The sequence below is a fragment of the Actinomycetospora sp. NBRC 106378 genome, assembly GCF_030269685.1.
GTDB lineage: Bacteria > Actinomycetota > Actinomycetes > Mycobacteriales > Pseudonocardiaceae > Actinomycetospora.
Genome location: NZ_BSTT01000012.1, coordinates 1 through 115,343 on the forward strand (window position 1 = coordinate 1; position 115,343 = coordinate 115,343).

Sequence of the window (115,343 nt, forward strand, 5' to 3'; positions counted from 1 at the left end):
GGTCGCGGCCGAACTCAACGGCCGACCCCGCAAGACCCTCGGCTGGCGATCACCAGCCCGAGCCATGACCCAGCTACTGTCCGACCCACAAGCCACAGGTGTTGCGTCGACCCCCTGAGCCCAAGGCCCACGGACCTGCCTCCCGTGACCCTCGTGGCCGGCGGGGCCCTTCGCACCAGGGGGGCGGGAGACTGCAGCCGTGTCCGGTGACGTGCTGCTCCTGTCGAACTCCCGCCCACCGGGTGGCGCCGAGCCGTTCTCGCACGCCCGCGAGGTGCTGACCGACCACCTCGACGGCCGTGCCGTGTGGTTCGTGCCCTACGCGCGGGCCGACCACGACGCGTACGCCGCCTGGGCCCGCGACGCCCTGCGGCTCGACCTCCGACCGCTGCACCGCGAGCCCGACCCTGCGGCCACCGCGGCCGCCGCCGAGGCCGTGTTCGTCGGCGGCGGGAACACGTTCCGACTGCTCCACGACGTGCGTCGGCTCGGGATCCTCGACGCCCTGCGCGGCAACGACGCCTGCCGCTACACCGGCAGCTCGGCCGGCACGAACCTCGCCTGCCCGACCGTGCGGACCACCAACGACATGCCCATCGTCGACCCGGGCGGGCTCGACGCGCTCGGTCGCGTCCCGTTCCAGGTCAACCCGCACTACGTCGACTCGAACCCCACGAGCACGCACCAGGGCGAGACCCGCGAGGAACGCATCCGGGAGTTCCACGAGGTCGACGCCACACCGGTCGTCGGGCTCCGCGAGGGCGCGTGGCTCCGCCGGACCGGCGACACGGTGACCCTCGGCGGGAACACCGCGCGCCTGTTCCGCAGGGGCGAGGAGCCGACCGAGCTCGGACCGGGTACCGACCTCTCGTGGCTGATGATCTCCTCCTGACGAACGTCCTCCCCCGCGGGCACGACGCCCCCGTCGACGTCCGCGTCGAGGACGGCCGCATCGCGGAGGTCGGGCCCGGCCTCACGGCCGCCGGGGTCACGGAGATCGACGGCGGCGGCCGCCCCGTCCTCCCCGGGCTGGTCGAACCGCACCTGCACCTCGACAAGGCCCTGCTCGGAGGCGGCGACGGGACCCTCGCGGGCGCCGTGAACGCGACCGCCGAGGCCAAGGAGCACTTCACCCACGACGACGTCCTCGCCCGCGCCGACGACGTGCTGCGCCGGGCCCTCCGGCACGGGACGACCCTGGTCCGCACCCCCGTCGACATCGACCCCACCGTCGGCCTGACGAGCCTCGACGCCCTGCTCGAGCTGAAGGAGCGGTGGGCCGGGGCGGTCGAGCTGCAGGTCGTGGCCTTCCCGCAGGAGGGGATCGCCGCGCGGCCCGGCACCGACGACCTGCTGGTCGAGGCCCTGCGCCGCGGCGCCGACGTGATCGGCGGCTGCAGCTACGCCGAGGACGACGTCGAGGGCTGCCGCGAGCACGTCCGCCGGGTGTTCGACCTGGCCGCGCGCTTCGACGTCGACGTCGACGTGCACGCCGACTTCGCGGCCGGCCCGGACGACCCCCGGCACGCCCTCGCGACGTTCGTCGCCGACGTCACCGCCGAGCGCGGCTGGGGCGCCCGGACCACCCTCGGGCACGTCACGACGATGGCCGGCCTCACCGCCGACACCCGGCGCCGGATCGTCGAGCGGCTGGCGGAGGCCGGGGTCGGCGTCGTCGTGCTGCCGCCGACGGACCTCTACCTGCAGGGGAAGGCGGCGCCGGTGGCCGAGCTGCTCGACGCGGGGGTCGCGACGGCGCTCTCCAGCAACAACGTCCGCAACGCCTTCACCCCGTTCGGCACCGTCGACATGCTCGACGTGACCCTGCTCGCCGCGCACACCCAGCCGTTCGGCACCGCGGAGGGGATCGACCGCCTGCTCGACCGGGTCACCGGCGGGGCGGCCGCCATGCTGAACGTGGGCGGCCACGACCTCTCGCCGTGCAGCCGCGCCGACCTCGTCGTGCTCGACGCGCCCGGCGCGGACCACCACACCGCCCTGCTCGACCGGGTCCCACGCCGCTTCGTGATCAGCGGCGGACGCCTCGTCGCCGAGACCGTGACGACGGCGACCCTGCACGCCGTCTAGGTGCCCGCGATGATGGGGACATGACCACCGCACCGATCCGCCCGGGAGCAGACGCGGAGCACTCCCTGCTCGCCCAGGAGCTCGCCGGAGCCGTCCGCGGATCGGTCCGCTTCGACACCGCGACGCGGGCGATGTGGTCGGCCGACTCGTCGAACTACCGGCACGTCCCGCTCGGCGTCGTCCAGCCCGTCGACGGCGACGACGTCGAGCGCGCCGTGGAGGTCTCGCGCCGCCACGGGGTGCCGCTGCTCCCCCTCGGCGCCCGCACGAGCATCTGCGGGCAGTCGGTCAACGAGGCCGTGGTCGTGGACTTCTCCCGGCACATGCGCCGGGTGCTGGAGATCGACCCGTCGTCGGGAACCGCGCGGGTGCAGCCCGGGACGGTGCTGGACGACCTGCGCGACGCCGGGCGGCCGCACGGCCTGACGTTCGGCCCGGACCCGTCGACCCACAACCGCTGCACGCTCGGTGGGATGATCGGCAACAACGCCTGCGGGTCGCACTCGGTGGCCTGGGGCAAGACCGTCGACAACGTCCGCGAGCTCGACGTCCTGCTCGCCGACGGCACGCGCATGCACGTCGGCGGCCCGATGGACGACGCCGCGATCGACGCCGCCGCACGCCGGCCCGGCAGCGAGGGCCGCGTCTACCGCGACCTGGTGGCGCTGCGCGACCGCGTAGGCGACGTCGTCCGCGCCGACACCCCCGACCTCACCCGCCGGGTCTCCGGCTACAACGTCGACCAGTTGCTGCCCGAGCACGGCTTCGACCTCGCGAAGGCGCTGGTCGGGACCGAGGGCACCTGCGTGACGATCCTCGAGGCGACGGTGGACATGGTCACCTCGCCCCCGGTGCGCGCACTGGCCGTGCTGGGCTTCGAGGACGCCTACGCGGCGGCCGACCACGTGGTCCCGATCCGCGACCACGCGCCGCTGACGATCGAGGGGATGGACGTCGGCGTCATCGGCGCCCTGCGCGCCGCCCGCCCCGACGACCGCACGCACGAGGCCCTGCCGCGCGGCAAGGGCTGGCTCTACGTCGAGACCGGCGGCGAGACCCGCGGCGAGGCCCACGAGAAGGCCGAGGCGATCGCCAAGGAGATGGCCTGGGCCACCGTCGACGCCAAGGTCGTCAGCGAGCCGAAGGCCATGCGGGCGCTGTGGAAGATCCGTGAGGACGGGTCGGGCATCGTCACCCGCGGCCCCGGTGGCGTCGAGGCGTGGCCGGGCTGGGAGGACGCCGCCGTCCAGCCGGCGAAGTTCGGCTCCTACCTGCGCGAGTTCGACGCCCTGCTCAGCAAGCACGGCCGCACGGGCGCCTACTACGGGCACTTCGGTGACGGCTGCGTGCACGTCCGGATCGACTTCCAGCTGCTCACGACGGCGGGTCTGAAGAACTTCCGCGCGTTCCTCGAGGACGCGGCCGACCTCGCCGTCGCGCACGGCGGGTCGCTCTCCGGCGAGCACGGCGACGGGCAGGCGCGGGCAGAGCTGCTCTCCCGGATGTACTCGCCGACGATGATGGGGGCGTTCTCCGACTTCAAGGCCGCGTGGGACCCCGACGGGCGGATGAACCCGCACCGCGTGGTCGACCCGCCGAAGATCGACGAGGACATCCGCGTCTTCATCGGGCAGCCGACGATCCCCACCCGCACGCAGCTCGACCTCATCCACGACGGCAACCCGGAGACCGGCTTCGCGTCGGCCACCCGGCGCTGCATCGGGGTCGCGAAGTGCATCACCGCGAGCGGCGGCGTGATGTGCCCGAGCTACCGCGTCACGGGCGAGGAGAAGCACTCGACCCGCGGCCGGGCGCGGCTGCTCTTCGAGATGGCGTCCGGGCAGACGGTGCCGGACGGCTGGCGGTCGGAGGAGGTCAACGACGCCCTCGACCTGTGCCTGAGCTGCAAGGGCTGCTCGCGGGACTGTCCCGTCGGCGTCGACATGGCGACCTACAAGACCGAGTTCCTCGCCCAGCACTACGCCGGGCGCGCGAAGGACCGCCCGCGGTCGCACTGGTCGATGGGCTGGCTGCCCGCCTGGCTCGCGATCACCTCGAAGATCCCGGGTGCGCCCCGCATCGCCAACGCGCTGGCGGCGAAGCCCACGCTCGCGTCGATCGCGAAGAAGGCCGGCGGCATCGCCCCGCAGCGCTCGATCCCGCCGTTCGCACCCAAGCCGCTGCGGCGACTGCTGGACGTCCGGAAGCACGCCGCCCGACCCGACGTCGGGAAGCGCATCCTCCTCTGGACCGACTCCTTCACCCCGGCGTTCGACCCCGAGCTCGCGATCGACGCGATCCGGGTGCTGGAGGCGCTCGGGTACCGCGTGGAGCTGCCGCAGAAGACCGTGTGCTGCGGTCTGACCTGGGTGACCACGGGGCAGGTGTCGGTGGCCCGGACGGTGATCGAGCGGTCGCTGGAGCGCATCCGGCCGTGGCTGGAGGACGGCGTGCCGATCGTGGGCCTGGAGCCCTCGTGCACCGCCGCGCTGCGGGGCGACTCGCTCAAGGTGCTGGGGCGCGACCACGACCTCGCGCAGGTGGCGTCGCGCTCGATCCGGACCTTCGCCGAGGTGCTCGCGGACCACACCGACGAGCTGGCCGAGCTCACCGACGGCGCGGAGCGGAAGGCCCTCGTCCAGATCCACTGCCACCAGTACGCCGAGCTGGGCACCGACGCCGACCGCGCCGTCATGGCGGCGCTCGGGGTGCAGGCCGACGTGCTCGACGAGGGCTGCTGCGGGCTCGCCGGCAACTTCGGCTTCGAGGACGGGCACTACGAGGTGTCGACGGCGTGCGCCGAGCGCGGCCTCATGCCGAAGGTGCGGGAGGCCTCCTCCGACACGACCGTCCTCGCCGACGGCTACTCGTGCCGGACCCAGATCCGCCAGCTCGACAACGCCGGGCACGAGCCGACCCACCTCGCGCGGCTCACCGCCCGCGCGCTGGGGCTGCGTGCGTAGACCGGGCGTGTGGCGGTGGCTGGCCTACGCGTTCGGGGCCCGGCTGCCGGTGGCGTACGGGAACTGGGTGCTGCGGGACCTCACCGCCCGCACCTGGTTCCTGCGCCAGCTCGCACGGACCACGGTGCAGTGCCTGCCGGTGGCGCTGCTCGCGCTGCTGCCGGGACCGGGGTGGCTGCGGATCGCGCTGCCGTGCTTCGTGTGGTTCTCGGCGATGTTCATGGCCGCGATCTTCTCCCCGCTCATCCGGGAGAAGCGGCTCTACCAGCACGGGTTCATGCCCGAGATCGTGCTGGGTCGGGACGCGGAGCCCTGATCGGCTCGTCCGCGAGCGGGATGCCGGCCACCAGTCGCGAGAGCATGGCGTCCAGTTCGTCGATGTAGCTGCTCGCCGCGCCGGCGTGGATCCGGGCGAGGGCGGCGTAGCGGGCCCCGACGACGACCCCGGCGAACAGCAGGACCTCGGGGTCGTCGGTGGGCCGGCCGATGCCGCGGGACACCATGCCCGCGATCTGCTCGACCCCGAAGGAGTTCCGCTCGCGCAGGATCGCGGCGATCTCGGGAACCGAGCGGGCGAGCTCCATGCGCACCTCCTCCAGGGCGCGGGCCTCGTCGTCGAGCGACCCGAACCCGCCGCGCACGATCAGCCGGACGGCCTCGAGCAGCGGGGTCCCGGCCGGGAGCTCGGCCGCGACCCCCTCCATCACGGGGTCGACGTCGTCGAACAGGACGACGTCCTCCTTCGTCGGGAAGTAGCGGAAGAACGTGCTGCGGCTGACCTCGGCCGCCGCGGCGATGTCGTCGACCGTGGTGGCGGCGTACCCGTGGTCGCGGAAGAGGCGCAGGGCGTGCCGCTGCAGCTCCGCGCGCGTGCGCTCCTTCTTCCGCTCCCGCAGGCCCATGCCGATGATTGTGACACGAGAATTCTTTTGACACTCAGTACCACTTGAGGCGTAGTGTCACGAGTCATGGACGACGTGATCGTGGTGGGAGCAGGGCCGACCGGACTGACGGCGGCGATCGACCTGGCCCGGCGGGGAGTGGCGGTCCGGGTGCTCGAGGGCGCGGACGCCCCGCACCGCGGGTCGCGGGGGAAGGGCATGCAACCGCGCACCCTGGAGCTGCTCGACCAGCTCGGGGTGGCCGACCGGCTGGTGTCGCTGGGTTCGTTCGACCTCCCGTTCCGGCACCACGACGCCGACGGCTCGGTCCGGGACGCCCCCCGCAGCCCCGACCTCGACGCCGCGGCCGCGGACCCGACGACGCCGTGGCGGACCTCGCTGCTCATCCCGCAGTGGCGCACCGAGCAGGTGCTGCGCGAGCGCCTCGCCGAGGAGGGCGTCGAGATCTCCTACGGACGGCGGGTGGCGTCGCTCGCCCAGGACGACGAGGGCGTCGACGTGGTGCTCGACGACGGGTCGAGGCTGCGGTCCTCGTGGGTGATCGGCGCCGACGGCGGGTCCAGCACGGTGCGAAGGCAGCTCGGGGTGGGCTTCCTCGGGGAGACCCACGAGGAGGTGCGCCTGCTGCTCGGGGACGCGGAGATCGACGGGCTGGACCGCGACCACTGGCACATGTGGGCGACCGAAGGACCCCTCGTGGGCTCCGGTGCGGTGTTCTTCGCACTCTGCCCGCTGCCCGCCACACCGACGTGGCAGATCCAGATCGCGCACACGGACCCCGAGCGGCACGCCTCCCCGGAGCTGCTCACCGAGCTCGTCGAGGCCCTCGGCCCGCGGGTCCACGTGCGGCGGGTCGAGACCGCCTCGGACTGGCGGCTGAACGTGCGGATGGTCGACGACTACCGCGTCGGGCGGGTGTTCCTCGCCGGCGACGCCGCCCACGTCCACTCGCCCGCCGGCGGGATGGGCATGAACACCGGGATCGGCGACGCGATCGACCTCGGCTGGAAGCTCGCTGCCGTCGTCCACGGGGCCGACCCGGCCCTGCTCGACTCCTACACCGCCGAACGCCTGCCGGTCGCCGTGCACGTCCTCGGCCTGTCTGGCGAGCTCACCGGACGGCAGGTGTTCTCCCGGACGCCCGAGCAGCTCCGCGACACCCGCGGCTTCGGGATCAGCTACCGCACCGTTCCGGACGACGGCCGTGGTCCGGTCGCGGGGGACCGGGCGCCGGACGCGCCGCTGGTGGGCGGGTCGACGCTCTTCCGGCGTCGTCGGGAGGCGGACTGGACGGTGCTGGCGTTCGGTGGTGCGGTCGAGGCACCCGACCTGCCCGGCGGCACCGTGCAGGTCCTCGACGCGGACGCCCTCGCGGCCGACGGGACGCTGCGTGAGGCCTACGGCGCCCGGGACGGGAGCGTCGTCGTGATCCGGCCGGACGGCTATGTCTGGTCGCGGGAGGAGGCCGCGCTGTCGGCGTGAGATCCGGGCCAGGGGCCGGGCGCCGGGACGTCGTCCTGCTGGTGGGTGCGGGTGTCGTAGGCGACGAGACCGCGGCGTTCGTAGTTCCGACGGGCGTGCGGACCGTCGAGCGTGCAGGTGTGCAGCCACACCCGACGGACCGGCGCGAGGTCCGGCCAGCGGGTGTCGAGCCGCCAGGCCTCGGTGAGGGCGCGCGTGAGCAGGTGACCACCGAAGCCGCGGCCGATCGCGTGCGGCAGGAGCCCGAACGACTCGATCTCGACCTCGCTGCCGCCTTCCGTCGGACGGGCCTGCAGCTCGGCGTACCCGGCGGGGGTGCCGCGGTGGTGGGCGACCCAGGTCTCCCGGCCCTCCTGGGTGACGTGGGCGTACCAGTCGTTCCACGTGAAGCCGAGCTTGTCGGTCCAGTGCCACGGCCCGCCCACGGCGGTGTCGAGGAAGCGGCTGAACTCCGGGGACGGCTCCTCGGCACGGACGACGTCGAGGGGGTCGGCCGGGGCAGCGGCCGGTCGGAGCCGGTCGGGAGAGGTCTGCTCGAGGTAGGTCGTGGTGACGAGCACGGCGTCAGCCCATCACGCGAACGGCACTCCTCCGGGATCGGGCGGGCAGACGGTGCCCTCGGGAGGCAGCCGGGTCGGGTCCAGCAGGTACGCGGCGGCCGTGTCGGTGGCGCAGCGGCTGGGGAGGTCGAGCGTGGTGTGGCCGAAGCCGTCGACCACGAGGAGGCGGGCGCCCGACAGCTGCCCGGCGGTCGCGCGGGCGTTCGACAGCGGCGTCTCCGGGTCGTCCCGGGAGTTGATGACGAGGGCCGGGGCCGGCAGGGGTGCGTTCCAGGGGCCGAGGTAGCGGTCGGGGTCGATCGCCGGCCAGTCGACGCAGGCCGCGGTGTTGAGCGCGACCGGGACCCCGAACAGCGGGTGTGCCGCCTGCTCGGCGGGCAGGAGGGCCGTCATCTGCTCCGCGGTCGGGGTGAGCACGTCCGTGCACTGGACGGCGAGGAACGGGGTGGAGTGCGGCGGCGCGCCGGCTGCGGGGTCGGGCACCGGGGTGACCGGAGCCGACGTCGGGAAGGCACGGGCGAGGCCGGTGAGGCGGCCGCCGGACTCCAGGGCCGTGCTCACCCGCTCGGCGAGCTGAGCAGAGGTGCCGGTGCGGGTCGCCGTGCCGACGGCGGCGGCGATCCGGGCGGCCGGATCGGGGTTCGCGGCGCACCGAGGCCCGGCGGCGGTGCAGGCGACCGCGAAGGCGTCGAGCGCCTCCTCGCGGGCCCGGGCGACCTGGGCGCGGACGTCGACGGGTCGGGTCGGGTCGGTCGTGCCGGCGTTCGCGACCAGGTCGAGCGCGCCGTCGACGACGAGCGCCCGCAGGCGCCCGGGGAAGAGGTTGGCGTACGTGGCGCCGAGGTAGGTGCCGTAGGAGTAGCCGTAGACGCTGATCGTCGGCTCGCCGAGGGCCTGGCGGAGGAGGTCGAGGTCGCGGGCGGCGTTCGCGGTCGAGAGGTGGCGCAGCACGTCGCCCGAGCCGGCCAGGCACGCCTGACCGATCGCCCGGGCGGACGCCCAGAAACCGGCGGGGTCGGTGAGGGGTGAGCCGACAGGTCGGGCGGGTTCGCCGTCGTCCGGGCCGCACCGGACCTGGTCGACCCCGCGCGGTTGGAGCGCGAGGACGTCCATGCGGGTGCGGACGCCGTCGAAGCGGCCGCTGAGCCGGCGCAGGCTCGACGTGCCGGGGGTGCCGGGTCCGCCGTAGTTCACGGCGACGGTGCCGACGCGGGCGACCGGGTCGAGGGCGGGCAGGCGCGTGACCTCGAGGGCGATCGTCGGGCCCGTGGGGAAGCGGTAGTCGAGGGGCGCCGTGAGCGTCGCGCACTGGAACGAGCCGCAGGGGCGCCAATCGAGGCGCGGGACGGCGGCGCTGCCGGTACCGAGGGGCGGGCCCGGCGTCGGGGACGGAGGACCCGTCGGCGTGCTCGGTTGCGCCGGCCCCGAGCACGCCGCGACGAGCAGCAGGAGGACGAGCCACAGCCGGGTGCGCATCGCGAGGAGTGGTAGCACGATCGAGCCGTGTCCTGCCGGTCCGGTGCCGCCGGCGAGCCGCCGGGGTGGGCCACCGAGGCGATGCGGATCGCGGAGTACGACCCGAGATGGCCCGAGCTCGCGGCCGCGTACGCGTGCGAGGTCGAGGAGTTGTTCGCCGGACGCCTGTCCGGCGAGGTGGTCCACGTGGGCTCGACCGCCGTCCCGGGCCTGTCCGCCAAGCCGATCATCGATCTCCAGGCCGTGTCGCCCGATCCTGCCTCAGCGCTTGAGGAGGTCGGCGACTCGGTGGAGGCGGCCGGTTGGCGGTTCGTGCCGCGGGAGCTCGACCGCCGGCCGTGGCGGTGGTTCTTCGTCCGTGTCGACGCGGACGAGCGCGTGAGGCGCGCCCACCTGCACCTCATGGTCCCGGGCGAGGAGCGTTGGCAGCACCAGGTGCTCTTCCGCGACCGCCTGCGTGCGAGCGCGCGGCTCCGCGAGGAGTACGCGCAGGTCAAGGCTCGGGCGGCCGCGGACCACCGCGGTGACCGTGAGGCGTACGGGCACGCCAAGACACGATTCATCCTCGAGATCGTGCGGTCGTGTGGCTGACCCGCACGTCAGAACGGTGGGTCGTCGTCGTGGGGGTTCGGGGGTTGGTTCTGCTGTTGGCGTCTCCTCTGGTCGAGGTCAAGCAGGGTCTGTCGTTGGGCGTCGGTGAGGTGGCCGTGTTGGTCGGTGCGTGGCTGCCAGGGCCGCGTTGGGCGGGGTGCGGTGCGGGTGTCGGTGATGCCGGGGTCGAACCGGTCTCGTCTGACCGGTCGTAGGGGTCGGTAGGGGTCGGGTTCGACGACGTGGTGGGTGCCGGTGGGGGCGGTCCATACGAACCGTCCGGGGCGGGTCTGGCGGACGGTCCAGCCGGAGGTCGGGTCGTGCTTGCGCAGGTGATCACCCACGGAGAGGGGGCCGAGGTTGTCGGCCTGGGTGGGCCCACCCAATGTGTGGTCGTAGGTGTGGTCGATCGGGCAGGCCACGGCGGGAACGGTGCACATCGGGAATCGGCAGGTGCGGTCGCGGGCGTGGATCCAGCGGGTGAGCTCGGCGCCGGGGAACCGGTGGCCGGCCTCGCGGGTGCTGCGGCTCGGGTGCTCGCCGGATGGGCGTGCTCTCGCCCCGGCCAGCGCATTCGTGGCGCGGCGGGCGAGTTCGGCCCAGATCCCGATCAGCTGCCGCTCGGGGTCGAGGGTGTCGACCTCGCTGGTGTGGGCGGTCAGTTCGACGACCTGCCGCTGGTAGCGCGGGTCCGCACCGGGCCGGCGCGGAGCACGAACGAGCAGCACGTGCTCGAGGGCGCCGTCGGGGTCGTAGAGCAGGACCCGGAACTGGGCGCAGGTTCTCGCCCAGGCGGCGCGGTAGGCGTCCCAGCCGGTCAACGTGCCGGCGCCGACGCGGCCGTGGGCGCGTTGCAGCCCGAGCACGCACGCGAGGGTGGCGCGCAGCGTCGCGGGTGGGAACACCAGCCCGCGTTCGGTCCACCGCGCGGCCACGTCCGGCGGCGGCTCGGTGCTCGGCACCCGAGGATCGGGAGTGTCCGGTGGCGGCGGGTCCGGCTCAGGGTCCCCCGGCCGCCACCCCGGCGTTGAAGTCTCGTCTGAAGCTGGCGAGGGAGTGTCTGCGCACTCCGCGGTGGCTGCCACGAGTGTGTGGGCGCTTCCTCGACCCGCATCGGAGCGTTCGAATTGGCCACCGCCGTCGCTCGGGTGATCCACGCGACCAGGAGTGGAACCACCGTCGGAGGGGCCACCGTCGGAGGGGCCACCGTCGGAGGGGCCACCGTCGGAGGGGCCACCGTCGGAGGGGCCACCGTCGGAGGGGCCACCGCTGTCGTCCGGGCCAGCGCCAGAGGAGCCACTGTCGTCGGGACTGTCGTCGGGACTGTCGTCGGGCCCGTCGTCCGGCCCGTCGTCCGGCCCGTCGTCCGGGTCGTCGTCGTCCGGCCCGTCATCGGGGTCGGGGAGGTCGTCGAGGTCGGTCAGGTCGGCGAGGTCATCGGTGGGGCCGGCGGGGGTGGTGAGGTCGAGGACGACCTGCTCGAGGACCGCGAGGTCGTCCGACCCGGCCGGGCAGCCGTGCAGCAGCCGCAGATACACCTGCGCCTGCACCTTCGCCGGCCCCACCGAGTTGCCCGCCGCCTTGAGCTGAGACAGGGCCTCCTCGGCGACCGCGGCGATCCGCTCGAACGCCGGCACCGCCATCCCCGGATCCAAATCGAGCCCGTGGATCTCCGCCGCCCCCGACGGCGCGATCCGCGTCGACACCCGCGACCGCGCCACCGCCGCGTCCCGCCGGTTCTCCGCACCCAACGGGTCGACGTCCTTCACCGCGGCGGCGATCCGTTGCTGCAGCTCCCACACCCCGAGCTTCGGGGCCTGCGAGATCAGGGCGTCGACCACCACCGTTGCCTGCTCGTCGGTGACATCGCGCAGCCCGGCGACGAATACCGCGGCCTTGGCGTGTTCCACCCGGCCCTCGCGCATCGCCTCCCCCAGCCGCGGCAGCCGCTCCAACGCCCCTTGCGCGGTCTCCAACCGCGACGCCGCCATCGCCACCGACCACCCCAGCCGGGCGGCGATCACCCGCGGGTCCGGCTCCGGCCACCGCTGCAGCGTGTCCGCGCGGGCCCGGGCCGTCTCCAGCATCCAGCACGCCCGCCGCCACTCGTCGTGCACCATCCGGGCCTGCCAGGCCACCAGCCCGGCCTCGCACTCCTGCCCCACCGCATCCCGCGGGTCGGAGAACGGCACCGCCGGCGGCGGGGTGTCGAACACCCCGTCGCCCACCGCGAACGCCGCCTCCACCGCCATGATTCGAACTGTAGTTCGCACCCCTGACAGTCACCGCGCACCGGAAAGCCCACGAAGCCCTGGTCGGAGACGGCGAGGTTCACACCAGGCAGGAAACCGGCCCCGGAAACCTGCCCCACGTGACACTCGCGGCCACGAAAAGCGCCGAGACCGCCCACATCACGAAATGATCACGAAATCACGCCAGGTTCCGCAGCTCCGGCCAGGCCTCGGCCCACGAGCGGGACGGAGTACAGACCGCGAGCAGGACCCGGTCGTTCACCGGCGTCACCCGTGGACCCACGTACATCGGCAACAGCACGAGCCGACGGCAGAAGCGCGGGGCCCACTTCACGTCGCCGACGAGCAGCGCGTCGGCCGACCCCGGCGGCACGTCGAAGTACCCGAACCCGCGGTGCGTCGAGTACACCGGCGTCGGCAGGCCGAACCGCGGCCCCTCGTGCTCCAACGCCGCCGCGTACCAGTACGAGTAGGCCACCACCACGGTCCCGGGCGGCAGGGCGTGCCACTGCCGCGCCACCCCGGCGGCGAACTCGGGCCAGCCGACCTGGCCCATCGTCTCGAACTCGGTCGGTGCCCGCCACGACGCCGGCCCGAACGGGAGGACCCACAGCACCGTCAGCACCGCCGAGACCACGACCGCCGCCGGGTGGACCGCCCAACGCCACCACACCCGCCGTCGGGAACGGGGCAGGGCACAGAAGGCGACCGCGCCCGCCGCGATGAGCACCGCGTAGAGACCCGACAGGTAGTAGGGCCGCCCGCCCGCGGCCAGCAGCACCGCCGTGACCGTCAACGAGGCCCACCCGAACGACCGCCACGGTGCGAGCGGCGGGTGGCGCAGCAGCGCCCACGCCCCGAGCAGCACGAGCACCGCGCCCGGCGCGAGCCCCGCGTAGTAGAGGGCCCGCGGCAGGAACTGCCACCGGTCCCCGAACAGCGACGACTCCCCGGCCACGACCGACCCCATGTGCAGCTGCGGCCAGCCGTGGCGGGCCTGCCAGACGAGGGTCGGGACCGTCGAGGCCGCGGCGAGCCCCGTTCCCGCCCACAGCGACGGTCGGCCGAACAACCGCCGGGGCCCGGACACCGCCACCCCGACCACGAGTGCCCCGAGCAGCACGACGATCAGCACCTTGTCGAACAGCGCCACCGCGACGACGAGCCCGAGCCCGAGCAGCAGGCGGTCGTCGGCGGCGCCGTCGCGCTCCTGACGCAGCCATCGGGCGAGCAGCCACAGCGCCGTCGCCCAGCACACCGGGTCGACGGTCGAGGTCGCGAGCAGGTGGCCGGTCGCGAGCAGGTACGGGCTGATCGCGGTGACCGCCGTGGCGAGCACCTGGGCGCGCCGGCCGCCGCCGAACTCCCGGGCGAGCAGGGCGGCGACGACGGTCCCGACGGCGGTCAGCACCGTCGCCGGCAGCCGGAGGACGACGAGGTTCCCGGGCGCCAGGTGGTCGAGCAGGGCCGCGAGCAGGGGCAGCAACGGCGGTTGGTCGGCGTACCCGGTGCTCGGCCGCGCGCCGGCGGACAGGAAGTAGTACTCGTCGCCGAACCACCCGTAGCGCGCGGAGACCACCCCGAGCAGGACGGCGACCGCCGCCGCGACCGCGAGGACCGGTCCCCGGGCGAAGGGCGCGAGGGCCGGGCGGACCGTGGGCGGGGGGAGCCCCAGACCGAGACCGCGGGCGGGTGTCGTCGTCATCCCGCCCCCATCGGTCCCACCTCGTGTCCTTCCGAACGTAGCGGGTGGCCCACCTGGGACACTGACCGACCGTGGAGCTCACGCACAGCTGGTCGCAGGCCGTGCCGGGCGGATCACTGGGTGTGCTCGCGGAGCTGGCCGCGCGCTACGAGCTGCGCGAGACCCGCAACGCCGCGGCGATCCTGGCCGCGACCGCGCCGGAGGAGTTCGGTGAGCTCTGCGCGGTGCTCGCGGCGTTCGCCCTGACGACCGTCGACCTCATCGAGGCCGGCGGGAACGAGTCCAAGCTGGCCGCCCGGCTCAACGCCGACTTCCGGTCCCGGGGCTGGCGGGAGGGCCGGGTCGACACGGTGGTGCGCTCGGTGCTGCAGGTCCAGCCGTGGGCCCCGGCGGGCGAGCACGAGGTCGTCGAGCGCACCGACGAGGTGCGCAACGAGGGCTACAAGGTCGACAACGTGAAGGGACGGGTCGCGCTGGACGTCGAGTGGAACGCCAAGGACGGCAACCTCGACCGGGACATCGGCGCCTACCGGAGCCTCTACGACGCGGGCCTCATCGACGGCGCGGTGCTGCTGACCCGCACCCACGACGACCTGCGCGACCTCGCCCGGCGCCTCTCGCGCGCGGCGGGCCAGAGCGACGAGCAGGTCCGCAGCCGCTTCTCCACCTCGACGACGACGCACCTGGGCAAGCTCGAGTCCCGCATGACGCGGGGGGACGCCGGGGGATGCCCGCTGCTCGCGGTCGCCGTCAGCGCCCGCTGCTTCGTTCCCGACGCCGGGTCGGTGCCGGCCGGGTGGGCAGGTCACCGGTCCGACCAGCCGGTGCTCGAGGGGTGGTCCGGATGAGTCCACAGGACGACGGACCGAGACTGTCGGACCCCCTCGCTACCGTGCCGCCCGTGACCGCACCGCCGCTCGACACCCCGTCCGCGACGCCGCCCGCCCCTGCCGTGCGCGCTGCCCGCCGCGCCGACCCGCTGCGGGCCGACGTCACGCCGGTCGAGGCCGTCCCGCTGCCGACGGTCGAGGGCGGTTGGCCCTGCGTGCTCGCCGACCCGCCGTGGCGGTTCACCAACCGCACGGGCAAGGTCGCGCCGGAGCACCGCCGGCTCGACCGCTACGACACGATGACCGCCCCGGAGATCGCGGCGCTGCCGGTCGCCGACGTGGTCGCCGCCAACGCCCACCTCTACCTGTGGGTGCCGAACGCCCTGCTCCCCGAGGGCCTCGCGGTGATGCAGGGCTGGGGCTTCCGCTACGTCTCGAACCTGGTCTGGGCCAAGCGCCGCAAGGACGGCGGACCGGACGGGCGCGGGGTCGGCTTCTACTTCCGCAACGTCACCGAGCTGATCCTGTTCGGCGTGCGCGGGTCCATGCGCACCCTCCCGCCGGCCCGCCGCCAGGTGAACATGATCGAGACCGTGAAGCGGGAGCACTCACGCAAGCCCGACGAGGCCTACGCGTTGATCGAGGAGTGCTCGCCGGGGCCCTACCTCGAGATGTTCGCGCGCTACCCGCGGCCGGGCTGGACGGTGTGGGGGGCGGAGTCGGCCGAGGACGTCGTCCCGCGGGGGCGCCAGTACCCCGCCTACCGCTCGGCCTCGGAGCCGAGTTGACGTCAATTTGACAGCGCGTCACCCCAACGCGCTAAGGGTGACCACGTTCCGTCGTTCGGACGCCAATTCCGACCGTTGAGCCCTCATTTGCTGGCAAGTTCTGGCGCTCGGCCGCCACTCTCGGTGAGAATGCGGCGCATGACGAAGACCCCCGACCTGGCGCGCAACCAGCGGGTGACCGGCCCCGAGCGCGAGAAGTTGTCCGGCGAGCTGCTGAAGCGCTACGAGAAGGGCGCCAGCATCCGCGAGATCTGCGCCGACACCGGGTACAGCATCGGCCGGGTGCGCCGTCTGCTCGTGGACGCGGGTGTGGAGTTCCGCGGCCGCGGCGGCACGCACGGACGGGCGCGCAAGAAGGCCGAGTAGACCGGGGCCGGCCGCAGTCGGCCCCGCGCCCGCCGGGGTCAGTGGCGGAGACGGTTGAGCAGGTTGAAGCCGTACTTCAGCCCGACGTCGAGCCGGGACCCGTCGGCCGGCAGCAGGCCGAGCTGCCGCGCGAACTGCATCTGGTCGAAGACGACGAAGTTCGACACGATCTTCCCGCCGCGCACGGTGAAGTGGTCGACACCGTCGAGGTCGAGGCGTGCCCCGGTCGGTTCCACGCCCTCGAGCGCCGCTCCGGTGTGCGTCCCGGTGAGGGTCCAGCGCACGAAGACCTGCTCGCCCTCCTCGACCATGGCCTGCATCGTCAGCGTCGCGTCGGGCACGGCCGTGAACAGCCGCTCGAAGTAGCCCTCGATCTCCGCGGCGCCCCGGTAGGTCGCCGTGGGCATCCGCTCGCGCGTCTCGTCGGTCCAGACCGCGCGCAGGGGCGCCGCAGTGTGGGTGTTGAGCACGTCGAAGGTCCAGCGCACGACCTCGCCGGGGGTGGCGTCAGCACCGGGCGGCGTGGGGGCGGGCGGACCGGCGCTGCGCGACATGGCAGCGAACCTAGGGCCGAACCGCGACGACCGCGCGACGGCAGCACGACGGCCGGACGAGGGCCGGACGAGGGCCGGAGACTCGTCGCGGGTGGACGGAGCGGGAAGTGGGCACCTGCGCGCCCATGAGCTCCCAGACCCTCGCCCAGTGGGTGTCCGCCATCGGCAGCGCCGGATCCCTGCTGGGGTTCGCCGCCTACGTCTGGATCATGCTGCTGAACCGCAAGGACCAGGTCGAGGTGCGGCAGGAGCAGCAGGCCCAGGGGGTCACGGCCTGGTTGGACGACGGCGCGCGGCACGACCGCGACGAGGGCACGGGAGACGCAGCGGAGCGGAGCTCGACCAGCGACTACGTGCTGTGCGTCCACAACGGCGGCGACTCGCCCGTCTTCAACGTCCGCTGCCTGTTCTCGCTGCCCTCCAGCGAGGACCAGCACGCGGTCGAGCTCGCGCTGCTGCCGCCGCGGCACGACGCGGTGCGGTCGCTGCCGTTCGGGGCCGACGACGTGTCACGGGAGGAGCTGTACTCGGCGCCGGCGGTGCCCGAGATGCGCTTCACCGACTCGCACGGGACGCACTGGGGCCGCGACGGTCACGGGCAGCTGCACCGCGTGGAGAACCGCGGGGTGCGGCGGCGCCCGGAGCACCGGTCGACCGAGGAGACCGGGCGCGACGACTCCGACTGGGAGACCGCACACCGGGAGCGGACCGGAGCCACCCGATCCTGAGCTGACCGGTCCTGAGCTGACCGGTCCTGAGCTAACCGGCGGGCAGGAACACCGAGCACGCGTCGAAGACGGCCTCGCGGACCTCGTCGCCGTCACAGTCGCGGGCCGCCCGGACCTGCACCGTCGGGTCACCGGTGACGAGCCGGTCGAACGCCACGGCCACCTCGTGCAGGTACCGCGGCTCCGCCACCCCACGCCCGAAGTGCGACATCGCGACCAGCGACACGTCGTCCGCCAGTGCCGCGAGCCGGCCGGTCGACGCGGCGAAGGCGGGCAGGTCGCACTCGGGCGCCTGGGCGTAGATCGGCCCGGTGTTGACGGTGTCGCCCGCGAACAGGACGCCGTCGCGGTCGTCGAGCAGGCAGAGCGAGTCGGGGCTGTGCCCCGGCGTGTGCAGCACCGTGAGGGTGCGCCCGCCCAGGTCCAGGACGTCGCCGTCGGCCAGCGGCTCGGGGTCGGGACCCGGCGGCGGGCCGGGCTCCACCCAGCGCTCGATGTCGTCGGGCAGCGGGCGGGGGTCGGAGTCGGCGGAGAGCAGGTGGAAGTACCGGGCGTCGAGCTCCCGGTAGGCCGCCACGGCGGCGAGCACCTCCCGCATCCACCCCAGGTAGGAGGCGCGCTCGGCCGCGGACGGCCGCTCCACCGCACCGAAGGCCGCGACGCGGGCGAACTCGCCGTTGCCGCCGACGTGGTCGAGATGCGCGTGGGTGTTCACCACGTCCACGGGGAGCGGGCACACCGCCTCGACCGCCGGACGGATCGGGGCCACCCCGAGCCCGGTGTCGACGAGCACGGCCCGGTCGCGCCCGGCGACCAGCCAGGAGTTGACGTGCGAGGGCTCCGCGACCAGCCACACGTCCGGGGCGACCGGTCGGAGGTGGAACCAGCCGCTCACAGCTCGGTGAGGATCCGCGGTCCGTCCGGGGTGATGGCGACCGTGTGCTCGACGTGCGCGGCCCGGCTGCCGTCGGCGGTGCGCAGGGTCCAGCCGTCGGGGTCGTGGCGGTAGTCGTCCTCGCCGCCGCGGTGCAGCATCGGCTCGATCGCGATGACGAGGCCGGGCTCGAGGCGCATGCCCTTGCCACGGCGACCCTCGTTGGGGACGTGCGGCTGCTCGTGCATGGCACGTCCGATGCCGTGACCGCCGTGGTCGGCGAGCATCCCGTAGCCCGCGGGCCGGGCGACCCCGGCGATCGCGGCGCCGACGTCGCCGAGCGTGTTGCCCTTCCGAGCGGCGGCGATGCCCGCGTACAGCGCGCGCTCGGTGGTGTCGATGAGGGCGAGGTCGCCCGGGTCGGCGTTCCCCACCACGTAGCTGACGGCGGCGTCGCCGCACCAGCCCTCGACGAAGGCGCCGATGTCGATGCTCACGAGGTCGCCGTCGGCGAGGCGGTAGGAACCGGGGATCGCGTGGACCACCGCGTCGTTGACGCTCGCGCAGATGACGCCCGGGTAGGGCGAGGGCGCGAACCGCGGGTGGTAGTCGAGGAACGCGGGCTTCGCGCCGTGGTCGTTCATCACGTCGTGCGCGACGGTGTCGAGCTCCTTCAACGTCACGCCCGGCGCGCTCGCCGTCCGCACCGCGTCCAGGCAGCGCGCGACGACCCGGCCGGCCGCACGCATCAGCTCGATCTCGGCGGGCTTCTTCAGCTCGATGGTCACGCGTCGTCTCACCGTCGCGACAGTAGCCCGCGACCGGCACCCCGGCCCGAATCACACCGGTGTGCTTCATCCACACTGTGGACAGCCGCTGTGGATGAACTACACCGGTGTCATTCGGTCCCCACTGTGGACAACTCCTGGGGACAACCGGTGTGACCAGCGACCAGGCGGGCCCGCGTTCCTCCCCGCGATGGCCGGGGGACCCGACGGGCATGGGTCGATTCACCGGCAAGGTCGTCATCGTCACCGGCGGGGGTTCCGGCATCGGGGCGGCCGCCGCCCACCGGTTTGCCGCGGACGGCGCCACCGTCGTGGTCGCCGGCCGGTCGCAGGACAAGCTCGACAAGACCGTGGCCGACGCCCCGGCGGGGTCCACCGTCGTCGCGAAGGCCTGCGACACCTCCGACGAGCAGGCGATCACGCACCTGGTCGACGAGGTCGCGCGCGAGCACGGCCGCCTCGACACGCTGGTCAACAACGCGGCGATCGCCCGCCCCGGCACCGTCGCCGACCTCGACGCCGACACCTGGCGCGAGGTCATGGCGACCGACGTCGACGGCGTCTTCTACGCCTCGAAGGCCGCGATCGACCATCTGAAGGCGACGCGCGGCAGCATCGTCAACGTCGGCTCCGTGTCCGGGCTCGGGGGCGACTGGGGCATGGCCGCCTACAACGCCGCCAAGGGCGCGGTGGTCAACCTGACCAACGCCATGGCCCTCGACCACGGCGCCGACGGCGTCCGCGTCAACGCCGTGCACCCCTCGCTCACCGCCACGGACATGAGCGAGGGCATCCGCGAGGACGACGACGTCATGGCGAAGTTCCGGGACCGGATCCCGTTCGGGCGCCCCGCCGAGCCGGCCGAGGTCGGCGACGTCATCGCCTTCCTGGCCAGCGACGACGCCCGCTTCGTCTCCGGGGCCCACGTGCCGGTCGACGGCGGGCTGGGCGCCTCCAACGGCCAGCCCCGGATGTGACCGCCTAGGACGACACCTTCCGCTCGCCGGGCTCCAACCACACGTACTCGGAGGGATCGATCGCCTCGGTCGCCTTCTCGTACTCGAGCATGTAGCCCGGCCAGTTGGTGATGATCCGGCCGCTCTCGTCGCGGTACCAGGAGTCGCACGCCTGCCAGGCCGTGCCCTCGAACCGGGACTGCACCTCGGCGTCGGAGGCCGCCTCGACCTCGGGGCGGACCTCCGCGGCGGCCGCCCCGCGCCGGTCGGCCTCCTGCAGGGCCGTCCGCACGTACCGCGCCTGCGACTCCAGGTAGACGATGATCGAGCCGCCCGAGGTGTTCGTGTTCGGGCCGTACATGACGAACAGGTTCGGGAAGCCGGGAACGGTCATCCCGAGGTGGGCGTGGGGCCCGTCGGACCACGCCTCCCGCAGCGAGCGGCCCTCCCGACCGTGGATCTCCATGGGGAACATGAAGCTCGTCGTCCGGAAGCCCGTGCCCCAGATGATCGTGTCGACCTCGTGGAGCCGGCCGTCCTTCGTCCGGACCCCGGTCGGCTCGATGCGCTCGACGGAGTCGGTGACGACCTCGACGTTGTCGCGCTGCAGCGCCGGCAGCCAGTACGAGCTGAACAGCACGCGCTTGCACCCGAAGGTGTAGTCCGGCCACACCTTCCGACGAACCTCGGGGTCGCGCAGCTGGTGACGCATGAAGATCTGCGACTTGAGCTTGAGCACCGGCCCCACGGTCCGCGGGTTCCGGATCGACGCGGTCAGCGACTCCAGGTAGAGCCGCTTGAGACCCCACCTCCGCAGGCGCTGCACACCGGGGACCTTGATCAGGCGCTGCACCGAGCGCGGGTAGGGCAGGTTCTTGCGCGGCAGGAACCAGTTCCCGGTGCGCTGGAAGACCGACAGCTTCCCGACGACGGGTGCGATGGCCGGGACGAACTGCACCGCGCTCGCGCCGGTGCCGATCACGGCGACCTTCCGGCCCGTCAGGTCGTGGTCGTGGTCCCACTGCGCCGAGTGGAACTCCGTGCCCGCGAAGTCCTCGCGGCCGGGGATGCCGGGGATGGAGGGCTGCGCGAGCTGGCCGGTCGCGACGACGACGGCGTCGGCGGTGTACTCGTCACCCTGCTCGGTCTCGACGCGCCACAGGGTGGCCTCGTCGTCCCAGCGGCAGGCCGTGACCTTCGTGTCCGTCCGCACCAGCCCGTCCACGGAGTACTCCCGGGCGACGTCGCGCAGGTACTCGAGGATCTCCTCCTGTGGGGAGCAGAGCCGCGACCACGACCGCTTCTGCGCGAACGAGTACGAGTACAGGTGGCTCGGCACGTCGCAGGCCGCGCCGGGATAGGTGTTGGCGAGCCACGTCCCGCCGATGCCGGGGGCGGCATCGAGGATCGTGACGTCCGTGTAGCCGTGGGCGCGCAGCTCGATGGCCGCCCCGATCCCGCCGAATCCCGCTCCGATGACGACGACGCGTCTGCCCATGTGGTCGAGCTCCTCGCTCCGCCTACGGCCGTGGTGGCGGGCCCGTACGCTAGCAGTCATGGCTGACGGTTTGCTCGTTTTCGACGGCCGGTGCGGATTCTGCACCCGCAGCGTCGGCTGGGTCCGCGCCCTGGACCGCCGGGGCCGGATCGAGCTGCGCCCCTACCAGGAGCCCGGCGTACCGGAATCCATCGGCACCGACGCCGCCACCTGCAGCGAGGCCGTCCAGTGGCGGGGCCCCGACGGGGTCCGCCTCGAGGGCGCGGCCGCGGTCAACGCCGTGCTCGACACCGTGACCGGCTCCCGCCTCCCCTCGACCGTGTACCGCGCGACGGCGGGCGTGCAGGAGCGGGTCTACCAGTGGGTCGCCGACCACCGCGGCCGCTTCCCGGGCATGACGCCGTACTGCGAGTCGCACCCTGCGGAGTGCGCGAGCTAGACGGTCAGGGCCGCCTGCACCTGGCCCGCCACCGACATGAGCAGCGCGTCGCGCCCGGGCGCGGCCGCCAGCTGCACGGCGGCGGGGAGGGCGGCGCCGGTGTCGACGGGCAGCGTCACGGCCGGCTGGCCGGTGTGGTTGTACAGCGGGGTGTGTCCGTAGAAGCGGCCCATGGCGGTCAGGGTCAGCAGCCCGTTGCGTTCGGGCGACCCCCACCGGTCGACCAGCGGCGCCGTCCCCCGCATCGTCGGCGTGAGCAGCACGTCGACGTCGTCGAGCTGGTCGAGCAGCCGGTCGCCGAGCCGCCGGCCGTGGGCCTGCGCGGCCGCCACCACCGACTCCGGGATCAGCGAACCCGCCCGCACGAGGTCCCGGATCCGCGGCTCGAGACGCTCCGGGTGGTCGGCCCCGGCCGCCGCGTCCGCGAGCCCCCGGAGCATCCGCGTCACGACGGCGAGCGCGGCCGCCTGCGCGCGGTCCGGCCGCATCCGCACGGGGACGACGCGATGTCCCGCCGCGGCGAGCCGGTCGGCGACCACCCGGACCGCGCCCGCGACGTACGGGTCCAGCCGCTGCGGCGGCGCCACGGGCAGCGGGTCGACGGCCACCCCGACCCGCAGCCGGCCGGGTTCGACGTCGAGGGCCGCCCGCAGCGAGGTCCCGAACGACCCGACCGCGTCGTAGAACGAGGCGGCGAGCGCCAGGTCCCGCGTCAGGCATCCCGGCGTCGCGAGCCCGCGCCAGCCGCCCGAGCCCGGCACCGTGCCCGTCGTCGGCTTGAACCCCGGGAGGCCGCAGCAGGCGGCCGGGATGCGGATCGACCCGGCGCCGTCGCTCGCGGTCGCGAGCTCGACCACGCCCGCGGCGACCGCCGCCGCCGACCCGCCCGACGAGCCGCCGGGGGTGTGCCCGAGGGCGAGCGGGTTGCGCGTGACGCCGTGCGCGGCGGAGTCGGTGACGCCGAAGGCGGCGAGCTCGGGCAGCGTCGTGCGCCCGATCGGCACCATCCCGGCCCGGCGGGTCGCCGCGAGGAAGGGGTCGTCGGCCGCCTCCGCCGTCGTGAAGGCCCGGCCGCCCCAGCCGGTGACCTCCCCGGCGCCGCCCACGTCGTCCTTGAGCGCGATCGGCAGGCCGCGCAGCGGCGGCTCCCCCGAGACCGTGGCGGGCGCGTCCTCGACGATCGAGACGAACGCGTTCAGCGTCGGCTGGGTCTCGTGAGCGCGGCGGATAGCGCTGCGGACGGCGTCGGGGACGACATCGGGGGCGGGCACGCGCGGCACGCTAGCGGCATCGGCGCGGCGCGCATCGCCCGACCGAGACCCTGCCGGACGGGACGAACCGGGCATAATGGCCGTGTGAGGTGGTGGAGCACACCGGCGCTGGTGGCGGTGGCGGTCGTCCTCGTGCTGGCCGCCGCGATGGTGGAGTTCGCCCTGCTCCGCCAGGCGTCGACGGGTCCCGCCCCCGCCCCGGTCACGCTGGTGGTGCCGGTCGAGGCCGATCCGGCCACGACTCCCCGTCCGGCACCGGTGACCGGATGTGATCTGGGTAACATCGGTCCATGGGCATCCACCTCAACCCCTACCTGCACTTCGGCGACTCCGCCCGGGCGGCCATGGAGTTCTACCGGGACGTCCTCGGCGGCACGCTGAACGTCATGACCTTCGGCGACATGGGGGCCGAGGGCCCCGAGGCGACGCAGGTGATGCACGCCCAGCTCGAGACCGAGCAGGGCATCGTGCTGATGGCCTCCGACACCCCGCCCGGGATGGACCGGCCGACCGGGTCCGGGATCTCGGTGAGCCTCTCGGGCGACCAGCGCGACGCCCTGCGCGGGTACTTCGAGCGGCTCGCCGCCGACGGCACCGTCTCCGTCCCGCTGGAGAAGCAGATGTGGGGCGACGAGTTCGGGCAGTGCACCGACCGGTTCGGGGTGACCTGGCTGGTCAACATCGCCCAGCCGCAGGGCTGATCGCCGTCGGGACTGGTGTGATGGGGGCGTGAACGACGGCGAGGCGCGCACCGTGGCGCGGGGCGCGATCCTCCCGCTCTACGCGGCCGGGTTCGTCACCGCGTTCGGCTCGCACGGCATCGCGGCCAACCTCGCGTTCACCGGCGACCTCGGCGGGCAGCTGATCGCCCTCGGCATCCTGCTCGCGCTCTACGACGGCGCGGAGATCGTGCTCAAGCCGGTCTTCGGGGCGCTCGCCGACCGGGTGGGTCTGCGGCCGGTCCTCCTCGGCGGCCTCTTCGCCTTCGCCCTGGCGTCGGCGGCGTTCGTCCTGGTCGGGAACCCGGCCCTGCTCGGCGTGGCCCGCTTCGCCCAGGGCGCGGCCGCGGCCGCGTTCTCCCCGTCGGCGGGCGCTCTCATCGGCCGCATCGCCCCGCCGACGGGGCAGGGACGCGCCTTCGGCGGGTACGGCGCCTGGAAGGGCCTCGGCTACACCGCCGGTCCCCTGCTCGGCGGCGTGCTGGTGGCCGCCGGCGGCTACCCGCTGCTCTTCACGGTGCTGACGGTGCTCGCGATCGCGGTCTTCGTCTGGACCGTGATCGTCGTGCCCGACCCGCCGCCGCTGCCCCGCCGCCGACAGGGGCTCGGCCGGGCGCTGCGCGGGCTCGCCGACCCGGGGTTCCTCCCCCCGACCCTCGCCCTCGCCTCCAGCGCCGCCGCCCTGTCCTGCGGCGTGGGCTTCCTGCCGCTGGTCGGGGTCGCCGACGGGCTCTCCCCGATCGCGACCGGCGCGGCGGTCTCGGTGCTCGCCGTCGTCGCGGCGGTGACCCAGCCGCTCGTCGGGCGGCTCCGCGACGCGGGCCGCCTCGCCGACCGGACCGCGCTCGTCGTCGGGACCCTCCTGACGGCGGTCGGGCTCGCCGTCCCCGCGGTCCTCGGCCACCTGGCGGGCCTGCTCGTCGCCGCGGCCGTCATCGGGATCGGCACCGCCGTCATCACCCCGGTCGCGTTCGCGGTCCTCGCCGCGTGGAGCCCGCCCGAGCGGATCGGGCAGACGATGGGCTCGGCCGAGATCGGGCGCGAGATCGGCGAGGCCGGCGGGCCGTTCCTCACCGGGGTGCTCGCCGCCGCGTTCGGCCTGGGCGGGGGCTTCCTCGGGATCGCCGTGCTCGTCGCGCTCACCGCGGTCGGGGGCCTGCGGGTCCGCCGCCGCGCGGCCTGATGGCCCGGTCCGACTCCGGCGAGTCGGTGCTCGAGCGGGTCGTCCGCGTCCTCGAGGCCTTCACCCCCGAGGCACCCGCCCTCGCCGTCACCGAGATCGCCCGCCGCGCCGACCTCCCGACGACGACGGCCTCCCGCCTGGTCGCGGAGCTCGTCGGACACGGCCTGCTCGTGCGCGACGAGGGCCGCGTCCGGGTCGGCACGCGGCTCTGGGAGCTCGGGGCCCGGGCGTCGTCCACCCTGTCGTTGCGCGAGACCGCGATGCCGGTGCTCGAGGACCTGCACCGCGCGGTCGGCCACCACGCCCAGCTCGGGGTCCTCGACGGCGCCGAGGTGCTCTTCGTCGAGCGGCTCTCCGCCGACCGCGCGGTGATCAACCTGACCCGGATCGCGGCGCGGCTCCCGCTGCACGCCTCGTCGTCGGGCCTGGTCCTGCTCGCGTTCGCGTCGACGACGCTGCAGGAGCGCGTCCTCGCCCGCCCGCTGGTCGGTTTCACGCGGAACACGATCACCGACCCCGGGGTGCTGCGGACCCGCCTCGCGGAGGTCCGGGAGCGGGGCGTCGCCCTCTGCCCCGGCTACATCCACCTCGACGCGACCGGGGTCGCCGTGCCGGTGCGCGACGGGGCCGGACACGTGGTGGTGGCGGTGTCCGTGGTCGTCCCGAACGACGGCGAGGCGGCCCGGACCGTGCCCGCCCTGACCGAGGCGGCACGCCGGATCCGGGACCGGCTGGCCCGTTGAACGGGCCGGAGCTTCCGGTGCGACCGGTCGGTTCCGCACGCTGCACGGCATGACCTCGCTGGTGGTGACCGCCACGGACGTCGTCGCCGACGGCGTCGTCGCCCTCACCCTCGCCCGTCCCGACGGCGGGCGGCTCCCGGACTGGACGCCCGGCGCCCACGTCGACCTCACCCTCGGCTCCGGGGAGACGCGGCAGTACTCGCTGTGCGGGGACCGGTGGGACCCGTCGTCGTACCGGGTGGCGGTCCTGCGTGAGCCGGACGGGCGGGGCGGCTCGCGCTACGTCCACGACGTGCTGCGGGCGGGCGACCGGGTGGAGCTCGGCGGGCCGCGCAACCACTTCCCGCTCGTGCCGGCCGCGCGGTACCGGTTCGTGGCGGGCGGCATCGGCGTCACGCCGCTGCTCCCGATGATCGCCGCCGCCGAGGTCCTCGGGGCGGACTTCTCGCTGCTCTACGGCGGACGCCGCCGGGCCTCGATGGCGTTCCTCGACGAGCTCCCGGCCGCCCGGACCACCGTGGTGCCGCAGGACGAGCAGGGCCTGCTCCCGCTGGCGTCGTGGCTCGGGACCGTGGACGACGAGACCGTGGTCTACGCCTGCGGCCCCGGTCCCCTGCTCGACGCCGTGTCCGGGCTGGTGCCGGCCGACCGCCTGCGCACCGAACGGTTCACCACCACCGAGATCGCCGCCCCGGTCCGCGACGCGCCCTTCACCGTCGACCTCGCGCGCACCGGCGTCACGCTCACCGTCGACGCGTCGGTCTCCGTCCTCGACGCGGCCCGCCGGGCCGGGGCGACGACGCTGTCGTCCTGCGAGCGCGGGACCTGCGGGACCTGCGAGACGACGGTGCTCGCGGGCATTCCCGACCACCGCGACCAGGTCCTCGCCGACCACGAACGCGCCGCGGGCGACTGCATGCTGCCCTGCGTCTCGCGCGCCGCCTCCGACCACCTCGTCCTGGACCTGTGATGACCACTGCCGCTGCCACCCTTCCCAGCACCGACATCGACCCCTTCTCCGTCGAGGTCCTCACCGACCCGCTGCCGTTCCAGGCCGCACTGCGCGACGCCGGCCCGGTCCAGTACCTCGCGGCCCACGACCTCTACGCGATGGGCCGCTACGCCGAGGTCCGGGCCGCGCTGACCGACTGGCAGCGCTTCTGCTCCTCGGCCGGCGTCGGGCTGTCGAACTTCCGCCGCGAGAAGCCGTGGCGGCCACCGTCGTTGCTGCTCGAGGCGGATCCGCCCCACCACGACGCCCCGCGCCGCGTCCTCTCCTCGATCCTCGGGCCCCGCGCACTGCGCCGGTGGCGGGACCGGTGGTTCGCGGCGGCCGTCGAGCACGTCGACGCCCTGCTCGGGACGACCGGCGGCCCGGTCGAGGTCGACGGCATGACCGCGCTCGCCGAGGCGTTCCCGCTGCGGGTCTTCCCGGACGCGGTGGGCATCGCCCGCGAGGGCCGCGAGCACCTGCTGCCCTACGGCGAGTACCTGTTCAACGCGTTCGGGCCGCACAACGAGCTGGTCGCGGCCGGCGCGGTGGAGGCCGGGGAGCACGCTGCCTGGGTGAACGGGCAGTGCACCCGGGAGACGCTCGCCGACGAGGGCTTCGGGGCCGACATCTGGGCCGCCGCCGACCGCGGAGACCTGTCCGTCGAGCAGGCCCCGCTGGTGGTGCGCTCCCTCCTGTCCGCCGGCGTCGACACCACCGTGCACGGCCTCGGCTGGGTGCTGCACGGGCTGGCCACGCACCCGGACCAGTGGTCGGTCTACCGCGCCGACCCGTCCCGACATCGGGTGTGCTTCGACGAGGCGGTCCGCTGGGGCTCCCCGGTGCAGACCTTCTTCCGCACCGCCGAGGTCGACGTGCCGGTCGGGGACGCGGTCGTGCCGGAGGGGTCGAAGGTCCTCCTCTACCTCGGGTCGGCCAACCACGACCCCCGGCACTGGGACACCCCCGAGCGCTTCGACCTGGCCCACGACCCGTCGGGCCACGTGGGGTTCGGGTTCGGCCTGCACCAGTGCGTGGGCCAGCACGTCGCCCGCCTGGAGGCCGACGCCCTCCTCGCCGCCCTGGCCGACCGGGTGGAGCGCATCGAGCCGGCGGGCGAGCCGGTGCGCCGGGCGAACAACACGATGCGGGAGTGGGCGTCGCTGCCGCTGCGGCTGCACCCGCGTTGAGCACCTCCCCCCGTGGCAGGAAAGCGTCGTTGCTGTCATCCAGCGCCAGGTTCGCCACATCGTCGCGGTCGATATTCCTGAGCGATCGCTCCAGTAGTCTGGACGGCGTGTGGATCTGGCTCGCGGTCGCGATCGCCGCCGAGGTCGCGGGGACGGTGTCGCTGAAGCTCGCGGACGGGTTCAGCCGACCCGTCCCGTCGATCGTCGTGGTCGTCGTGTACCTGCTCGCCTTCTACTCGCTCTCGCAGGCGTTGACGCGGGGGCTGCCGGTCGGGGTGGCGTACGGGATATGGGCCGCCACCGGGGTCGCCGCGATCGCGATCATCGGCACGCTGTTCCTCGGCGAGACCCTGACGTGGGTGCAGGTCGGCGGCATCGGCCTGGTGATCGCCGGCGTGCTGGCCCTCGAGCTCGGCGGCGCGCACGGTGGCTGACCCGATCACCGACGGTCGACGCCGCCGGGGCGCCACCCGCCGTCGGGAACTCCTCGACGCCACCCTGCGGGTGATCGCCCGCGACGGACCGGGCGGGGTGAGCCAGCGTCGCGTGGCCGACGAGGCGGGCGTGCCGCCGAGCGCGGTGCTCTACCACTTCGCGTCGGTGGACGACCTGCTCGTCAGCACCCTCGCCGAGGTGAACGACCGCTACGTCGCCGCCCTCGACGCCGTCTCCACCCCCGAGGCGCTCGCCGCCGTGATCGCGGCCTCCGACCGGGCGGCCCTCGTCGCCGAGTACGACCTGTTCCTGCTCGCCGCCCGCCGCGACGACCTGCGCGGCGAGGTTGCCCGGTGGGAGACCACCCTGACCGGGCTGGCGACGCGACTCGGAGCGCCGGAGCCGGACCTCCTGGTCGCCGTCGTCAACGGCCTCTGGCTGCAGGCCGCGCTGGCCGACCTCGACGTGGCGTCGGTCCTGCGGGTGCTCCGGAGTGCGGTGCGGTGGAGACAAGGGGAATCGAACCCCTAACCCCCGCCTTGCAAAGGCGGTGCTCTGCCAATTGAGCTATGTCCCCGTGAGAGAGGGCTACGACGCGCGGGTCGCCTCGCGCCAGACCTCCGCCGCCGGCCGCTCCTGCTGCTTGCGCCGGACGAGGTGGGCCACCCCGAACGCCGCCGCAACGATCACGACCAGCTTCTTCACGCCTCCACGCTAGCAGCCGCGCGGCGGGCCGTTCTGCGATAGGACTCCCGGGAGGACGACGGGGTCTCGACAGTGGGAGGGGTCATGGCGCACGCCTACGTGGTGGGCACGTTCGACACGAAGGGCGACGAGCTGCACTACGTCGCCGACGCGATCCGGGCCGCGGGCCACGAGGTGACCACCGTCGACGTCGGGACCTCGGATCCCGACGCACGGCGGGCCGACGTCACGCCGGCCGACATCGCCGACCGGACCGCGTTCACCGGCGACCGTGGCACCGCGGTGGCGGCGATGGCCGACGCGCTGGAGCGGTGGCTGCCCGAACGGCACCCGGACGGCGTGATCGGGCTCGGTGGCTCCGGCGGCACCGCGCTCATCACCCCCGCGCTGCAGCGGCTGCCGGTCGGCGTGCCGAAGATCGTGGTCTCGACGGTCGCCTCCGGGAACACGGCGCCCTACGTCGGGTCGGCCGACATCACGCTCATGTACTCGGTCACCGACGTGGCCGGGCTCAACCGCATCAGCCGGGTGGTGCTGTCGAACGCCGCGCACGCCCTCGCCGGCGCCCTCGCGGCGCCGCCGGTCGAGGCCGTGGACAAGCCGGCGCTGGGGCTGACGATGTTCGGGGTCACGACGCCCTGCGTCACGGCCGTGACCGAGCAGCTCGCCGACGACTACGACTGCCTGGTCTTCCACGCCACCGGCACCGGCGGGCGGGCGATGGAGAAGCTCGTCGACGACGGCCTGGTCGCAGGCGTCGTCGACGTGTCCACCACCGAGATCGCCGACCTCGTCGCGGGCGGGATCATGGCCGCCACCCCCGACCGGCTCGGGGCGATCGCCCGACGACGGGTCCCGTGGGTCGGCAGCGTCGGCGCGCTCGACATGGTCAACTTCGGGGCGCCGGACACCGTCCCCGAGCGCTACCGCGGCCGGACCCTCTACGAGCACAACGCCCAGGTGACCCTGATGCGCACCACGCCCGACGAGTGCCGGGAGGCCGCCCGGTTCCTCGCCGCCGGCCTGAACGCCTGCGAGGGCCCGGTGCGTCTGGTCTTCCCGACGGCGGGTGTCTCGGCCCTCGACGTCGCCGGCGGTCCCTTCGCCGACCCGGAGGCGACCGCGGCCCTGCTCGACACTCTGCGCTCCGAACTGCAGCAGACCACCGGACGGCGTCTCGTCGAGACCGATCTGCACGTCAACGACCCGGCGTTCGCGGCGACGCTGGTGGAGAACCTTCACGAGGTCATGGGAGGAGACGCATGAGTCGTCAGGAGATCGTGGAGCGGTTGCGCGAGAAGGTCGGGCGGGGTGAACCGATCGTCGGCGGCGGCGCCGGAACCGGATTGTCGGCCCGCTGCGAGGAGGCGGGTGGGATCGATCTCATCGTCATCTACAACTCGGGCCGCTATCGGATGGCGGGCCGTGGATCGCTCGCCGGCCTGCTCGCGTACGGCAACGCGAACGAGATCGTGGTCGAGATGGCGGCCGAAGTGCTGCCGGTGGTGCGGCACACACCGGTGCTCGCGGGCGTGAACGGCACCGACCCGTTCATGCTGCGCGACCGATTCCTGCGCGAACTCGCCGACCTGGGCTTCGCCGGAATCCAGAACTTCCCGACCGTCGGGCTCATCGACGGCACCTTCCGCGCCAATCTCGAGGAGACCGGGATGGGGTTCGCGCACGAGGTGGACCTCGTCGCCGCCGCCCGGGCGCACGACCTGCTCACGACGCCCTACGTCTTCTCGAGCGACGACGCCCGGGCGATGGCCCGGGCCGGCGCGGACGTCGTCGTCTGCCACATGGGCCTCACGACGGGCGGTTCGATCGGCGCCGAGACCGCGAAGTCGCTCGACGACTGCGTGGCGCTGACCGACGAATGGGCCGCCGCGGCGCGCGAGGTGCGCGACGACGTCCTGGTGCTCGTCCACGGCGGACCCGTCTCGTCCCCCGCCGACGCGGCCTACGTGCTGGAGCGCGCCACGACCTGTCACGGTTTCTACGGCGCCAGCAGCATGGAACGCCTCCCCACCGAGGAGGCACTCACCGCGCGCACCCGTGAATTCACCGCACTACGCCTGGGAGGGAACTGAGTTCATCGGGTGGACTACCGGGTCGGACAGGTATCGAGTGTGATCCCGACGACCCGGGATGCCGGTGGGCGCCAATTGCGCGCCACTGTCGGGTGAAGTACCCCCGGTCGCTCGCGCGGTGCGGAATTCTTGCTAACGTGAATACGTCGGAAGTCATTTCCGGCCCCATTCCCCCGCGCGACCCGTCAAGACCGAGGAGTACCGCCAGATGGCTCAGAAGACCGTCGTCACGTTGGTGGACGACCTGACCGGCGAGGAGTCCGAGGACATCACCACCGTCGAGTTCGCTCTCGACGGCGTGACCTACGAGATCGACCTCGACGACAAGAACAGCGCCGGGCTGCGGGACACGCTCGCGCAGTACGTCGCGGCCGCGCGACGTACCGGGGGACGTCGCGCCGGCTCGGCCGGCAACGGTCGACGCCGTTCCGGCGGCGCGGGGACGGGGACGCCGCGGGCGACCTCGCCCGGGGGGTACGACCGCGAGACGTCCAAGCAGATCCGCGAGTGGGCCCGGACCGAGGGCTTCGAGGTGTCCGACCGGGGCCGCGTCCCGAACAACGTCGTCGAGGCGTGGGAGGCCCGCGGCAAGAACGGCACCACGGCGGCCGCGTTCTCCGGCTGACCGGCGACTGACCGCCGAACGTCGACGGGCCCCGGAGCATGGCTCCGGGGCCCGTCGGCGTGTCTGCAGGGGGTGGGCCCAGATGGATTTGAACCATCGACCTCGTCGTTATCAGCGACGCGCTCTAACCAACTGAGCTATGGGCCCGAACGGTGACGAGGTTACCGGAGGGTGTCCGGCCGCCCCGCCACCGGGGTCGGCTCTAGTCGCGCTCCGAGAGCGTGACCTCGATGCCGCCCGCCACGTCGGCGGAGATGTTGTAGATGAACGCCGACACGCTGGCCAACGCGGTGAACAGGATCGTGTTCACCACCCCGACGATGGCCGCCACGCCGAACACGCCGCCCGCGGTGATCAGCTGGCCACCGCCGCCGCCGGCGTCGGAGGTGAGGTCCTGGTAGGTGCCGTTGAGCTGCGCCCAGACGCCCATGCCGTCGAGCACGGCGTAGAGCACACCGACCGCGAACATCCACACGAAGAACAGCGCCACGCCCAGTACGAGGGCGAGCTTGAGCACCGACCACGGGTCGAACCGCTTGACCTGCAGGCTGGCCCGCCGCGGGACCTTCCCGCGAGAGGGCCGGGCGGTCAGGGGCTCGTCGTCGTCGAGGGGCGCGTCGAAGTCGGGCTCCGGCTCCGGGCGCGAGCCCGTCCGCATGCCGAGCTGCTCCGGCGAGAGCTGGTTCGTGGGAGCGTCGATGAGGGCCGTCGACGTCCGCCGGCCCTGCGCCGACCCCGGTCCCTCGGGCCGGGGCGACCCGGTCGCGGGCGTGCCGGCGGTCGGCGCCGCGCTCCCGCCGGTGGGCAGCGGGCCGGTCGGCGGACGGCGGTCCGCGACCGGGGCCGACGCGGGAGCAGCGCCCTCGCGGCCCTCGGGAGCGGACTCCGACGACCCGCGGGCGCCCGCGCGCTGCCAGGGCGGCGGCGGGCCGCCGGCCCGCTGGCCGCCCGGGCCCGACCCGCCCGCCGGGGACGAGTCGTCGCCGGTCGCGCTCGTGACGACCGTGTCCTCGGCGGACCCGCCGCTCTTGCTCTCGTCCGGTGTGCTCACGTGGCTCGTTCCGTCGTCAGGGAGGTCGGGGCGGGTCCGGGTGTGGCCCGGCTCGTCACAGCAGCGTGTCGGGCGCCTGGTCCGGGCCGCCGGCGTCGGGGTCGGTGGCGTTCTCGGCGTTGCGGGCCACGGCGAGCAGCGTCGCGGTCTCGCCGAGGTTCATGAGGCGGACCCCCTTGGTCTGGCGGCCCGCCTTGCGGACCTCCTTCGCCGTGGTCCGGATGACGCCGCCGCTCGAGGTGATCGCGTACAGCTCGTCCTCCAGCTCCACGATGAGGGCGCCGACCAGCGTGCCGCGCCGCCGGTCGTACTGCAGCGTCAGCACGCCCTTCCCGCCGCGTCCCTGCACCGGGTAGTCCTCGATCGGGGTGCGCTTCGCGTACCCGCCGCCCGTCGCGACCAGCAGGAACGTCCCGTCGCGCACCACGCCGATCGAGAGCAGCTCGTCGCCGGAGTTGAAGCGCATGCCCATGACGCCCGACGTCGCGCGGCCCATCGGGCGCAGTACCTCGTCGGTGGCCGAGAAGCGGATCGACTGCCCCTCCGCGGAGACGAGGAGCAGGTCGTCCTCGCCGGAGCAGAGGACGGCGCCGACCAGCTCGTCGTTGTCCCGCAGGTTGATGCCGATGAGGCCGCCGGACCGGTTCGAGTCGAAGTCCGAGAGCTTGGACTTCTTCACCAGACCGCTCTTCGTGGCGAGCACCAGGTAGGGCGCCGCCTCGTAGTCGGTGATCTGCATGACCTGGGCGATCTGCTCCTCGGGCTGGAACGCGAGGAGGTTCGCCACGTGCTGGCCACGGGCGTTGCGCGTGGCCTCCGGCAGCTCGTAGGCCTTAGCGCGGTACACGCGGCCCTTGTTGGTGAAGAACAGCAGCCAGTCGTGCGTGGAGCAGACGAAGAAGTGGGCGACGATGTCGTCCTGCTTGAGCGTCGCGCCCTGCACACCGCGGCCGCCGCGCTTCTGGGCGCGGTAGAGGTCGGTCTTCGTGCGCTTCGCGTAGCCGGTGCGCGTGATGGTGACGACGACGTCCTCGACGGCGATCAGGTCCTCGTCGGCGACCTCGCCGTCGTAGCCCAGGAGCCGCGTCCGGCGGTCGTCGCCGTGCTTCTCGACGATCTCACCGAGCTCGTCACGGACGATCTGCCGCTGGCGCTCGGGCCGGTCGAGGATGTCCTGCAGGTCGCGGATCGTCTCCTCGATCTCGGCCAGCTCGTCGACGATCTTCTGGCGCTCGAGGGCGGCGAGGCGCCGCAGCTGCATGTCCAGGATCGCCTGGGCCTGGATGTCGTCGACGTCGAGGAGCTCCATCAGGCCGGTGCGCGCGACGTCGACGGTCTCCGAGCTGCGGATGAGCGCGATGACCTCGTCGAGCGCGTCGAGGGCCTTCACGAGCCCGCGCAGGATGTGGGCCCGCTCCTCGGCCTTGCGCAGGCGGTAGCGCGTGCGCCGGACGATGACCTCGATCTGGTGGCGGATCCAGTGCCGGATCAGCTGGTCGAGCCGCAGCGTGCGCGGCACGCCGTCGACGATCGTCAGCATGTTCACGCCGAAGCTGAACTGCAGCTGCGAGTGCTTGTAGAGGTTGTTCAGCACCACCTTCGCCACCGCGTCGCGGCGCAGGGTGATGACGATGCGCCGGCCGACGCGGTCCGAGGACTCGTCGTTGATCTCGGCGATCCCGGTGACCCGGCCCTCGCGGACCATCGTCGCGATCGACTCGATGAGGTTGTCCGGGTTGACCTGGTAGGGCAGCTCGGTGACGACGAGGGTGGTGCGGCCCTTCGTGTCCTCCTCCACCTCCACCACGGCGCGCATCCGGATGGAGCCGCGGCCGGTGCGGTAGGCGGACTCGATCCCGTCCTTGCCCACGATGAGACCCGACGTCGGGAAGTCGGGGCCCTTGATGCGCTCCATGAGCGCCTCCAGGGTCTCCTCCTCCGACGCCTCGGGGTGGTCGAGCGCCCACGTGGCGCCCTCGGCGACCTCACGCAGGTTGTGCGGCGGGATGTTGGTCGCCATGCCGACCGCGATGCCGGCCGAGCCGTTCACCAGCAGGTTCGGGAAGCGGCCGGGCAGGACCGCCGGCTCCTGGGTGCGACCGTCGTAGTTGTCGACGAAGTCGACGGTCTCCTCGTCGATGTCCTGCAGCATCGCCATGGCGAGCGGCGTGAGACGGCACTCCGTGTACCGCATCGCGGCCGCCGGGTCGTTGCCCGGGGAGCCGAAGTTGCCCTGCCCGTCGATCAGCGGGTAGCGCATCGACCACGGCTGGGCGAGGCGGACCAGGGCGTCGTAGATCGCCGAGTCGCCGTGCGGGTGGTAGTTGCCCATCACGTCGCCGACGACGCGCGCGCACTTCACGTAGCTGCGGTCCGGCCGGAAGCCGGAGTCGTACATCGAGTAGAGGACACGGCGGTGTACCGGCTTGAGGCCGTCCTCCACCAGCGGCAGGGCGCGCCCCACGATCACGCTCATGGCGTAGTCGATGTAGGAGCGCTGCATCTCCTGCTGGATGTCGACCGGCTCGATCCGGTCGCCGGAACCCGGAGGCAGCGTCGTCTCGGTCACGCGGTGTCCACTCCACTCCTGGGCGCCCCCGGGGCGCGGCCGGTCACCGCGTCGAACACATCAGGGGCGTGCCCGTCCGCCGGACGCCGACACGCCGGGTCCGACACCCCCGATTCTACCGAGCGCGGCGACGATCACGTGGGCGCCCCGCGGGAATCCGCGCCGGTCAGGACGGGGACGACGCCCGCACCCCTGCGCCGTCGTCGGGACGGCCGACCGGCTCGCGGCGGGGGTGCGGTCAGGGGAGGGTCAGCACCCGTTCCGCCGGGAGGAAGCAGACGTTGCGCCGGCCGTCGTCGGCGTGGCGCGGGAGCCAGGCTCCCCGCCAGGTCCGGGCGAGGTAGTCCCGCTCCGCGAGGTCCTCGACCACCGCGGCCACCGTGGTGCCGAAGCGCGCCAGGTGACGGTCCTCGAGCTCGAGCATCAGCACGGGGCGGAGGCTCTCCAGCGTCTTCGCCCCACCGGCGAGCAGCGTCGCCTCGGCGCCCTCGATGTCGGCCTTCACGAGGTCGAGCCGGTCGAGCTCCAGGTCGGCGACCAGCTCGTCGAGCGTCGACACGGTCACCGGGACCTCGTCGTGGCGGGCGAACTCGGCGTTCGAGCCCAGCCCGTCCGCACCCGTCGTCAGGAAGGCGCGGCCGTGGACCGGCAGGAGGTGACGGCGGGGCAGGGACAGCGCGCCGGTGCCCGGGACCGCCCCGAGGGCGGTGCGGTGCACGGTGACGTGCTCCGCCCCCAGCAGCGCGCGGGCGGCACCGACGAAGCGGGCGGGACCGGGCTGCGGCTCGACGGCGTGCACGCGGCCCTGCGGACCGACCAGTCCGGCGAGGGTCCAGGTGTAGAGACCGAACTCCGCGCCGACGTCGACGCACACCGACCCGGGCCCCACGAACTCCGCGAGGCCGACGACCTCGTCCTCGAGGAACCAGGCGTGCGGCGCGACCGTCCGCAGCAGTCGGCTCAACCCAGCGGTGGTGTCCACTGCGCCGCACCCTTCCCTCCGGCGCGTCCGGACGGACGCACCGGGGGGAGGGTAGCGATCGACGTTTCCCGTGGAACGTCAGACGTCCCCCGACGCCGCGCTCGCCTAGACGTCCAGGAAGCGCACGTCCTTGGCGTTGCGCGTGATGAACGACCGCCGGGACTCCACGTCCTCGCCCATGAGCACGCTGAACAGCTCGTCGGCGGTGGCCGCGTCGTCCAGCGTCACCTGCATCATCAGGCGGGTCTCCGGGTCCATCGTGGTCTCCCAGAGCTCCTTGGCGTTCATCTCGCCGAGGCCCTTGTACCGCTGGATGCCCTCGTCCTTGTTGATCTTCTTGCCGGCCGCGCGCCCGGCCTCGAGCAGTGCATCGCGCTCGCGGTCGGAGTACGCGAACTCCGGCTCGGCGTTCCGACCGCCCCACTTGATCTTGTACAGCGGAGGCATCGCGAGGAACACGTGGCCGTGCTCGATCAACGGGCGCATGAAGCGGAACAGCAGCGTGAGCAGCAGCGTCCGGATGTGCTGGCCGTCGACGTCGGCGTCGGCCATCAGCACGATCTTGTGGTAACGGAGCTTCGCCAGGTCGAACTCGTCGTGGATGCCGGTGCCGAGCGCCGTGATGATCGACTGGACCTCGTTGTTCTTGAGGACGCGGTCGATCCGGGCCTTCTCGACGTTGATGATCTTGCCGCGGATCGGCAGGATCGCCTGGAACATCGAGTCGCGGCCGGACTTCGCCGAGCCGCCCGCCGAGTCGCCCTCGACGATGTAGACCTCGCTGCGCGACGGGTCGTTCGACCGGCAGTCGGCGAGCTTGCCGGGCAGGCCGCCGAGGTCGCCGGCGGTCTTGCGCCGGACGAGCTCACGGGCCTTGCGGGCCGCCATGCGCGCCTGGGCCGACCCGACCGCCTTGTTGATGATGGTCTTCGCGTCGGCCGGGTTGCGCTCGAACCAGTCCGCGAGGTGCTCGTTGCACACGCGCTGGACGAACGACTTCACCTCGGTGTTGCCGAGCTTGGTCTTGGTCTGGCCCTCGAACTGCGGCTCGGCGACCTTGACCGACACGATCGCGGCGAGGCCCTCGCGGATGTCGTCGCCGGTCAGCGCCGGGTCCTTCTCCTTGATGAGCTTCTTGTCGCGCGCGTAGCGGTTGACCGTGGTGGTCAGCGCCGAGCGGAAGCCCTCCTCGTGGGTCCCGCCCTCGGTGGTGTTGATCGTGTTGCAGAAGGTGTAGACCGACTCCGAGTAGCCGGAGTTCCACTGCATGGCGACCTCGACCTGGTGGCCGGTGCCGTCCGCGGTGAAGCCCACGGGCTTCTTGTGGATCGGGTCCTTCGAGTTGTTGATGAAGGCGACGAAGTCCTCGAGGCCGCCCGGGTAGTGGAAGGTCTTCTCCTTGACCTTCGCCACGTAGCCCTCGGCGTCCGGGGTGTCGTCGAGCGACTCCGCGTTCGACTCGGTCTCGGGCTTGCGCTCGTCGCGCAGGTGGATCGTCAGGCCCTTGTTCAGGAAGGCCATCTCCTGCAGGCGCCGCGAGATCGTCTCGAAGTTGTACGTCGTGGTCTCGAAGATGTCCGGGTCGGCCCAGAACGTGATCGTGGTGCCGGTCCGCTTCGTCGGGCCGACCTCGACCAGCTTCTCGGGGACCGACCGGTCGTAGTGCTGGGTCCAGACCTTGCCCTTGGTGTGGATCTCGACGTCGAGCGCCGTGGAGAGCGCGTTCACGACGGAGACACCGACACCGTGCAGACCACCGGACACCGCGTACGACTTGTCGTCGAACTTGCCGCCCGCGTGCAGCACCGTCAGCACGACCTCGACGGCCGGCTTCTTCTCCACCGGGTGCATGTCGACCGGGATGCCGCGGCCGTCGTCGGTGACAGAGATGGCCCCGTCGGCCTGCAGCGTCACCGAGACGGACGTGGCGTAACCCGCCATCGCCTCGTCGACGGCGTTGTCCACGACCTCCCAGATCAGGTGGTGCAGACCGCGCTCGCCGGTGGACCCGATGTACATGCCGGGCCGCTTGCGGACCGCCTCGAGACCCTCGAGGACGGTGATGGAGGACGCGCTGTACTCGTTGTTCTTCTTCGCCGCAGCCACGGGCCTCGGAGTCTCCCTACGTCGAGCGCGGGCGAGAGATCGCCCGGACGTCGTCCTCCAGTCTACTGGTCCGCTCCTGCGGGAAGGGCCCGGATGGCATGTTCAGCGCGTCGCAGAGCGCCTGGGCGCGTCGGGGGAGGGTCCTGACGGCGGGTCGGGCGGTCGCCAGGCCCCTGGGCGCGGTCAACGGGCGCTGAGAGCGCCTGGACCGGCCGCGGGCTCAGCCGTACGTGTCCCGGGGTCCGCGGCCGGACACGTGGCGCGGACCCCGCCGCCAGCTCGGCGCCGTCGGGCCGTGGATGCGCATCGCCTTCACGACGCCGGGTCCGAGGCCCGCCGCGATGCGCCCGAGGAGCTGGCGCTGCAGCAGCCGCAGCTGGGTCGCCCACGCCGTCGAGTCGGCCTGGACGGTGAGCTCGCCGTCGCGCAGCGCGGTCGGGGTGGCGTGCTCGGCCACCTCCGGGCCGACCAGCTCGGCCCAGCGCCCGAACACCGAGCCGTTCGCCAGCCGGGGTGCCCAGCCCCGCTGTGTGGAGAGCCGGGACGCGAGCCGGCCGAGGGTCTGCGGGTCGCGGTCGTCGGCGCCCGGGCCCGACCACCGGCGGCGCCGGCGGCGGGTCTGGTCCGCCGGTTCGCGGCGTGCGGCCCGCCGCGGCCGGCCCGGGGTCACCCCCCGTTCGGCCTGCCGGGCCCGGGCGGCGTCCAGCGCGGCGCGGGCGATGTCGCTGCCGCGCGGGCGGTCGGGGTCTGCCCCGTGTGGGTCCGCCTCACCGCGCTCGATCGGCTCGTCGTCCCGGGCACCCTCCGTGGTGGCCGTTGCTCCGGTCGGGGCGCCGCGCGGGCCGAGCCGGGCGGGCGGGAGGACGACCGGGTCCGTCTCCGTATCCGGGGTGTGGACGGCGAGTTCCGTGACGTCGAGCAGCCCCTGCAGGTCATCCCCCGGATCCGGGCGGCCACGGCGTCCCGGTCGGCGCCTCGACCCCGAGTTGTCCACAGCATCCACAGGTCTGTCCCCAGCTTCCCGGCCGTCTTCACCGATTCGGCTCACCAGGATCCACCCCGGTCGTCCGTCACGACGCGACACCGTCACGCACGGTGCCTGCCTCGATCACATAGCGTGTGCCATTCAGGACGGACGGCACGTCGTCGTCCACGGCCGCCGTCACGAGCACCTGTTCGGCCCGGGCGGCGGTCCGCGCGAGGGCGTCCCGGCGCCGCGCGTCGAGCTCGGCGAAGACGTCGTCGAGCACCAGGATCGGCTCCGAGCCCTCCTCGCGGAGCAGCTCGAACCCGCCGAGGCGCAGGGCGAGGGCGAGCGCCCAGGACTCGCCGTGGCTCGCGAAGCCCTTCGCCGGGCCCTCCCCGAGGCTGAGGTCGAGCTCGTCGCGGTGCGGGCCCACGAGGCACACCCCGCGCTCGATCTCCTGGTCCCGACGCCGGCCGATCTCCTCGAGCAGCGCCACCTCCACCGCGGCGGCCAGCTCCGCGTGCGCGGCGCCGCCGGTCACGTCGTCCTGCCCGTCGGCGGTGCCCGCCAGCTCGTCGACCGCGGCCACCTTGGAGCGGTAGCGCGCGCCGACCGGGACCGACTCCGGCGCGACCGCCGCGTACGCGGCCGTGACGTGCGGGGCCAGCGCCGCAGCGAGCTGGATGCGTCCCGCGGTGAGGGCGGCCCCGGCGCGCGCGAGGTGGGCGTCCCAGACCTCGAGCGTGCTCGTGTCGCCGCGGGCGTGCCGGGCGGTCTTGAGCAGGGCCGACCGCTGCCGGAGCACCTTCTCGTAGTCGGCCCGGACGCCCGCCCAGCGCGGCGCGCGGGCCACCAGCAGCTCGTCGAGGAACCCGCGGCGCTCCCCGGGGTCGCCCCGGACCAGCGCGAGGTCCTCGGGGGCGAACACGACCGTACGGACGATCCCCAGGATGTCCCGGGCCCGCGTCACCGGGGACCGGTTCACCCGGGCCCGGTTGGCCTTGCCCGGCTGGATCTCGACCTGGACGGTCAGTTCCCGCCCGTCGTTGACCACCGTGGCGCGAACCTGGGCGGCGGCCGCGCCCCGCCGCACGAGCGGTGCATCGGACGACACCCGGTGCGAGCCGAGGGTGGCCAGGTACCCGACGGCCTCCACGAGGTTCGTCTTCCCCTGGCCGTTCGCCCCGACCAGCACCGACACCCCGGGGGAGAACGTCAGGTCGGCCTGCGCCCACGACCGGAAGTCGGTGACCGACAGCTCCCTCACGTACATCGGTGCTCCCCTCGCTCCGCCCGGGTCGTCCTCGGTGTCGCTCCGCTCCCGGGCGGCGCGGCTCAGCCGCCGGTGGGCGGCTCGTTCGCGGCCTCGCCCGCCTTGTGCACGGCGTGGCCCCCGAACTGGGCGCGCAGCGCGGCCACGGCCTTCATCGCGGGTGAGTCGGTCTGCCGCGAGGCGAAGCGGGCGAACAGGGCCGCCGAGATCACCGGGAGCGGCACGGCGTGCACGATGGCCTCGTCGACCGTCCACCGGCCCTCGCCGGAGTCCTCGGCGTATCCGGTGATCTGGTCGAGGTGCGGGTCGGCCTCCAGCGCGAGGACCATGAGGTCGAGCAGCCAGCTCCGGACGACCGTGCCCCGGCTCCACGCCTTCATCACGGCGCCGACGTCGGTGACCGGGCCGCCGGCGCTGAGCAGCTCGTATCCCTCGGCGTAGGCCTGCATCAGGCCGTACTCCACGCCGTTGTGCACCATCTTCGCGTAGTGCCCCGCCCCGACCGGACCGGCGTGGGCGAAGCCCTCCTCGCGCGGTCCCTCCGGGCGCAGCGCGTCGAACACCGGCATGAGGCGCTCGATGTCCTCGTCGGAGCCGCCCGCCATGAGGCCGTAGCCCTCGGTGCGGCCCCAGACGCCGCCGGAGACGCCGCAGTCCGCGTAGTGGATCCCGTGGGCGTTGAGGCGCTCTGCGTGCACGGTGTCGTCGGTGAACCGGCTGTTCCCGCCGTCGACCACGAGGTCACCGGACTCCAGCAGCCCGGCGAGGCTCTCCACCGTCGAGTGGGTGGGGTCGCCGGACGGCACCATCAGCCAGACCGTCCGCGGCGCCTCGAGGGCCTTCACCAGCTCCTCGAGGGACTGCACGTCCCCGGAGCCGTCGTTCGCGTACCCGACGACCTCGTGACCGGCGGCACGGAGCCGCTCGGCCATGTTGCCGCCCATCCGACCGAGCCCGACCATTCCCAGCTGCACCGCGATCCGCTCCCTTGTCCCGTGACGTGGGGTCGAGCTCCGCTGCGTCTCCCCCGGCGTGGCCGTCCGCGTCTCCTACCCCGGATCGGGGTCCGTCATCGCAGGGCGTCCGATCAGCCGGGGAGGCGCACCGGCATCAACAGGTAGAGGTAACCCGGCCGGGGCTCGGGCAACGAGGCGTCCGTCTCGGGACCCGGCTCCACCGCCGTCGCACCCTGGCCGGCGGTCTCGTCCTCGGACGCGCCCTCGCCGGGTGCACCGGCCGGACGGAGCAGGGCGGGCCGGCTCGGCGTGGTGAACGACAGGTGTGCGTGGTCGGCACCGAGCGCCCCGAGCCCGTCGAGCAGGTAGCCCGGGTTGAAGGCGATCGTCAGCGGCTCCCCCGCGAACGAGCAGGGCAGCTGCTCCTCGGCGCTGCCCTCGTCGTCGCCGCCCGCGGTCAGCCGCAGCGAGCCCTCGTCGAACTCGAGCCGCACCTGCGTGCCGCGCTCGGCGACCAGCGAGACGCGCTTGATGGCGTCGACCAGCGGCCCGATCTCGACGACCGCCGCCGAGGTGTGCTCCTTCGGCAGGAGCTGGCGGTAGCGCGGGAACTCGGCGTCGAGCAGGCGGGTGGTCGACCGGCGTCCGCCGCCGGACAGGCCGAGCAGACTGTCGCCGCGTCCCAGGGCGAGCTCGACGGTGCCGCCCGCCGACGTCAGCGTCTTGGCCGCCTCGGACAGGGTGCGCGCCGGGGCGAGGATCGCGGTGGGCTCGCCGTCGGCCGACGCCGGGTTCTCCCCGGGCTCCCAGGTGAACTCGCGGACCGCGAGCCGGAAGCGGTCGGTGGCGGCCATCGTCAGCGCGGAGCCGTCGATCTCGACGCGGATGCCGGTGAGCATCGGCAGCGTGTCGTCCCGACCCGCGGCCACGGCGACCTGCGAGACGGCGCGGGCGAAAACGTCGGGGGCGAGCTCCCCGACCACCGGGGGCATCTCCGGCAGTTGCGGGTAGTCCTCGGCGGACATCGTCGGCAGGCTGAAGCGCGCGTTGCCACAGCTCAGGGCGGCGCGCGGCCCGTCGACGGTGAGATCGACCGGATGCGGCGGGAGCGACTTGGTGATGTCGGCCAGCAGCCGCCCGGACACCAGGGCCCGGCCGCCGTCGCCGATCATCGCCGGCACCTCGACCCGGGCGGAGACCTCGTAGTCGAACCCCGAGACGGTGAGCGTGCCCTCGTCGGACGCGTCGAGCAGGACGCCGCCGAGGACCGGGACGGGCGCCCGGCTGGGCAGGCTGCGCGCGACGAAGGCCACCGCGTCGGCGAAGGCGTCGCGCTCCACGCGGAACTTCATCGGTGGGTCTCCTGACGTCGGGTCGGGTGCCCGCCGCGGCTCCCAGGCCGTGTCGGCCCCGGATCCGGGCAGGTCGTCACGGTAGAGCCTGCCAGGGGGGTCCGACACTCCGGCCCTGTGCAGCGCCGGACGGCGCGAACGCTCCCCAACCCCTGTTTTGAGAGGGATCTCTTCAAGAGAGAGAACAGGAATGACAGTAGGTCCTGTGGGCAGTGTGGAGCACTGCCGTCGATGCAGGTCGGGCGCTCCGGACCCGTGTGGAGCGACGGGGTCGGTGCGTGCCCGGATCCGGGGACGGATCGGCGTGTCAGGTGGACGGAGGCCGGGCACCCGCCTCCACCCACCCCTCCGTCCACCCGTGCGGGCCGGCTGTCCACAGACTTGTCCCCAGCTGTGGGTCGATCGGGAGTCGAACGATCGCGCAGCGCGACGACGCCACGATGAGCGGCGATCGTGCCGCGGGCGCCGGACGAGCGGTCACGCCGATCGTGTCCGCGTGTCGCCCTCTCCGAGCACCTGTGTCCAGATTTCGCTCACGCTGTGTCCGGATCGGGGTGCCGACGGGCGCGCAGCGTGGTCGCACGGCCGTGGCCGGTCGTGGCGCGCGGTGGCCGGTCGGTCCGACGTCCCCGGGCGTCGACGGTGCTCGCGCCGGTGTGGATTCACCGCACGGACGTGCCGGGACGGCGTCGAGGTCCACCGGATCGGAGGAGCGACCCGGGCGGTCGTCCCGGGCGGCGGGGGCCTAGACGGTCACTCCGGGCCGCGGGTGGCCCGGGCGTCCAGCCCGAGCGGCGAGGGTGACGTGGGGCAGGCGAGTGGGGCAGGCGGGCTGCCTGATGTGACTCTCGAGCCAGGCCGCGGGGTGGCCCGGGTGGTCACCACGAGCGGCGAGGGTGACGTGGGGCAGGCGGACGGGGCCGCCGGGATGCCTGATGTGCCCCTCGGGCCGGCCGCCGGAACCCGGGCGGTCACCCCGAGCCGCGAGGGTCACGTGGGGCAGGCGGGCGGGGCAGGCGGGCTGCCTGATGTGACCCTCGGCCGGGCCGCGGCAGCACCCGCCGTCGGGAAGCCGTCAGCTGCGCGCGCGCTGCTTGATACGCGCGGTGAGCTCCTGGACCTGCTCGTAGGTCCGGCGGCGCTCCGCCATCTCCTTGCGGATCTTCTTGTCCGCGTGCATGACCGTCGTGTGGTCGCGGTTGCCGAACATCTGCCCGATCCGGGGCAGGGACAGGTCCGTGAGCTCGCGGCACAGGTACATGGCGATCTGCCGGGAGAGGGCGAGGGCCTTGGTCTTGCCCGGCCCGGTGAGGTCGTCGATCGAGACGCCGTAGAACTCCGCCGTGACCGCCATGATCGTGGGCGCGGTGATCTCGGACTGCCGCGAGTCGGGGATGAGGTCGCGCAGCACGATCTCGGCGAGCTGCAGGTCGATCGGCTGCCGGTTGAGCGAGGCGAACGCGGTGACGCGGATCAGCGCGCCCTCGAGCTCGCGGATGTTGCGCTCGATCCGGTCCGCGATGAACTCCAGGACCTCCGGCGGCGCGGCCATCCGCTCGCCGGCCGCCTTCTTGCGCAGGATCGCGATGCGCGTCTCGAGCTCGGGCGGCTGGATGTCGGTGATCAGGCCCCACTCGAACCGCGTGCGCAGCCGGTCCTCGAGGGTCTCCAGGCGCTTCGGCGGCCGGTCGGAGGAGACCACGATCTGCTTGTTCGCATTGTGGAGGGTGTTGAAGGTGTGGAAGAACTCCTCCTGGGTTCCCTCCTTGCCCTCCAGGAACTGGATGTCGTCCACGAGCAGCACGTCGACGTCGCGATAGCGCCGCTGGAAGGCCACCTTGCGGTCGTCGCGCAGGGAGTTGATGAAGTCGTTGGTGAACTCCTCGGTCGACACGTACCGCACCCGCATGCCGGAGAAGAGCCGCTGGGCGTAGTGCCCGACGGCGTGCAGCAGGTGCGTCTTGCCGAGACCGGAGTCGCCCCAGACGAACAGCGGGTTATAGGCGCGGGCCGGCGCCTCCGCGACCGCGACCGCCGCCGCGTGGGCGAAGCGGTTGGAGGCGCCGATGACGAAGGTGTCGAAGAGGTACTTCTCGTTCAGCCGGGTCTGGGAGCGGGGCGCACCGCGCGCGCCGTCGCCGGGGATCTCCGGCTCGGGGCGGCTCGGCGGGGCCGCGGTGCGGCCGGGCGGGCTCCAGATCTCGTGGACAGCGGCGAGGCCGTCACGGACCTCGTCGACCTCCTCCTCCGGGTGCGAGCGGTCGGGATTGTGGGTCACCCTCCCGACGCCCGCGGCGGCCGCGATCGCGTCGGCCCGGTGCGAGCGCTCGCCGGTGAGGTAGCCGGTGTCGGGGCCGCCGTCGTCGTAGGCGGGCCGGGAGTACCCGTCGCCCGCGTACGGCTCGGGCGCCGGCGCCGACAGCCGCGGCAGCGGGGAGGTCTCGGGGCCGGTGCCCTGGTCGCCTCCCGAGCGGGCGCTGTGGTCGACCCGGACGGCGAGCTGCACCGGGCGGCCGATGCGCCGCGAGAGGGCGTCGACGATGGGGTCGCGCAGCGCCCGCTCGATGGCCTCCTTGGCGAACTCGCTCGGCGCGGCCAGCAGGGCGGTGTCGTCGAGCAGCCCCAGCGGCCGGGTGACACGGATCCAGGCACGTTGCTGGGCCGAGAGCGGGGCCCGGTCGGCCGGGTCGGTCGACGGGCTGGTGAGTTCCAGGACCACGTCTGCCCACGTCTGGTCGAGGTCGGAGAGCTGATCCGTCACTCGGTGCCCTCCCCTGACTTCCGATCCCGGGCGCGCGCGTCCACAGGCCTGTCCACAACTGTGCACGACGACGGGTCGCCGATCGCGCGGGCCCCCGCCCCCGGGGTCCGCACCGATTGCTGCTGTCCGCTCCGGCCCGGTCTGCTGACGGCCCCGTCCGCTGCGCCCTCCGCACGTGGGCCCTCGGCGCCGGTCGCCCGGCGGTGCCCGATCCGTCGTGGGGGTGCCGGACGCTAACAAGGCGGCCCACCGGCCCACAACCTCCGGGAGGTCCCGACGCCGTCGAGGCCGCCGACCCCGCCGCCCATCATGATCCCCGGCCTCGCGGAGGACCTCGAGGCGGGGCCGGGTCGGGGGGCGCCCCGGGGACTGGGCTACGCTGGCCATGACCGGATCCGGGTCCGTCGTCCCAGGAAATCGTCCTGGGCGTCTCGGCGTGCCCCGGAACACCCGCGCTCCCCCACGACCAGGGGTGAGCCGACGCAGGAGTTCTCAGTCGTGGCCAAGGGCAAGCGCACGTTCCAGCCGAACAACCGTCGTCGGTCGAAGACCCACGGCTTCCGGCTGCGCATGTCGACGCGCGCCGGCCGTGCGGTGCTGGCGAACCGCCGCCGCAAGGGCCGCGCCGAGCTCTCGGCCTGATCCTCCGCGCCGAGCCGGTCGAGGTCCGTGCGTGCTGCCCCCGGCACACCGCGTCCGTCGACCCGACGACTTCCGGCTCGTCCTGCGCCGTGGGCGCAAGGCGGGTCGTCGTCGGTTGTCGGTGCACGCGCTCACGCCCGCCGAGGCGACCGGCCCCGCGCGGGCCGGTTTCGTCGTGGGGCGGGCCGTGGGGAACTCCGTCGAGCGGCACCGCATCACCCGTCGACTGCGCCACCTGGTGGCGGACCGGCTCGACGCCCTCCCGCCGGGGACCGTGATCGTCGTCCGGGCGCACCCGCCGGCGGCGGGGTCGACGACGGCGGAACTGGCCGACGACCTCGACGCCGCGCTGCGGCGCCTGGAGCTCCGACCGCGGCTCGCCGTGGTCCCCTCGGCCTGACCGCGTCGTCGCCGTGTCTCCCGACCTCGGTGCGCGTCCCGGACCCGATCCGGCCGGAGTCCTCGCTCCGGGTCGTCGGCACGGGCACCATGGACGGGGACGGTGCGGGACGTGACGAGAGGGACGACGTGACCGAGTCCGGGACGGGACCGGAGGCCGCGGGTACACCGCGACCCGCGGCACCGGCCCGTGCGCTGATCGGCGTCCTGCGCTTCTACCAGCGGTGGATCTCCCCGATGTTCCTGCCGCACTGCCGCTTCCACCCCACCTGCAGCGCGTACGCCGTCGAGGCGTTGCGCGTGCACGGCCTGCTGCGTGGAACCGTTCTCACCGTCGTGCGACTGCTGAAGTGCGCGCCCTGGCACCCTGGTGGCCTGGACCCCGTGCCCCCGCGTCGTCGTCGTCGCCCGGAGACCCCGGAGACCTCTGACTCCGGACGCACCGCCCCCCGGGGAGCCGGAGCCCCCACCAGCGAGGAGCAAGCGTCGTGCTGAACTTCATCTACTACCCGGTGTCGGCCATCCTGTGGTTCTGGCACAAGGTGTTCGGGTTCGTCCTGGGCGCCGACAACGGGTTCGCGTGGGCGCTCTCGGTCATCTTCCTGGTCTTCACGCTGCGGGCGCTGCTGTTCAAGCCGTTCGTCAGTCAGGTCCGCTCGATGCGGAAGATGCAGGAGTTCCAGCCGCAGATCAAGAAGCTGCAGGAGAAGTACAAGAACGACCGGCAGAAGCTCGCGGAGGAGATGCAGAAGCTCCAGAAGGAGCACGGCGTCAACCCGCTGGGTGGCTGTCTGCCGGTCCTGGTGCAGGTCCCGGTCTTCATCGGTCTGTTCCACGTGCTGCGCGGCTTCCGGACCGACTACGCCTACAACTACGTCTTCAGCTACGCCGACATCGTCTCGTTCGACAACTCGACGCTCTTCGGGGCGAAGCTGTCCGACGCGATCAGCGGCAACCTGCAGGCGGTCGGCTCCTTCTCGCTGAACTTCGGCAACTTCAACGCCCACGTCATCCCGGTGGCCCTGCCGCTGATGATCATCGCCAGCGTGGCGACCCACTTCACCGCGCGCGTCTCGGCGGCCCACCAGTCGCCGGCCGCGGCCGCGAACCCGCAGGCCGCGATCATGCAGAAGCTGACGATGTGGCTGTTCCCGCTCGGCGTCCTCGTGTTCGGTGTCTTCTTCCCGATCGCGATCCTCCTGTACTGGCTCTCCAACAACTCCTGGACGCTGGCCCAGCAGTACTTCGTCTACAGCCGGATCGCCAAGGAGGAGGCCGAGCAGCGCGCCCAGGCCGCGGCCCAGCGTGACCTGCTCGCCCCGAGGCCGGGCCAGAAGCCGACCCGGTCCGCCTCGAACGGCCACACCGCGCCGGTGGACGAGGAGCCCGTGGACGCCCCCGTGGACGCGCCGGCCGAGTCCGCTCCGAGCAAGCCGCGCCCGGGAGCCCGTCCGGTGTCGGGCAAGAGCAGCGGACGAGCGGCACCCGGCAAGGTGAACTCCGGGGCGGCGAAGAACGGCGGAGCCCCGAAGAACCGTGGGTCGGCCCAGGTCGCGTCGTCCCGCCCGGGCAAGAAGTCCAAGAAGCGTCGCTGACACGGCGGGTCCGTCCCGTCCCCAGCACCCACCGACCACCACCCGGTGGCCGTGCCTCGCCCCAAGAGGATCGGCGCCCGGGACCGGAGGGGTCGCACCACGCGGCCCCGGCGAGAGGAGACAAGCCGTGTCCGAGACCCTGGAGTCGGACGGCCGGGCCGGAGACAACGAGGCCCCGGTCGCGCCGGAGGGCGGTGGCGCGTCCCCGCAGGACGTCCTCGTCCGCGAGGGCGACATCGCCGGTGACTACCTCGAGCGGTTGCTCGACATCCTCGACTTCGACGGCGACATCGATCTCGACGTCGAGGCCGGCCGCGCGATCGTCAGCATCGACGGTGGCAAGGACCTCGAGAAGCTCGTCGGGCAGCGGGGCGACGTCCTCGAGGCGCTGCAGGAGCTGACCCGGCTCGCCGTCCAGCAGTCGACCGGGACGCGCAACCGCCTCATGCTCGACATCGCGGGCTGGCGCTCGCACCGTCGGTCCGAGCTCACGGACCTGGGCCGGCGGACGGCGGAGGAGGTCCGCGACTCCGGCGAGAGCCAGAAGATGCGCCCGATGACCCCGTTCGAGCGCAAGATCGTCCACGACGCGGTGGCGACCGTCGAGGGCGTCCACAGCGAGAGCGAGGGCGAGGAGCCCCGCCGTCGCGTGGTCGTGCTGCCCGGCCGGTCGTGATCCTCGGAGCCGTCGCCGTTTCACGTGGAACGGGCGACCGGTCGTGACACTCGGGGAACAGGACCGGCTCGACGGTCCGTCCTCGCCGACCCCCGAGGCCGTCGAGCTCTTCGGCGACGCCCTGCCGCGAGCGGTCCGGTTCGCCGAGCTGCTGGCCGGCCCGGGGCGCGAGCAGGGTGTCATCGGCCCGCGGGAACTCCCGCGGCTGTGGAACCGACACCTGGTGAACTCCGCCTGGGTCGGCTCGGTGATCCCGCCGGACGCCACCGTCGTCGACATCGGCTCGGGCGCGGGTCTGCCCGGCATCCCGCTCGCCCTCGCCCGACCCGACCTCCGCATCACGCTGCTGGAGCCGATGGCCCGCCGCGTCGCGTGGCTCGAGGAGGTCGTGGCGGCCCTGGAGCTCGACGTGGTCGTGCGTCGCGGCCGGGCCGAGGAGCGCGAGACCCGGCGAGTGGTGGGCGAGTCGGACGTCGCCACGGCGCGCGCGGTGGCACCGCTGGGTCGCCTCGCGGCATGGTGTCTCCCCCTCGTGCGGCCGGGTGGGACACTGGCGGCGCTCAAGGGAGCCAGCGCTCAGGACGAGGTGCGGCGCGACGCCGTGGACCTCCGGGCGGCGGGCGGCGGCGACGTCGAGGTCGTCACCACCGGCGCGGGAGACGCACTGACGCACATCGTGGTGGTACATCGGACGGAACGGCGGACTGCTGCCGGATCCGGTCCCGGTGGTGGACGCCGTGGTCGTGGCAGGAAGGATCGATCCTCGTGACCGAAGGACATGCCGTTCCACGTGAAACGCGCCCACGGGCCGACCGTGGCAGCGCGGAGAAGGTCCGGGAGGCCGTGAGCGAGGCGGTCTCCACGGTCGGGGCCGGCGTCCTGGGCGCGGGTGAGGTGATCTACGGCGACGGGGGTGGGATGACGCCCATCGCCGAGGAGGCCGCCCGCGCCGCCCGGGTCCTGCACCCCGAGGACCACCGGATGCCGCGACCGAGCCGGCGCCGGGTGATCACCGTCGCCAACCAGAAGGGCGGCGTCGGCAAGACGACGAGCACGGTCAATCTGGCCGCGGCGCTCGCGCTGCACGGCGCCCGGGTCCTCGTGGTCGACCTCGACCCGCAGGGCAACGCGAGCACCGCGCTGGGGGTCGACCACCGCAGCGGGACGCCGTCCATCTACGAGGTCCTCATCGGCGAGCTCACGCTCGACCAGGCCGCACAGGTCTGCGACCGCTCCTCCGATCTGCTCTGCGTGCCCGCCACCATCGACCTGGCCGGTGCCGAGATCGAGCTCGTGTCGATGATGAACCGGGAGTCCCGGCTGCGGCAGGCACTCTCCGACGAGGCCCTCGACCGCCTCGACGTCGACTACGTGCTCGTCGACTGCCCGCCGTCGCTGGGCCTGCTCACGCTCAACGCGATGGTGGCCGCCCCCGAGGTGCTCATCCCGATCCAGTGCGAGTACTACGCGCTCGAGGGGCTCAGCCAGCTGCTCAACAACATCGGGCTGGTGCAGTCCCACCTCAACCCGCGGCTGCACGTCTCGACGATCCTGCTCACCATGTACGACGGCCGCACCAAGCTCGCGGACCAGGTGACGCACGAGGTACGGACCCACTTCGGCGACCTCGTCCTGCGCACGGTCATCCCGCGCAGCGTGAAGGTCAGCGAGGCGCCGGGCTTCGGCCAGACCGTGCTCACCTACGACCCGGGCTCGCGCGGAGCGATGAGCTACCTCGACGCCGCCCGCGAGTTCGCGATGCGGGCCGCGGTCGCCGAGCAGCGGGCCGGCGCGAACGCGGGTGAGCGGTCGTGACCGAACGACGCGGAGGACTCGGACGCGGCCTGGCCGCGCTCATCCCCACCGGTCCCCCGGACGCCGGCGACACCCGACCCGGCGTCGGGACCCGGGCCGCGGACGTGGTGATCGGCCAGCGCTCCCGCCCGGAGGTCCCGACGACGGCGACCGCTACGGGTTCGCCGGCCACGGCGGCGTCCGACGGCGGCACCGTCGCGGGCGCCGTGTACCGCGAGGTGCGGGTGGACGGCATCCGCGCCAACCCGCGCCAGCCCCGGTCGGTGTTCGACGAGGAGGCGCTCGCCGAGCTCGAGCACTCCGTCCGGGAGTTCGGGCTGCTGCAGCCCATCGTCGTCCGGGAGCTGGACGACCCGATCTCCGGTGACGCCGGGGTGGAGGTCACCCACGAGCTCGTCATGGGAGAGCGGCGGTGGCGCGCCGCCCAGCGGGCCGGGCTGACCCACATCCCGGCCATCGTGCGGAAGACGTCGGACGACGACCTGCTGCGCGACGCCCTGCTGGAGAACATCCACCGGGTCCAGCTGAACCCGCTGGAGGAGGCGGCCGCCTACCAGCAGCTGCTGACCGAGTTCGCCGTGACGCACGAGCAGCTGGCCGACCGCATCGGCCGGAGCCGACCGGCGATCACCAACACCATCCGGCTGCTGCGTCTCCCGGTCGCGGTCCAGCGCCGGGTCGCTGCCGGGGTGCTCTCGGCGGGTCATGCCCGGGCGCTGCTCGGGATGGACGACCCGGCGGCCCAGGAGGAGCTCGCGGCGCGGATCGTCGCCGAGGGCCTGTCGGTGCGCGCCGCCGAGGAGGCCGTGACCCTCGCCCGTGGCGAGAAGGAGCCGGCCGCGAAGCGCCGCTCCCCCGCACGCAAGCTGCACGCCCCGGGTCTCCAGGATCTCGCGGAGCGGCTGTCCGACGCCTACGACACGCGCGTCAAGGTCGAACTGGGCCAGCGCAAGGGTCGGATCGTCGTGGAGTTCGGATCCGTGGACGATCTGGAGCGCATCGCGGCGCTGATGAACCAGAAGGGGCTCCCGGGCCCCTCACCCTCGGAGTGATCGTTCGGGGCCGCAGCGGCGATCTCAGGGCGCCCTGAGATCGCCGCTGCGCTCGACGGTCAGCCGGACCGCTCGGACGACCGACGTACGGCTCGCTCCACGAGCAGCCCGAACACCTCGCCGACGTCGCGCCCGGCGGCCCCGATCGCTCGCGGCAGCAGCGAGGTCTCGGTGAGTCCCGGCGACACGTTCACCTCGAGGACCTGGACCCGCCCGTCGCGGTCGACGATCGCATCGGTGCGGGAGAGGTCGCGCAGCCCGAGGGCGCGGTGCGCGGCTACCGCGGTCTCCGCGACCCGGGCCGCCACCGCCGCGCCGAGCCGGGCCGGACAGTGGAAGCGCGTCAGGCCCGCGGTGTAGCGGGCGGTGTAGTCGTAGACGCCGTTCTCCGCCTCCACCTCCACCGCGGGCAGGGCGACCGGGCCGTCGCCGGTGTCGATCACCGAGACCGCGAGCTCGACCCCGTCGACGAAGCGTTCTACGAGGACGGTCTCGGAGTAGGCGAGCGCCCCGACCATCGCCGAGGGCAGCTCCGCGGCGTCCCGCACGACCTGGGCGCCGAGCGCGGAGCCCCCCTGGTCGGGCTTGAGCATCAGCGGCAGCCCGAGCCGGGCCACGAGGGCGTCCAGGACGGCACCGGCGCCGAGCTCGCGGAACGTGGCGTGCGGCAGCGCCACCCACTCCGGGGTGTCGAGCCCGGCGCGCGTCAGCTCCGCCTTCGCGCTGGGCTTGTCGTGCGCGCGCCGGCACGCCCGCCCGTCGGTGCCGACGAACGGCACCCCCAGCAGCTCGAGGACGCTCTGCACCGCCCCGTTCTCGCCCTCGCCGCCGTGCAGCGCGACGACGACCGCGTCCGGCCGGGTGTCGCGCAGGCGCCCGAGCAGGGCGGCGTCGGTGTCCCACTCGTCGACCGTGGCGCCCGCGTCGCGCAGCTCGGCCGCGATCCGGCGGCCGGACCGCAGCGACACGTCACGCTCGTGGGAGAGGCCGCCGGCGAGGACGGCGACGGTGCGGTCGATCACGACCCCGGACCCTAGTCCGGGGTCGCGATCCGCCGTCGGGAAGGGACTCAGGCGGTGTCGACGGAGGGGGCCTGCGGCCCCGGGGTCCCCGACGACGGGCGGGCACCGGTCCCCGAGAGCCCGAAGGTGCGCAGCACCTCGAGCTCGCCGTCCAGGACCCCCGCCAGGCGTCGCACGCCCTCGACGATGCGCTCGGGCGGCGGGTAGCAGAACGACAGGCGCATGTGGCGGGCGCCGGAGCCGTCCGCGTGGAACCCGGTGCCCGACGCGTAGGCGACCCGGGCCGAGATCGCGCGGGGCAGCATCGCGCGGGTGTCGACGCCCTCGGGGACCGTCGCCCACACGAAGAACCCGCCGCGCGGCCGCGTCCAGCGGCACCCGTCGGGCAGATGGGTCTCGAGGGCGCCCAGCATCGCCTCGCAGCGCTCGCGGTACATCTCGCGGAACGACTTCACGAGGCTGCGCCAGTCGTGCGTGGCGAGGTAGCGGGAGACGACGAGCTGGGTGAACGCCGGCGGGCACAAGGTGGCCGACTCCGCGGCCAGCACGAGCTTGTCCCGGATGCCGTGGGGGGCGAGCGCCCAGCCGACCCGCAGGCCCGAGGCGAAGATCTTGGAGAACGAACCGAGATAGACGACGTTCTCCGGGTCCAGCGAGCGCAGCGAGGGGTACGTCTGCCCGTCGAAGCCGAGCAGACCGTAGGGGTTGTCCTCGACGATGAGCACGCCGTACCGGCGGCACAGCTCGACGACCTCGCCCCGGCGGTCCGGCGCCAGCGAGACACCGACCGGGTTGTGGAAGTTGGGCACCGTGTAGAGGAACTTCGCGCGCCGGCCCTCGCGGGCGAGCCGCTGCAGGGCCTCCTCCAGCGCCGCCGGCACGAGTCCGTCGTCGTCCATGGCGACGTGCCGGACCTCGGCCTGGTAGGCGGCGAACGAGCCCAGCGCCCCGACGTAGGAGGGCGACTCGGCGAGCACGACGTCACCCGGGTCGACGAACAGCCGCGTGAGCATGTCCAGCGCCGACTGCGAGCCGACCGTGACCACCACGTCGTCGGGGGCGAATCCGCCCGTCGCCGACAGTGAGCCGGCCTCGAAGGCCATGACCTCACCGATCTGCTCGCGCAGCACCGGCACACCCTGCGCGGACCCGTACTGCAGCGCCCCCTGGCCCTCCGTGGCGACCAGGCGGCCCACCTCGACGGCCAGCGAGTCCAGCGGCAGCGCCGCGAGGTTCGGCATGCCGCCGGCCAGCGAGACCACCTCGGGGCGGCTCGCCACGGCGAACAGCGCCCGGATCTCCGAGGCGGTCATGCCCGTGGTCCGCGCGGCGTAGCGGTCGAGGTGGGGATCGCCGGTGGACCCTGCCGCCGCGCCCGCCGCCGCCGCGCCGGCCCCGGGGAGGGCATCGGGTCGGGGGACGGGGGACGTCGGCGTCATCAGCGACTCTCCGTGATCATGTTCACGACGGGATCGTCGCGACTCTACGCGTCGTACCCGCACGTCCCGGAGCGAGCGTCGTCACGCCGCGGGTCGACCATCCGCCGCTCCACCCGCCCCGGTGCCCGATCACCCGACCAGACCGCCCGTATTGTGATCAGGAGACGCGGGAGAGTACGCATGCCAACGTCGGGTGGAGACGCAGCGTCGCGCAGCTCCGGGCCCGGTTCCGTGCGGAGACCCAGAACGGGAGTGTCGGTGTCGCGAGAGTGCGTCGGGATCACCCTCGACAACATCGAGGAGCTGCCCAAGGGCTGTCGTCGATGCGTCTACTGGGAGCTCCCCCCGCACCTGGGCAGCCAGGCCGAGGAGTTCGGCACCCTCGAACTGGAGAAGGAGGCGTGGGTCTCCGGCGTCCTGCTCGAGTGGGGCTCGTGCGGGCGGATCGCCCACGTCGACGGCGTCCCGGCCGGCTACGCCTTCTACGCCCCGCCCGCCGCGGTCCCGCGGGCCGCGGCGTTCCCCACCGCTCCGGTGGGCGCGGACGCGATCCTGCTGTGCGGCCTGCACGTGGTGCCGGACTTCGCCGAGGTGGGGATCGGGCGCCTGCTGGTGCAGGACGTCGTCCGGGACCTCTCCCGCCGCGGGGTGAAGGCCCTCGAGGCGTTCGGGGACGCCGCGGCCCGACCGCGGGGCGAGGCGCACGGCCGGACCGCGGAGGACACCCCGAGCTGCGTGCTGCCCGCCGCGTTCCTGCGGGCCGTCGGCTTCAAGACGGTCGCCCCGCACCACCGTTGGCCGCGCCTGCGCCTCGAGATGCGCACCGGGTTCTCCTGGAAGGAGGACGTCGAGGCGGCCATCGCCCAGCTCCTCGGCTCGGTGACGGTCACGACGGCGCCCGCCGCTCCGGTGGGCGCCCCGGCGTCCCGCTAGGCACCCCGGCGACACCCCTCGAACGAACGGCACTTTCGCAGCATCTATGTGCGCGAGAGTGCCGTTCGTTCGGGGAGGTCAGGCCCCGATCGGACTGCCTTCCTCGCGCTGGAGGATGTCGGAGAACGTGAACGTGCCGGTCGGCTTGTCGTTCTGGCCGAGCAGGTAGAGCCGCTTCACCGCGACGAGGATCCCCTCGGCGACCACGTCACGGAAGGCCGGATCCAGCAGGGCCGCCCGGTCGGAGGCGTTCGTCAGGTACCCGATCTCGACCCGCACGGCCGGCATCCGGGTCAGGCGCAGGAGCTCCCACGGCCGCGGGTGCACGCCGCAGTCGGTCATCCGGGTGCGGGCGAGCAGCTCGCGGTGGATGTAGCCCGCGAGGGCCTCCCCGACCGTCGACGTGGCGCCCGTCCCGGTGCCGAAGTGGAAGGCGGCCAGCCCGTTCGCGGCCGGGCTGGGGTTCGCGTCGACGTGCAGCGAGAGCACCACGTCGGCGCCGGCGGAGTTCGCGAACGCCGCCCGCTCGGAGTCGCTCGGGCAGTCCTGCGGACCGTGCGAGAGCAGGGCCTCCATACCCGCGGCGGACATGCGGCCCTCGAGCCGGCGGGCGATGTCGGAGACCAGACCGGCCTCGGTGACGTCGCCGATCGCACCGCCCGGGTGCGACCCGCCGTGACCCGGATCGATCACGATGCGCTTGCCGGACAGGCGCGGCCCGGCCCGGTGGAGGCGCTCCTGCTCCCGCAGCAGGCCCGGACGGCCCCCGGTGACCTTGCGGCCCAGGTAGCCGAGGTGACGCAGCGTGCGAGGGCCGCAGATGCCGTCGGGGGCCATGCCGTAGTCACGCTGGAAGCTGCGCAGCGCCTGCTCGGTCTGACGGCCGAACGCGCCGTCGGCGCGCCCCGAGTCGTATCCCAGCTCCAGCAGGCGCTCCTGGAGGGCGAAGACGTCGTCCCCGGTCATCATGTTCGTCATCTGCAGGCACAGCATGCGGTCGCCCAGCGACCAGCGGGCGTCCCGCAGCGCGCGGTAGGTCGCGGGGCCGACGACACCGTCGGTGATCAGGCCCCGGTTCTGCTGGAAGGCGCGGACCGCGTCCTCGAGCGCGTGGTCGAACAGCGCGGTGTCGAAGACGGCGTGCGCCGCGTCGGCGGGCTCGAGCAGGCCCAGGCCCTCGAGCGCTGCGCGGACCTCGGCGACCGCCGGACCGGTGTCGCCGCGGCTGAGCAGCTGCATTCGGTTGCTCCCGTCCTGTCCCGGTCACTCACGCGGTGAGCCCGACCCTCGCCCAGGCGGCAACGGTGTCGCACCGCCGACGTGTCGCAGTCGGTTTCACCCGAGCCTCATTGTGCCCTGCCGCCCCGCACACACCCGGCATCGGGCCCGTGCCGGAGGGTCACGGTTCGGAACCGGCCGACCCCCCGCCCACCTCCGGACACGACGACGCCGGGCCCGGACGAGGTCCGGACCCGGCGTCGGGAGCGTGCGGACGGCTCAGGCGAGCACGTCGGAGAGGTCGTTGAGCAGCGCGGCCTTCGGCTTCGCGCCCACGATCTGCTTCACCGGCTTGCCACCCTGGAACACGATCATGGTCGGGATCGACATGACCTGGTAGTCCCGCGCGGTCGCCTGGTTCTGGTCGATGTCCAGCTTGGCGACGGTGATCTTGTCACCGTGCTCCTGGGCGATCTCCTCCAGCACCGGGGCGACCATCTTGCACGGACCGCACCAGGTCGCCCAGAAGTCGACGACGACCGGCTTGTCGCTGTTCAGCACCTCGTCCGAGAACGTGGAATCGGTGACATTGATGGGGCTGCCCATGGGGGGCTCCTCCTCGGGTGGACGGATCGGGACGGGTCAGGACGCCGGGACGGCGTCGAGCTCGGGGGTGAGCTCGGTGCCGGCGCCGGGCTTCGGCGACGTGTCCGGGACGGACGTGGCCGGGTTCTCGGCGAGCCAGCGCTCGGCGTCGATCGAGGCCGTGCAGCCGCTGCCGGCGGCGGTGATGGCCTGCTGGTAGGTCTTGTCGGTGAGGTCGCCGCAGGCGAACACCCCCGACAGGTTCGTGTAGGTGCTCGGGTGCGCGACGTGCACGTAGCCCTCGTCGTCGAGGTCGACCTGGCCGGTGACGAGCTCGGACCGCGGGTCGTGGCCGATCGCCACGAACATCCCGGTCGCCTCCAGGCTCTCCTCCTCGCCGGTCACCGTGTCGCGCAGCCGCACACCGGTGACGGAGTTCTCGCCGAGGACCTCGGTCACGACGGCGTTGGTCCGGAACCGGATCTTCTCGTTGGCGCGGGCGCGCTCCAGCATGATCCCGGAGGCGCGGAACTCCTCGCGACGGTGCACGATCGTCACCGATCGGGCGAACCGGGTGAGGAAGGTGGCCTCCTCCATCGCCGAGTCGCCGCCGCCGACGACCACGATGTCGTGGTCGCGGAAGAAGAAGCCGTCGCAGGTGGCACAGGCGGAGACGCCGTGGCCCAGCAGCCGCTCCTCGCCGGGCACGCCGACGTAGCGCGGCGCGGAGCCCATCGCGAGGATCACGGCGCGGGCGGAGTGCCGCTCCTTGCCGACCGAGACGGTCTTGACGTCACCGGAGAGGTCCAGCCCGTCGACGTCCGCGGGGCGCAGGTCCGCACCGAAGCGCTCGGCCTGGCGACGCATCTGGTCCATCAGCTCGGGGCCCATGATGCCCTCGACGAAGCCGGGATAGTTCTCGACCTCGGTGGTGGTCATGAGCGCACCGCCGAACTGGCTGCCCTCGAAGACCACGACGTCGAGCTGGGCCCGGGCCGCATAGGTCGCCGCGGTGTACCCCGCCGGTCCGGAACCCACGATGATCACGTCGTGGATGGTCTGCTCACTCACGTCCGCTGAAACGTCGCCCACCGCCCCAGGATTCCCCACCGGCTGTCGTCCACCCCACTCACCCGCCCACCGTCACGTCCCCGAGGGTGTCCGGCGACCCCGGCGCGCACGCCGGACCGACCACGAGCAGCCGGAACACCGCGGCCCGCCCGGTGGCGACGACGTAGAGCGTCCCGGGCCGGCCGTCGAGGACGACGGCCCGACTGCCGACGGGGACGGTGCCGGCGGGCAGGCCGTGCGCGACGAAGCAGGCCGCCCGCGCGGCGGGGTCGGCGTTCCCGTCCCGGCCCCCCAGGCCCGCGCGGAGCGCCTGCGGCAGGTCCGCCGAGGTCAGGACGACGGGCTCCGGCGTCGGGGACGGCGCCGGGGCCGCGGTCGGTGTGGGTGGCCCGGCCGGGTCCGCGCCGAGCACGACGACGGCGAGCACGGCCGCCGCCGCGGCCGTCCCGACCACCGCGGCGGCGACCCACCGCCGCCGGAGCGGCGTGACCCGCGGGGCCGCCCCGGCGGCCCGTTCGGCGGCCCGTTCGTCGGCCACCGCGGCCAGCAGGGACGCGGTCAGGCCCTCGGGGGCCGTCGGCCGGGGGGCGGCGGCGAGGTCGGCCCGCGTGCGGTCGAGGGCGGCGAAGAGCTCCTCCTCGCCGGGCCGGGGGGACGCTCCGGCGCCGTGGCGCTCGGCCGCGTCCGGGGCGACCCCGCGGTCCCCGTCGCGGGCGCCGGACGCCGGCTCGGTCATCGGTCTCCTCCTGACGGGCTGCGCACCTGGCCTCCCGGGGCTTGGACGCCGCCGGGGGCCGGATCGTTCCCGACGATCCTCGCCGCCGGCCCGGCCGGATCCGCGGCGGTGTCGTACTCCGGGCGCAGGTGGCCGAGCAGCTGGGCGAGGCGGTACCGGCCCCGGGCGGCCCGGCTCTTCACCGTGCCCTCCTTGATCTCGAGCACCGCGGCGGCCTCCGCCACCGTCATGCCCTCCATGTCGACGAGCACGACCGCGGCACGCTGCGCGAGCGGCAGGCGTCCCAGCGCCTCCTCCACGGCGAGCACGCGCTCGCGGTCGAGGATCGGGTCCCGGTGCAGCGGCACGTCGACGGCGTCGGTGAGCGGCTCGGCGGTGCGGGTCCTACGGCGCCGCAGCCGGTCGAGGCTCGAGTTGTGGACGATCCGGTGCAGCCAGGTGTTGACGGTGGCCTCGCCGCGCCAGCGGGACGCGTTGCGGTACGCCGAGATCAGGGCCTCCTGCACCACGTCCGACGCATCGTGCGAGTCGCGCAGGATGCGGGTGGCGAACGCCCAGAGCCGGTCGGAGTAGCGCCGGACGAGCTCGGGGAACGCGGACGGGTCCCCGGCGACGTGCGCGGCGAGCAGCGCCTCGTCGGAGCGCGTGTCGTCCACGTTCCGGGACGCTAGGCGGCCGGTCCGCGGGGCAGGGGCGGTTCGGGGAAACCGGGACCGCCCGCCTCGACCGGGGGCTCAGCTGCCCCCGATCACCGTCACCTCGGCGATCTCGCTGGCGTACTGGCCGTCGGTCTGGCCGAGCGCCGTGATCCAGACCAGCAGGTTCGACGTCGGGGCCCCGGCCTGCAGGGGGATCGTGAGGGTGTCGCCGGACACGGTGCCCGAGCCGAGCAGCTGGGTCTGCGCCAGCGGCAGGTTCGGGGCGGCTGCCGAGCGGACCTCGATCGTGGTGCCCGGGCTCGGCGACCGGACGATGACCTGGGTGGGGCGGCTGGGCGTCCGGAAGGTCGTCATGAGGCCGATGCCCGGCTTCAGCGCCGGGAACTGCTGCCGGTAGTCCGAGGTCGACCAGGTGGTCGAGGGGTCGTTGTCCGCCGCACGGCCGACGCGATCGGGGTTGTCCGGGTTCCCCGAGGGGTCGTACACCGCGATGCTGGCGAGCTGCACCGGTCCGCTCGCGGCCGCCGGGGCCGTCGCGGGGGCGGATGCCTGGCTCTGCGACGGAGCGGGTGCGGGCGCCGCGGAGGTCGGGATCACCAGGGGCGGCCCCGACGACGGCCCGCCGCCGAGCAGCGACACCGCCTGGAACGCCACGAACGCGACGATCGCCAGCACGGCGACCACCAGCAGCGTGACCCCGATCCGCAGTTTCCGGCGGGTGTCGGGGTCGGCGCGCTCGCCGTCCTCGTCGTCGGGGTGCCAGACCGCGCCGTCGTCGTCGGCGAGCTGGACCCCGTCCTCGGTGAGGGGCAGGAGCACGCCGTCGTCCTCGGCGCCCTCGCGCAGCTGGCGGACGAGGCCGTGCACGGCGGCGGCGGTGCGGATGCCCCCGGTGGCGTCGAGCGTGCGGTCGACCAGCGCCGCGAGCCCGACGGGCAGGGCGGGGCGCAGGTCGCGCACCGGGGCGACGGCGCCCGCGGAGGTCCGCGGGGCGGCGGTCAGGCCGGCCGGGGTGGACCCGTCGGTCGAGGGCCAGCGCCCGGTGAGCAGCAGGTAGAGGATCGCGCCGAGGCCACGCACGTCGTCGTCGACCTCGGCGTCGCCGCGCGGCATCGGGAAGGCGAGCCGGGCGTTGGCGCGAGCCGTGACCCGGACGCGCTGCGGGTGGTCGAGCCCGAGCACGAGCCCCGCCCGGTGGGCGTCCGCGACCGCCTGCGCCAACGGCTCGACGACGCGCAGGGCGGCACTCGGCGAGAGCGGCCCGCCGGCGACGAGCTCGGCGAGGTCGCGTCCCGGGGTCCACTCCGCGACCGCGGCGCCCAGGACGCCCGCGGGCAGGCGGCTCGAGCCGGGCTGGATGACGTCCAGGACGCGGGCGGCGTGGCGGTGGGCGAAGTGCGCGGACCGCGTCGCCCGGGAGAGGGCCGAGGAGGCGCGCGCGTCGGCCTGCCAGCCGCCGACCAGCAGCGTCATGGCGACGTCGCGCTCGAGCGTGGTGTCGCGGGCCTTCCACAGGGCGGCGTCGGCGGCCCGGTCGCGCCCGACCTCCGCGACGAGGCGGTAGCGGTCGGCGATGACGGTGCCCGGCACGAGCGCCCCGCGCGGGCCGACCGGGATCGGTCCCGACGACGGCGGGCGCGGGCCCGGCGGCGGGGTCGCCCTGCGGGTGCCGCGGGCGGGGGTGGCCGTACGACCACCCGTGCCGCCCCGGCGGGCGCCCTCGGGCAGGAAGGTGGTCGGGCCGTCGATGCCCGGCGCTCCCGCCACGGGCGGCACAGCCGTGGTCGGGGCCTCGACCGCGGGCTCGTCGGGGTGGTCGGGCCCGGCGGGCGTCCCGCTCGTCCCGTTCGCCCCGTTCGTGGCGGCGGATGCGTCCGGCTCCGCGGGCGCGACGACCTCGGTCGGGTCGGCGATCGCGCCGGACCCCGTGCGCGCGGCGGACGGGCTCGGCACGCGGCGTGCGCTCACCGCCTCGTCCACCCCGTCACCTCCGGGTTCGCCCCACCCGTGCCACCGCTCCCACGGGGGAGCACGTGACCGTGAGACTACGGGACACGGGGTCCCCCGTCGTGGACGCAGGCCCGCGCGCGACACCTGTCACGGCGGCGCAACCCGTCCGTGCGCGGGTCCGGCCGGCCCGGACCCCACGGCAGCCGGTCGGGACCCCGTCAGCGGCCGACGAGCCGGCGCAGCCGCGACACCACCGGGTCGAGTTCGGGCACCCGCAGCAGGCGCATCGCGACCACGAGCACCAGCAGCGAGACGATGCCGCCGACCCCCACGGTGAGCCACGCCCGGCCCACCGCGCTGCCCCCGGGCACTACCCGTTCGAGCAGGGTCACGAGCAGCACCGCGACGAGCACCGCCATCACCGAGGCCAGCCCGGTGAGCAGCATCGTCCGCAGCACCCGGCGGGTGTCGAGCCGCCCGAGACGGATGCGCAGCCACACGTCGCCGACGACCATTCCGACGACGAAACCGAACGCGTTGACGGCGGCGAGCCCGAGGACGACCTGGTCGGGGGACAGCAGGACGGGGCACAGGTAGGCCAGCGGCACCTTGACCACCGTCATCACGACCATGATCAACGTCGGGGTGCGGGCGTCGGCCATCGCGTAGAAGACGCGCAGCTGCAGCATGGTCACGGCCATCGGGAGGAGTCCGAACGCCGAGGCGGACAGCGTCATGCCCAGCGTGGCGGCCGACGCGCCCCCCGAGCGGCCCAGCGAGAACATCGCGACGCCGAGCTGGGAACCGAAGACGGTGAGGATGGCGCTGACGGGCAGCAGCGTGACCGTGGACAGGCGGGAGCCGAGCGACAGGTCGGCGACCACCTGGTCCAGTCGCCCGTTCGCGGCGGCCGCGCTCATCCGGGGCATGAGGGCGGTCAGCAGGGACACGCCCAGCACGCCGTAGGGCACCTGGATCAGGAGCCAGGCGTTCGAGTACACCGACGGGCCGCCGGGGTCGGCGGAGAAGGCGACGCGCAGGATCGCGGTGAGCCCGATCTGCGAGATCACCACGTAGCCGATCACCCACGCGGCGAGCCCGCCGAACGCGGTGAGCCGCGGGTCCCAGCCGAAGCGCCAGCGCCAGCGGAACCCGGTGCGCCGCATGGCGGGCAGCATCACGACCGCCTGCAGGACGATGCCCAGCGTGCTCCCGAGGCCGACCACGAGGAGCTGGGTCGTCGAGATCCCGCCGTCGGGTGGGCTCGGCAGGAACCAGTAGACGGTCAGCGCCGCCAGCACGACGACGTTGTTGAGCACGGGGGCCCACGCCGCCGGCCCGAAGACCGCACGGGCGTTGAGGATCGCCCCGAACAGCGCGCCCATGCCGTAGAAGAAGATCTGCGGCAGCAGGAGGTAGGCGAAGTCGGTGGCCAGCGGCCGGTAGGCCTCGTTCTCGATGTAGGGCAGGACCAGCAGCGGGGCCGCAATCGTGGCGATCGCGGTCGCCACCAGCAGCGACACCGCCGCACCGGAGAGCAGCTTCTGGGCGAAGGCGTCCCCGTCGTCGCCGTCCTCCTTGGCCGCGCGGACCAGCACGGGGATGACGACGCTGGTCAGGACCCCGCCGAGCAGCAGCTCGAAGATGATGTTGGGCAGCGTGTTCGCGATCTGGAACGCGCTGCCGACCAGCTCGAGGCCGATCGTCGCGGCCAGCGCGAGGGTGCGCAGGAAGCCGGTCAGGCGGCTGACGAGGGTCGCCACCGCCATCCCGCCCGAGGCCTTGACGAGGGACGAGTCGTCGCGGTCGTCGCTCGGGGCGCGCGGCGCGGGGACCGCGGGGGCGTCCTGCTCGAGCGGCGGGCGCGGCAGCAGGACGGTCTCGTCGCGCGAGTCGCCCACCGTCCACGAGGCCAGTGGCGCGGCGCGCACGGTCGCGGCGTCGGCGCCGGGCAGCGCTCCGAGCCGGGTCGTGGCCTCCTCGACGCGCGCCGGCGGGCGCCCGGTGTGCGGGCGCTCCTCGACCGGCAGTGCCCGCGCGGGGACGGTGACGGCGTCGCGCGCGGCGATCGGTCGGGTGGCCCCGGGATCGGGTGCGCGTGGTCCGGGGGGTGATCCGGGCGGTGGTCCGGGCTGTCCCGACGGCATCGGGCCGGGGGACGGCGTGGGGCCCGGCATCGGTGCGGCGCCGAGCGGCGGCACGGCGGCCCGGGGGGTGGCCGACGGCTCGTGATCACCGGGCGTCCTCGGCGGCGGGCCGGGTCGGGCCGGCGCCGAGGGTGCCCAACGATCGGGTTCGTGGGTGGGGACCGCGCCCGACGGCGCGACGGGCGGCCCGGGTCGTCCGGGCGGACCGGGCCGGCCCGCGTGCGGTGGCGCGCCGTGCGGGACGGCGGGACCCGGGGGCGGTGGGACCGGGGGTCCCGTGGGTCCCGGGGGCCCGGGCGGGCGCGCGTCGGGACCGACCGGGGCGAGCGGACGCGGCGGTCCCCCGGCGGACGGGGCCCCGGCCGGTGGTCCGGCGGGTGGCGGTGGTCCGGGCGGTCCCCCGGACGGGCGGGCGGCGGTGGGCCGGGTGCGGGCCTCGGCGTCACCGGCCGGGTCGGGGCCGCGGCGGACCGGGACCTCGTCGTCGACCGGCGCGGGCGGGGGCGGCACCACGACGTAGTCGTCGGGGTCCTGCGGGGCGGAGGTGTCCGCGCCGCGCCCGGGACGGGCGGTCATCGGGCCTGCAGCGTGCGGTCGTCCGTCGTCGGGCCCGGACCCGACCCGTCCGTCGGCGTCCCGGCCCGACGCCTGCGCCGGGACCTGCGCTCGCGCCGTGCCGCGCGGACCCGCAGCGCCACCCGCAGGCTCGACAGGATCACCAGCACGACGGCTGCGGACGCGGTCAACCACACGGTGATCGTGCCGTAGGCGGTCGATCGCAGCAGGAGACGAGCCGTCGGCCCGAGCGCCTCGCCCCCCGGGGTGTGCGCGGTGGCGTCGATCGTGAACTGGCCCGAGCGCTCGACGTCGAGCGCCACCTGGAACTGGTAGCTGCCGAAGGCGGGCACCTGGTGCACGGCGACCGGGGACGCCCGAACGCCGGGGGTCTGGTCGAGCACGACGGTGACGTCGACCGCCACCGGCAGCTGGTTCTCCACGGTGAGCAGCAGGGGGGCGTCGCTGGACCCGAGCGAGTACGTCCCCGCGGGCTGCACCACCCGCACCAGCCCGCGGAGGGTCGCGAGCTGGGCCGCGACGTCGCTCGCCGCCGCCCGTTGCAGGGCCGGGTCGCCCCGGCCGGCGGCCGAGAGGCTGCGCAGGAGCGCCCCGGTGAGCGGCTGGAGGTAGTCCGCCGGGGTCGGCGCTCCCGTCCGGTCCTGCCGGCTGGCGGCGAGCAGGTCGCGCTGGCCGTCGCGCACGGCGCGGATCCGGTCGAGGACCGCGGAGGACTGGTCCGACACGGCGGCCCGGTCGCCCGGCCCGAGCGCCACGTCGGGGGTGGCCGGGTCCGCGGCGGCGCGCGCCACGAGGGTGCCGAGGTCGACCGGGGTGACCAGGCCACGGCGGGCCAGGTCGGAGAGCCCGCCGAGCAGCGCCGTGGCGGCGGTGGCGTCGACCGGCCAGTCCGCGGGCGGTGCGAGGACGACGGGCGCGGACGGCGGGGTCCGGCCCAGGGCCCGCAGGGCGGTCACCGCCAGCGCGTCCTGGGTGGCGAGGGCCCCGTCGGCGACCGTCGATCCGCCCGTTGCGGCGTCGGCCCCCCCGGGGCTCTGCGCGAGGGCCTGCCCGACGAGCGGATCGGTCGCGACCGCGAGCGGACTGCCGCCGCCGGCGCTCCCCGCGAAGCGACCCACCCCGCCCGGCGGCACGCCGTCGGTGAGCGTGGAGCCGTCGACGACGAGGGCCCGCGCGCCGCCCCCGGCGAGGTCGGCGAGGCTGCGCTCGTCGAGCAGCCCGCCGGCGGGGACGGTCGTGTCCGGCACCGGGGTGACGCCGAGCAGCTCGGCGGTGCGGGCCGCGCCGAGGGTGCGCGCGGCCGTCGTGAGGTCGCTCATGTTGCCGCGGCTCGTCGCGAGCAGGTCGGCGTCGGCGTAGGGCAGGGCGACCACGCACCGCCCGACCGCGGCGGCGCGGACCGCGGCGAGCCACTGCCCGGCCGCGGCGGCGCCGGAGCCCGGCCGTGGGCCGGTCGGGCTGCTCACCTGGTAGCCCCCGCTCATGTCGCGGGCGGTCTCGAGCAGGTCGGCGTCGACGGCGAGGCAGGTGGCGGCCGCAGCGGGGCTGCCCAGCGGGGCGGCCCGGGTGAGGGCGGCGACCAGTCCGCCGAGGCGGCCGTCGGGGGCGAGCGTGGCGGCGAGCGAGTCGTCGGCGAGCAGGGTCGGCGCGCCCGGGGGCACCGGGAGCCGCCGCGGGCGGTCCGTGAGCGGGTAGAGCAGCGACACGGTCGTCGGGGTGGTCGGCGTCGCGGTGGGCCCACCGGGGAGCCCGGTGACGGGGAGCAGGAACCGCTCCGCGGCGACCCGCTCGGGCACGCCGGCGCCCGGCGTCCCGTTCACCTCGACGACCACCGGGTAGACGCCGGGCCCGGGCAGCGCCAGGGCCGCGAGCGGCACCCGGAGGGTGACCGGCACCGTGTCGCCCGGGTCGAGCGGACCCGCGACGGGGGTCAGCGGCGGTGCGGGGGCGGCGGGGTCGGGGGAGATCGCGCCGGTGAGGGCCCGGTCGACCTCGCGGTCGGTGGCGACGGCGACGCCCCGTTGCGCCCGGATCCCCAGGTCGCGCACGGGGACGGGTCCGCGGTTGGTCAGCCGACCGGTCACGGTCAGGTCCCCCGAGTCGGGTCCGACCACGCGCGGGGTCGCGTCGAGGGCCAGCTCCACCGCGCTCGACGACGAGGTCTGGGCCGGAGCGGCGAGTGCGGTCGGCACGCCCGTCGTCAGGACCAGACCGAGCACCGCGACGACCAGGGAGAGGAGGGTCCGCGGGGCCCCTCCTGCGATCACGCGGACTCCTCCAGGATCTCCGCCGCCAGCCGGACGAGCCGGCGCTCGTCGGCGTAGGCGAGCCGGGAGCCGAGCTCGGTCAGCGGGACCCAGGCGACCTCGGTGACCTCCACGTCGGCGTCCGAGAGCTCCCCGCCGCGGGCCGCGAGCAGGAAGTGCTGCACGGTCTTGTGCACCCGACGGTCCTCGGCCACGAACCAGTAGTCGATGCTGCCGAGCGGGGCCTGCACGGCAGCGATGATGCCGGTCTCCTCCTCGACCTCGCGCACCGCCGCCTGCTCGGCCGTCTCGCCCTCCTCGATGTGGCCCTTGGGCAGCGACCACAGGAGCCGTCCGCGCCGGTCGAGCCGCCCGATCAGGGCCGCGCAGCCGCGCTCGGCGTCGACGACCAGGCCGCCCGCGGAGAACTCGTCGACCGTCCGCATCCGCCGCCGCGGACCGCGCCGACGGCGGTCGGCGGGTCGACGTGGCGACGGGGGCATTCCGTGATGGTACGACCGACCCGCCCCGCACGGGGGCTCCGACGAGGCCCGGCGGGGGCTGCTCACACGGTGGTGGTGGCGGCCACGGTGCGAACCGCGCGATAGGCTGTCCCGCCGTGCCCGCACCATCCTCGACCGCCTCCCAGGCCCTCCCGCCCGTCGTCGGGACGGCCGGAAACGAGCAGCACGAGCCCGTGGACGCCGGTCAGACTGCCGTGGTGGAGCTGTTGCGGTACTCCCCCGTCGCCGACGAGCTCGGCCGGCGGTTCGCCGACGCCGGGCACCGGCTGTACCTGGTCGGCGGGAGCGTGCGCGACGCGCTGCTGGGGCGCGGGTCGAACGACCTGGACTTCACCACCGACGCGCGGCCCACCCAGGTCAAGCGGATCGTGGCCGGCTGGGCCGAGGCCGTGTGGGACACCGGCATCGAGTTCGGGACGATCGGGCTGTCCCGCCACGGGGTCACCCTCGAGGTGACGACGTTCCGGGCGGACAGCTACGACGGCGTGTCCCGCAATCCCGTCGTGGCGTTCGGCGACACGGTCGAGGGCGACCTGGTGCGCCGCGACTTCACCGCGAACGCGATGGCGGTCTCGCTGCCCGACCGCACGTTCGTCGACCCGTGCGGTGGCCTCGCGGCCCTCGCCCGCGGCGTCCTCGACACGCCGATCGAGCCGGAGCGCTCCTTCGACGACGACCCGCTGCGGCTGCTGCGGGCCGCGCGCTTCGTCTCCCAGCTCGGGTTCTCCGTCGCACCGCGGGTCCGCGAGGCGATGACGGCCATGGCGCCCCAGCTCGCCCGGATCACCGCGGAGCGGGTCCAGGCGGAGCTCTCGAAGCTGCTGCTCGGGGCGTACCCGCGGGCGGGCATCGAGCTGATGGTCGACACGGGGCTCGCCGACGTCGTGCTCCCCGAGGTGCCCGCGATGCGCCTGGAGATCGACGAGCACGCCCAGCACAAGGACGTCTACGAGCACTCGCTGACGGTCATGGAGCAGGCGATCGACCGGGAGACCGACGGCCCGGACCTGACCCTGCGCCTCGCCGCCCTGCTGCACGACATCGGCAAGCCCGCCACGCGACGGGTCGAACCGGGCAACCGGGTCAGCTTCCACCACCACGAGGTGGTCGGGGCGAAGATGACCCGCAAGCGGCTGCGCGAGCTGCGCTACCCGAAGCAGCTCATCGACGACGTCTCGCAGCTGGTGTTCCTGCACCTGCGCTTCCACGGCTACGGCAAGGGCGAGTGGACCGACTCCGCCGTGCGCCGCTACGTCACCGACGCCGGCCCGCTGCTCGACCGGCTGCACCAGCTCGTGCGCTCGGACTCCACGACCCGCAACAAGCGCCGCGCGGCCGCCCTCCAGCGCACCTACGACGACCTCGAGGAGCGGATCGCGCGCATCGCCGAGTCCGAGGACCTCGCGCGGGTGCGGCCCGACCTCGACGGCAACGCCATCATGGAGCTGCTCGGGGTGGAGCCCGGACCCGTCGTCGGGAAGGCGTGGCGGCACCTCAAGGACGTGCGCCTGGAGCGGGGGCCGCTCGACCGCGACGAGGCGGAGGCGGAGCTGCTCGCGTGGGCCCGCGCGGAGGGGATCGTCACGGACTGAGGTCCGCAGCCGGTCGGACGCGGGTCAGACGCCGACGAAGTCGAGGTCCCCGCTCGGGACGGCGACGGCGTCGGTCGTCCAGCCCCAGATGGAGTACAGGAGCCGCTGCGGGTCGTCGTAGCCGTGCCGTCCGTGCAGCATCCGGTAGTTGTCGACGACGGCCATCTCCCCGGCCTCGAGACGGAACCGGGCGCCGCCGTCGCGGGCGGTGTCGGCCGCGGCGTGCCACGCCTCGAGGAACGGCCACTGGTCGACCTCGGCCGCGCCGCGGACCGGGGCGAGGAACTCGTGGTGGCGGACCTGCACCCGGTTCCCGGGGGTGGTCCGCGCGATCGGGCTCGGCGTCGACTGCGGGAAGCCGGGCTCGGAGTGGTCGACGGGCACCGACCACGCGAAGCGGCGCAGGTCCGCCGGGACCTCGCCGAGGAGGGCGAGCCCGTCGAGGAGGAAGTTCTCGCCGCCCGTGCGGGCCGGTCGGACCTGCAGCAGCAGGAGCCGGTCCGGGGCCTCGTCGCCGAACGCGAAGCCGTCGTTGTGGGGCGGCATGGGCACCGTGGTGTCGGCGGAGAGGTCCCGACGGCGGCCGCGGGCGTCGGCGGGCTGGGCCCGGGCGATCGCCCCGTCGCGGGCGGCCGCCGACCGGGACGCCTCGATCTGACGTCCGACGCGGCGCAGGTCCTCGCCGAGCATGGCGCGGGCGAAGGCGATCGCGGCCTGTTCGTCGGCGATCCCGGACACGATGGCCGCGCCCTCCTCCCCGACCAGAGCGCGGGCCTCGGCGGCGGAGGCCGCACGGCGGGGGACGACGGCGGCACGGCGAGGATCCACGGACGGTCACGCTAGGGCGGCGGTGTGACGGGCGGATGTCGTCGACGGAGCGGGTTGTCCACAGGCCGCTCCCGCCCGGGAACCGATCACCGGCGCCGCGGGTCCGAGCCCGTGTGATCAGCTATCGCTTCGGCACCGGACACGGACCGGTCCACCACCACCGCTCGCCCGCGGACCGCGCGCTCGGCGGGGCGGGACCGGACGCCGTCGCGCTCGACTTCGACGGTGACGGCCGGGTCGACGACGCGCTCTGGGACACCGACGGCGACGGCGTCGCCGACCGGGCGGTGCTCGACCTCGACGACGACGGCCGCCCGGAGCGGGCGTTCGCGGACCCGTCCGGGCGCGGCGTGTGGGACCGGTCGGCGGACCGCGTCGTCACCTTCACCGACGTCCGCGGCCGGGCGGGCACCGTGGTGGCGGCGGTGGACACCGACGGCGACGGCGTTCCCGACGGCGGGTCGGCGGAGGTCGACCACGACCCCGCCGGTCGCGAGACGGTGTGCGACCTCGACGGCGACGGGCGCGCCGACCAGCTGCTCGTCGACCACGACGGGGACGGGCGGGCGGAGAGCGCCTACGCCTCGTCGGGCCCGGCGGGGAGGTGGGACGTGCTGCTCGCCGACACCGACGCCGACGGGACGGCCGACGTCGAGATCGCCGAGGACGCCTCGGGATGGGTGCCGCCCTGAGTCGGCACCACGGCGCCGCCGTCGGGCCCGCGGGTGTCGCCGACCGGGGCGCCGCGGCGCAGCGCGATCTCGTGCACCCCGAGTCCGAGTAGGTAGAGCCCGGCGGCGGTCAGCACGAGCGTGGCCGAGCGGCCGTCCGGCGGGCTGAGTAGGGCCGCGGCGGCGACGGCCGAGACGTAGGTGACGTTGAAGACGGTGTCGGAGAGGGCGAACACCCGCCCGCGGCGCGCGTCGTCGACCTCGCGCTGCACGGCGGCGTCCGCGCACAGCTTGATGGCCTGGCCGACGAGGCCGAGCACGAACGCGGCCCCGAGGATCGTCGGGAGGACCATCGGCAGGCCGAGCGCGAGCAGGGCGACGACGGCGAGCGTCAGCATCACGCGCACGGTGGCGGGCCGCCCGATGCGCGCGGTCAGCCACGGCGTCACCACGGCCGCGACCCCGAGCCCGGCGGCCGCGGCGACCACCGTCTCGCCGAGTCCGGCGACGCCCGCCTGCAGCGGACCCCAGTCGGTGAGGCCGTTGCGCATGAGCAGGAGCATCACGAGGGTCGCCACGCCGAACGCGAGGCGGTGCGCCGCGACCGCCCAGAACGCCGCGACCACGCCCCGCGCGTCCCGGGCCGCACGGGCGCCGTCGGCGAGCCCGAGCGCGACCGCCCTGATCGCCTGGGCCGCCTCCGACGGGTCGTCCGGGCCGAGCGCGCCGCGACGGAATCCGACGGCCACCGCGACGATCACCACCGAGCCCAGGACCGACGCCGCCGCCGCGAGGCCGGACTGGCGGTCGCCCGCGCCGATCAGCCCGGTCAGCGCGAAGGAACAGGCGGCGCCGAAGGCGGCCGCGACCGCACCGCTCGTCGTCACCAGCGAGTTCGCCGCCACGAGCCGTCGCGGCACGACGACGTGCGGCAGCGCGGCCGACAGGCCGGCCTGCACGAAGCGGCTGACCCCGATCGTCGCCAGTGCTCCCAGGTACAGCGCGGGACCCGTGACGCCCGCCGCGACCACCGCCGCCGTCCCGACCGTGAGGACGGCGCGCAGCGCGCCGGCCACGACGAACACCCGGCGGCGGTCCCAGCGGTCGAGCAGCGCGCCCGCGAACGGGCCGACGAGCGAGTACGGGAGCAGCACGACGGCCAGGCCGAGGGCCACCAGCACCGGGTCCGACTGCCGCTCGGGGTTGAACAGCACGGCCCCGCCGAGAGCGGCCTGGAAGACGCCGTCGCCCCACTGCGCGCCGAGCCGGATCGAGAGCAACCGGAGGAAACCGGGGTGGGCGGCGAGTTCCCGACGACGGGTTCGGCCGCGCCCGGCGGGCGGGTTCCGGTCGGTCGAAACGGGCACGACGGCCCACGCTACGCGGAGTCTCCCAGGGCCGGGAGGGCGGTCGTCGCCCGTCCGGGCGTCCTGCCCGTCCGGACAGGTGACGCGGGCCGCGGCCGGGGGCGGTCGGGCTGACCGCGGCCGGACGGTGGTGTCACGATGGGGTGGTGGTCGAGGGAACCCGCGGTGAACCCGCCGAGCGTTCGGCGTACTCGGTCGAGGCCGGCACGCTCCTGGTCGCCGCACCCTCGCTCACCGACCCGAACTTCGCCCGCACGGTCGTCTTCGTGATCGACCATCGGCGCGAGGGCACGCTCGGCGTGATCCTCAACCGGCCGAGCGAGGTGGCGGTCGGGGACGTCCTGCCGACCTGGGGCCCGCACACGACGCGGCCCAGCGCGGTGTTCGTCGGCGGACCGGTCGAGCAGAAGACCGCGCTGTGCCTCGCGGCCCTGCGCACCGGGGAGGACCCGGCGGACACCCCCGGCGTCGTCGGGGTGCGCGGGCCGGTGGCCCTGGTCGACCTCGACGGCGACCCCGCCGCCCTGGCGCCGCGGGTCCGCGGGCTGCGGGTGTTCGCGGGCTACTCCGGCTGGGACCGCGGCCAGCTGGCCGGCGAGATCTCCCGCGGCGACTGGTACGTGGTGCCCGCCCTGCCCGACGACGTGCTGGCCCCGGCCCGGTACGACCTGTGGGGGGGTGTCCTGCGCCGCCAGGGAGTGCCGCTGGCGCTGCTGGCCACGCACGTGTCGGAGCCGACGCGGAACTGAGGCCGCCGTGTTCGTTCCCGACGGCGACGGCCCGGCCTCCGGCGTAGCGTCCGGGCGCGTGCGGATCACGCGTGAGACCCCGGGACCCGGCCAGGAGTCGGTGTGGGACTACCCCCGGCCGCCGCGGGCGGAGCGGGACACCCGTCGCTGTGTGATCAGGCACGCGGGCACCGTCGTGGTGGACACCGACGACCTGGTCCGGGTGCTGGAGACCAGCCACCCGCCGACGTTCTACCTGCCGCGGACCGCGTTCCCCGAGGGCGTGCTGCGGCCCGCGCAGCGGCGCACGGTGTGCGAGTGGAAGGGGACGGCGCGGTACGTCGACGTGGTCGTGGGCGGGGCGACCCTGACCGACGTCGGGTGGTGGTACCCGGAGGGCGACGTCAGCGCGACCTATCCCGAGCTCGCCGACCGCGTGTCGCTCTACCCGGCGCCGTTCGACGAGATCACCCTCGACGGCGAGCGCGTGACGCCGCAGCCCGGCGGGTTCTACGGCGGGTGGATCACCGCCGACGTGGTGGGCCCGTTCAAGGGCGGCCCGGGCTCCTGGGGTTGGTGAGCCGGGGCCGGTGAGCTACGCGCCGGCACCCTTCGGGCAGATCGCGCACGACCCGGCGCACGCCGACCGCGTCTCGGGACCACAGCTGTCGTCGGGAACGGGCACCGAGCAGGGCTGCGCGGGCCGGTTCTCGGCCTCGAGCGTGGCCTCGCGGTCGGCCTCGGCGTAGCGGCCGCCGAGGACGCCGCCGATCCCGAGGAGCACGAGCAGGCCGACCGCGCCGACCACGAGCAGCGTGACCGCGGCCGCCGCGACGGGGCTGAGCAGCGCGGTGGCGCCTCCGACCAGGCCCAGCAGGCCGGCGCCGGTGAACGCGGGCGCGGCCACCCGGTTGGCGCGGCGGAACGCGTCGACGCGGGCCATCGTCCAGCTCGTGCGTACCCCGACGACGCGGTTGCGCGGCAGGCGCTGCGTGGCGGCGAGAACTCCGACGACGGCGACGACGGCGGCCGCGATGATGAGCACGACGGCCAGGACGGGGACGACCATGCCTCCAGAGTAGGCTCGGTGGTCCTAATGCCGGTCCCCGAGGGACCCGGCCCCGCCCCGGCTGTGGATCGCGCCGGAGGCCTGTGGTGACCAGGAGGAACGCCGTGACCGCCCAGCCCGACGTCGCCCGGCGGGAGGCCATCACGCCGCCGTACCGGTACACCGCCGAGCTGGCCAACCAGATCGAGGCCCGCTGGCAGGACCGGTGGGAGGCCGAGGGCACCTTCGAGACCCCGAACCCCTCCGGCCCGCTCGCGGACGGCCGCACCCTGGACCCGGCCGAGAAGTTCTACCTGATGGACATGTTCCCGTACCCCAGCGGCGCGGGGCTGCACGTCGGGCACCCGCTGGGCTTCATCGGCACGGACGTCCTCGGCCGGTTCCTGCGCATGACCGGGCGCACCGTCCTGCACACCATGGGCTTCGACGCCTTCGGGCTGCCGGCCGAGCAGTACGCGGTGCAGACCGGCACGCATCCGCGGACCACCACCGAGGCCAACGTCGAGCGCTACCGCGCCCAGATCCGCCGTCTCGGGCTGGCGCACGACAAGCGCCGGTCGGTCTCCACCACGGACGTCGAGTTCTACCGCTGGACGCAGTGGATCTTCCTGCAGATCCACGGCGCGTGGTTCGACCGGGACGCGAACCGGGCGCGGCCGATCCCCGAGCTGGAGGCGGAGTTCGCGGCCGGGACGCGCGCGCTTCCCGACGGCAGGTCCTGGGACGGGTTGACCCGCCCCGAGCAGGACCGCGTGCTGGACGGGTACCGCCTGGCCTACCTGGCGGACGCGCCGGTGAACTGGTGCCCGGCTCTCGGCACGGTGCTCTCCAACGAGGAGGTCACCGCCGACGGACGCTCCGAGCGCGGCAACTTCCCCGTGTTCCGGCGCAATCTGCGCCAGTGGATGATGCGGATCACCGCCTATGCCGACCGCCTGGCCGACGACCTGGACGGCGTCGACTGGCCGGACTCGGTCAAGGCGATGCAGCGGAACTGGATCGGCCGCTCGCAGGGCGCCACCGTCCGCTTCCGCAGCGGCGAGCACTCCCTCGAGGTCTTCACGACGCGGCCCGACACCCTGTTCGGCGCGACCTACATGGTCGTGGCGCCGGAGCACCCGCTGATCGACGCGATCGTCCCCGAGGCCTGGCCGACGCTCGCCGACGAGGCGGAGCTCGACGGCCGCTGGACCGCCGGGGCCCCGACCCCGGCCGACGCGGTCGCGGAGTACCGCCGCGTTGTGGCCGCGCGCTCCGACCTGGAGCGGCAGGAGGCCCGCGACAAGACCGGTGTGTTCACCGGCGCCTGGGCGATCAACCCGGTGAACGGCGAGCCGTTGCCGGTGTTCGTCGCCGACTACGTGCTCATGGGCTACGGCACCGGCGCGATCATGGCGGTGCCCGGCCAGGACCAGCGCGACTGGGACTTCGCGTCGGTGTTCGGGCTGCCGATCAAGCGGACCGTGCAGCCGCCGGAGGACTTCGACGGCGAGGCGTACACGGGCGCCGGGGCGGCGATCAACTCGTCGAACGCCGAGATCTCGCTCGACGGGCTCGGCGTCGACGAGGCGAAGGCGACGATCATCGCGTGGCTGGCCGAGCGCGGCGACGGCGAGGCCGTCGTGCAGTACAAGCTGCGCGACTGGCTGTTCAGCCGCCAGCGCTACTGGGGCGAGCCGTTCCCGGTGGCCTACGCCGCCGAGGGCGAGTCCGACGGCGGGCCGTCGATCCCCCGGGCGCTGCCCGACTCCGACCTGCCGGTGCTGCTGCCCGACGTCGACGAGTACGCGCCGAAGACGTTCGCCCCCGACGACCGCGACTCCGCCCCCGAGTCCCCGCTCGCCCGGGCGACCGAGTGGACGTCGTTCTCCGAGGACCTCGCGTCCGACCCGGAGCGGGGCTGGGCGGAGTACGTCCGCGAGACCAACACGATGCCGCAGTGGGCCGGCTCCTGCTGGTACCACCTGCGCTACCTCGACCCGACCAACGACGAGCGCTTCGTCGACCCGGACGTCGAGCGGTTCTGGCTCGGTCCGCGTCCCGACGTGTTCGGCCCGGCCGACCCGGGCGGCGTCGACCTCTACGTCGGCGGCGTCGAGCACGCGGTGCTGCACCTGCTCTACGCCCGCTTCTGGCAGAAGGTGCTGTTCGATCTCGGCCACGTCTCGGCGTCCGAGCCGTTCCGCCGCCTGTTCAACCAGGGCTACATCCAGGCGTGGGCCTACACCGACGCCCGCGGGGTGTACGTGCCGGCCGAGGAGGTGGTGGAGGACGGCTCCGGATTCACGTGGAACGGCGAGCCCGTGTCCCGCGAGTACGGGAAGATGGGCAAGTCACTGCGCAACGTGGTGACCCCGGACGACATGTGCGCCACCTACGGCGCCGACACGTTCCGGCTCTACGAGATGTCGACCGGCCCGATGGAGGCCTCGCGCCCCTGGTCGACCCGCGACGTCGTCGGCTCGCAGCGCTTCCTGCAGCGCGTCTGGCGGCTGTTCGTCGACGAGCAGGACGGGTCGCTGCGGGTCTCGGACGCCGAGCCGTCGGACGAGACCCTGCGTCTGCTGCACCGCACGATCGACGGGGTGCGCGCCGACTTCCCGGCCCTGCACTACAACACCGGTGCCGCAAAGCTCATCGAGCTGTCCAACCACCTGACCAAGACCTATCCCGACGGTGGGTGCCCCCGCTCGGTCGCCGAGTCCCTGGTGCTCATGCTCGCCCCGCTGTGCCCGCACCTCGCCGAGGAGCTGTGGTCGAAGCTCGGGCACCCGTCGTCGCTGGCGTACGCGGACTTCCCGGTGGCCGACCCGGCCCTGCTCGTCGAGGACTCGGTCGAGTACCCGATCCAGGTCAAGGGCAAGGTCCGCTCGCGGGTCACCGTGCCGGCCACGGCCGGGGAGGACGAGGTGCGCGCCGCGGCCCTGGCGGACGAGAAGGTCGTGGAGCTGCTCGCGGGTGCCGAACCGCGGAAGGTGATCGTGGTGCCGGGCCGTCTGGTGAACGTGGTGCCGTAGGCCCCGTCCCGCTTGAGCGAAGGGCACCTTCCGTCGAATAGGCGGGCCGTGGGTGCCCTTCGCCAGTGCGGCTGACTCGGCGGCCCCGTCGAGCGAAGGGCCCCTTCGCCCAATAGAACCGCCCGTGGGCGCCCTTGGCCCACGACGATGGATCCGCCTGGACCGGCGCTGCGTCAGCACCCATGTGCCACCTCGCGCGAAAGTCGACTGGGCCGCGGTGTCCGACGCCGCTCCCCAGCGCCTCATCCTCGTCCGGACCCTGCTCGCGCTCGGCGTTCCGTCGAGCACCATCGCGTTCCGCTGTCGCAAGGTCGACGGGCCCTGGTGGCACCCGCTCCAGGGCCTCGTCGCCCTGACCCGGGGCGTGCTGACCACGTATCAGCGGCTCGTCGCCGCCCTGCTGGTCTGCGGCGACGCCGCCCAGGTCACCGGCCTGGCGGCCTGTCGGCTGTACGGGTTGGAACGGGTGCCCGACCACGACCAGGTGCACGTCCTCCTGCCCCACGACCAGCGGCGTCGTTCGGAGGGCTTCCTCCTCGTCGAACGCACGACCCGACTACCGCCGAACCCGATCGTGCGCGACGGCATCCGGTGCGCCCCGCTGGTCCGGGCGCTCGTCGATGCTGCACGCCGGTTGATGCGGATCGACGACGTCCGCGCTCTGCTGTGCGAGGCGGTGCAGCGGCGGATGGTGACCGTCGGGGCCCTGCGTGCAGAGCTCGAGGCCGGCTCCTGCCGGGGTGCGGCGCTCGTCCGTCAGGTCGTGGCCGAGCTGGAGGACGGGATCCGCTCGGCGGCCGAGGGTTGGCTCCGCGAGCTCGTCGGTGCGATGCCCGAGTTCGCCGACATCCGATGGAACGTCACCGTGCACCTGCCGAACGGGACGAAGATCGTCGCGGACGGGTTCCTCGACGGCGTCGCCCTCGCGATCGAGCTCAACTCGTTCGCCCACCACGCGGACCTCGCGACCTTCGACGCCACGATGCGGAGGCAGGCCGAGATGATCGCCGCGGGCATCGTCGTCGTCCCGGTCACGCCGCGGGAGCTGCGGGAGGACCCGGCGGCGGTCCGCCGGAAGCTGCGCGCCGCGCTCGAGCAGGCTCGCCTCCGCCCGCGACCCGCCGTCGTCGTGGGCTGACCCCCGACGAGCGAAGGGCCCATTCGGTCGGATAGATCGACCGAAGGGGCCCTTCGCTCAACGCATCGAGCCGGCCACCCGACTGGCGATGGGCACCCATGGCCCACCTATTCGACCGAAGGTGCCCTTCGCTCAATCAGGGCAGGGAACGGCTCAGGACTCGCCGCGGATGAACGACTCCACCGCGTCGTAGGCCACCGAGTCCCGGTACTGCACGGGCGGCGACTTCATGAAGTACGACGACGCGCCGAGCAGCGGGCCGCCGATGCCGCGGTCGAGCGCGATCTTCGCGGCGCGCACGGCGTCGATGATGATGCCGGCCGAGTTCGGGGAGTCCCAGACCTCGAGCTTGTACTCCAGCGACAGCGGCACGTCCCCGAAGGCGCGCCCCTCGAGGCGGACGTAGGCCCACTTGCGGTCGTCGAGCCACGGCACGTGGTCCGACGGGCCGATGTGGACGTTGTCCTTCCCCATGTCGCGGTCGACCTGCGAGGTCACCGACTGGGTCTTCGAGACCTTCTTCGACTCCAGGCGCTCGCGCTCGAGCATGTTCTTGAAGTCCATGTTGCCGCCGACGTTGAGCTGCATCGTGCGGTCGAGCTGGACGCCGCGGTCCTCGAAGAGCTTCGCCAGCACCCGGTGGGTGATAGTGGCTCCGACCTGCGACTTGATGTCGTCACCCACGATCGGCACACCCGCGTCGGTGAACTTCTGCGCCCACTCGGGGTCGGAGGCGATGAACACGGGCAGGGCGTTGACGAAGGCGACGCCCGCGTCGAGCGCGCACTGCGCGTAGAACTTGTCGGCGTCCTCGGACCCCACCGGCAGGTAGGAGACGAGCACGTCGGCCCGCGCCTCGCGCAGCGCCGCGACCACGTCGACCGGCTCCTCGTCGGCCTCGGTGATGGTGTCGCGGTAGTAGCGACCCAGCCCGTCGAGGGTGTGGCCGCGCTGGACCGTGACGCCGGTGGGGGCCACGTCGGCGATCTTGATCGTGTTGTTCTCCGACGCGACGATCGCCGAGGCGAGGTCCTGACCGACCTTCTTGGCGTCCACGTCGAACGCCGCGACGAACGTCAGGTCGCGGACGTGGTAGCCGCCGAAGTCGACGTGCATGAGACCCGGCACGCGGGCGGCCGGGTCGGCGTCGGCGTAGTACGTGACGCCCTGGACCAGCGACGCGGCGCAGTTCCCCACGCCCACGACGGCCACTCGGACCTGACCCATGGATGGTCTCCTTCACTCATTCACGACGACGGGTCCGGCCCGTCGCCTCGTCGTTGGCGGTAGAGCCAGTGGTGGTGCCCAGCGACCGCTCGTGGTCGATGAGCTCGTCGAGCCAGCGGACCTCGCGCTCGGTGGTGTCCAGGCCGAGGCGGTGCAGTTCGCGGGTGTAGCGGTCGATCTGCTCGCCCGCCCGCGTGATCGTCGAGCGGAGGCCCTCGCGGCGCTCCTCGACGCGACGGCGACGCCCCTCGAGGATGCGCATGCGCACCTCGGCCGGGGTGCGGGAGAAGAACGCCAGGTGGACGCCGAACCCGTCGTCGTCGTAGGCGTGCGGGCCGGACTCGCCGAGCAGCTCGTCGAGCCGGTCCTTGCCCTCGGCGGTGATCTCGTAGACCTTGCGGCCCCGGCGTCCCCAGGACCCGCGCTCGTCACTCGCCGGGGACTGTTCGATGATCAACGCGGCACGTTGCAGTCGCCGCAGGGTCGGGTACAGGGACCCCCAGGAGAACGCGCGGAGCGGTCCGAGGCGGGCGTGCAACTGCTTGCGCAGCTCGTACCCGTGCATAGGGGCCTCGTGGAGCAGACCCAGGACGGCGAGTTCCAACACGGCGCCCTCCCTGGTCCGCTCGACGCTGCCCGACGGCCCGACCGTATCGCGGCGATACATCGGGCCGCTGCTCGCGACGATCTCGTCACACCGCAGCCGGTACACCGCGGGCGGTCGCTGGTTACGCTGGTGGCCGTGCGAAATCCCCGCCAGGTCGTCGACTACGCGCTGCAGCGCCGCGCGCACCTCGCCGACGTGGCCGCGGGTCGCAGCTCCGCCGAGGACGCCTGTGACGCCGGGGCCTACCTGCTCCAGGCCGCCTCGTACCACGGTGCGGCCACCCCGACGCCGTGCCCGCTGTGTCGTCGCGACGAACTCGTCAACGTGTCCTGGGTCTTCGGCGACCGGCTCGGATCCGTGTCCGGTTCCGCCCGTTCGGCCGACGAGATCGCTCGGTTGGACGACGCGGCCGGGGAGTTCACGGTGCACGTGGTGGAGGTCTGCCGTACGTGCCGGTGGAACCACCTCGTACAGTCCTACGTCTTGGGAGCGGACGACGCCTCGGGATCGGGTCGCCGTCGGCGTCGGACGGCCTCGCCCTGACGCCGCGGTGGGCGTGACCGGACGCGGCGTCCGCACCCGGCCGAGCCCGGCCGAGATGTCCCTGGGAGGCGCCACGTGACCGACGACCGTCGTGACGACCGTCGTCCCGTCGGCGGCTCCGCGCCCCCGACGTCGGCGCCCCCGAACGCGGCGCCACCGCCACCGGGCGGGTCCCGCGGGCTCCCAGCCGGCTGGTCCCCCGTCCCGCCGTCGGGTCGTCCCGGCCCGGGTGGCCCGAACGGCCGCCCCCCGCAGAACGGCCAGCAGCAGAACGGACGTGGCGCTCCCGGTCCCGCGCCGACCCGCGTGGGCCCGACCCCCGGGGCGGAGCCGCCCCGACCCGCCGTCGGGAACGGGCACGGCGGTCTGAACGCGACCCGCGTGGGCGGTCCCTTCCCCGATCCGCGCCGTCCGGCCGCCGAGCAGCGGCCGGAGCCACGCCTGCTGACCCACGACGGGTCGCGCCCGCTGGCGACGGCCGCGGCGGCGGCCCCGACCCGCGCGAGTGCGGGGACGCGCACCGCCGGCCGGCCGGGTACCGCGCCGACGGCGGCGACCGACGTCGTCCAGGGCACCGCGGCGCCGGGACGCAGTGGCGTGCGCACCCCGCCGCCGGGCACCCCGCCCGGCTCACGGCGGGGCGACGACGGGGACGAGCCGGACCCGAAGCGCCGCGGACGGCGCATCCGACGCACGATCTACGTGCTGGTCGCCCTGGCGGTGCTGGGGCCCCTCCTGGCCTTCGCCGTCGGCTGGATCTTCTTCCGCATCCCGAGCCCCGACGACGCGACCAACAACCAGGTCGCGACGATCGCCTACTCCGACGGCTCGACGCTCGCGAGCCTCGCGCAGGCCGAGGGCAACCGGATCAAGGTGCCGCTCTCGCAGGTCCCGCTGCCGGTCCAGCACGCGGTGGCCTCGGCGGAGGACCGCAGCTTCTACACCAACTACGGCTTCGACCCGATCGGCATCGCCCGCGCGGCCTGGAACCAGGCGCAGGGCGGGGTCGGCGGCGGGTCGACCATCACCCAGCAGTACGTCAAGAACGTGCTCGTGGGTGACGAGCACTCCTACTGGCGCAAGTACCGCGAGGTCGTCATCGCGGCGAAGATCAACCAGGAGGAGTCGAAGGACCAGATCCTCGAGAACTACCTGAACACGATCTACTTCGGTCGCGGCGCCTACGGCATCCAGGCCGCGTCCCAGGCGTACTTCGGCCGGGACGTCGCCACGCTGAGCCCCAGCGAGGGCGCGATGCTCGCGGGTCTCATCCAGGCACCGTCGAAGTGGGACCCCGCGGTCGACCAGGCCGGCTCGCAGCAGCGCTGGAGCTACGTCCTCGACGGGATGGTCGAGCAGAACTGGCTCTCCCGCGCCGATCGCCAGGCCGCGGTGTTCCCGACGACGATCCCGCCGGCCAAGGCCCGCACCGGCATCCCGGCCAACGACCGTGGCCACATCGTCACCGCGGTCAAGGACGAGCTCGCCTCCTACGGGATCACCGAGCAGCAGGTGAACCAGGAGGGGCTCAAGGTCGAGACGACGATCGACCCGAAGCTCCAGCAGCAGGCGGCGGACGCCGCGGCGAAGACGCTCGACGGCCAGCCGGCGAACCTGCGGACCGCCCTGGTCTCGGTGGACCCGCAGAGCGGCGCGATCCGGGCGTACTACGGCGGGACCGACGGGCAGGGGTTCGACTACGCCCAGACCTCGCGGCAGCCCGGCTCGTCGTTCAAGCCGTTCGTGCTGCTCGCCGGGCTCGAGAAGAACCCGCCGATCGGTCTCGGGACCACCTTCGACGGCTCGACCCCGCAGACGATCGCCGGGACGAAGGTCGAGAACTCGGACGGCGAGAGCTGCCCGAACTGTGACCTCAAGACCGCGATGACGCTGTCGATCAACACCGTCTTCTACCAGCTGGGTGTCCAGGTCGGCCCGCAGAAGGTCGCCGACGCCGCCCACCAGGTCGGTGTCACCGCGCAACTGCCCGACCCCAGCGGCGGCATCTCGATCGGTGACAAGGAGGTCAAGCCGGGCGACATGGCCTCGGCGTACGCGACCTTCGCGGCCGACGGCATGTACCACAAGCCGCACATGGTCACCCGCGTGACGACGGCGGACGGGCGCGTCCTGTTCGACGGCGGCGCGACGCCCGGGGAGCAGCGGATCAGCCAGCAGCTCGCCCGCAACGTCACCGAGTCCATGCTCGACGTCGCCTCGCACTCCCAGATCCCGCTGTCGGCCGGGCGTCCGGTCGCGTCGAAGACCGGCACCGTCCAGTCGTCGGTGAAGGGACAGAACAACGACGCCTGGACCATCGGCTACACGCCGCAGATCTCGACGGCGGTCTGGGTCGGCACCGACGACAACTCGCCGATCAAGACCTCGGGGGGCGCCCCGATCTACGGCCGCGGCGTCCCGGGTCAGATCTGGCAGAAGTTCATGAACCAGGCCCTGCGCAACGAGCCGGTGGAGCAGTTCTCCGACTTCAAGGCCATCGGCACCCCGATCGCCCCGCCGAAGCCGCCGGACGGCCAGGACCCGAACAACCCCGACGGTCAGAAGAACGGCCAGTACTGCGTCGACGGGGTCTGCGTGAACTACCCCGGCAACGGGGGCGACAACAACGGGAACAACGGCGGCAACAACAACGGCAACAACAACGGCGGGAACAACAACAACGGCAACAACGGCAACAACGGGGGGGACAACGGCGACCGTGGGAACAACGGGGACGGTGGCGGGAACCAGCCGAACAACGATGGCGGCGGTCTGTTCCCGAACGGGTTCAACTGACCCCCTCGTCCGGGACACCCGTGTCCGCTGACGCCCCGCCGACCCGCAGCCGCTCGCACGACCCCGAGTCCCTCGACGCCACGTCGCGGGTGCTCCCCGCCCACGACGACGGGTTCGTCCGGGCCGCGAGCGCCGCGGTCGGCGGGCCGGTCGGGGCCCACGCCGTCGTCGGGCGCGCCGGGTTCTTCACCCCGCTGCGGGTGGTGCTGCTGCTCGCGACGATCGTGCTGGCGCTCGGGTGGTTCGCGAAGTCCCCGTGCCTGCAGCAGTACGTGGACGACTCGGGGCAGCTCCAGCTCGACTGGCGGGACAGCCGTCAGTACGTGGCGATGTGCTACTCCGACACCGTCCCGCTCTACACCGCGGAGCGGCTCGACCAGGGCGGCGTGCCGTACGTGACGAGCTGGGTCGACCAGCGCGACGACGGCACGACCCAGGTGCGCTACATGGAGTACCCGGTGCTCACCGGGTTCTTCCAGTGGGCCAACGCGCGCCTGACGGCGGGGTGGCTCGCGCTCGGGCTCCCGGCGGCGTTGCCCGTCGTCGTCTACTTCGACCTCTCCGCGTTCTGGCTGGCCCTGGCGTGGCTCGGCGTCGTCTGGGCCATGGTGCGGATGCGACCCGGTCGGCCGTGGGACGCCGCGATCGCCGCGGTCTCGCCGCTCGTCGCGGTGCACGCCTTCACCAACTTCGACACCCTCGCCGTCGCCGGGGCCACCCTCGGCATGCTCGCCTGGTCCCGACGGCGACCCGGGGTGGCCGGTCTCCTCCTCGGGCTCGGGGCGGCGGCGAAGCTCTACCCGTTGTTCCTGCTGTTCCCGCTGCTGCTGCTGTGCCTGCGCGCGGGCCGCATGCGCTCCTGGTGGACTGTGGCCCTGACCGGCGTCGGCGCGTGGGCGGTCGCGAACGCGCCGGTCGCGGTCCTCGCTCCGGCCGGCTGGTGGGAGTTCTTCCGGCTCAACTCCACCCGCGCGGCCGACCCCGACTCGCTCTACAACATCGTCTCCGGCCTCACCGGCTGGCCGGGGTTCGACGGCCCGCTCACGTCCGGCCAGACGCCGAGCGTGCTCAACGCGGTCACCGCGGTGCTGTTCGCACTGTGCTGCGCGGCGATCGCCGTGCTGGTGTGGCGCGCGCCGGTCCGGCCACGGTTGGCGTCGGTCGCCTTCCTCGTCGTCGCCGCCTTCCTGCTGACGAACAAGGTCTGGAGCCCGCAGTACTCGCTGTGGCTGATCCCGCTGGCGGTCCTCGCGTACCCGCGCTGGAAGCCGCTGCTCGTCTGGATGGCGCTCGACGCCTTCGTGTGGGTGCCGCGGATGTACTACTACCTCGGCACCAACAACAAGGGTCTGCCCGCGCCCTGGTTCTACGGGGCCGTGGTGCTGCGGGATCTCGCGGTGATCGCGGTCGCGGCGCTGATCGTGCGCAGCGTGCTGCGCCCCGGGCTCGACCCGGTCCGCCGTCGGCCGGGCCGTCCCGACCCGGCGCCGGTCGGGGCGGATCCGGACGGCGGGGTGCTCGACGGCGCCCCCGACGCCGCCTGGTTCCGGCGTCGTCGCGGTCTTCCCGACGGCGGCGCCTCCCGCACCCCGGCCGACGACGCTCCCGGCGGCGCGACCACTCGATCCGGTGGCGGTCCCGACCCGGCCGGCCCAGGCACCGTCGCACCCGCCGTGCCCCGTCCGTGACGGATCGGTGATACCCGCGTCACCTCCGGAGCAGCGCCTCGTTGGGGGTTCTGCCGTCCTCCCCGCCGTCCGCGCACGGGGCATGTGCCCGACCGGGAGAGCGGCGGGGCAGCGTTGGTGTGAGAAGGGGTCGAAGCTGATGGGTGCGCGGTTCTCGCGTCTGGTGTCGGTCGCTGCGGCCGGAGGTGTCCTCACCGGGACGCTCCTCCTCGGAGGAGGTGCCGCCCTCGCGGCACCGGCGGCGCCCGCCGCGCCGGGCGAGGTCGTGCCGGCCCGGTGCGGTCAGACGGTCCAGGCGAGCCCGGGCGACTCCGTCCAGGTCACCCCGACCCTCGGTGCGCCCTTCCTCGTGCCGATCACCTCGGCCGCCGGCCCGCTGCAGTCGATCACCCGGCCGCTCACCGGCCTGCTGTGCCAGGTGCAGGTCCAGCTCATCGAGCCGGTCGCCACCGCCGCGGCCTCCGCCGCCCCGCCGGCGGCGCCGCTCGCGAGCGCCGCCGCGGCCGCCGGGCGGGCGCTGGCCCCGCAGGCCGCCGCTCCGTCGGCCGCCGCGACGAGCCCCACCGCGGCCGCCGCACCGGCGCCCGCCGCCGTGCCGCCCGCGGTCGCCCCGGCGCCCGCGCTGCCGCCGGCCGCCCTGGCCGCGCCGGCCTTCGCGCCGTCGTTCAACGCGCTGCCCTCGTCGTTCCTCGGGTCCCCCGCCGTCGGCTCCGCGCCCGCCGGGCTCCCCGCCTACGACCCCGGACAGCTGCTCGGCTCGGCCTTCCCCGGGCTCAAGGCCGGCGCCCCGGCCTACCTCGGCTACGACCCGGCCAGCGCGGTCACCACGGCCAGCCAGGTCCAGGCGCTCCCCGTCGACGGACTCTCCGGCGGCATGGGCGTCCCGGTGATGCTCGCGGTCCTCGCCCTCGCCGGGGTGGCCGCCTTCGTCGTCCGCTCGATGGTGCTGCGTCGCGCCGCCGGTGCGAGCGCCGCGGCAGCCGGCTCCGCCGTCGCGGCCGGGCCGGAGGCCGACGACGACTACACGGTCGCGTCGATGGAGCAGCTCGCCGCGCGCCACGGCGAGGCCCCGCAGTCGCCTGCGAACGGCTTCCCGGCCGCGGGCGAGACCGAACTGATGGGAACCACGCGCCGCTGAGCTGCGTCGGAACCCACGAGGGACCAACTCGGGCGGGTCGGGGTTCATCCCGGCCCGCCCGCGGTCGTCTCCGGGGTCGCCCGTAGACTGGTCGGACCGAGTTCCCTCCTGCCACGGATCGTCCGTGGCCGCCAGTCCATGGGAGGTGAGTGGTACTCGTGCGCCACTACGAAATGGTCGTCATCCTCGAGCCCAGTCTCGACGAGCGCACCGTAGCCCCGTCGCTGGAGACGTTCCTCAACGTCATCCGCACCGACGGCGGCACCGTCGAGAACGTCGAGGTCTGGGGCCGTCGACGTCTCGCCTACGAGATCGAGAAGAACGCCGAGGGCATCTACGCCGTCCTCGACGTCAACTGTGAGCCCGCCACCATCAAGGAGATGGACCGGCAGCTCGCGCTGAACGAGTCGGTGCTGCGCACCAAGGTCATGCGTCGTGACCCGAACGCCGGAGCGCGTCGGGGCAAGGCCGGCGCGAGCTAATGGCCGGCGACACGGTCATCACCGTGGTCGGCAACCTCACCGCCGACCCCGAGCTGCGGTTCACGCCCTCCGGCGCCGCCGTCGCGAACTTCACGGTCGCGTCGACGCCCCGCACCTTCGACCGCCAGAGCGGCGAGTGGAAGGACGGCGAGGCGCTCTTCCTGCGCTGCAACATCTGGCGCCAGGCCGCGGAGAACGTCGCCGAGTCGCTGACCCGCGGCGCCCGCGTGATCGTGTCCGGCCGACTCAAGCAGCGCTCGTTCGAGACCCGTGAAGGGGAGAAGCGCACCGTCATCGAGCTCGAGGTCGACGAGGTCGGCCCCTCGCTGCGGTACGCGACCGCGTCGGTGACCAAGGCCAGCCGCTCCGGGGCACCCGGTGGCGGCGGAGGTGGCTACGGCGCCTCCAACGGCGGCGGCTACTCCGGCGGCGGTGGCGGGTACGGCGGCGGTGGCCAGTCCGGCCCGGCCGACGACCCGTGGGCCTCCGCGCCCGTCGCCGGTTCCTCCGGCGCCGGCGGGTACGACGACGAGCCCCCCTTCTGATTCCCCAGATTCACTCCAGGAGATAGAGACACCATGGCGAAGCCGCCGGTGCGCAAGCCCAAGAAGAAGGTCTGCGCGTTCTGCAAGGACAAGAACCAGCTGATCGACTACAAGGACACCAACCTCCTCCGCAAGTACATCTCGGACCGCGGCAAGATCCGCGCCCGCCGGGTCTCGGGCAACTGCTCGCAGCACCAGCGGGACGTCGCCGTCGCCGTGAAGAATTCGCGTGAGATGGCGCTGCTGCCCTACACGTCGACCGCTCGCTGAGGAAGGGGACCCACGCGATGAAGCTCATCCTCACCGCCGACGTCGCCAACCTCGGTGGCCCCGGTGACCTCGTGGACGTCAAGGACGGCTACGGGCGCAACTTCCTGCTGCCCCGCGGGCTGGCCATCGTCGCCACCCGTGGCGCGATGAAGCAGGTCGAGACGATCCGCCGCACCCAGGAGGGCAAGCGGATCCGCGACCTGGACCACGCCCGCGAGATCGCCGGCGAGATCCAGGGCCTCGGCAAGGTCACCGTCGCCGCCAAGTCGGCCGGCGAGGGCGGCAAGCTGTTCGGCTCGATCAGCGCCGCCGACATCGTGTCCGCCGTGAAGTCCGCGGGCGGACCGAACCTCGACAAGCGCCTCGTCGAGATCTCGGGCCACATCAAGTCCACCGGGTCGCACTCGGTCCACGTCCGGCTCCACCCGGACGTGCGCGTCGAGCTCCCGCTGGCCGTGCAGGGCACCTGAGCCCACCCGTCCCACCTCGGGCCCCGGACCGCGTCGTCGGTCCGGGGCCCGACGTGTGTCCGGGGCGCTCGACGCCGTCCGGCCGCCGATCGACGAGAGGCCCCGGGCGTCGTGACCGCCTGTGGATGATTCGCTCACGCTGCGCCGAGAGGTCACGAAACGGTCACCGTGCCGCCCGGCGCCCGCCGTCGGCCGGTCGTCGCCACGTCCCGTATCCGTGTCGCGACACGCCGGTGACGCCGTGCGACGACATGCCGATCCACTTGTTGTCCCCAGGGTGCACAACGCTCTGAGCTGCGACGACGTCGAATCTGAGCGGGTTGCCAACAGGTTGTCCCCAGGTGCGCCCACCTCGGGGGCCTGTGCTTGGTGATCGGTCCCCAGTCCATGCACAGGGGCGTGCACACCACCGCCTCGCGGCCGGTGGTGGAGCGGCCCTAGCGTGCGCGTCGGCGGTGGACGCCGGTGACTGTCGGACCCTCGTGCGAACGTGCGTTCGACGAGGCCGGGAGTCGGCGGGGACGGCGGGAGGAGCAATCGGTGGCGGTGCTCGACGAGCGCGGCACGGGCGGTCGCGACGGCGGATTCGGCGGTCAGCGGTCCCGCTCGGGCGAGGGTGAGGGCCGCCCGGAGTTCGACCGGCAGCCTCCGCAGGACATCGCGGCCGAGCAGTCGGTGCTCGGGGCGGTGCTGCTGAGCAAGGACGCCATCGCCGACGTCATCGAGCTCCTCAAGCCCGACGACTTCTACCGGCCCGCGCACCAGACCGTCTACGAGTGCGTGCTGGACCTCTACGGCCGCGGCGAGCCGGCCGACGCCGTCACCGTCTCCGCCGACCTCGAACGTCGTGGCGAGCTGCTGCGCATCGGCGGCGCGCCCTACCTGCACACGCTCATCGCGAGCGTCCCCACCGCGGCGAACGCCTCCTACTACGCCGAGATCGTGGCCGACCGGGCCGTGCTGCGGCGCCTCGTCGAGGCGGGCACGCGCATCGTGCAGCTCGGCTACCACGGCGGCGACGGGGCCGACACCGACGACATCGTCGACCGGGCCCAGGCCGCCGTGTACGAGGTGACCGACCGTCGGGTCACCGAGGACTACGTCGCCCTCGAGGACGTCCTGCAGCCCACGATGGACGAGATCGACGCCATCGCCTCGCGGGGTGGTGTGTCCTTCGGTGTGCCCACCGGGTTCGCCGACCTCGACGACGTCACCAACGGCCTGCACGCCGGCCAGATGATCATCGTCGCGGCGAGGCCCGGCATCGGGAAATCGACTTTGGGACTGGATTTTGCTCGGTCGGCGAGCGTCAAGCACGGCCTCACCAGCGCGGTGTTCTCGCTGGAGATGAGCCGCACCGAGATCGTCATGCGCATGCTCTCGGCCGAGGCGAAGATCCGTCTGGCCGACATGCGCGCCGGCACGATGACCGACGACGACTGGACCCGGCTGGCCCGCCGCATGAGCGAGATCTCCGAGGCCCCGTTGTTCATCGACGACTCGCCCAACATGACGATCATGGAGATCCGCGCGAAGGCCCGGCGGCTCAAGCAGCGCCACGACCTGCGGCTGATCATCCTCGACTACATGCAGCTGATGACCTCCGGCAAGAAGGTCGAGAGCCGCCAGCAGGAGGTCTCGGAGTTCTCGCGTCAGCTGAAGCTGCTGGCCAAGGAGCTGGAGATCCCGCTGGTCGCGATGAGCCAGCTCAACCGTGGTCCCGAGCAGCGCACCGACAAGAAGCCGCAGCTCTCCGACCTCCGTGAGTCGGGATCGCTGGAGCAGGACGCCGACATGGTCATGCTGATCAACCGGCCCGACGCCTTCGAGCGGGACGACCCCCGCGCCGGCGAGGCCGACATCATCCTGGCCAAGCACCGCAACGGGCCCACCGCGACGATCCCGATCGCCCACCAGCTGCACTACAGCCGGTTCGCCGACCTCGCCCGGGGCTGACGCGACGGGACCGCCGAGGTCGGTACCGCTCAGGGCAGGGTGACGACGACCTTCCCGTTGCCGGCCTCGGCGAGCTCGTGTGCCTTCACGATCTCGTCGAGCGGGACGACGTGGCCGACGCGGGGCCGGTAATGGCCGTCCCGCCCGAGCGCGGCGGCCGCGTCCAGGACCGACGAGTCGTTGGCGGCGTCGACGAGGTGCGTCCCGAGTCGGGCGGCGCCGTTCCGGTCGATCACGGTGACCACGCGCGACGGGTCACCGCCGACGATCTCGACGAGATCGGGCAGGGCGTCGGACGCCGCGGCGTGCAGGGCGGCGTCGACCCCCTGCGGGGCGAGCGCCCGGACCCGCTCGGGCAGGCCGGGCCCGTAGGTGGTCGGGAGGACGCCAGCGGCGCGCAGGGCCTCGTGGTTGGCCTCGCGCGCCGTGCCGACGACGGTGGCGCCGGCCTGGACGGCTGCGGCCACCGCGACGGTCCCGACGGCACCGGAGGCACCGTCGACGAGCAGCGTGCGTCCCCGGAGGTCGCCGAACGGGCCCAGCGCCCGCAACGCGGTCACGGCACCGAGACCCGCTGCCGCCGCCTCCTCCACGCTCCAGGTCGGCGGGACCGGGGCCCAGGCGGTCAGCACGGCGAACTCGGCCGTGGTGTCGGCGTGACCACCGAGCCCGAACACGAGGTCGCCCGGCGCCACCCCCTCGACCTGCGGCCCGACCTCGTCGACGACGCCGGCCGCGTCCCGGCCCGGGACGGCGGGCAGGTCGAGGGGCAGGAACTCCGCCAGGGCGCCGGCGCGCAGCAACCAGTCGATCGGGTTGACGCTCGCCGCCCGCACCCGGATGCGGATCGAGCCCGGGCCCGCGTGCGGTTCGGGGGCCTCCTCCACGGTGAGGACCTCGGGGCCGCCGTAGCGGTGGAAGCGCGCTGCGCGCATGGTCTGCTCCTGCTCGGTCCGATACTTGCTGCGGAAATCAAAGCTAGGAGCGGATACTTTCCGTGTCAAACATCGCTGGGTAGGCTCCTGTCGGTGGGCGAGGACTTGCTGGTCGGACGCGAGGCACGGACCTGGTCCCTGTTGCTCGGCGTCATGATGTGGCTGCCCGCCGAGCTGGACGCCTACCTGGAGCGCGTCGTCGGCGTGAGCCACGCCGAGTACCAGGTGGTGCGCTGGCTCTCGGCGGGCGAGGACCGCGAACTGCACATGACGCGGCTCGCGGCGACGGCCAACGTGACCCCGTCGCACCTGTCCCGGATCGTGGCGCGGCTCGAGCGGCGCGGCTGGATCGAGCGGAGCCCCGATCCCGACGACGCCCGTCGCACCCTGGCCCGCCTCACCCCGGACGGCGCCGCGACCGTGGCCGCCTGCGAGCCCGGCTATGCGGCCGAGGTCCGGCGCCTGGTCTTCGCCCACCTGCAGCGCGACCAGGTCGACCAGCTCGCCGACATCGCCGAGGCGGTCCTGACCCCGCTGCGCCCCGACTGCGTCGCCGCCCTGCCCGGGCCCTGAGGGTCATGCCAGGCAGGCCGGACCGCCGTGGACGCTGTCTCACGTCACACTCGCGGAGGGTGCGGCCCGCGCCCGACCGGGAGCTCGCCGCGAGGGTCACGTCAGGCAGGCCCCAGCGGCTCGAAAGCTGCCTCACGTCACCCTCGCGGAGGGTGCGGGCCCGGCACGATGACCCCGTGACCCGACCACGCCGCCTCCGCCCCGACGAGCTCGGCCCGGCCGCCCGTCGCGTCTACGACGCCATCGCCGCCGGACCACGGGCGGGGAGTGGCCTCGTCCAGGACGACGGGTCGCTGCGCGGCCCCTTCGACGCGATGCTGCGCCACCCCGCCGTCGGGGAGCCGCTGCAGGCTCTCGGGGCGGCGCTGCGCTACGCCGGGGACCTGTCCGATCGGGCTCGCGAGCTCGTGATCCTCCGGGTCGCCGGGGTGCGGGACAGCGCGTTCGAGCGCTCCGCCCATGAGCCGATCGCTCGACGGGCCGGACTGACCGACGACCAGCTCGCCGGGCTCGCCGCCGACGCCGTCGTCGCCTGGCCCGACCCCGTGGAGCACACCGCCGACACGGCCGCCCGCGCGCTCGCCCGCCACGAGCCCGTGGACGACGAGACCTACCGCGACTGGGTGGACGTCCTGGGCGAGGCGGGCCTGGTCGAGGTGACGGCGCTCGTCGGCTACTACGGCCTGCTCGCCGACCTGCTGCGCCTGTTCGCCCCGGAGCCATGACCGGCCGATCGGGCAGGTGACCCAGACCACGTCCCGGGTAGCCGACAGGGTCCACCACACGAGAGGACCCGCCATGAGCACCGAGAAGCAGACCGACCCGTCGACCGTCGTCCCGCCCGCCGAGCAGCTGACCGGCGAGTCGGCCGAACCGGACCGCCCGGCGGTGTCCGACGTGTTCCCGGCCGGGGAGGCCGCGTCCGAGGACCACCTCGAGCCCAACGAGGGTTGATCAGTCGAGCACGAGCGGCAGCCCCGCGGCCGTGACGTGCTCGGCCCCGAGGAACGACGTCAGGTCCGCGATCCGCTCGCCGCGCAGGGTCAGCACCGTGATCGACCAGGCGCGGTAGGACCCGTCGTCGGGACCCTGCGCGACGGCGGGTCCGTTGAGGTAGAGCGCGACCGCGGGCTGGCCGTTCGCGCTGGTCACGATCGTGCGCCACGTCCCGCAGGCGCCGAGCGGCACGGCCCGGGTGAAGGCGTCGACCGGGCCGAGGCCGGCGTACCAGCCGGGCAGGGGCGGCATCGACCACGTGACGTCCTCGGTGAGCAGGGCGACCAGGCGGTCGGCGTCACCCTGCTCGAGCGCGGCCGCGTAGCCGGTGACGACGGCCCGGAGCCGGGCGTCGTCGACCCCCGCGAGGGTCCGGGCCTGCGACACCGGCGGGACCTTCTCCGCGACGATCCGCCGCGCGCGCTGCAGCGCCGAGTTCACCGCCGCGGTCGAGGTGTCCATCGTCGCCGCGATCTCGGCGGCCGAGAAGCCGAGCACCTCGAAGAGCAGGAGGGCGGCCCGCTGGTTGCCGGGCAGGTGCTGCAGCGCGGCGACGAACGCCAGCTCGACCGACTCGCGCTCCTCGACGGCGAGCGCCGCGTCCGGGTAGGGCGTCAACCACGGCACCTCGACCGGCACGTCGTCGAGGATCGGTTTGGACGACGCCGGACCGAGGTCCATTGGCAGGGCCCGCCGACCGCGGGCGTCGGCGAGGTCGAGACAGGTGCGGGTCGCGACGGTGTACAGCCAGGACCGCAGCATGCTGCGCCCCTCGAACCGGCCGATGGCCCGCCACGCGCGCAGCAGCGCGTCCTGCAGTGCGTCGTCGGCGTCGTGCACCGACCCGAGCATGCGGTAGCAGTGCGCGTGCAGCTCAGGGCGCACCGTCGCGATCAGCCGGTCGAACGCGGCGGCGTCCCCGGCGCGGGCGGCGTCGAGGTCGGCCTCGGCGAGCGCGGCGTCCATGGGGCCGAGTCTGCCGCGTCGCCCTGTCCGGTTTCGACCGAAGGGCCCCTTCGCTCCGTAGAACCGCCCGGGGGCGCCCTTCGCCACGACGCCGCGGCACGGGCGAAGGGCGGCCACGGCCCGTCTAGTCGACCGAGGGGGCCCTTCGCTCGGAACGGGCCGCCGCCGTCCGCAGCGGCAGGACCACCACGACCGTCGCCGCGAGCAGCACCACGAGGAAGCCGATCGTGGCCGACCAGCCCGCCACCCCGAACACGACGCCACCGAGCGTGCCACCGACCGACGATCCGACGTAGTAGCTGAACAGGTACATCCCGGACGCGACGGCCCGCCCGTGCTCGGCGCGCCGCCCGACCCACGCCGACGCCACCGCGTGCCCCGCGAAGAACCCGACCGTGAGCAGCGCCAGGCCGCCGATCACCAGCGCGAGCACGGGCGCCAGCATCGCGACGGCGCCGACGACCGCCACGGCGCAGGCCGCCAGGACGGTCCTCCGGGCGCCGAGCCGGCCGGAGATCCGGCCGGCCACCGTGGAGGTCACGGTCCCGACGGCATAGAGGACGAAGACGAAGCCCACGACGAGGTCGGGCAGGGAGAAGGGCGGCCCGAGCAGGCGGAACGCCACGTAGTTGTAGGCGCAGACGAAGGTGCCCATGAGCAGCAGTCCGACTGCGAACAGCCGCCGCAGCACCGGGTCGCCCAGGTGCGAGCGCACCTCGCCGACCACCTCGGACGCCGCGACGGGGGTCGGGGTGAAGCGCCGCGACGGCGGGAGCACCAGCCAGAAGACGAGCAGACAGGCCGCCGAGACGGCCGCGATCCCGCCGAGGGCGAGACGCCAGGAGCCGGTGAGGTCGTTCAGCGCGGACACCACGATCCGCCCGCCGAAGCCGCCGACCGAGTTCCCTGCGACGTAGAGGCCCATCGCCCCGCCGAGGTGCCCGGCGTCGACCTCGTCGGCCAGGTACGCCATCCCGACGGCGGGCAGCCCCGCCAGCGCCACCCCCTCCAGCCCGCGCAGCACCAGCAGCAGCCACAGCGACGGCGCCACCGCGGCGGCCAGCCCGAGCACCACGGCGCCCCCGAGCGACCACAGCATCACCGGCCGCCGGCCCCACCGCTCGGACAGCGCCGACGCCGGGATGATCGCCAGGGCCAGCCCCCCGGTGGTCACCGAGACCGACAGGGAGGCCGTGCCGGGCGAGACCGCGAACACGTCGACGAGCCGCGGCAGCAGCGGCTGCGTCGCGTAGAGCAGCGCGAACGTGGTGAAGCCCGCGAAGAACAGCCCCACCGAGACGCGTCGGAAACCCGGGTCTCCCCGTCGGAGGGCGGCGGTCCCCAGGTCCACGGACATCGTTGCCCAGGCTAATCGGACGATTCGTCCGCCACCCACGTCAGATACGTCTCATGTCCGCCGTCGATCGGGAGCGCGATCACCTCGGGCACGTCGTAGGAGTGGTTCGCGACGATCCAGTCGGTCGCCTCGGGCACGCGCGCGGTCTTCACGACGAGCTGGTACTCCGGCTCGACCTGCACCGCTCCCTCCCACCGGAACACGCTGCGGACCGGCCCCACGATCTGCACGCAGGCGGCGAGCCGGGCCTCGACGAGCCCGCGGGCCAGCCGCTGCGCCTCGTCGTCGGAGTCGGTGGTGGTCAGGAGCACGTGGGGCACCCGTGCAGGTCAGCAGAGCGCGCCCGTCCGCGCCAGCGCGGGTCACGACGGCGGGTGTGCCTCCCGGATCGCGGCCTCCAGTCCGCCGAGGAGCACGCCGAGGTGGACGTCGAACGACATGGGCTCCGCGGCGGTGCCCGGGAAGCGGGCGCCGGACTCGAGCGTGACCCAGCCGAGCACGGCGCTGCTGAACGAGTACCAGTACTGCCGTGCCGACGCGGGGTCGGCGCCCGCGGCGGTGAGGGCGGCCAGCGCCGCCGTCTCCACGGGTGCGTGCCCGGCGTCCCGGTGCTCCCCGGTGAGGAGCCGGTGCGCGTAGCCGGGGACGCCGCCGACCTCACGGCGCAGGCGGTGCGCCCAGTCCGTCAGCCACGCCCGCCACGAGTCGGGGCCCGGCGTGAATCCCGGCAGCACCCGGGTGGCGACGTCCGCCGCGACGAGGTCGAGCAGGGCGTCGCGGTCGGCCACCCAGCGGTAGAGCGCGGAGGTCGACACGCCGAGCTCGGCGGCCACGCCCGCCATCGTCAGGGTCGCGGGGTCGGTCGCGGCGGCCACGGCGACGATCCGCGCGCGGTCGATCCGAGGGGGCCGACCACGGCGGGGGGAGTCCGTCACGACCCGGAGCGTCTCATTAGTAACGAGGCTTCACTAATGCGCGTACCGTGGTCGGGGTGCGCATCGGGATCGGGTTGCCCAACCACGTCGAGGGGGCCGACGGCGCGACGCTGCTCGCGGTCGCCCGCCGGGCCGAGGACCTCGGGTTCGCGTCGGTCTACGCCAACGACCGCCTCGTCTGGACCAACCACGAGCCCCTCACGCTGCTCGCAGCCGTCGCCGGGGCGACCACGCGCATCCACCTCACCGGCGTGCTCGTGGCCCCGCTGCGGACCGACCACGCCCTGCTCGCGAGCGCGGCCGCCTCGGTCGACTCGCTCGCCGGCGCGGGCCGCCTCACCCTGGCACTCGCACCCGGCGTCCGGGCCGAGGACTTCGAGCGCGCGGGTGTCCCGTTCGCCGGACGCGGCGCGGCCCTCGACGCGCTCCTGCGCGAGCTCCGGCACTGCTGGGGGCCCGACGGCGACGTCGGACCGCGTCCCGCGACGCCGGGCGGACCGGCCCTGCTCCTCGCCGGGACCTCGGCCCCGACGCTGCGGCGGATCGTCACCCACGGGCGCGGGTGGCTGGCGAACCCCGGCCTCGCGCGGTTCGAGGACTTCTCCGCGGTCCTGCGCGTCCGGTGGCGGCAGGAGGGTCGCGACGGCGAGCCCTTCCGCGGCGTGGTGGTGCCGTTCGCCCTCGGGGCGGAGGCGGTCACGACGATGGAGCGCACCCAGCGGGCCTTCTTCGCCACCACCCCGGAGCACGCCGGACCGGTCATCGCGGGCACCGCGACCTCGGCGTCGGCGGTCCGGGACGTCGTGCACGCCTACGCGCGGGCGGGTGCCGACGAACTCGTGCTCCAGGCCCAGCACCCGGACCCGGGCCAGGTCGACCGGGTCGCGGAGGCGCTGGACGCCGTCTCAGTCGGGGCGTGAGGGCGCACCGGTGGGCGACACCTCGCCGAACACCTTGCCCCGGGCCTCGGGGCCCAGCAGCAGCACGACCGCCGTCAGGACGAGGACGGGCACGATCACCGCGGCCAGCGCGAACGACCCGCCGTAGGCCGCCGCCAGGGCCGCCTGGATCGGCAGGTTGAACGAGGCGATCGCGTTGCCGAGCTGGTAGGTCACGCCCGGGTAGAAGCCGCGGACCTCGTCGGGCGAGAGCTCGGCGAGGTGCGCAGGCACCACGCCCCATCCGCCCTGCACGAACACCTGCAGCAGGAACGCGCCGAGGGTGACCAGCCCCAGCACCGGTGAGTACGCGAACAGGAAGACGACCGGGATGCCGAGCACCGCGCACGCGGCCGCGGTCCGCCGGCGGCCGAACCGCTCGGACAGCGCGCCGAAGTAGGCCCCGCCCAGGATCGCACCGACGTTGTAGATGATCGCGACGACGGTGACGGTGCCCGTGGAGGCGGAGAAGTCCTCCTTGAGGAAGGTCGGCACGTAGTCCTGCGTGCCGTGGCTCATGAAGTTGAACAGCGTCATGAGCACGATGAGGTAGAGGAAGCGGCGCAGGACCTTCGGCTGCAGGAAGACCTGGCCGGGCCCGACCTTCGTCAGCGCCACCTTCTCCTGGGTGCGCTCCCAGGCCTCCGACTCCCCGACGCGAGTGCGGATGAGGAAGGCGATCAGCGCCGGGATCGCGCCGAGGACGAACAGCCAGCGCCACCCGAGGTACGGCGTCACGAGGAAGTTCGCGATCGTCGCGAGCAGGTAGCCGACCGGGTAGCCCTGCTGGAGCAGGCCCGACCAGAACCCCCGCTTCTCCGGCGGGATCTTCTCCAGGGCCAGCGACGCCCCGAGGCCCCACTCGCCGCCCATGCCGAGGCCGAACAGGAACCGGAGCACGACGAGGACCGTGAAGGTCGGCGCGAGCCCGGAGAGCACCTCCATGGCCGAGTAGAAGAGGACGTCGACCATCAACGGGATGCGACGACCCTTCTTGTCCGCCCAGATGCCGAAGACCAGCGCGCCGATCGGACGCGCGATCAGGGTGACCGTGGTGAGGAAGGCCACCTCGGTCGTCGAGCGACCGAACTCCTTCGCGATGTCGGACAGGACGAACACGACGAGGAAGAAGTCGAACGCGTCCATCGCCCAGCCCAGCCAGGCGGCCAGGAACGCGTTGCGCTGCTCGCGGGTGAGCCCCCGCGCCTGCTCGAAGAGTCCCGGAGCGGCCATGGCCCAGGAACTTAGGCTCAACAACGGTGGTCGGGACACCCGTCGTCGGGAACGTCCCGCGATGTCCACCTCGGCACCGGGCCTAGGCTCGTGAGCATGGCGAACGACTCCGGTGGGAGCCCCCGGCACCGTTGGCTCGTGCTCGGCATCTGCTGCATGAGCCTGCTCGTGGTGTCGATGGACAACACCATCGTCAACGTGGCGTTGCCGGCGATCCGGGCGGACCTCGCGGCCTCGATCACGGAGCTGCAGTGGACCGTCGACGCCTACACGCTCGTCCTGGCCTGCTTCCTCATGCTGGCCGGCGCGACCGGTGACCGGCTCGGGCGCCGCCGGACCTTCCAGACCGGGCTCGCCGTCTTCGGCCTCGGCTCGCTGCTGTGCAGCCTCGCGCCGTCGGTCGGGTGGCTGATCGCGGCCCGCGCCGTGCAGGGCCTCGGCGGGACGATGCTCAACCCGATCGCGCTGTCCATCGTCACGAACGTCTTCGTCGACCCACGGGAGCGGGCACGCGCCATCGGCATCTGGGGTTCGGTCGTCGGGATCTCGCTCGGCCTCGGGCCCGTGCTCGGCGGCCTGCTCACCGAGACCGTCGGCTGGCGGGCGATCTTCTGGGTCAACGTGCCGATCGTGCTCGCCGCGCTCGCCCTCACCGCGCGCTTCGTGCCCGAGTCGCGCGCCGCGCATGCCCGGCGTCCGGATCCGGTCGGGCAGGTCCTGGTGGTGATCCTGCTCGGGTCGGTCACGACGGCCGTGATCGAGGCGCCCCGCCTGGGCTGGACCTCGGGGGTGGTCCTCGGGCTCGCGGTGGCCGCGGTCGTCTCGCTGGTCGCCCTGCTGGTGTGGGAGCGGCGTCGGCGCGAACCGCTGCTCGAGCTCGGCTTCTTCGCGAGCGTGCCCTTCTCCTCGGCGACGGTGATCGCGGTCTGTGCGTTCGCGGCCTTCGCCTCCTTCCTGTTCCTCTCGACCCTCTACCTCCAGGAGGTCCGGGGGCTCTCCTCGCTCGCCGCGGGCCTCGCCCTGCTCCCGGCCGCCGTGACCTCCACGGTGTGCGCGCCGCTGTCGGGCCGCCTCGTCGCCACCCGGGGCGCCCGGCTCTCGCTGGTCGTCGCGGGCATCGCGATGACGGCGGTCGCGCTCGTCCTCACGCAGGTCGGCCCGACGACGCCGGAGTGGGTCCTGCTCGTCGTCTTCGGGGTCTTCGGCATCGGCTTCGGGCTGGTCAACCCGCCGATCACGAACACCGCGGTGAGCGGCATGCCGCGGGCGCAGGCCGGGGTGGCGGCGGCGGTCGCGTCGACGAGCCGCCAGGTCGGCTCCACCCTCGGGGTCGCGGTGGCCGGTACCTTCGTCGCCGCCGCGGTCACGCTCGGCTCCGGTCTGACGGCGGGCTGGGTGGCGGCGGCGGTCGCGACCGCCGTCGTCGGGGTGCTCGGGGTCGTCGCGACGACCGCCCGGGCCCGGGAGAGTGCGGACCGGGTCGCCGCCTCGTTCGCCGAGGACACCGCCCCGGCGCGCGTCTGACATCGTCGGATGTGACATGGAAGGGCGGCATCGGCGAAGTCGATGACCGTCGAGCGAACCCATCGTGGGACATCGACCACTGTCGCGGGCGTCGGTGCACCACGGGGGGCACGCTGGGCGCTCCGCGTCGTTCCGGCGCGGGGGAAGGAGATGCCACGTGACGACGACGCAGTCGCCGGCGGCTGCCGCCGGGACGTTCCAGCTGGGCGGTGAGTTCACCGTCCGCCGCCTCGGGTACGGCGCGATGCGGCTCACCGGGGAGGGCATCTGGGGCCCGCCGAAGGACACCGACAACGCGCTGGCCGTCCTGCGCCGGTCGGTCGAGCTCGGGGTCGACTTCATCGACACCGCCGACTCCTACGGCCCCTACGTCAGCGAGGAACTCGTCCGGGAGGCGCTCTACCCCTACCGCGACGTGCGCGTCGCGACGAAGGCCGGCCTCCTGCGTACCGGACCGAACCGCTGGATTCCCTGCGGCCGCCCGGACTACCTGCGCCAGGAGTGCGAGATGAGCCTGCGCCGTCTCGGCGTGGAGACCATCGACCTCTTCCAGCTGCACCGCGTCGACCCGCACGTGGCCGCCGACGAGCAGTTCGGGCTCCTCGCCGACCTGCAGCGCGAGGGGAAGGTCCGGCACGTCGGCCTCTCGCAGGTCTCCGTCGAGCAGATCGAGGCCGCGGGCCGGATCGTCGACGTCGCGTCGGTGCAGAACCGGTACAACCTCGTCGACCGGTCCTCCGACGCCGAGCTGCGCCACTGCACCGAGCACGGCATCGCCTTCATCCCCTGGGCCCCGGCCGACGCCGGCAACCTGGCGAAGGAGGGCAACGCCGCGCACGACGTGGCGGTCGAGCTCGGCGCCACCCCGGCCCAGGTCGCCCTCGCCTGGCTGCTGCAGCGCAGCTCCGTGATGCTCCCGATCCCGGGCACGGCCTCGCTCGAGCACCTCGAGGAGAACTGCGCCGCCGGGACGCTGGACCTGCCCCGCGCCGCCGCGGAGCGCCTGGACGCCGCCGGCGCCTGAGCTCTCCGGGCCGAGCGAACGGGCCGTCCGTCACGTTCTCGCGTGACCGACGGCCCGTTCGTCCGTTCAGCTCGCGTCGTTCGTTCCGGCCAGGGGCCCGCGACGCCGGGTCGGTCCGGTCAGGCACCCACGCGGCGGCGGGCCTTCTCCGCGTCACGCAGCGCACGGACGCGTCGGCGGCGCCGGAGCGCCGCGATCGGACCGTGCCCGTCGGCGGGAGCGGCGAGCGGGCCGCTGCCCTCGGTGAGTTCGGCGGCGGCGACGATGCGCCGCTCCATCCCGCCGAAGACGAGCACGTGGAACGGCGCGATGACCCACCAGTAGGCGTGCCCCGCGAGGCCCCGGGGCAGGAAGATCGCGCGCTGGCGGTAGATCGACCCGCCGGGCCGGGGCGCCACGCGCAGCTCCAGCCACGCGAGGCCGGGGGCCTTCATCTCGGCGCGCAGGCGCAGCAGGTACTCGCCGTCCTCGAGGTCGGGGACCGACTGCGGGCCGGCGTCGCTTCCTTCCACGCACTCCTCGACCCGCCACCAGTCCAGCGCGTCGCCGACCTTGAGGGAGTCCTCGTCGCGGCGGCCACGGCGCAGGCCGACCCCGCCCACGAGGCGGTCGATCACCCCGCGGGCCCACCAGCCGATCGGGAACGAGTACCAGCCGCGGTTGCCGCCGATCCCGACGACGACGTGCCAGAGGTTGTCCGCGCTCGCCGCGGAGGTGCGCTCCCGGACGTCGGTGTAGACGGTGCCGCCCGCCCACTCCGGGTCGGAGGGCAGGAGATCCGAGGGCATCGGCTCCGACGGGGCGTAGCGGGCGTTCGCCCCCGACCAGCGGGTCTCCACCTGGCCCTCGCGGATCCGGGTGAGCGCGAGGTCGACCGCGCGGCGGAAGCTCGTGAGGCCCTCGGCCGGCGGGGCGACGTAGGAGTCGATGTCGTGGTCGGAGGCGACGACCTCGTGGACGAGGGAGTCGATCAGCGGCACGGCCGTGGAGCGCGGCACGGGGGTCACGAGGTTCACCCAGTGCGAGGACAGCCGTGGAGTGAGCACCGGCACCGGCAGCATCCGCCGTGGCGGCAGGCCCGCGACCTCGGCGAAGCCCTCCATCATCTGCAGGTAGGTCAGGACGTCGGGGCCGCCGATGTCGAACGACCGGTTCACGTCCGCGGGCAGCTCGACCGCGCCCGCGAGGTAGTGCAGGACGTCGCGGATGGCGATGGGCTGCACGCGGTGGTGCACCCAGCTCGGCGTGAGCATCACCGGGAGCCGCTCGGTGAGGTAGCGCAGCATCTCGAAGCTCGCCGAGCCCGAGCCGAGGATCACCGCGGCCTGCAGGACCGCGGTCGGCACCCCGGAGCGCAGGAAGATCTCGCCGACCTCGGCGCGGGACGCGAGGTGCTCGGAGAGTTGCACCCCCTCCGGGTGGATGCCGCCGAGGTAGACGATCCGCCGCACCCCGGCCGACCGGGCGGCCTGCGCGGTGATCAGCGCGGCGTGCCGGTCGACCTCGGCGAACCCGGACTCGGACAGCGAGTGCACGAGGTAGAACAGGACGTCGGCGCCCTCGCAGGCGGCCCGCATCGAGTCCTCGTCCAGCACGTCGCCCGCGACCACCTCCACGGCCTCCTGCTGGGCCCAGGGGATGTCCTTCATCTTCGCGGGCGTGCGGACCACGCAGCGCACCTCGTGGCCCTCGGCCGCGAGCCGCGGCGCGAGGCGCCCGCCGATGTAGCCGGTCGCGCCGGTCACCACGCACTTCACGAGTTCCATGGTCCCGGTCGACGGGTCGTCCCGCGACCTCGGCGCCTGCCGCGACGTGCCTCGATGGGGTGTGCCACCACCGTGCGCATCCGCTCGATGGGGTGCACGACCGGCCGTGTGCGTCTCGCGGAGGCGGGCGAATCACCCGGGTGCCCGATCGAGCGCGTCGACCTCACGGCCGGTGAGGACCGGGGCTGCGAACGACACGGATGTGGTTCTGCTCCTCTGGAGTGACACACGACCAGGGGGTCTTCCGGCGTGTCGCGATTCGATCGGCGCGTCGCCCGAAAGGTGCGCCGGACACCTGCCGTTGCCCCTCATGTCGCGGGCGAACGGACACCACCGTTCGTCGCAGCGAGAGCAGGACCGTGTGGTGCAACGGCGGAGGTGGGGAACATGTGGGTCTGGCGCGACGAGACGGTGCGCGGCGGTTGGCGTCTCGACGACACGGGGTCGTGGCGGTACGACGAGCCCGCGCGCCTGGAGCCGGTGGGCGCGCAGCGTCGACCGGATCTCGACGCCCGGGCGCGTGAGCAGTGGGCCCGGGAGCGCTTCCTGGCCGACCAGCGTGCCCGTCAGGAGCGGCTGCGGCCGGCGCTGGCGGCGACGCCCGGCGACCCGTTCGAGGCGGAGCCGATCTTCCGGTCGGTGGCGCACGAGGTCCGCGAGGAGCGCCGCTACGAGGGTGGCCGCTACCGGCACGCCGCGACCGAGCGCCGGGGTCACATCCCCGAGCCGCACCCGGGCTCGGGGCCCTTCCCCGCCCAGGACGGCGGCCGTCGCCGCCTCGCCCCGGTGGAGGAGGTCCCCCCGCCGCCGGCCCAGCACGACCTCGGACCGGCCGCGACGGCCGAGGAGGAGCTGCGGCGCCGGGCGGAGCGCCGTCGTCGTCCCCAGGCGGAGCCGGCCGGCGGTCGGCACGTGCTCCGCCGCTGAGGAGACGTTCCGGACCCGTCGGGGGTGTCCGGAACACCTGACGTGAGCTCGAGGGCCTCCCGCCCGGTGCGGGGGGCCCTCGTTCGTCCGGGGGTGGCAGGTGTGCCCGTGCACGGGGAGGGGTATCGCCCCCGCCAGCGTCCGTCCCTGATCGCAGGAGGTCTCCCCCATGCTCGTCCGCCGTCTCGCCCGGCCGATGCTGGCCGCGGTGTTCATCAAGGGCGGGATCGACACCCTGCTCAACCCGGAGCCGCGGGTCGGGATGGCCGCCCCGAAGATCCAGCAGGCGGAGAGCGTCGTCGGTGACAAGCTCCCGCCGCAGGCCCCCACCGAGCCCGACCAGCTCGTGCGCATCGACGCCGGCGTGAAGATCGGCGCCGGCGTGCTGCTGGCCCTGGGCAAGTTCCCGCGCATCGCGTCGGTGGCGCTGGCCGCGAGCATCATCCCGACGACGGTGGTGGGCCACGCGTTCTGGGAGGCCGACGGGGCGGACCGCCCGGCGCAGGAGATCCACTTCCTCAAGAACCTCGGCCTGCTCGGCGGGCTGATCCTCGCGGCGGTGGACACTGAGGGGAAGCCGTCGCTGGGCTGGCGCGCGCGTCGCGCGTCGCGCAAGGTCGCCAAGCAGACCCGCGAGCTCACCGGGCAGGCCTCGGACACCGACTTCGCCGGGACGGCCAAGTCCGCGGCCGAGACCGCCGGGGCCACCGCGCGCGACGCGGTCGACGTCGCGATCGGCCGCTTCGTCGCCTGATCCGTCCTGCCCGGACTCCCCCGTCCGCTGCCGGCCACGGCAGGCGGGCGGGGGAGTTCGTGCGTCCGGCCCCCTAGGCTGGGCCGGGTGTGGACGAACTGGTCGGGCGGGCAGCGTTGCCGGCCCGTCGCCACCGCCCGTCCCCTGGACGAGGCCGGTGTGGCGGGGGTGATCCGGCGCGCCGCCGAACGGGGCCAGACGGTGCGCCCGGTCGGCGCCGGGCACGGTTTCTCCGACCTCGCCGTGACCGACGGCGTCCACCTCGACTGCTCCGCGTTCGCGGGGATCACCGGCGTCTCGGCCGTGGGCGGGCCGGAGGCCGGCTCCGGGAAGGCCGTGGTGCGGGTCCGCGGCGGCACGACCGTCGGCGAGCTCCAGGAGGGGCTGGCCGACCGCGGCCTGGCGCTCCCGGTGCCGCTCGACCTGGCCGCGCCCACCCTCGGCGGCGCCCTCGCGGTCGGCGCGCACGGCAGCGCGGCCTCCCGCGGCTCCCTCGCCGAACAGGTCCTCGCGCTGCGCGTGGTCGACGGCCGGGGACGGGTCCGCGACGTCCCGCACGCCGACCTGGACGCAGCCCGGACGGCCCTCGGGGCCCTCGGGGTGATCCTCGACGCCGAGCTCGCGGTCGTCCCGGCCACCCCCGTCACCGTGACCCGCGCGCAGCGCCCGGTCGACGAGGTGCTCGACCCGACGTTCTGGGAGTCCCACGACCTCGCGGAGGCCGCGCTCTTCCCGTCGTCGCCGACCGCGCTCGCGCGCTGGGCGGGGGTGGCGCAGAGCGTCGAGGAGGAGGCCGAGCGCGGGGTGGGGGTCACGAGCGCGGGGGCGACCGGCCGCACCGCCCTGGGCGGCGCCGTCGTCGTCGAGCGGGCCCTGCCGCGGCTCGCGCCCTCGCTCAACCGCGTCGTCTCGCGGCTCGCCCGGACGGTGTCGGCGACCGGCGCCGGGCACCGGGTGCTGTCGAGCCCGCCCGCGGTCCGCTACGAGCAGAGCGAGTGGGCCGTGCCGCGCGAAGTGCTCGTCGGCAGTCTGCGGGCACTGCTCGCCCAGCTCGCCGACGGGCTCGAGACCGGGCTGCCGGTGCGGATGCGGGTCGGACCCGCGGAGCGCGGCTGGCTGCACCCGGCGTACGGGCGCGAGACGGGCTGGGTCGCCGTCCGCGTTCCCCGCGGCACCGACCCCGGGCCCGTACTCGCCCGCACCGCCTCGGTCATGCGTGCCCACGGCGGGCGACCGCACTGGGGCACCCGGCACGACTTCGACGCCGTCGACGTGGCCGCCGCCTACCCGCGGTTCGCCGATTTCGCGCGGGTACGCGACGACTACGACCCGGATCGGGTCTTCACCAACCCCGCGCTCGCCCGGCTGCTCGGCGACTGATCGTCGTCCGGGTCCGCCGCGGCCCCCAGGTCGACCGCGAGCGCGACGACGGCCTGGTCGATGCGCCGCAGCAGCCGGGTCACCACCAGGGCGTCGTTGCGTCGACGCGGGTCCTGGCTGCGCGCGGCCTGCTCCTCGGCGCGGTCGACGAGCTCCTCGGCCGAGTGCACCAGCACCTGCTCGCCGTCCGAGCGGCGCCTCCCCCGCACCACGACGTCGCGCAGCCCGTCGAGGTTCGCCCGGACCGCCGCGAGCGCGGGTTCGAGCGTGGGCCCCCAGCCCGGCGTCGGGTCGGATCCGAGGTCCGCGGCGGTGCGGGCCAGCGAGCGGGCGTAGTGGTCGACGATCGTGAAGACCCGCAGCGCGCGCCGGTGGCTGGAGCGGCCACGCCGCTTCGGCGTGTTCACCAGCAGCGGCTTCGTGCGCGCCCGCAGCGTCGCGAGCGCGGTGTCCATGTCGCGGGCGCCCTCGAGCGCGGCCGCGCCCCCGCGGCCCCGCCCGAGGACGGTGGCCACCCCCGCCTCGAGCACCCCGTCGGCGGCGTCGACGAACTCCTCGACGGCCTCCCCGAACGCCTCGCGGGTGCCCTTGGGCAGCACCAGGAACGCCGCGACGACGCTCGCGAGCACCCCGACCAGGGTCTCCTCGATCCGCAGCACGAGCGTCTGCACGCTGAACTGGCCGATCAGCCCGTAGACCAGGGCGAGCACGGCCGTGATCCAGAACGCGAGCATCCCCGGGGACACGCGCACCAGGTACAGCGCGAGGAACGCGCACGCGAACAGCAGCACCAGTGAGAGCACCTGGTTCCCCGCCGTCAGCGCCGCCAGCCCCATGCCGGCCGCGACCCCGCCGACCGTGCCGACGACCCGGCCCCACCCGCGGGAGAGCAGGTCGCCGCGGCTGGCGGTGTTGGCGAAGACCACGAACGAGGCGATCACCGCCCAGTACCACCGCGACGGGGCGAGCAGCTCGCCCAGCCCGATCGCGATCGTCGTCCCCACGCCCACCTGGATCGACTGACGCGTGGTGAGGAGCAGCCCGCGGTCCTCGCCCGACGACGGGTCGTCCCCGTCGGCCGACCGCTCCGGCCCCGCCGGTCGTCCCGTCGCGATGCCGTCGGGCGCGGCCTCGGTCGCGACGGCGACCGGGGAGGCCGCCGGGGCCCGCGGCACCCCGGGCAGCACGATGCCCTCGGTGGTCGCCTCGCCGGGGCGCGCGGGCAGGTCACGCTGGGCGTACTCCACCGAGTCGGCGATCCGGCGCACGGCGAAGGCGGTGCGCTGCACGCGTTCGTGGCCCGGCGCGGTGTCGGCGACGAGGCCCGCGACCGCGCCCCGGGCGTCGGCGAGCTCGGCGAGGATCTCCCGGTGGGGCACCCGTCGGTCGGTGGCGCGGGCGAGGTGGGTGAGCCCGGTGCGCAGGGCGGTGAGCGCGAGCGGGCTCGGGCGTTGCGTGTCGTCCGCGCGGACGAGCCGGCGGGTGGCGACGCCGAGCCGCTCGAGCCCCAGCTCGGTGTCGACCACCCGCAGGGCGAGCAGGTCGTTCGCCAGGCCGGGCCACACCCGGTCCGCGGCGCTGTGCTCGAGCTGGTCCTCGACCATCAGGGCGGTCTCGTTGAGCCGCCGCCGGGCGCGGTAGAGCCGCTCCAGCACGGCGTCGCCGACCTGCTCGTGCTCGTCGCCGGGCGCCCGCATCGACCCCTGCTGCGCCTCGGCCAGCACGTCGTCGACCCGCAGCACCATCTCGTGCGCGCGGGCGCGGAAGGCGTCGACCAGCCGGCGCAGCGTGCGCTCCGGGCGTTCGGCGAACAGGAACCCGCGCAGCAGCAGCGTGACGCCGAGTCCGATGAGCACGGCGACGCACAGCGCCGGGATCTGCGGCGGCTTCGCCTGCAGGAACTGGGTGAAGAAGAACGGCATGAACCCGCCCATACCGAGCGCGAAGCCCCGCGGGCCGAAGCGCCGCACGTAGACCGCGGTCACCATGACCGCGACGAACACCACGTCGGCGACGAGACGGTGGGGCGAGAGCAGGGTGCCCACCGTGGTGGAGGCGAGTGCCGGGAGCACCATCAGCGCGGTCGTCACGCGCTGGCGCGCCACGGTCTTCTCGTTGACCGCGAGGTTCGAGATCATCGCCAGCACCCCGGCGAACAGCACGACCGTCACCGGCTCGTCGGGCACCAGCGTGGCGCGGCCCCAGGCCACCAGCCCGGCCGCGAGGGCCATCGACGCGACGGCGACGGAGGCCAGGCGCAGCCGGGCGAGGCCGGGGTCGGCGGTGACCAGCAGGGTGCGCAGGGACTCGACCGCCCTCGTGGTCCGCGCGCCCACCCGATCCCCTCTCCGTCCGGGGTCGCAGTCTCCCACGTGCTCCACTCGGGGATCCGCCCTCGACAGGGTTACCGCGCGGTAATAGCCTGGGGTTACCCGCCGGTACGGACCGGCCAGAGCCCGCCGCGTCACCACCGGACGGGTTTTCTCGACGGAGCACGGAGCAGCCACGTCATGAGCCACTACAAGGCCAACGTCCGCGACATCGAGTTCACGCTGTTCGAGCTCCTGCGCGTGCAGGACCGGTTCGGGCAGGGTCCGTTCGCGGAGACCGACGAGGAGACCGCCCGTGCGCTCCTCCACGAGGCCGCGGCGCTCGCCGAGGGCCCGCTCGCGGAGTCCTACGAGTCCGGTGACCGCAACCCGGTGCGGTTCGACCCGCAGACCCACACCGCGCACCTCGACGAGGGCATCAAGAAGTCCTACCGCGCGATGTGGGACGCCGAGTGGTGGCGCCTCTCGGCCGACAACGCCATCGGCGGCATGGGCGTGCCCCCGTCGATCCAGTGGTCGGCCGCCGAGATGATCCTCGGCGCCAACGCCCCGGTCTTCATGTACATGACCGGCCCGAACTTCGCGTCGGTGATCTACCGCAACGGCAACGAGCTGCAGCGCCACTGGGCGCAGGTCATGGTCGACCGCGGCTGGAGCGCGACGATGGTGCTCACCGAGCCCGACGCCGGCTCCGACGTGGGCGCGGGCCGCACGAAGGCCCGCGACAACGGCGACGGCACCTGGTCGATCGAGGGCGTCAAGCGCTTCATCACCTCGGCCGACTCCGACGACCTCGTCGAGAACATCATGCACCTGGTGCTGGCCCGCCCCGAGGGCGCGAAGCCGGGCACCAAGGGCCTCTCGCTCTTCCTCGTGCCGAAGTTCCACTTCGACCCGCAGACCGGCGAGCCGGGTGAGCGCAACGGCGCCTTCGTGTCCAACGTCGAGCACAAGATGGGGCTGAACGCCTCGGCGACCTGCGAGGTGTCCTTCGGCATCCACGGGACCCCGGCGACCGGCTTCCTGCTGGGCGACGTGCACGACGGCATCGCCCAGATGTTCCAGGTCATCGAGTACGCCCGGATGATGGTCGGGACCAAGGCCATCGGCACCCTCTCGACGGGTTACCTCAACGCCCTCGAGTACGCCAAGGAGCGCATCCAGGGCGCCGACCTCACGCAGCAGACGAACAAGACGGCGCCGCGCGTGCCGATCACCAACCACCCGGACGTCCGCCGCAGCCTCATGCTGCAGAAGGCGTACGCCGAGGGGCTGCGCGCCGTCTACGCCTTCACCGCGACCTACCAGGACACGGTGCGCCTGGGCGAGGCCTCCGACGCCGAGGCCGGCTCGGTCACCGCCGAGGAGGTCGCGCTCGCGGAGAAGGTCAACGACCTGCTGCTCCCGATCGTCAAGGGCGTCGGCTCGGAGCGGGCGTCCGAGCAGCTCATCGGGTCGCTGCAGACCCTGGGCGGCTCCGGCTACCTGCAGGACTACCCGATCGAGCAGTACATCCGCGACGCCAAGATCGACTCGCTCTACGAGGGCACCACGGCGATCCAGTCGCAGGACTTCTTCTTCCGCAAGATCGTCAAGGACAACGGCCAGGCCCTCGTGCACGTGGCGGGGCTCGTCCAGACCTTCCTCGAGTCCGAGGCCGGCAACGGCCGGCTCAAGGAGGACCGGGCGCTCCTCGCGACCGCGCTCGCCGACGTGCAGGCGATGCTCGGCACGATGATCGGGCACCTGACCTCGTCGCAGGAGGACGTCCGGAACCTCTACAAGGTCGGCCAGCACGCGGTGCGCTTCCTGCTCTCCGTGGGCGACATGCTCATCGGCTACCTGCTGCTGCGTGGCGCCGAGGTGGCCATCGGGGCGCTCGACCGCGGCGCCTCGGCCAAGGACACGGCCTTCTACGAGGGCAAGATCGCCGTCGCGCACTTCTTCGCGAAGAACGTGCTGCCCGAGCTGACCGCGCGCCGCGCGATCGTCGAGGGCGCGGACAACTCGATCATGGACCTGGACGTCGCCGCGTTCTGATCGTTCCCCCGCCACGTGGCAGGAAAGCGTCGTTGCTGTCGTCCGGTGACAGCAACGACGCTTTCCTGCTGTTCGGGGCGGGTGATTCCTGGGTCACAGGGGTCCGGGAGATAGGTTCTGCGACGTGTCGAAGGTCCTGACGAATCTGCCGGTCGGCGAGCGTGTCGGCATCGCCTTCTCCGGGGGTCTCGACACCTCCGTGGCGGTCGCCTGGATGCGCCACCACGGCGCCGTGCCCTGCGCGTACTCGGCCGACCTCGGTCAGTACGACGAGGACGACATGGCCACGCTGCCCGACCGCGCGAAGGAGTACGGCGCGGAGATCGCGCGGCTCGTCGACTGTCGCGGTCCGCTGGTCGAGGAGGGTCTCGTCGCTTTGATGTGCGGCGCCTTCCACATCCGGTCCGGCTCGCGCGTCTACTTCAACACGACGCCGCTGGGGCGCGCCGTCACCGGCACGCTGCTCGTGCGCGCCATGCAGGACGACGGCGTCGCCATCTGGGGCGACGGCTCGACCTACAAGGGCAACGACATCGAGCGGTTCTACCGCTACGGCCTGCTCGCGAACCCGCAGCTGCGCATCTACAAGCCGTGGCTGGACGCGCAGTTCGTCGACGAGCTGGGCGGGCGGGCGGAGATGAGCCAGTGGCTCACCGAGCACGACCTGCCCTATCGCGCGAGCAAGGAGAAGGCGTACTCCACGGACGCCAACATCTGGGGCGCCACCCACGAGGCGAAGACCCTCGAGCACCTCGACGAGTCCCTCGAGGTCGTCGAGCCGATCATGGGTGTGCGGTTCTGGGACGCGGGCGTGGCGATCGAGCCCGAGGACGTGACGATCTCGTTCGAGCAGGGCTACCCGGTCGCGATCGACGGGGAGCGGTTCGCGAACAACGTCGACCTCGTGATGGCCGCGAACGGCATCGGCGGGCGGCACGGACTCGGTATGTCCGACCAGATCGAGAACCGCATCATCGAGGCCAAGAGCCGCGGCATCTACGAGGCGCCCGGCATGGCCCTGCTGTTCATCGCCTACGAGCGGCTGCTGAACGCGATCCACAACGAGGACACGATCGCGAACTACCACAACGAGGGTCGCCGGCTCGGCCGCCTGCTCTACGAGGGTCGCTGGCTGGACCCGCAGTCGATCATGCTGCGTGAGTCGATCACCCGCTGGATCGGTCGCACCGTGACCGGCTCGGTGACGATCCGCCTGCGCCGGGGCGAGGACTACACGATCGTCCGCACCGAGGGTCCGGCGCTCTCCTACCACCCGGACAAGCTCTCGATGGAACGCACCGAGGACGCCGCGTTCGGCCCGCTGGACCGGATCGGCCAGCTGACGATGCGCAACCTGGACATCGCCGACTCCCGTGCGAAGCTCGAGCAGTACGCCGCCTTCGGCCAGCTCACCGGCCAGGCCGCCTTCGTCGGCGAGCTCGAGCAGGGCCGCGCCGACCAGATCACCGGCCGCAGCGAGGACCAGGGCACCGACGAGTCCGCCCTCGACCGGGCGGCGATGGAGTCGGGCACGGACTAGAGGTGGCCTTCGGCCTCGTGTGCACTAATCCGCGTCAGGGCACGGATTAGTGCTCACGAGCGAAGCACCTACACCCGGCGCGCCCGCGCCTCCGCGAACAGGTACAGGCCGAACGCGAGGAATCCCAGGGCGACGGCGAGCAGCAGGAACACCCCGAAGGGCTGGCCGGCGAGGGTCTTGAGGGCGGCGTCGAGACCGCCGGCCCGGCGCGGGTCGGCGGTGAACGCGGCGGTGGCGACGAGCACGCCCGTCACGAGGAACGCGACCGCCCGCAGCACGTGGCCCGCCACGCCCAGCCAGACCGTCGGGCGTCGGGCCCAGGACGGTAGTCGGGACCGGTCGAGCTCCTCCAGGAAGTCGCGCCGCACCCCGGTCCACGCGGTCGCCCCGGCGGCGACCAGCACGACCACCGCCGCCAACCCCACGAGGATGCGTCCACCCGGCAGGGCGAGGACACCCGCCGTCGCCTGCTGCGAGCCGCCCGTGGAGGACCCGGACGACCCGGTGACCAGCAGCCGTATCCCGAGCAGCGCCACCCCGAGGACGGCCAGGGCGCGGGCACCGCTGCCGATGCGCTTCTGGGTGCGGTCCCACCCGCTCGCCCACCGGAACCCGGCGACCGCGGCCAGTCCCTGCCAGATCCCGAAGGCGACCAGCCCGAGGACGATCACCACGATCACGACGACGCCGAACGGCTCGGCCGCGATCGTGCTCAGCGCGCCCTGCTGATCGGCCTGACCTCCACCGGACAGCGCGATCCGCACGGCGATCCCGCCGACGAGCAGGTGGACCAGGCCGTAGGCGGCCAGCCCGACGCGCCCGAGGAGTTCCACGCCGCGGGCGGGCGCCTCGCCCTCACCGCTGCGTCCGAGACCCTCGAGCGCGCCGCGGACCTCGCGGGCGGCGCGCTCGGCCCCGTTCCCCCGGCCGTCGTCGTCGGTCACCGGTTGTTGCAGGTGATCTCGGGCTCCGGGTTGTAGCGGACGGTGCGCGGCTCGGACTTCGTCTCGCCCGTGCGGACGTCCTTGAGGACCCGGGTGTCGGTGATGGTGAAGCCGCCGACCCCCTTGGACGGCTTGCACCTCGGGTTGTCCGAGAGGTCGCGGGTGCCGGGCGCCACGGGGTTGGTGCGCGGGCCGGTCTGCGACGTCACGTCGTAGCGCTTCTGACCGTAGATCTGGACCTTGATCGACGCCGGGGTCCACTGCGTGCGGATGAGCACCGGGGTGTCCCCGTCGTTGCGGAACTTGAGGTCGATGGCGCCCTCGAAGACGGTCGCCTCGCGGCCCGCGGGGTAGCGGCTGATGTAGTAGCTGTGCTCCTTGTGCTCCACCTGCTGGAGGCCGGCGAAGTAGGAGGCGTTGTACAGCGTCGTCGCGAACTGGGAGATGCCGCCGCCGATGCCGCGCCCGGGCACCCCGTCGTCGATGATGCCCGCCTCGACGAAGCCCTGGCCCGCGTCGCGGGGGCCGGTGAAGCCGTTGAGGCTGAACGTCTCGCCCGGCTTGATGGTCGCGCCGTTGACGATCTCGGCGACCCGCTTGATGTTCTGTCCGGAGTCGGCGGCGAACCCGCCCGACTGGAACTCGCCGATCACGGTGGCGGGGCCGAGGGCCTGCAGCGCCTCGGTGGTGACCTTCGGCGGGGTGGTGGTGTACACGGCGTTCACCGCGCGGCCGTTCGCGGGCGGCGGGGCGGCCGGCGTCGCGCCCGGGGGCACGGGCGGCGGGGTGAAGGTGGTCGGCGGGGCGGGGTCGGCCTCGCGTCCGAGCGCCTCGACGAGGCCCTCGAAGGTCTTCGGGTAGTCGATGGCGCGGCCGGTGACGGCGGGCACGACGGTGGCCGCGGCGCCCTCGAACGCGAACGTGGCGTCCTTCGGCTCCGCCTCGGTCGAGGCCAGGTCGCGGCCGGCGACCTTCTCGGCGGCCGGGACGTCGACCCGCGGCGTCAGCCCACCCGACCCGTCCGGATCGAACCTGAGGAACGTCCCGATCTCCTCGGGCGACAGGGTGGCGTTCTTCCCGTCGCCGATGACGTAGGCCGGGCCGGCGACGGCGGGCGTGGCCACCTCGCGCATCGCGGTGTCGAGGCCGTCCTGGGTGACGGTCACGGGCTGCTCGGTGACGGGCAGGGCGACGGGCGCGGCGTCGAGCCAGTGCGCGAACACGACGTCGGGCGCGAGGCGGCTGTCGACGACGGCGCCGGGCACCGAGGGCACCGGGATCGGCCGGTCGCCCTCGAAGCGGATGGTGCCCTCGGTCGACGGCCGGTCGAGCTGCGGGCGGGCCGCGTCCACGGCCTGGCCGATGGCGACGGGGTTGCCCTTGCTGATCGGGGCGATCTCCCGGTCGGCGAACAGCGACGACAGGCGGGTGAACGGGTTCAGCGGCTGCTCGCCCGCCTCGTCGATGGTGGCGGCGACGTCGAGGTCGAGCCCCGCGGTGCGCGGGTCGATCGTCGTCGTGCGCGCGTCGGGTCCGCTGCCGGCGACCAGGGTGACGGGACGGGAGACCCGCGGACCGAGCTCGCGGCCCAGCGTCTCCTGCGCGGCGAGGCGGTTCATCCCGCCGATCTCCACGCCGGCGACGGTGACGCCGCGCGGGACGTTCGTGGCCGACAGCAGGAGGTCGCCGACGTAGAGGGCCGCGAGCAGACCCACGACCGCCGCGCCCGCGACGAGGAGCCTGCGCCGGGAACCGCTCGAGCCGCCGTCGTCGACGTCGTCCTGCGGCGGACCGGCCACCGGCGGGATCTGGACCGTCGCCTCGGCGTCCGGGTCGTAGCTCGGAGCCGGCTCGGCCGACATCGCCCGCGTCGCCTCGGCGTCGGGACCGCTCCCGTCACCGCCGGGCGGGTCGAGGCGGGTGTCGCCGGGGGAGTCCGGTTGATCCGGTGTCGTCACAGGTAGAGCCCCGTCCCGCTGGTCGGCTCGATGTTCTCGCTGGCCACCGCGTGCACGTCGCGTTCTCGCATCACGACGAACGATCGGCCGTCGACCTCCACCTCGGCGTGGTCGTCCGGCCCGTACAGGACCCGGTCGCCGACCTTGACGGTCCGCACGTGGTTCCCGGTCCCGTACACGTCCCCCCAGCTCAACCGCTTCGACACCGACGCCGTCGCGGGGATGACGATGCCCCCGGTGCTGCGGCGCTCACCCTCGGCGGCCGAGGGGGACACCAGCACACGGTCGTGCAGCATCTGGATTTCCAGCCGGGAGTCCGACACGCGCGAATCGTACGGGGAGGTCGGTACCGGTCGGGCGGTGGGCGGCGCTCGCACGAGCAACGGACCCGGGCCCGGACATGAAGCAGCCCCGCGGCCCTGCCAGGTCGGGGGTCCGGCAGCGCCACGGGGCTCGTGATGGGTGTCGTCCGGGCCCCCTCGTTCGTTACCGCCCCGGACAGCTTCACCCGTTGGGACTAGTCGCGGCCCAGGAGGAAGCGGCCGAAGTGCGGGACCGTGAAGGCGATCCAGCCGCGCTCGGCCGAGAAGACGAGTCCCTTGCGCAGCAGGCTGTCGCGGGCCGGGGAGAGCGAGGAGGCCCGTTTGCCCAGGTGGGCGGCGAGCTTGGCGGTCTGCACCGCCTCGTCGCGGCCCTCGGCGAGCTCGGCCATGCCCTGCAGGTACTCGCGCTCGGCCGGGGTGGCGCGCTCGTAGCGCGAGCCGAAGAAGCCGACCGCGAGCTCGGCGCCCGCGTCCGGAGCCGCCATGCGGACGTCGTCGGCGTCGATCGGGCTCTGCACCGCGGCGTCCCAGGCGGCCTTGCCGTAGGCCTGCACGAAGTAGGGGTAGCCGCCGGAGACCTCGTAGAGCAGCTCGAGCGCGGCCGGCGTGAGCTCGGCGTCCTCGCGCTTGGCGGGCGCGGTGAGGGCGAAGTCGGCGTCGGCCCGGTCCAGCTGCCCGATGCGCACGTAGCGGAAGAGCCGCTCGGAGTAGGACTTCGACGCCGAGAGCACGGCCGGCAGGTGCGGCAGGCCCGCGCCCACGACGACGAGCGGCGCCCCGGACTGCGAGAGCTCGTGGCACGCGGCGCACAGGGCCGACACGTCGTCGAGCTGGAGGTCCTGCATCTCGTCGATGAGCAGGGCCACCCCGACGCCGACGTCCGCGGCCAGCTCGGCCACCACGCCGAACAGCTCGACGAGGTCGATCTCGATGTCGCCGGAGTCGGCGCGACCGGACAGGACGGGCGCGTCGATCCCGGGCTGCCAGCGGTCCTTGAGCTTGGCGTCCGACGGCGTGGCCTTGAGCGCGAAGGCCTTCAGGACGCCGAGGGTCTCCTCGACCCGGTCGGGCGCGCGGTGGCGGACGGCGAGGTCGCGGACCGCGCGGTGCAGGGCGGCCGAGAGCGGGCGACGCAGGTCGGCGTCCGGCCGGGCCTCGATCTTGCCCGCGCCCCAGCCGGCGCGGACGGCCATCGAGCGCAGCTCGCCGAGCAGCACCGTCTTGCCGACCCCGCGCAGACCGGTCAGCACGAGGCTGCGCTCGGGTCGGCCGCGCGCCACGCGCTCGAGGACCACGTCGAACGCGGTTAGCTCACGGTCGCGCCCCGCGAGCTCGGGCGGGCGCTGCCCGGCGCCGGGGGCGAACGGGTTGCGCACCGGATCCACGATCGCAGCGTATGGCGCTCTCTAGATCAGGTCCGATACGTCACGAGAAACGGCGATCGGCGTGTCGCGGTGTGACGGCGGAGACAGGCGGTGGTGTGCAGACACGGTGTATCGGTTACCTTTGGTACGGGTAACCGCAGGTAACAGTGACCGCCGGTACGAAAAGGTGAGCGGACCATGACCACCGTCGAGCAGGGCCAGGGAACGGACCGACGCGACGACGTCGCGGAGCGGTTGCTCCGCTCCGCCGGCGAGCTCTCCTACGACCCCCTCGCCGAGGTGGACT

106 protein-coding genes and 2 tRNA genes (1 of these 108 running past the window's edge) are annotated in these 115,343 nt (G+C 73.8%); 58 read left to right on the forward strand and 50 right to left on the reverse strand.

From position 1 onward, the window contains the following. Window positions 1-199: 199 nt before the first annotated feature. The 4 genes from pepE to QSK00_RS22540 are packed head-to-tail and all read left to right on the forward strand — an operon-like array spanning window position 200 to window position 5,367. Window positions 200-892, forward strand: a complete 693-nt coding sequence (gene pepE / locus QSK00_RS22525) for a dipeptidase PepE (protein ID WP_285594332.1) — start codon at window positions 200-202, stop codon at window positions 890-892. Next, on the forward strand, window positions 871-2,088 hold the full coding sequence (locus QSK00_RS22530; protein WP_285594334.1) for an amidohydrolase family protein: 1,218 nt from the start codon (window positions 871-873) through the stop codon (window positions 2,086-2,088). Before pepE ends, QSK00_RS22530 begins: the two co-directional genes overlap by 22 nt. Window positions 2,089-2,108: 20 nt before the next feature. Further along, window positions 2,109-5,051 (forward strand): FAD-binding and (Fe-S)-binding domain-containing protein, encoded by a 2,943-nt coding sequence (locus QSK00_RS22535; RefSeq protein WP_285594336.1) that lies wholly within the window; start codon window positions 2,109-2,111, stop codon window positions 5,049-5,051. Then, a complete protein-coding gene (locus QSK00_RS22540) occupies window positions 5,044-5,367 on the forward strand; it encodes a DUF5313 family protein (protein ID WP_285594337.1) in 324 nt (107 codons plus the stop codon). The genes QSK00_RS22535 and QSK00_RS22540 overlap by 8 nt, the downstream gene beginning before the upstream one ends. On the opposite strand, the gene QSK00_RS22545 is transcribed toward QSK00_RS22540, so the two are convergent. Next, a complete protein-coding gene (locus QSK00_RS22545) occupies window positions 5,327-5,953 on the reverse strand; it encodes a TetR family transcriptional regulator (protein ID WP_285594340.1) in 627 nt (208 codons plus the stop codon). The two genes, QSK00_RS22540 and QSK00_RS22545, sit on opposite strands and share 41 nt — an antisense overlap. A gap of 66 nt (window positions 5,954-6,019) precedes the next feature. On the opposite strand from QSK00_RS22545, the gene QSK00_RS22550 reads away from it, so the two are divergent. Next, the gene (locus QSK00_RS22550) at window positions 6,020-7,435 is read left to right on the forward strand and encodes an FAD-dependent oxidoreductase (protein ID WP_285594342.1); all 1,416 of its coding nucleotides are present in this window, start codon (window positions 6,020-6,022) and stop codon (window positions 7,433-7,435) included. Here QSK00_RS22550 and QSK00_RS22555 read toward each other — a convergent pair. Both QSK00_RS22555 and QSK00_RS22560 read right to left on the reverse strand, forming a co-directional pair. Beyond that, the gene (locus QSK00_RS22555) at window positions 7,396-7,995 is read right to left on the reverse strand and encodes a GNAT family N-acetyltransferase (RefSeq protein WP_285594344.1); all 600 of its coding nucleotides are present in this window, start codon (window positions 7,993-7,995) and stop codon (window positions 7,396-7,398) included. The genes QSK00_RS22550 and QSK00_RS22555 overlap by 40 nt on opposite strands. Window positions 7,996-8,007: 12 nt before the next feature. After that, window positions 8,008-9,471, reverse strand: a complete 1,464-nt coding sequence (locus tag QSK00_RS22560) for an alpha/beta fold hydrolase (RefSeq protein ID WP_285594346.1) — start codon at window positions 9,469-9,471, stop codon at window positions 8,008-8,010. A gap of 27 nt (window positions 9,472-9,498) precedes the next feature. Here QSK00_RS22560 and QSK00_RS22565 point away from each other — a divergent pair, with 27 nt between their 5' ends. Continuing rightward, on the forward strand, window positions 9,499-10,062 hold the full coding sequence (locus QSK00_RS22565) for a GrpB family protein (RefSeq protein ID WP_285594348.1): 564 nt from the start codon (window positions 9,499-9,501) through the stop codon (window positions 10,060-10,062). Between the two features lie 8 nt (window positions 10,063-10,070). Here the strand turns inward: QSK00_RS22565 and QSK00_RS22570 are convergent, their stop codons facing one another. Then, a complete protein-coding gene (locus QSK00_RS22570; RefSeq protein WP_285594350.1) occupies window positions 10,071-12,314 on the reverse strand; it encodes a DUF222 domain-containing protein in 2,244 nt (747 codons plus the stop codon). Between the two features lie 178 nt (window positions 12,315-12,492). Beyond that, a complete protein-coding gene (locus tag QSK00_RS22575; RefSeq protein ID WP_285594351.1) occupies window positions 12,493-14,019 on the reverse strand; it encodes a glycosyltransferase family 39 protein in 1,527 nt (508 codons plus the stop codon). A gap of 71 nt (window positions 14,020-14,090) precedes the next feature. On the opposite strand from QSK00_RS22575, the gene QSK00_RS22580 reads away from it, so the two are divergent. The 3 genes from QSK00_RS22580 (at window position 14,091) to QSK00_RS22590 (ending at window position 16,003) form a co-directional block, all read left to right on the forward strand. Continuing rightward, window positions 14,091-14,867: a BglII/BstYI family type II restriction endonuclease gene (locus QSK00_RS22580; RefSeq protein WP_285594353.1), complete on the forward strand. Its 777-nt coding sequence runs from the start codon at window positions 14,091-14,093 to the stop codon at window positions 14,865-14,867. Window positions 14,868-14,920: 53 nt separating this feature from the next. Then, window positions 14,921-15,637, forward strand: a complete 717-nt coding sequence (locus tag QSK00_RS22585; RefSeq protein ID WP_285594356.1) for an MT-A70 family methyltransferase — start codon at window positions 14,921-14,923, stop codon at window positions 15,635-15,637. 138 nt (window positions 15,638-15,775) lie between these two features. Beyond that, a complete protein-coding gene (locus QSK00_RS22590; protein WP_285594358.1) occupies window positions 15,776-16,003 on the forward strand; it encodes a helix-turn-helix domain-containing protein in 228 nt (75 codons plus the stop codon). A 38-nt stretch (window positions 16,004-16,041) separates the two neighbouring features. Here the strand turns inward: QSK00_RS22590 and QSK00_RS22595 are convergent, their stop codons facing one another. Then, on the reverse strand, window positions 16,042-16,557 hold the full coding sequence (locus QSK00_RS22595) for an ester cyclase (protein ID WP_285594360.1): 516 nt from the start codon (window positions 16,555-16,557) through the stop codon (window positions 16,042-16,044). Window positions 16,558-16,682: 125 nt separating this feature from the next. On the opposite strand from QSK00_RS22595, the gene QSK00_RS22600 reads away from it, so the two are divergent. Beyond that, window positions 16,683-17,285, forward strand: a complete 603-nt coding sequence (locus tag QSK00_RS22600; RefSeq protein WP_285594362.1) for a hypothetical protein — start codon at window positions 16,683-16,685, stop codon at window positions 17,283-17,285. Between the two features lie 31 nt (window positions 17,286-17,316). Here QSK00_RS22600 and QSK00_RS22605 read toward each other — a convergent pair whose 3' ends face one another. Together QSK00_RS22605 and map are read right to left on the reverse strand one after the other, a co-directional pair. Continuing rightward, entirely contained in the window at window positions 17,317-18,180 is an 864-nt protein-coding gene (locus QSK00_RS22605) for an MBL fold metallo-hydrolase (protein WP_285594363.1), read from the reverse strand. Then, a complete protein-coding gene (gene map / locus QSK00_RS22610) occupies window positions 18,177-18,947 on the reverse strand; it encodes a type I methionyl aminopeptidase (RefSeq protein ID WP_285594365.1) in 771 nt (256 codons plus the stop codon). The genes QSK00_RS22605 and map overlap by 4 nt, the downstream gene beginning before the upstream one ends. Before the next feature lie 212 nt (window positions 18,948-19,159). On the opposite strand from map, the gene budC reads away from it, so the two are divergent. Next, the gene (gene budC / locus QSK00_RS22615) at window positions 19,160-19,924 is read left to right on the forward strand and encodes a meso-2,3-butanediol dehydrogenase (RefSeq protein ID WP_285594367.1); all 765 of its coding nucleotides are present in this window, start codon (window positions 19,160-19,162) and stop codon (window positions 19,922-19,924) included. A gap of 4 nt (window positions 19,925-19,928) precedes the next feature. On the opposite strand, the gene QSK00_RS22620 is transcribed toward budC, so the two are convergent. After that, entirely contained in the window at window positions 19,929-21,401 is a 1,473-nt protein-coding gene (locus QSK00_RS22620; protein ID WP_285594369.1) for a flavin-containing monooxygenase, read from the reverse strand. Window positions 21,402-21,459: 58 nt separating this feature from the next. Between QSK00_RS22620 and QSK00_RS22625 the strand changes: the two genes are divergently transcribed. Next, entirely contained in the window at window positions 21,460-21,840 is a 381-nt protein-coding gene (locus tag QSK00_RS22625; protein ID WP_285594371.1) for a thiol-disulfide oxidoreductase DCC family protein, read from the forward strand. Here QSK00_RS22625 and QSK00_RS22630 read toward each other — a convergent pair. After that, window positions 21,837-23,111 (reverse strand): amidase, encoded by a 1,275-nt coding sequence (locus tag QSK00_RS22630; protein ID WP_285594373.1) that lies wholly within the window; start codon window positions 23,109-23,111, stop codon window positions 21,837-21,839. The genes QSK00_RS22625 and QSK00_RS22630 overlap by 4 nt on opposite strands. A gap of 290 nt (window positions 23,112-23,401) precedes the next feature. Here QSK00_RS22630 and QSK00_RS22635 point away from each other — a divergent pair, with 290 nt between their 5' ends. From QSK00_RS22635 to QSK00_RS22665, 7 genes are all read left to right on the forward strand, one after another. Continuing rightward, window positions 23,402-23,812, forward strand: coding sequence for a VOC family protein (locus tag QSK00_RS22635; protein ID WP_285594375.1), 411 nt, complete (start codon window positions 23,402-23,404; stop codon window positions 23,810-23,812). 28 nt (window positions 23,813-23,840) lie between these two features. Further along, window positions 23,841-25,013 carry an MFS transporter gene (locus QSK00_RS22640; RefSeq protein WP_285594378.1) on the forward strand — a complete coding sequence of 391 codons (1,173 nt, stop codon included), beginning with the start codon at window positions 23,841-23,843 and terminating at the stop codon, window positions 25,011-25,013. Further along, on the forward strand, window positions 25,013-25,756 hold the full coding sequence (locus QSK00_RS22645) for an IclR family transcriptional regulator (RefSeq protein ID WP_285594380.1): 744 nt from the start codon (window positions 25,013-25,015) through the stop codon (window positions 25,754-25,756). The genes QSK00_RS22640 and QSK00_RS22645 overlap by 1 nt, the downstream gene beginning before the upstream one ends. Window positions 25,757-25,805: 49 nt before the next feature. Further along, window positions 25,806-26,726: a PDR/VanB family oxidoreductase gene (locus QSK00_RS22650; RefSeq protein WP_285594382.1), complete on the forward strand. Its 921-nt coding sequence runs from the start codon at window positions 25,806-25,808 to the stop codon at window positions 26,724-26,726. After that, on the forward strand, window positions 26,726-27,937 hold the full coding sequence (locus QSK00_RS22655; RefSeq protein WP_285594384.1) for a cytochrome P450: 1,212 nt from the start codon (window positions 26,726-26,728) through the stop codon (window positions 27,935-27,937). The genes QSK00_RS22650 and QSK00_RS22655 overlap by 1 nt, the downstream gene beginning before the upstream one ends. Window positions 27,938-28,044: 107 nt before the next feature. Continuing rightward, window positions 28,045-28,371, forward strand: coding sequence for a DMT family transporter (locus QSK00_RS22660; protein ID WP_285594386.1), 327 nt, complete (start codon window positions 28,045-28,047; stop codon window positions 28,369-28,371). Then, window positions 28,364-28,903, forward strand: a complete 540-nt coding sequence (locus QSK00_RS22665; RefSeq protein WP_285594388.1) for a TetR/AcrR family transcriptional regulator — start codon at window positions 28,364-28,366, stop codon at window positions 28,901-28,903. The genes QSK00_RS22660 and QSK00_RS22665 overlap by 8 nt, the downstream gene beginning before the upstream one ends. Here QSK00_RS22665 and QSK00_RS22670 read toward each other — a convergent pair. Further along, window positions 28,877-28,949 (reverse strand) — tRNA-Ala (locus tag QSK00_RS22670). The two genes, QSK00_RS22665 and QSK00_RS22670, sit on opposite strands and share 27 nt — an antisense overlap. A gap of 11 nt (window positions 28,950-28,960) precedes the next feature. Further along, window positions 28,961-29,077 (reverse strand): DLW-39 family protein, encoded by a 117-nt coding sequence (locus QSK00_RS22675; RefSeq protein WP_285594390.1) that lies wholly within the window; start codon window positions 29,075-29,077, stop codon window positions 28,961-28,963. 84 nt (window positions 29,078-29,161) lie between these two features. Between QSK00_RS22675 and QSK00_RS22680 the strand changes: the two genes are divergently transcribed. The 3 genes from QSK00_RS22680 to QSK00_RS22690 all read left to right on the forward strand — a co-directional run bounded on the left by QSK00_RS22680 (window position 29,162) and on the right by QSK00_RS22690 (window position 31,795). Then, window positions 29,162-30,343: a Tm-1-like ATP-binding domain-containing protein gene (locus QSK00_RS22680; protein ID WP_285594392.1), complete on the forward strand. Its 1,182-nt coding sequence runs from the start codon at window positions 29,162-29,164 to the stop codon at window positions 30,341-30,343. After that, window positions 30,340-31,170, forward strand: coding sequence for a phosphoenolpyruvate hydrolase family protein (locus tag QSK00_RS22685; RefSeq protein WP_285594393.1), 831 nt, complete (start codon window positions 30,340-30,342; stop codon window positions 31,168-31,170). The genes QSK00_RS22680 and QSK00_RS22685 overlap by 4 nt, the downstream gene beginning before the upstream one ends. A 208-nt stretch (window positions 31,171-31,378) precedes the next feature. Continuing rightward, a complete protein-coding gene (locus QSK00_RS22690; RefSeq protein ID WP_285594395.1) occupies window positions 31,379-31,795 on the forward strand; it encodes a histone-like nucleoid-structuring protein Lsr2 in 417 nt (138 codons plus the stop codon). Between the two features lie 73 nt (window positions 31,796-31,868). On the opposite strand, the gene QSK00_RS22695 is transcribed toward QSK00_RS22690, so the two are convergent. The 10 genes from QSK00_RS22695 to dnaA form a co-directional block, all read right to left on the reverse strand. Beyond that, window positions 31,869-31,942 (reverse strand) — tRNA-Ile (locus QSK00_RS22695). A gap of 55 nt (window positions 31,943-31,997) precedes the next feature. Beyond that, window positions 31,998-32,846 carry a DUF3566 domain-containing protein gene (locus QSK00_RS22700; RefSeq protein ID WP_285594397.1) on the reverse strand — a complete coding sequence of 283 codons (849 nt, stop codon included), beginning with the start codon at window positions 32,844-32,846 and terminating at the stop codon, window positions 31,998-32,000. Window positions 32,847-32,901: 55 nt separating this feature from the next. After that, window positions 32,902-35,415 carry a DNA gyrase subunit A gene (gyrA, locus tag QSK00_RS22705; protein WP_285594402.1) on the reverse strand — a complete coding sequence of 838 codons (2,514 nt, stop codon included), beginning with the start codon at window positions 35,413-35,415 and terminating at the stop codon, window positions 32,902-32,904. A gap of 238 nt (window positions 35,416-35,653) precedes the next feature. Further along, window positions 35,654-36,397: an FkbM family methyltransferase gene (locus QSK00_RS22710; protein WP_285594403.1), complete on the reverse strand. Its 744-nt coding sequence runs from the start codon at window positions 36,395-36,397 to the stop codon at window positions 35,654-35,656. Between the two features lie 105 nt (window positions 36,398-36,502). Then, complete coding sequence (gene gyrB, locus QSK00_RS22715) at window positions 36,503-38,503, reverse strand: DNA topoisomerase (ATP-hydrolyzing) subunit B (RefSeq protein WP_285594404.1); 2,001 nt, start codon at window positions 38,501-38,503, stop codon at window positions 36,503-36,505. Between the two features lie 220 nt (window positions 38,504-38,723). Beyond that, window positions 38,724-39,284 carry a DciA family protein gene (locus tag QSK00_RS22720; RefSeq protein WP_285594589.1) on the reverse strand — a complete coding sequence of 187 codons (561 nt, stop codon included), beginning with the start codon at window positions 39,282-39,284 and terminating at the stop codon, window positions 38,724-38,726. Window positions 39,285-39,573: 289 nt separating this feature from the next. After that, window positions 39,574-40,743: a DNA replication/repair protein RecF gene (recF, locus tag QSK00_RS22725; RefSeq protein WP_285594405.1), complete on the reverse strand. Its 1,170-nt coding sequence runs from the start codon at window positions 40,741-40,743 to the stop codon at window positions 39,574-39,576. A 62-nt stretch (window positions 40,744-40,805) separates the two neighbouring features. After that, window positions 40,806-41,717 carry a phosphogluconate dehydrogenase (NAD(+)-dependent, decarboxylating) gene (gnd, locus tag QSK00_RS22730; protein WP_285594408.1) on the reverse strand — a complete coding sequence of 304 codons (912 nt, stop codon included), beginning with the start codon at window positions 41,715-41,717 and terminating at the stop codon, window positions 40,806-40,808. A 113-nt stretch (window positions 41,718-41,830) separates the two neighbouring features. Next, entirely contained in the window at window positions 41,831-43,051 is a 1,221-nt protein-coding gene (gene dnaN / locus QSK00_RS22735; protein WP_285594409.1) for a DNA polymerase III subunit beta, read from the reverse strand. A gap of 1,075 nt (window positions 43,052-44,126) precedes the next feature. Further along, the gene (gene dnaA, locus QSK00_RS22740; protein WP_285594410.1) at window positions 44,127-45,812 is read right to left on the reverse strand and encodes a chromosomal replication initiator protein DnaA; all 1,686 of its coding nucleotides are present in this window, start codon (window positions 45,810-45,812) and stop codon (window positions 44,127-44,129) included. Between the two features lie 498 nt (window positions 45,813-46,310). Here dnaA and rpmH point away from each other — a divergent pair, with 498 nt between their 5' ends. The 8 genes from rpmH (at window position 46,311) to QSK00_RS22780 (ending at window position 51,991) form a co-directional block, all read left to right on the forward strand. Then, complete coding sequence (rpmH, locus tag QSK00_RS22745; RefSeq protein WP_018330358.1) at window positions 46,311-46,454, forward strand: 50S ribosomal protein L34; 144 nt, start codon at window positions 46,311-46,313, stop codon at window positions 46,452-46,454. Window positions 46,455-46,485: 31 nt separating this feature from the next. Further along, the gene (gene rnpA / locus QSK00_RS22750) at window positions 46,486-46,854 is read left to right on the forward strand and encodes a ribonuclease P protein component (RefSeq protein WP_285594412.1); all 369 of its coding nucleotides are present in this window, start codon (window positions 46,486-46,488) and stop codon (window positions 46,852-46,854) included. A gap of 128 nt (window positions 46,855-46,982) precedes the next feature. Further along, window positions 46,983-47,348: a membrane protein insertion efficiency factor YidD gene (gene yidD / locus QSK00_RS22755; RefSeq protein WP_285594413.1), complete on the forward strand. Its 366-nt coding sequence runs from the start codon at window positions 46,983-46,985 to the stop codon at window positions 47,346-47,348. Beyond that, entirely contained in the window at window positions 47,342-48,448 is a 1,107-nt protein-coding gene (gene yidC, locus QSK00_RS22760; protein ID WP_285594414.1) for a membrane protein insertase YidC, read from the forward strand. Before yidD ends, yidC begins: the two co-directional genes overlap by 7 nt. Window positions 48,449-48,575: 127 nt before the next feature. Further along, the gene (locus QSK00_RS22765) at window positions 48,576-49,124 is read left to right on the forward strand and encodes a Jag family protein (protein ID WP_285594416.1); all 549 of its coding nucleotides are present in this window, start codon (window positions 48,576-48,578) and stop codon (window positions 49,122-49,124) included. A 43-nt stretch (window positions 49,125-49,167) separates the two neighbouring features. Further along, complete coding sequence (rsmG, locus tag QSK00_RS22770) at window positions 49,168-49,893, forward strand: 16S rRNA (guanine(527)-N(7))-methyltransferase RsmG (protein ID WP_285594417.1); 726 nt, start codon at window positions 49,168-49,170, stop codon at window positions 49,891-49,893. Between the two features lie 149 nt (window positions 49,894-50,042). Then, a complete protein-coding gene (locus QSK00_RS22775; protein WP_285594591.1) occupies window positions 50,043-50,939 on the forward strand; it encodes a ParA family protein in 897 nt (298 codons plus the stop codon). Next, the gene (locus QSK00_RS22780; protein ID WP_285594418.1) at window positions 50,936-51,991 is read left to right on the forward strand and encodes a ParB/RepB/Spo0J family partition protein; all 1,056 of its coding nucleotides are present in this window, start codon (window positions 50,936-50,938) and stop codon (window positions 51,989-51,991) included. Before QSK00_RS22775 ends, QSK00_RS22780 begins: the two co-directional genes overlap by 4 nt. Before the next feature lie 59 nt (window positions 51,992-52,050). Here the strand turns inward: QSK00_RS22780 and QSK00_RS22785 are convergent, their stop codons facing one another. Together QSK00_RS22785 and QSK00_RS22790 are read right to left on the reverse strand one after the other, a co-directional pair. Further along, window positions 52,051-53,013, reverse strand: a complete 963-nt coding sequence (locus QSK00_RS22785) for a D-alanine--D-alanine ligase family protein (protein WP_285594420.1) — start codon at window positions 53,011-53,013, stop codon at window positions 52,051-52,053. A 47-nt stretch (window positions 53,014-53,060) separates the two neighbouring features. Further along, entirely contained in the window at window positions 53,061-54,452 is a 1,392-nt protein-coding gene (locus QSK00_RS22790; protein WP_285594421.1) for an aminotransferase-like domain-containing protein, read from the reverse strand. Window positions 54,453-54,710: 258 nt separating this feature from the next. On the opposite strand from QSK00_RS22790, the gene QSK00_RS22795 reads away from it, so the two are divergent. After that, a complete protein-coding gene (locus QSK00_RS22795; protein ID WP_285594423.1) occupies window positions 54,711-55,385 on the forward strand; it encodes a GNAT family N-acetyltransferase in 675 nt (224 codons plus the stop codon). Between the two features lie 78 nt (window positions 55,386-55,463). Here the strand turns inward: QSK00_RS22795 and QSK00_RS22800 are convergent, their stop codons facing one another. The 9 genes from QSK00_RS22800 to QSK00_RS22840 form a co-directional block, all read right to left on the reverse strand. Beyond that, window positions 55,464-56,624, reverse strand: a complete 1,161-nt coding sequence (locus QSK00_RS22800; RefSeq protein WP_285594425.1) for an N-acetylmuramoyl-L-alanine amidase — start codon at window positions 56,622-56,624, stop codon at window positions 55,464-55,466. A 258-nt stretch (window positions 56,625-56,882) separates the two neighbouring features. Then, entirely contained in the window at window positions 56,883-57,209 is a 327-nt protein-coding gene (trxA, locus tag QSK00_RS22805) for a thioredoxin (RefSeq protein WP_285594427.1), read from the reverse strand. Between the two features lie 36 nt (window positions 57,210-57,245). Next, window positions 57,246-58,259, reverse strand: a complete 1,014-nt coding sequence (gene trxB / locus QSK00_RS22810) for a thioredoxin-disulfide reductase (RefSeq protein ID WP_285594429.1) — start codon at window positions 58,257-58,259, stop codon at window positions 57,246-57,248. 58 nt (window positions 58,260-58,317) lie between these two features. Then, entirely contained in the window at window positions 58,318-58,995 is a 678-nt protein-coding gene (locus tag QSK00_RS22815; protein ID WP_285594431.1) for an RsmA family anti-sigma factor, read from the reverse strand. Next, on the reverse strand, window positions 58,992-59,651 hold the full coding sequence (gene sigM, locus QSK00_RS22820) for an RNA polymerase sigma factor SigM (protein ID WP_285594432.1): 660 nt from the start codon (window positions 59,649-59,651) through the stop codon (window positions 58,992-58,994). Before sigM ends, QSK00_RS22815 begins: the two co-directional genes overlap by 4 nt. A 78-nt stretch (window positions 59,652-59,729) precedes the next feature. Beyond that, window positions 59,730-61,634, reverse strand: coding sequence for a protein kinase family protein (locus QSK00_RS22825; RefSeq protein ID WP_285594434.1), 1,905 nt, complete (start codon window positions 61,632-61,634; stop codon window positions 59,730-59,732). A 188-nt stretch (window positions 61,635-61,822) separates the two neighbouring features. Next, complete coding sequence (gene murJ, locus QSK00_RS22830) at window positions 61,823-64,327, reverse strand: murein biosynthesis integral membrane protein MurJ (protein WP_285594437.1); 2,505 nt, start codon at window positions 64,325-64,327, stop codon at window positions 61,823-61,825. Then, complete coding sequence (locus QSK00_RS22835; RefSeq protein WP_285594438.1) at window positions 64,324-66,594, reverse strand: hypothetical protein; 2,271 nt, start codon at window positions 66,592-66,594, stop codon at window positions 64,324-64,326. Before QSK00_RS22835 ends, murJ begins: the two co-directional genes overlap by 4 nt. After that, entirely contained in the window at window positions 66,591-67,076 is a 486-nt protein-coding gene (locus tag QSK00_RS22840; protein ID WP_026204159.1) for an NUDIX hydrolase, read from the reverse strand. Before QSK00_RS22840 ends, QSK00_RS22835 begins: the two co-directional genes overlap by 4 nt. A gap of 194 nt (window positions 67,077-67,270) precedes the next feature. Between QSK00_RS22840 and QSK00_RS22845 the strand changes: the two genes are divergently transcribed. Further along, window positions 67,271-68,689 (forward strand): CCA tRNA nucleotidyltransferase, encoded by a 1,419-nt coding sequence (locus QSK00_RS22845; protein WP_285594593.1) that lies wholly within the window; start codon window positions 67,271-67,273, stop codon window positions 68,687-68,689. Window positions 68,690-68,713: 24 nt separating this feature from the next. Here the strand turns inward: QSK00_RS22845 and QSK00_RS22850 are convergent, their stop codons facing one another. Continuing rightward, on the reverse strand, window positions 68,714-69,517 hold the full coding sequence (locus tag QSK00_RS22850; RefSeq protein ID WP_285594439.1) for a TauD/TfdA family dioxygenase: 804 nt from the start codon (window positions 69,515-69,517) through the stop codon (window positions 68,714-68,716). Window positions 69,518-69,630: 113 nt separating this feature from the next. Between QSK00_RS22850 and QSK00_RS22855 the strand changes: the two genes are divergently transcribed. Further along, window positions 69,631-70,209, forward strand: coding sequence for a hypothetical protein (locus QSK00_RS22855; RefSeq protein ID WP_285594441.1), 579 nt, complete (start codon window positions 69,631-69,633; stop codon window positions 70,207-70,209). Here the strand turns inward: QSK00_RS22855 and QSK00_RS22860 are convergent. After that, window positions 70,095-71,555, reverse strand: a complete 1,461-nt coding sequence (locus QSK00_RS22860; protein WP_285594442.1) for an MFS transporter — start codon at window positions 71,553-71,555, stop codon at window positions 70,095-70,097. The genes QSK00_RS22855 and QSK00_RS22860 overlap by 115 nt on opposite strands. Before the next feature lie 143 nt (window positions 71,556-71,698). Here QSK00_RS22860 and QSK00_RS22865 point away from each other — a divergent pair, with 143 nt between their 5' ends. Further along, window positions 71,699-72,304, forward strand: a complete 606-nt coding sequence (locus tag QSK00_RS22865; protein WP_285594444.1) for a YqgE/AlgH family protein — start codon at window positions 71,699-71,701, stop codon at window positions 72,302-72,304. A gap of 58 nt (window positions 72,305-72,362) precedes the next feature. Then, complete coding sequence (locus QSK00_RS22870; RefSeq protein ID WP_285594446.1) at window positions 72,363-72,863, forward strand: DUF427 domain-containing protein; 501 nt, start codon at window positions 72,363-72,365, stop codon at window positions 72,861-72,863. A gap of 15 nt (window positions 72,864-72,878) precedes the next feature. Here QSK00_RS22870 and QSK00_RS22875 read toward each other — a convergent pair whose 3' ends face one another. After that, window positions 72,879-73,352 (reverse strand): SdpI family protein, encoded by a 474-nt coding sequence (locus QSK00_RS22875; RefSeq protein ID WP_285594448.1) that lies wholly within the window; start codon window positions 73,350-73,352, stop codon window positions 72,879-72,881. A gap of 104 nt (window positions 73,353-73,456) precedes the next feature. On the opposite strand from QSK00_RS22875, the gene leuS reads away from it, so the two are divergent. Further along, window positions 73,457-76,369: a leucine--tRNA ligase gene (leuS, locus tag QSK00_RS22880; protein ID WP_285594449.1), complete on the forward strand. Its 2,913-nt coding sequence runs from the start codon at window positions 73,457-73,459 to the stop codon at window positions 76,367-76,369. A 217-nt stretch (window positions 76,370-76,586) separates the two neighbouring features. Beyond that, window positions 76,587-77,507: a putative endonuclease domain-containing protein gene (locus tag QSK00_RS22885; RefSeq protein WP_285594452.1), complete on the forward strand. Its 921-nt coding sequence runs from the start codon at window positions 76,587-76,589 to the stop codon at window positions 77,505-77,507. A gap of 153 nt (window positions 77,508-77,660) precedes the next feature. On the opposite strand, the gene QSK00_RS22890 is transcribed toward QSK00_RS22885, so the two are convergent. After that, window positions 77,661-78,734: an inositol-3-phosphate synthase gene (locus QSK00_RS22890; protein ID WP_285594454.1), complete on the reverse strand. Its 1,074-nt coding sequence runs from the start codon at window positions 78,732-78,734 to the stop codon at window positions 77,661-77,663. A 16-nt stretch (window positions 78,735-78,750) separates the two neighbouring features. Next, the gene (locus tag QSK00_RS22895; protein ID WP_285594456.1) at window positions 78,751-79,341 is read right to left on the reverse strand and encodes a PadR family transcriptional regulator; all 591 of its coding nucleotides are present in this window, start codon (window positions 79,339-79,341) and stop codon (window positions 78,751-78,753) included. Window positions 79,342-79,476: 135 nt separating this feature from the next. Between QSK00_RS22895 and QSK00_RS22900 the strand changes: the two genes are divergently transcribed. The 9 genes from QSK00_RS22900 to dnaB all read left to right on the forward strand — a co-directional run bounded on the left by QSK00_RS22900 (window position 79,477) and on the right by dnaB (window position 89,229). Next, on the forward strand, window positions 79,477-79,884 hold the full coding sequence (locus QSK00_RS22900; protein ID WP_285594458.1) for a DUF5318 family protein: 408 nt from the start codon (window positions 79,477-79,479) through the stop codon (window positions 79,882-79,884). 306 nt (window positions 79,885-80,190) lie between these two features. Then, on the forward strand, window positions 80,191-82,680 hold the full coding sequence (locus QSK00_RS22905) for a transglycosylase domain-containing protein (RefSeq protein ID WP_285594459.1): 2,490 nt from the start codon (window positions 80,191-80,193) through the stop codon (window positions 82,678-82,680). Between the two features lie 20 nt (window positions 82,681-82,700). Next, on the forward strand, window positions 82,701-84,368 hold the full coding sequence (locus tag QSK00_RS22910) for a glycosyltransferase family 87 protein (RefSeq protein ID WP_285594461.1): 1,668 nt from the start codon (window positions 82,701-82,703) through the stop codon (window positions 84,366-84,368). Window positions 84,369-84,507: 139 nt separating this feature from the next. Continuing rightward, window positions 84,508-85,506, forward strand: coding sequence for a hypothetical protein (locus QSK00_RS22915; protein ID WP_285594463.1), 999 nt, complete (start codon window positions 84,508-84,510; stop codon window positions 85,504-85,506). Window positions 85,507-85,655: 149 nt separating this feature from the next. Further along, window positions 85,656-85,988 (forward strand): 30S ribosomal protein S6, encoded by a 333-nt coding sequence (gene rpsF, locus QSK00_RS22920; RefSeq protein WP_285594464.1) that lies wholly within the window; start codon window positions 85,656-85,658, stop codon window positions 85,986-85,988. After that, a complete protein-coding gene (locus tag QSK00_RS22925; protein WP_285594466.1) occupies window positions 85,988-86,533 on the forward strand; it encodes a single-stranded DNA-binding protein in 546 nt (181 codons plus the stop codon). The genes rpsF and QSK00_RS22925 overlap by 1 nt, the downstream gene beginning before the upstream one ends. 33 nt (window positions 86,534-86,566) lie before the next feature. After that, on the forward strand, window positions 86,567-86,803 hold the full coding sequence (gene rpsR, locus QSK00_RS22930) for a 30S ribosomal protein S18 (RefSeq protein ID WP_018330393.1): 237 nt from the start codon (window positions 86,567-86,569) through the stop codon (window positions 86,801-86,803). A 17-nt stretch (window positions 86,804-86,820) separates the two neighbouring features. After that, window positions 86,821-87,273: a 50S ribosomal protein L9 gene (gene rplI, locus QSK00_RS22935; RefSeq protein WP_179795752.1), complete on the forward strand. Its 453-nt coding sequence runs from the start codon at window positions 86,821-86,823 to the stop codon at window positions 87,271-87,273. A gap of 540 nt (window positions 87,274-87,813) precedes the next feature. Beyond that, window positions 87,814-89,229, forward strand: coding sequence for a replicative DNA helicase (gene dnaB / locus QSK00_RS22940; RefSeq protein WP_285594469.1), 1,416 nt, complete (start codon window positions 87,814-87,816; stop codon window positions 89,227-89,229). A 29-nt stretch (window positions 89,230-89,258) separates the two neighbouring features. On the opposite strand, the gene QSK00_RS22945 is transcribed toward dnaB, so the two are convergent. Continuing rightward, window positions 89,259-90,164: an alcohol dehydrogenase catalytic domain-containing protein gene (locus tag QSK00_RS22945; protein WP_285594471.1), complete on the reverse strand. Its 906-nt coding sequence runs from the start codon at window positions 90,162-90,164 to the stop codon at window positions 89,259-89,261. A gap of 93 nt (window positions 90,165-90,257) precedes the next feature. Here QSK00_RS22945 and QSK00_RS22950 point away from each other — a divergent pair, with 93 nt between their 5' ends. The 3 genes from QSK00_RS22950 to QSK00_RS22960 all read left to right on the forward strand — a co-directional run bounded on the left by QSK00_RS22950 (window position 90,258) and on the right by QSK00_RS22960 (window position 91,691). Then, window positions 90,258-90,737, forward strand: a complete 480-nt coding sequence (locus tag QSK00_RS22950) for a MarR family winged helix-turn-helix transcriptional regulator (protein ID WP_285594473.1) — start codon at window positions 90,258-90,260, stop codon at window positions 90,735-90,737. 176 nt (window positions 90,738-90,913) lie between these two features. Further along, window positions 90,914-91,462 (forward strand): carboxymuconolactone decarboxylase family protein, encoded by a 549-nt coding sequence (locus QSK00_RS22955; RefSeq protein ID WP_285594475.1) that lies wholly within the window; start codon window positions 90,914-90,916, stop codon window positions 91,460-91,462. A 73-nt stretch (window positions 91,463-91,535) separates the two neighbouring features. Beyond that, window positions 91,536-91,691: a hypothetical protein gene (locus tag QSK00_RS22960; protein ID WP_285594477.1), complete on the forward strand. Its 156-nt coding sequence runs from the start codon at window positions 91,536-91,538 to the stop codon at window positions 91,689-91,691. On the opposite strand, the gene QSK00_RS22965 is transcribed toward QSK00_RS22960, so the two are convergent. The 4 genes from QSK00_RS22965 to QSK00_RS22980 all read right to left on the reverse strand — a co-directional run bounded on the left by QSK00_RS22965 (window position 91,692) and on the right by QSK00_RS22980 (window position 94,991). Next, the gene (locus QSK00_RS22965; RefSeq protein ID WP_285594479.1) at window positions 91,692-92,699 is read right to left on the reverse strand and encodes a sigma-70 family RNA polymerase sigma factor; all 1,008 of its coding nucleotides are present in this window, start codon (window positions 92,697-92,699) and stop codon (window positions 91,692-91,694) included. A 124-nt stretch (window positions 92,700-92,823) separates the two neighbouring features. Further along, window positions 92,824-94,056: an MFS transporter gene (locus QSK00_RS22970; protein ID WP_285594481.1), complete on the reverse strand. Its 1,233-nt coding sequence runs from the start codon at window positions 94,054-94,056 to the stop codon at window positions 92,824-92,826. 11 nt (window positions 94,057-94,067) lie between these two features. Beyond that, window positions 94,068-94,367 (reverse strand): divalent-cation tolerance protein CutA, encoded by a 300-nt coding sequence (gene cutA, locus QSK00_RS22975; protein ID WP_285594483.1) that lies wholly within the window; start codon window positions 94,365-94,367, stop codon window positions 94,068-94,070. Between the two features lie 51 nt (window positions 94,368-94,418). Further along, a complete protein-coding gene (locus QSK00_RS22980; protein WP_285594484.1) occupies window positions 94,419-94,991 on the reverse strand; it encodes a TetR/AcrR family transcriptional regulator in 573 nt (190 codons plus the stop codon). A 56-nt stretch (window positions 94,992-95,047) separates the two neighbouring features. Between QSK00_RS22980 and QSK00_RS22985 the strand changes: the two genes are divergently transcribed. After that, window positions 95,048-95,911 (forward strand): LLM class flavin-dependent oxidoreductase, encoded by an 864-nt coding sequence (locus tag QSK00_RS22985; protein ID WP_285594485.1) that lies wholly within the window; start codon window positions 95,048-95,050, stop codon window positions 95,909-95,911. Here the strand turns inward: QSK00_RS22985 and QSK00_RS22990 are convergent. Next, a complete protein-coding gene (locus tag QSK00_RS22990) occupies window positions 95,897-97,162 on the reverse strand; it encodes an MFS transporter (RefSeq protein ID WP_285594488.1) in 1,266 nt (421 codons plus the stop codon). The two genes, QSK00_RS22985 and QSK00_RS22990, sit on opposite strands and share 15 nt — an antisense overlap. A gap of 96 nt (window positions 97,163-97,258) precedes the next feature. Here QSK00_RS22990 and QSK00_RS22995 point away from each other — a divergent pair, with 96 nt between their 5' ends. Both QSK00_RS22995 and QSK00_RS23000 read left to right on the forward strand, forming a co-directional pair. Beyond that, entirely contained in the window at window positions 97,259-98,686 is a 1,428-nt protein-coding gene (locus QSK00_RS22995) for an MFS transporter (RefSeq protein ID WP_285594490.1), read from the forward strand. 157 nt (window positions 98,687-98,843) lie between these two features. After that, entirely contained in the window at window positions 98,844-99,710 is an 867-nt protein-coding gene (locus QSK00_RS23000) for an aldo/keto reductase (RefSeq protein WP_285594491.1), read from the forward strand. Window positions 99,711-99,829: 119 nt separating this feature from the next. On the opposite strand, the gene QSK00_RS23005 is transcribed toward QSK00_RS23000, so the two are convergent. Next, the gene (locus tag QSK00_RS23005) at window positions 99,830-101,476 is read right to left on the reverse strand and encodes an SDR family oxidoreductase (RefSeq protein WP_285594492.1); all 1,647 of its coding nucleotides are present in this window, start codon (window positions 101,474-101,476) and stop codon (window positions 99,830-99,832) included. Between the two features lie 387 nt (window positions 101,477-101,863). On the opposite strand from QSK00_RS23005, the gene QSK00_RS23010 reads away from it, so the two are divergent. The 3 genes from QSK00_RS23010 to QSK00_RS23020 all read left to right on the forward strand — a co-directional run bounded on the left by QSK00_RS23010 (window position 101,864) and on the right by QSK00_RS23020 (window position 104,537). Continuing rightward, a complete protein-coding gene (locus QSK00_RS23010) occupies window positions 101,864-102,403 on the forward strand; it encodes a hypothetical protein (protein ID WP_285594494.1) in 540 nt (179 codons plus the stop codon). 169 nt (window positions 102,404-102,572) lie between these two features. After that, window positions 102,573-103,157, forward strand: a complete 585-nt coding sequence (locus QSK00_RS23015; RefSeq protein ID WP_285594496.1) for a DoxX family protein — start codon at window positions 102,573-102,575, stop codon at window positions 103,155-103,157. Between the two features lie 87 nt (window positions 103,158-103,244). Next, window positions 103,245-104,537, forward strand: a complete 1,293-nt coding sequence (locus QSK00_RS23020; RefSeq protein ID WP_285594498.1) for a D-arabinono-1,4-lactone oxidase — start codon at window positions 103,245-103,247, stop codon at window positions 104,535-104,537. Here the strand turns inward: QSK00_RS23020 and QSK00_RS23025 are convergent. Further along, entirely contained in the window at window positions 104,480-106,873 is a 2,394-nt protein-coding gene (locus tag QSK00_RS23025) for an FUSC family protein (protein WP_285594501.1), read from the reverse strand. The genes QSK00_RS23020 and QSK00_RS23025 overlap by 58 nt on opposite strands. Window positions 106,874-107,047: 174 nt before the next feature. Here QSK00_RS23025 and QSK00_RS23030 point away from each other — a divergent pair, with 174 nt between their 5' ends. Continuing rightward, window positions 107,048-108,907: an acyl-CoA dehydrogenase gene (locus tag QSK00_RS23030; RefSeq protein WP_285594503.1), complete on the forward strand. Its 1,860-nt coding sequence runs from the start codon at window positions 107,048-107,050 to the stop codon at window positions 108,905-108,907. A gap of 124 nt (window positions 108,908-109,031) precedes the next feature. Continuing rightward, a complete protein-coding gene (gene argG, locus QSK00_RS23035) occupies window positions 109,032-110,447 on the forward strand; it encodes an argininosuccinate synthase (RefSeq protein WP_285594505.1) in 1,416 nt (471 codons plus the stop codon). Window positions 110,448-110,515: 68 nt separating this feature from the next. Here argG and QSK00_RS23040 read toward each other — a convergent pair whose 3' ends face one another. The 4 genes from QSK00_RS23040 to QSK00_RS23055 all read right to left on the reverse strand — a co-directional run bounded on the left by QSK00_RS23040 (window position 110,516) and on the right by QSK00_RS23055 (window position 115,057). Continuing rightward, entirely contained in the window at window positions 110,516-111,391 is an 876-nt protein-coding gene (locus QSK00_RS23040) for a DUF1206 domain-containing protein (RefSeq protein WP_285594508.1), read from the reverse strand. Next, window positions 111,388-113,349, reverse strand: a complete 1,962-nt coding sequence (locus tag QSK00_RS23045) for a VanW family protein (protein WP_285594509.1) — start codon at window positions 113,347-113,349, stop codon at window positions 111,388-111,390. Before QSK00_RS23045 ends, QSK00_RS23040 begins: the two co-directional genes overlap by 4 nt. Continuing rightward, window positions 113,346-113,645: a GroES family chaperonin gene (locus QSK00_RS23050; RefSeq protein WP_018330414.1), complete on the reverse strand. Its 300-nt coding sequence runs from the start codon at window positions 113,643-113,645 to the stop codon at window positions 113,346-113,348. The genes QSK00_RS23045 and QSK00_RS23050 overlap by 4 nt, the downstream gene beginning before the upstream one ends. A 221-nt stretch (window positions 113,646-113,866) precedes the next feature. Then, on the reverse strand, window positions 113,867-115,057 hold the full coding sequence (locus tag QSK00_RS23055) for an ATP-binding protein (RefSeq protein WP_285594512.1): 1,191 nt from the start codon (window positions 115,055-115,057) through the stop codon (window positions 113,867-113,869). A 177-nt stretch (window positions 115,058-115,234) separates the two neighbouring features. On the opposite strand from QSK00_RS23055, the gene QSK00_RS23060 reads away from it, so the two are divergent. Then, window positions 115,235-115,343, forward strand: partial view of an AurF N-oxygenase family protein gene (locus QSK00_RS23060; protein WP_285594514.1) — the 5' portion only. It continues 797 nt past the right edge of the window; only the first 109 of its 906 coding nucleotides appear in the window; the start codon lies at window positions 115,235-115,237; its stop codon lies beyond the right edge, outside the window.

Coding starts and splice junctions, on each gene's coding strand:
- QSK00_RS22535 (WP_285594336.1), top strand. CDS start 2,109: ATGACCACCGCACCGATCCGCCCGGGAGCAGACGCGGAGCACTCCCTG.
- QSK00_RS22545 (WP_285594340.1), bottom strand. CDS start 5,953: ATGGGCCTGCGGGAGCGGAAGAAGGAGCGCACGCGCGCGGAGCTGCAG.
- QSK00_RS22550 (WP_285594342.1), top strand. CDS start 6,020: ATGGACGACGTGATCGTGGTGGGAGCAGGGCCGACCGGACTGACGGCG.
- QSK00_RS22560 (WP_285594346.1), bottom strand. CDS start 9,471: ATGCGCACCCGGCTGTGGCTCGTCCTCCTGCTGCTCGTCGCGGCGTGC.
- QSK00_RS22570 (WP_285594350.1), bottom strand. CDS start 12,314: ATGGCGGTGGAGGCGGCGTTCGCGGTGGGCGACGGGGTGTTCGACACC.
- QSK00_RS22575 (WP_285594351.1), bottom strand. CDS start 14,019: ATGACGACGACACCCGCCCGCGGTCTCGGTCTGGGGCTCCCCCCGCCC.
- QSK00_RS22590 (WP_285594358.1), top strand. CDS start 15,776: ATGACGAAGACCCCCGACCTGGCGCGCAACCAGCGGGTGACCGGCCCC.
- QSK00_RS22595 (WP_285594360.1), bottom strand. CDS start 16,557: ATGTCGCGCAGCGCCGGTCCGCCCGCCCCCACGCCGCCCGGTGCTGAC.
- QSK00_RS22600 (WP_285594362.1), top strand. CDS start 16,683: ATGAGCTCCCAGACCCTCGCCCAGTGGGTGTCCGCCATCGGCAGCGCC.
- budC (WP_285594367.1), top strand. CDS start 19,160: ATGGGTCGATTCACCGGCAAGGTCGTCATCGTCACCGGCGGGGGTTCC.
- QSK00_RS22620 (WP_285594369.1), bottom strand. CDS start 21,401: ATGGGCAGACGCGTCGTCGTCATCGGAGCGGGATTCGGCGGGATCGGG.
- QSK00_RS22625 (WP_285594371.1), top strand. CDS start 21,460: ATGGCTGACGGTTTGCTCGTTTTCGACGGCCGGTGCGGATTCTGCACC.
- QSK00_RS22635 (WP_285594375.1), top strand. CDS start 23,402: ATGGGCATCCACCTCAACCCCTACCTGCACTTCGGCGACTCCGCCCGG.
- QSK00_RS22645 (WP_285594380.1), top strand. CDS start 25,013: ATGGCCCGGTCCGACTCCGGCGAGTCGGTGCTCGAGCGGGTCGTCCGC.
- QSK00_RS22650 (WP_285594382.1), top strand. CDS start 25,806: ATGACCTCGCTGGTGGTGACCGCCACGGACGTCGTCGCCGACGGCGTC.
- QSK00_RS22655 (WP_285594384.1), top strand. CDS start 26,726: ATGACCACTGCCGCTGCCACCCTTCCCAGCACCGACATCGACCCCTTC.
- QSK00_RS22680 (WP_285594392.1), top strand. CDS start 29,162: ATGGCGCACGCCTACGTGGTGGGCACGTTCGACACGAAGGGCGACGAG.
- QSK00_RS22685 (WP_285594393.1), top strand. CDS start 30,340: ATGAGTCGTCAGGAGATCGTGGAGCGGTTGCGCGAGAAGGTCGGGCGG.
- QSK00_RS22690 (WP_285594395.1), top strand. CDS start 31,379: ATGGCTCAGAAGACCGTCGTCACGTTGGTGGACGACCTGACCGGCGAG.
- recF (WP_285594405.1), bottom strand. CDS start 40,743: ATGTACGTGAGGGAGCTGTCGGTCACCGACTTCCGGTCGTGGGCGCAG.
- dnaN (WP_285594409.1), bottom strand. CDS start 43,051: ATGAAGTTCCGCGTGGAGCGCGACGCCTTCGCCGACGCGGTGGCCTTC.
- QSK00_RS22775 (WP_285594591.1), top strand. CDS start 50,043: ATGACGCCCATCGCCGAGGAGGCCGCCCGCGCCGCCCGGGTCCTGCAC.
- QSK00_RS22790 (WP_285594421.1), bottom strand. CDS start 54,452: ATGACGCCGACGTCCCCCGTCCCCCGACCCGATGCCCTCCCCGGGGCC.
- QSK00_RS22800 (WP_285594425.1), bottom strand. CDS start 56,624: ATGCAGCTGCTCAGCCGCGGCGACACCGGTCCGGCGGTCGCCGAGGTC.
- trxA (WP_285594427.1), bottom strand. CDS start 57,209: ATGGGCAGCCCCATCAATGTCACCGATTCCACGTTCTCGGACGAGGTG.
- QSK00_RS22815 (WP_285594431.1), bottom strand. CDS start 58,995: ATGACCGAGCCGGCGTCCGGCGCCCGCGACGGGGACCGCGGGGTCGCC.
- murJ (WP_285594437.1), bottom strand. CDS start 64,327: ATGACCGCCCGTCCCGGGCGCGGCGCGGACACCTCCGCCCCGCAGGAC.
- QSK00_RS22840 (WP_026204159.1), bottom strand. CDS start 67,076: ATGCCCCCGTCGCCACGTCGACCCGCCGACCGCCGTCGGCGCGGTCCG.
- QSK00_RS22875 (WP_285594448.1), bottom strand. CDS start 73,352: ATGGTCGTCCCCGTCCTGGCCGTCGTGCTCATCATCGCGGCCGCCGTC.
- QSK00_RS22890 (WP_285594454.1), bottom strand. CDS start 78,734: ATGGGTCAGGTCCGAGTGGCCGTCGTGGGCGTGGGGAACTGCGCCGCG.
- QSK00_RS22915 (WP_285594463.1), top strand. CDS start 84,508: ATGGGTGCGCGGTTCTCGCGTCTGGTGTCGGTCGCTGCGGCCGGAGGT.
- QSK00_RS22925 (WP_285594466.1), top strand. CDS start 85,988: ATGGCCGGCGACACGGTCATCACCGTGGTCGGCAACCTCACCGCCGAC.
- rpsR (WP_018330393.1), top strand. CDS start 86,567: ATGGCGAAGCCGCCGGTGCGCAAGCCCAAGAAGAAGGTCTGCGCGTTC.
- rplI (WP_179795752.1), top strand. CDS start 86,821: ATGAAGCTCATCCTCACCGCCGACGTCGCCAACCTCGGTGGCCCCGGT.
- QSK00_RS22945 (WP_285594471.1), bottom strand. CDS start 90,164: ATGCGCGCAGCGCGCTTCCACCGCTACGGCGGCCCCGAGGTCCTCACC.
- QSK00_RS22960 (WP_285594477.1), top strand. CDS start 91,536: ATGAGCACCGAGAAGCAGACCGACCCGTCGACCGTCGTCCCGCCCGCC.
- QSK00_RS22965 (WP_285594479.1), bottom strand. CDS start 92,699: ATGGACGCCGCGCTCGCCGAGGCCGACCTCGACGCCGCCCGCGCCGGG.
- QSK00_RS22970 (WP_285594481.1), bottom strand. CDS start 94,056: ATGTCCGTGGACCTGGGGACCGCCGCCCTCCGACGGGGAGACCCGGGT.
- QSK00_RS22990 (WP_285594488.1), bottom strand. CDS start 97,162: ATGGCCGCTCCGGGACTCTTCGAGCAGGCGCGGGGGCTCACCCGCGAG.
- QSK00_RS22995 (WP_285594490.1), top strand. CDS start 97,259: ATGGCGAACGACTCCGGTGGGAGCCCCCGGCACCGTTGGCTCGTGCTC.
- QSK00_RS23005 (WP_285594492.1), bottom strand. CDS start 101,476: ATGGAACTCGTGAAGTGCGTGGTGACCGGCGCGACCGGCTACATCGGC.
- QSK00_RS23010 (WP_285594494.1), top strand. CDS start 101,864: ATGTGGGTCTGGCGCGACGAGACGGTGCGCGGCGGTTGGCGTCTCGAC.
- QSK00_RS23015 (WP_285594496.1), top strand. CDS start 102,573: ATGCTCGTCCGCCGTCTCGCCCGGCCGATGCTGGCCGCGGTGTTCATC.
- QSK00_RS23030 (WP_285594503.1), top strand. CDS start 107,048: ATGAGCCACTACAAGGCCAACGTCCGCGACATCGAGTTCACGCTGTTC.
- QSK00_RS23050 (WP_018330414.1), bottom strand. CDS start 113,645: ATGCTGCACGACCGTGTGCTGGTGTCCCCCTCGGCCGCCGAGGGTGAG.